Source organism: Arthrobacter sp. zg-Y40, assembly GCF_020731535.1.
In the GTDB taxonomy this organism is placed as follows: domain Bacteria; phylum Actinomycetota; class Actinomycetes; order Actinomycetales; family Micrococcaceae; genus Arthrobacter_B.
Map to the genome: position 1 here is coordinate 1 of NZ_JAJFZS010000009.1, position 81,466 is coordinate 81,466.

At 66.5% G+C, this 81,466-nt stretch carries 74 protein-coding genes, 1 tRNA gene and 1 rRNA gene; 21 read left to right on the plus strand and 55 right to left on the minus strand.

Annotation, left to right across the window (positions count from 1 at the left end):
- Positions 1-131 precede the first annotated feature (131 nt).
- The 20 genes from LJ754_RS10990 to dinB form a co-directional block, all read right to left on the minus strand.
- Positions 132-794 carry a DivIVA domain-containing protein gene (locus tag LJ754_RS10990; protein WP_227910852.1) on the minus strand — a complete coding sequence of 221 codons (663 nt, stop codon included), beginning with the start codon at positions 792-794 and terminating at the stop codon, positions 132-134.
- A gap of 154 nt (positions 795-948) precedes the next feature.
- Positions 949-1,239 carry a YggT family protein gene (locus LJ754_RS10995; protein WP_227910851.1) on the minus strand — a complete coding sequence of 97 codons (291 nt, stop codon included), beginning with the start codon at positions 1,237-1,239 and terminating at the stop codon, positions 949-951.
- 63 nt (positions 1,240-1,302) lie between these two features.
- Complete coding sequence (locus LJ754_RS11000) at positions 1,303-1,833, minus strand: cell division protein SepF (protein ID WP_227910850.1); 531 nt, start codon at positions 1,831-1,833, stop codon at positions 1,303-1,305.
- 100 nt (positions 1,834-1,933) lie between these two features.
- The gene (locus LJ754_RS11005; protein ID WP_227926604.1) at positions 1,934-2,677 is read right to left on the minus strand and encodes a YggS family pyridoxal phosphate-dependent enzyme; all 744 of its coding nucleotides are present in this window, start codon (positions 2,675-2,677) and stop codon (positions 1,934-1,936) included.
- Between the two features lie 42 nt (positions 2,678-2,719).
- Positions 2,720-3,460 (minus strand): polyphenol oxidase family protein, encoded by a 741-nt coding sequence (locus tag LJ754_RS11010; RefSeq protein WP_227926605.1) that lies wholly within the window; start codon positions 3,458-3,460, stop codon positions 2,720-2,722.
- Positions 3,461-3,481: 21 nt separating this feature from the next.
- Positions 3,482-4,678 carry a cell division protein FtsZ gene (ftsZ, locus tag LJ754_RS11015; RefSeq protein ID WP_227910847.1) on the minus strand — a complete coding sequence of 399 codons (1,197 nt, stop codon included), beginning with the start codon at positions 4,676-4,678 and terminating at the stop codon, positions 3,482-3,484.
- Between the two features lie 255 nt (positions 4,679-4,933).
- Entirely contained in the window at positions 4,934-5,803 is an 870-nt protein-coding gene (locus LJ754_RS11020; RefSeq protein ID WP_227926606.1) for a cell division protein FtsQ/DivIB, read from the minus strand.
- On the minus strand, positions 5,793-7,199 hold the full coding sequence (gene murC, locus LJ754_RS11025; RefSeq protein WP_227926607.1) for a UDP-N-acetylmuramate--L-alanine ligase: 1,407 nt from the start codon (positions 7,197-7,199) through the stop codon (positions 5,793-5,795). The genes LJ754_RS11020 and murC overlap by 11 nt, the downstream gene beginning before the upstream one ends.
- Positions 7,196-8,305 (minus strand): undecaprenyldiphospho-muramoylpentapeptide beta-N-acetylglucosaminyltransferase, encoded by a 1,110-nt coding sequence (gene murG / locus LJ754_RS11030; RefSeq protein WP_227926608.1) that lies wholly within the window; start codon positions 8,303-8,305, stop codon positions 7,196-7,198. Before murG ends, murC begins: the two co-directional genes overlap by 4 nt.
- Complete coding sequence (locus tag LJ754_RS11035) at positions 8,302-9,750, minus strand: FtsW/RodA/SpoVE family cell cycle protein (protein ID WP_227926609.1); 1,449 nt, start codon at positions 9,748-9,750, stop codon at positions 8,302-8,304. The genes murG and LJ754_RS11035 overlap by 4 nt, the downstream gene beginning before the upstream one ends.
- 1 nt (position 9,751) lies before the next feature.
- Positions 9,752-11,320: a UDP-N-acetylmuramoyl-L-alanine--D-glutamate ligase gene (gene murD / locus LJ754_RS11040; RefSeq protein WP_227926610.1), complete on the minus strand. Its 1,569-nt coding sequence runs from the start codon at positions 11,318-11,320 to the stop codon at positions 9,752-9,754.
- Positions 11,302-12,405: a phospho-N-acetylmuramoyl-pentapeptide-transferase gene (gene mraY / locus LJ754_RS11045; RefSeq protein ID WP_227926611.1), complete on the minus strand. Its 1,104-nt coding sequence runs from the start codon at positions 12,403-12,405 to the stop codon at positions 11,302-11,304. The genes murD and mraY overlap by 19 nt, the downstream gene beginning before the upstream one ends.
- Positions 12,402-13,907, minus strand: a complete 1,506-nt coding sequence (locus LJ754_RS11050) for a UDP-N-acetylmuramoyl-tripeptide--D-alanyl-D-alanine ligase (protein ID WP_227910840.1) — start codon at positions 13,905-13,907, stop codon at positions 12,402-12,404. Before LJ754_RS11050 ends, mraY begins: the two co-directional genes overlap by 4 nt.
- A 6-nt stretch (positions 13,908-13,913) precedes the next feature.
- Positions 13,914-15,479: a UDP-N-acetylmuramoyl-L-alanyl-D-glutamate--2,6-diaminopimelate ligase gene (locus LJ754_RS11055; protein WP_227926651.1), complete on the minus strand. Its 1,566-nt coding sequence runs from the start codon at positions 15,477-15,479 to the stop codon at positions 13,914-13,916.
- An 82-nt stretch (positions 15,480-15,561) separates the two neighbouring features.
- Entirely contained in the window at positions 15,562-17,343 is a 1,782-nt protein-coding gene (locus LJ754_RS11060; RefSeq protein ID WP_227926612.1) for a peptidoglycan D,D-transpeptidase FtsI family protein, read from the minus strand.
- Between the two features lie 45 nt (positions 17,344-17,388).
- A complete protein-coding gene (locus LJ754_RS11065; RefSeq protein WP_227926613.1) occupies positions 17,389-18,093 on the minus strand; it encodes a hypothetical protein in 705 nt (234 codons plus the stop codon).
- A complete protein-coding gene (gene rsmH / locus LJ754_RS11070) occupies positions 18,093-19,091 on the minus strand; it encodes a 16S rRNA (cytosine(1402)-N(4))-methyltransferase RsmH (RefSeq protein ID WP_227910837.1) in 999 nt (332 codons plus the stop codon). Before rsmH ends, LJ754_RS11065 begins: the two co-directional genes overlap by 1 nt.
- Positions 19,092-19,285: 194 nt before the next feature.
- Positions 19,286-19,717: a division/cell wall cluster transcriptional repressor MraZ gene (gene mraZ / locus LJ754_RS11075; RefSeq protein WP_227910836.1), complete on the minus strand. Its 432-nt coding sequence runs from the start codon at positions 19,715-19,717 to the stop codon at positions 19,286-19,288.
- 310 nt (positions 19,718-20,027) lie between these two features.
- Positions 20,028-20,402, minus strand: coding sequence for a DUF3040 domain-containing protein (locus LJ754_RS11080; protein ID WP_227910835.1), 375 nt, complete (start codon positions 20,400-20,402; stop codon positions 20,028-20,030).
- A 183-nt stretch (positions 20,403-20,585) separates the two neighbouring features.
- Positions 20,586-21,812, minus strand: coding sequence for a DNA polymerase IV (gene dinB / locus LJ754_RS11085; protein WP_331461521.1), 1,227 nt, complete (start codon positions 21,810-21,812; stop codon positions 20,586-20,588).
- 105 nt (positions 21,813-21,917) lie between these two features.
- Here dinB and LJ754_RS11090 point away from each other — a divergent pair, with 105 nt between their 5' ends.
- Positions 21,918-22,406, plus strand: a complete 489-nt coding sequence (locus LJ754_RS11090; protein WP_227910834.1) for a hypothetical protein — start codon at positions 21,918-21,920, stop codon at positions 22,404-22,406.
- Positions 22,407-22,550: 144 nt separating this feature from the next.
- Positions 22,551-23,594, plus strand: coding sequence for a polyprenyl synthetase family protein (locus LJ754_RS11095; RefSeq protein WP_227926653.1), 1,044 nt, complete (start codon positions 22,551-22,553; stop codon positions 23,592-23,594).
- Positions 23,595-23,781: 187 nt separating this feature from the next.
- Here the strand turns inward: LJ754_RS11095 and LJ754_RS11100 are convergent, their stop codons facing one another.
- The gene (locus tag LJ754_RS11100) at positions 23,782-24,135 is read right to left on the minus strand and encodes an Rv2175c family DNA-binding protein (RefSeq protein ID WP_227910833.1); all 354 of its coding nucleotides are present in this window, start codon (positions 24,133-24,135) and stop codon (positions 23,782-23,784) included.
- 306 nt (positions 24,136-24,441) lie between these two features.
- On the opposite strand from LJ754_RS11100, the gene LJ754_RS11105 reads away from it, so the two are divergent.
- Both LJ754_RS11105 and LJ754_RS11110 read left to right on the plus strand, forming a co-directional pair.
- A complete protein-coding gene (locus LJ754_RS11105) occupies positions 24,442-25,764 on the plus strand; it encodes a lytic transglycosylase domain-containing protein (RefSeq protein ID WP_227926614.1) in 1,323 nt (440 codons plus the stop codon).
- An 86-nt stretch (positions 25,765-25,850) separates the two neighbouring features.
- Positions 25,851-28,016 (plus strand): Stk1 family PASTA domain-containing Ser/Thr kinase, encoded by a 2,166-nt coding sequence (locus tag LJ754_RS11110; RefSeq protein WP_227926615.1) that lies wholly within the window; start codon positions 25,851-25,853, stop codon positions 28,014-28,016.
- 55 nt (positions 28,017-28,071) lie between these two features.
- Here LJ754_RS11110 and LJ754_RS11115 read toward each other — a convergent pair whose 3' ends face one another.
- Both LJ754_RS11115 and LJ754_RS11120 read right to left on the minus strand, forming a co-directional pair.
- Positions 28,072-29,475 carry a class II 3-deoxy-7-phosphoheptulonate synthase gene (locus LJ754_RS11115; RefSeq protein ID WP_227926616.1) on the minus strand — a complete coding sequence of 468 codons (1,404 nt, stop codon included), beginning with the start codon at positions 29,473-29,475 and terminating at the stop codon, positions 28,072-28,074.
- A gap of 92 nt (positions 29,476-29,567) precedes the next feature.
- Positions 29,568-30,497, minus strand: coding sequence for a lysophospholipid acyltransferase family protein (locus LJ754_RS11120; RefSeq protein ID WP_227926617.1), 930 nt, complete (start codon positions 30,495-30,497; stop codon positions 29,568-29,570).
- 167 nt (positions 30,498-30,664) lie between these two features.
- Between LJ754_RS11120 and LJ754_RS11125 the strand changes: the two genes are divergently transcribed.
- Complete coding sequence (locus LJ754_RS11125; RefSeq protein WP_227926618.1) at positions 30,665-31,429, plus strand: alpha/beta hydrolase; 765 nt, start codon at positions 30,665-30,667, stop codon at positions 31,427-31,429.
- On the plus strand, positions 31,426-31,923 hold the full coding sequence (locus tag LJ754_RS11130; protein ID WP_227926619.1) for a hypothetical protein: 498 nt from the start codon (positions 31,426-31,428) through the stop codon (positions 31,921-31,923). The genes LJ754_RS11125 and LJ754_RS11130 overlap by 4 nt, the downstream gene beginning before the upstream one ends.
- A 76-nt stretch (positions 31,924-31,999) precedes the next feature.
- Here LJ754_RS11130 and LJ754_RS11135 read toward each other — a convergent pair whose 3' ends face one another.
- Positions 32,000-33,073 carry an ROK family glucokinase gene (locus LJ754_RS11135; protein ID WP_442860123.1) on the minus strand — a complete coding sequence of 358 codons (1,074 nt, stop codon included), beginning with the start codon at positions 33,071-33,073 and terminating at the stop codon, positions 32,000-32,002.
- Between the two features lie 139 nt (positions 33,074-33,212).
- Here LJ754_RS11135 and LJ754_RS11140 point away from each other — a divergent pair, with 139 nt between their 5' ends.
- A complete protein-coding gene (locus LJ754_RS11140) occupies positions 33,213-35,021 on the plus strand; it encodes an AMP-dependent synthetase/ligase (protein WP_227910826.1) in 1,809 nt (602 codons plus the stop codon).
- Between the two features lie 29 nt (positions 35,022-35,050).
- On the opposite strand, the gene LJ754_RS11145 is transcribed toward LJ754_RS11140, so the two are convergent.
- Positions 35,051-36,478, minus strand: coding sequence for a mycothione reductase (locus tag LJ754_RS11145; protein WP_227926620.1), 1,428 nt, complete (start codon positions 36,476-36,478; stop codon positions 35,051-35,053).
- 46 nt (positions 36,479-36,524) lie between these two features.
- Positions 36,525-39,923 carry a pyruvate carboxylase gene (locus LJ754_RS11150; protein ID WP_227926621.1) on the minus strand — a complete coding sequence of 1,133 codons (3,399 nt, stop codon included), beginning with the start codon at positions 39,921-39,923 and terminating at the stop codon, positions 36,525-36,527.
- Positions 39,924-40,202: 279 nt separating this feature from the next.
- Between LJ754_RS11150 and LJ754_RS11155 the strand changes: the two genes are divergently transcribed.
- Positions 40,203-41,042, plus strand: a complete 840-nt coding sequence (locus LJ754_RS11155; RefSeq protein ID WP_227910823.1) for a ParA family protein — start codon at positions 40,203-40,205, stop codon at positions 41,040-41,042.
- Positions 41,043-41,160: 118 nt separating this feature from the next.
- On the opposite strand, the gene LJ754_RS11160 is transcribed toward LJ754_RS11155, so the two are convergent.
- The 4 genes from LJ754_RS11160 to LJ754_RS11175 all read right to left on the minus strand — a co-directional run bounded on the left by LJ754_RS11160 (position 41,161) and on the right by LJ754_RS11175 (position 43,689).
- On the minus strand, positions 41,161-41,742 hold the full coding sequence (locus tag LJ754_RS11160) for a MerR family transcriptional regulator (RefSeq protein ID WP_283996607.1): 582 nt from the start codon (positions 41,740-41,742) through the stop codon (positions 41,161-41,163).
- A gap of 192 nt (positions 41,743-41,934) precedes the next feature.
- Entirely contained in the window at positions 41,935-42,429 is a 495-nt protein-coding gene (locus LJ754_RS11165) for a bifunctional nuclease family protein (protein WP_227926622.1), read from the minus strand.
- 2 nt (positions 42,430-42,431) lie between these two features.
- Positions 42,432-43,181, minus strand: coding sequence for a transcriptional regulator FtsR (ftsR, locus tag LJ754_RS11170; RefSeq protein WP_227910821.1), 750 nt, complete (start codon positions 43,179-43,181; stop codon positions 42,432-42,434).
- 19 nt (positions 43,182-43,200) lie between these two features.
- Complete coding sequence (locus LJ754_RS11175) at positions 43,201-43,689, minus strand: FHA domain-containing protein (RefSeq protein ID WP_227910820.1); 489 nt, start codon at positions 43,687-43,689, stop codon at positions 43,201-43,203.
- A 455-nt stretch (positions 43,690-44,144) separates the two neighbouring features.
- Here LJ754_RS11175 and LJ754_RS11180 point away from each other — a divergent pair, with 455 nt between their 5' ends.
- A complete protein-coding gene (locus LJ754_RS11180) occupies positions 44,145-44,693 on the plus strand; it encodes a hypothetical protein (RefSeq protein ID WP_227926623.1) in 549 nt (182 codons plus the stop codon).
- A gap of 143 nt (positions 44,694-44,836) precedes the next feature.
- Here the strand turns inward: LJ754_RS11180 and LJ754_RS11185 are convergent, their stop codons facing one another.
- Positions 44,837-46,336, minus strand: a complete 1,500-nt coding sequence (locus LJ754_RS11185) for a choice-of-anchor A family protein (protein WP_227926624.1) — start codon at positions 46,334-46,336, stop codon at positions 44,837-44,839.
- An 88-nt stretch (positions 46,337-46,424) separates the two neighbouring features.
- Positions 46,425-46,787, minus strand: coding sequence for a hypothetical protein (locus LJ754_RS11190; RefSeq protein WP_227910817.1), 363 nt, complete (start codon positions 46,785-46,787; stop codon positions 46,425-46,427).
- On the opposite strand from LJ754_RS11190, the gene LJ754_RS11195 reads away from it, so the two are divergent.
- The 4 genes from LJ754_RS11195 (at position 46,786) to LJ754_RS11210 (ending at position 48,849) form a co-directional block, all read left to right on the plus strand.
- Positions 46,786-46,989: a hypothetical protein gene (locus tag LJ754_RS11195; protein WP_227926625.1), complete on the plus strand. Its 204-nt coding sequence runs from the start codon at positions 46,786-46,788 to the stop codon at positions 46,987-46,989. The genes LJ754_RS11190 and LJ754_RS11195 overlap by 2 nt on opposite strands.
- A gap of 134 nt (positions 46,990-47,123) precedes the next feature.
- Positions 47,124-47,891: an SDR family NAD(P)-dependent oxidoreductase gene (locus LJ754_RS11200; protein WP_227926626.1), complete on the plus strand. Its 768-nt coding sequence runs from the start codon at positions 47,124-47,126 to the stop codon at positions 47,889-47,891.
- 48 nt (positions 47,892-47,939) lie between these two features.
- Positions 47,940-48,428 carry a helix-turn-helix transcriptional regulator gene (locus tag LJ754_RS11205; RefSeq protein ID WP_227926627.1) on the plus strand — a complete coding sequence of 163 codons (489 nt, stop codon included), beginning with the start codon at positions 47,940-47,942 and terminating at the stop codon, positions 48,426-48,428.
- Between the two features lie 10 nt (positions 48,429-48,438).
- Positions 48,439-48,849, plus strand: coding sequence for a VOC family protein (locus LJ754_RS11210; protein WP_227926628.1), 411 nt, complete (start codon positions 48,439-48,441; stop codon positions 48,847-48,849).
- A 6-nt stretch (positions 48,850-48,855) separates the two neighbouring features.
- Here LJ754_RS11210 and LJ754_RS11215 read toward each other — a convergent pair whose 3' ends face one another.
- The gene (locus tag LJ754_RS11215) at positions 48,856-49,818 is read right to left on the minus strand and encodes a PQQ-dependent sugar dehydrogenase (RefSeq protein ID WP_331461523.1); all 963 of its coding nucleotides are present in this window, start codon (positions 49,816-49,818) and stop codon (positions 48,856-48,858) included.
- Positions 49,819-50,057: 239 nt separating this feature from the next.
- On the opposite strand from LJ754_RS11215, the gene LJ754_RS11220 reads away from it, so the two are divergent.
- Positions 50,058-50,609, plus strand: a complete 552-nt coding sequence (locus LJ754_RS11220; RefSeq protein ID WP_227926630.1) for an alpha/beta fold hydrolase — start codon at positions 50,058-50,060, stop codon at positions 50,607-50,609.
- A 65-nt stretch (positions 50,610-50,674) separates the two neighbouring features.
- Here the strand turns inward: LJ754_RS11220 and LJ754_RS11225 are convergent.
- The 10 genes from LJ754_RS11225 to LJ754_RS11270 all read right to left on the minus strand — a co-directional run bounded on the left by LJ754_RS11225 (position 50,675) and on the right by LJ754_RS11270 (position 60,550).
- Positions 50,675-50,748: transfer RNA gene (locus LJ754_RS11225), tRNA-Pro, on the minus strand.
- Positions 50,749-51,057: 309 nt separating this feature from the next.
- The gene (gene der, locus LJ754_RS11230) at positions 51,058-52,620 is read right to left on the minus strand and encodes a ribosome biogenesis GTPase Der (RefSeq protein WP_227910810.1); all 1,563 of its coding nucleotides are present in this window, start codon (positions 52,618-52,620) and stop codon (positions 51,058-51,060) included.
- Between the two features lie 171 nt (positions 52,621-52,791).
- Entirely contained in the window at positions 52,792-53,493 is a 702-nt protein-coding gene (gene cmk / locus LJ754_RS11235) for a (d)CMP kinase (protein WP_227910809.1), read from the minus strand.
- A complete protein-coding gene (locus LJ754_RS11240) occupies positions 53,490-54,599 on the minus strand; it encodes a prephenate dehydrogenase (protein ID WP_227926631.1) in 1,110 nt (369 codons plus the stop codon). Before LJ754_RS11240 ends, cmk begins: the two co-directional genes overlap by 4 nt.
- Before the next feature lie 3 nt (positions 54,600-54,602).
- Positions 54,603-55,814 carry a pseudouridine synthase gene (locus tag LJ754_RS11245; RefSeq protein ID WP_227926632.1) on the minus strand — a complete coding sequence of 404 codons (1,212 nt, stop codon included), beginning with the start codon at positions 55,812-55,814 and terminating at the stop codon, positions 54,603-54,605.
- 25 nt (positions 55,815-55,839) lie between these two features.
- Positions 55,840-56,490 carry an SMC-Scp complex subunit ScpB gene (gene scpB / locus LJ754_RS11250; RefSeq protein WP_442860324.1) on the minus strand — a complete coding sequence of 217 codons (651 nt, stop codon included), beginning with the start codon at positions 56,488-56,490 and terminating at the stop codon, positions 55,840-55,842.
- Positions 56,487-57,401: a segregation and condensation protein A gene (locus tag LJ754_RS11255; RefSeq protein ID WP_442860325.1), complete on the minus strand. Its 915-nt coding sequence runs from the start codon at positions 57,399-57,401 to the stop codon at positions 56,487-56,489. Before LJ754_RS11255 ends, scpB begins: the two co-directional genes overlap by 4 nt.
- Positions 57,379-58,272: a ParA family protein gene (locus LJ754_RS11260; protein WP_227910806.1), complete on the minus strand. Its 894-nt coding sequence runs from the start codon at positions 58,270-58,272 to the stop codon at positions 57,379-57,381. Before LJ754_RS11260 ends, LJ754_RS11255 begins: the two co-directional genes overlap by 23 nt.
- A 114-nt stretch (positions 58,273-58,386) precedes the next feature.
- A complete protein-coding gene (locus LJ754_RS11265; RefSeq protein WP_227926633.1) occupies positions 58,387-58,974 on the minus strand; it encodes a GNAT family N-acetyltransferase in 588 nt (195 codons plus the stop codon).
- Between the two features lie 160 nt (positions 58,975-59,134).
- A complete protein-coding gene (locus LJ754_RS11270) occupies positions 59,135-60,550 on the minus strand; it encodes a cation:dicarboxylate symporter family transporter (protein ID WP_227926634.1) in 1,416 nt (471 codons plus the stop codon).
- A gap of 133 nt (positions 60,551-60,683) precedes the next feature.
- Here LJ754_RS11270 and LJ754_RS11275 point away from each other — a divergent pair, with 133 nt between their 5' ends.
- A complete protein-coding gene (locus tag LJ754_RS11275) occupies positions 60,684-62,315 on the plus strand; it encodes a sensor histidine kinase (protein ID WP_227926635.1) in 1,632 nt (543 codons plus the stop codon).
- On the plus strand, positions 62,312-63,070 hold the full coding sequence (locus LJ754_RS11280) for a response regulator (protein ID WP_227926636.1): 759 nt from the start codon (positions 62,312-62,314) through the stop codon (positions 63,068-63,070). Before LJ754_RS11275 ends, LJ754_RS11280 begins: the two co-directional genes overlap by 4 nt.
- Here the strand turns inward: LJ754_RS11280 and LJ754_RS11285 are convergent, their stop codons facing one another.
- On the minus strand, positions 63,071-64,990 hold the full coding sequence (locus LJ754_RS11285; protein WP_227926637.1) for an AMP-binding protein: 1,920 nt from the start codon (positions 64,988-64,990) through the stop codon (positions 63,071-63,073).
- Between the two features lie 270 nt (positions 64,991-65,260).
- Here LJ754_RS11285 and LJ754_RS11290 point away from each other — a divergent pair, with 270 nt between their 5' ends.
- Genes LJ754_RS11290 through LJ754_RS11305 form a run of 4 tightly spaced genes read left to right on the plus strand, consistent with a single transcriptional unit; the run spans position 65,261 to position 69,553 of the window.
- Positions 65,261-65,956, plus strand: coding sequence for a GntR family transcriptional regulator (locus LJ754_RS11290; protein WP_227926638.1), 696 nt, complete (start codon positions 65,261-65,263; stop codon positions 65,954-65,956).
- The gene (locus tag LJ754_RS11295) at positions 65,953-67,470 is read left to right on the plus strand and encodes an MmgE/PrpD family protein (protein ID WP_227926639.1); all 1,518 of its coding nucleotides are present in this window, start codon (positions 65,953-65,955) and stop codon (positions 67,468-67,470) included. The genes LJ754_RS11290 and LJ754_RS11295 overlap by 4 nt, the downstream gene beginning before the upstream one ends.
- Positions 67,471-68,376, plus strand: coding sequence for a methylisocitrate lyase (gene prpB, locus LJ754_RS11300; RefSeq protein WP_227926640.1), 906 nt, complete (start codon positions 67,471-67,473; stop codon positions 68,374-68,376).
- Between the two features lie 43 nt (positions 68,377-68,419).
- Complete coding sequence (locus tag LJ754_RS11305) at positions 68,420-69,553, plus strand: bifunctional 2-methylcitrate synthase/citrate synthase (protein WP_227926641.1); 1,134 nt, start codon at positions 68,420-68,422, stop codon at positions 69,551-69,553.
- Positions 69,554-69,766: 213 nt separating this feature from the next.
- Here the strand turns inward: LJ754_RS11305 and LJ754_RS11310 are convergent, their stop codons facing one another.
- The 10 genes from LJ754_RS11310 to LJ754_RS11355 form a co-directional block, all read right to left on the minus strand.
- On the minus strand, positions 69,767-70,267 hold the full coding sequence (locus LJ754_RS11310; RefSeq protein ID WP_227926642.1) for an 8-oxo-dGTP diphosphatase: 501 nt from the start codon (positions 70,265-70,267) through the stop codon (positions 69,767-69,769).
- The gene (gene xerD, locus LJ754_RS11315) at positions 70,267-71,208 is read right to left on the minus strand and encodes a site-specific tyrosine recombinase XerD (protein WP_227910853.1); all 942 of its coding nucleotides are present in this window, start codon (positions 71,206-71,208) and stop codon (positions 70,267-70,269) included. The genes LJ754_RS11310 and xerD overlap by 1 nt, the downstream gene beginning before the upstream one ends.
- A gap of 328 nt (positions 71,209-71,536) precedes the next feature.
- On the minus strand, positions 71,537-72,205 hold the full coding sequence (locus tag LJ754_RS11320; protein ID WP_227926643.1) for an NUDIX domain-containing protein: 669 nt from the start codon (positions 72,203-72,205) through the stop codon (positions 71,537-71,539).
- Positions 72,206-72,209: 4 nt separating this feature from the next.
- Entirely contained in the window at positions 72,210-73,904 is a 1,695-nt protein-coding gene (locus tag LJ754_RS11325) for a CTP synthase (RefSeq protein WP_283996589.1), read from the minus strand.
- A 63-nt stretch (positions 73,905-73,967) separates the two neighbouring features.
- Positions 73,968-75,689, minus strand: coding sequence for a DNA repair protein RecN (gene recN / locus LJ754_RS11330; RefSeq protein ID WP_227926644.1), 1,722 nt, complete (start codon positions 75,687-75,689; stop codon positions 73,968-73,970).
- Complete coding sequence (locus LJ754_RS11335; protein WP_227926645.1) at positions 75,686-76,720, minus strand: NAD kinase; 1,035 nt, start codon at positions 76,718-76,720, stop codon at positions 75,686-75,688. The genes recN and LJ754_RS11335 overlap by 4 nt, the downstream gene beginning before the upstream one ends.
- Before the next feature lie 53 nt (positions 76,721-76,773).
- Positions 76,774-77,640, minus strand: a complete 867-nt coding sequence (locus LJ754_RS11340) for a TlyA family RNA methyltransferase (protein WP_227926646.1) — start codon at positions 77,638-77,640, stop codon at positions 76,774-76,776.
- A 1-nt stretch (position 77,641) separates the two neighbouring features.
- Positions 77,642-77,869 (minus strand): hypothetical protein, encoded by a 228-nt coding sequence (locus tag LJ754_RS11345; RefSeq protein WP_227926647.1) that lies wholly within the window; start codon positions 77,867-77,869, stop codon positions 77,642-77,644.
- Positions 77,870-77,972: 103 nt separating this feature from the next.
- Positions 77,973-78,974 carry an HAD-IIA family hydrolase gene (locus tag LJ754_RS11350; RefSeq protein ID WP_227926648.1) on the minus strand — a complete coding sequence of 334 codons (1,002 nt, stop codon included), beginning with the start codon at positions 78,972-78,974 and terminating at the stop codon, positions 77,973-77,975.
- The gene (locus tag LJ754_RS11355) at positions 78,964-79,800 is read right to left on the minus strand and encodes a hypothetical protein (RefSeq protein WP_227926649.1); all 837 of its coding nucleotides are present in this window, start codon (positions 79,798-79,800) and stop codon (positions 78,964-78,966) included. The genes LJ754_RS11350 and LJ754_RS11355 overlap by 11 nt, the downstream gene beginning before the upstream one ends.
- On the opposite strand from LJ754_RS11355, the gene LJ754_RS11360 reads away from it, so the two are divergent.
- Positions 79,753-80,811, plus strand: a complete 1,059-nt coding sequence (locus LJ754_RS11360; protein WP_227926650.1) for a hypothetical protein — start codon at positions 79,753-79,755, stop codon at positions 80,809-80,811. The genes LJ754_RS11355 and LJ754_RS11360 overlap by 48 nt on opposite strands.
- A 283-nt stretch (positions 80,812-81,094) precedes the next feature.
- On the opposite strand, the gene rrf is transcribed toward LJ754_RS11360, so the two are convergent.
- Positions 81,095-81,211 (minus strand): 5S ribosomal RNA (gene rrf / locus LJ754_RS11365).
- Positions 81,212-81,466 lie beyond the last annotated feature (255 nt).

Here is an 81,466-nt window from a genome sequence, read left to right on the forward strand (position 1 = left end):
GGGGGGGCAACGGGGCGGCGCGGCGGGGCGCGGTCAAAAATCGCGGGGGGCGGGGGGGGGGGAGCCCCCGCCCCCCGGCCCGCTGAAGTGATTCTTATCCGAACGCGGAACGCGGCCGGGACCTGACGCTGTTACGCGTCGGCGGTCTCCGAAGCAACCGAGCCGCGTGCATCCAGATCACGCAGCTGGCCTTCGATGTATGCCTTCAGGCGTGAACGGTAGTCACGCTCGAAGCCGCGGAGCTGTTCGACCTTGCGCTCCAGGACAGCCTTCTGCTGCTCCAGGGTGCTGAGGATCTTGCGGCTCTTCTCCTGGGCATCGGTGACGAGGCCGCTGGCTTCGATCTGTGCCTCGGCAATGATCTTGTCGCGCTGCTCGACGCCGGCGCTGACGTAGTCATCGTGCATCTTCTGGGCCATGGCCAGGATGCCGGCTGCGGTTTCGGTGGTGTTGCCTGCAGGTGCAGCCGGGGCCGCTTCCTGCTTGGGCTCGACCGGAGCGGGACGCTCCTCCACGCGGGGTGCTTCAACCTTAGGCTCAGGCTTGGGCTCTTCGCGGACCTGCTCGGTGGTGGAGGCGGCCGCGACGGGCGCGGGGACGGTCTTCTCCGATACGGAGCCACCGGCTGCCGCTTCTGCCAGCTGGCGGCGGAGATCTTCGTTTTCGGCGTTCAGCCGGCGCAGCTCCACCACGATCTCGTCGAGGAAGTCGTCGACTTCGTCCTGGTCATAGCCTTCCCGGAACTTGGTCGGCTGGAACCGCTTGTTGACAACATCTTCTGGCGTCAGAGCCATCTGGTCACCTCATACTGGATTATAAGATTCGCCTGCGTGTCAGGCAGGCGGTTCTACGTAGAGAATTTCGGACATACAAAAATCTGGGGTTGTATCAATTTTCACAGTATATCTTTTGGGGGCCGAAAACTAACCGGCCCCCAGCGGGCCGGACCTAGCGGGCCACGCCGGCGACGATCTGCGTCAGGATTGACACGATGATGAACAGGACCAGGAACGCGAGGTCCAGTGCCACCCCGCCAAGGCGCAGCGGCGGAATAATGCGGCGGAAAAGCCGTACCGGCGGATCGGTGACACCGTAGATGGCCGTAGCCAGCACGAGTGCCGGGCCCTTCGGGCGCCACTGGCGGGCGAACATCTGCACCGCGTCGTAAACGATCCTCAGGATCAGGGCGAGCTGGAAGAGCACCAGCACCAGATACACCAGGGGAAGAATGATATTCACGCGAAGGGTTTCATTTCCGGAAGTCGGTTGGCAGCCCCCGCGTCCCGTTGGAACGGGAGCACGTTAGCTCTGGTTGAAGAAGGTGGACTGCGACTCGCTGATCTTCTTGTCGTCCCCAAGGACCTCCACGTGTGAAGGCGACAGGAGGAAGACCTTGTTGGTCACGCGCTCAATGCTGCCGCGCAGTCCAAAGACCAGGCCGGCGGAGAAGTCCACCAGGCGCTTGGCATCTGCTTCGCCCATGTCGGTGACGTTCATGATGACCGGGATGCCGTCCCGGAAGCTCTCACCGATGATTTTGGCATCGTTGTAGGAGCGCGGGTGGACAGTGGTGATCTGCCGAAGGCCGGAAACATCCTCGCGGGATGACGGGGCACGCTTGATGGGTGTCACGGGTGCGCGGTACTCCTCGACTGCATTGCGGACAACGGGTGCGGGAGCGGGTTCGGGGTCCAGCTCCTCTGGTTCGTGAATGGGAGCATAGTCTTCGTCCCGGACCGGGGCTTCCCGCAGGTTCCGCTGCTCGGACTCGTAGTGCTCGTCACCATCGGCGAGCCCAAGGTAGATCATTGTCCTGCGCATTGCGCCAGCCATGGTTGCTCCTCTAATCCTTCAACGCCGCAGCTGCCCGTGGTTCCGGTGCTTCCCCGGGCTACATGCCGGGCGGCGGCTTTGTGATGTTCTTACTTCGACGCTACCGCACGGGCGGGCGCGGGCCCAGAACATCGGAACCTATTCGCAGGTGTGTCGCCCCGTTGGCCAGTGCGGCTTCCAGGTCCGAACTCATACCGGCGGAGATGCCCCGCGCCCCGGGGTGGTCCTTTTGCAGCCGCTCCGAGAGCCCGCGCAGCCGGGCAAACGCCTCGGCGGGGTCCCCGTCCAGCGGAGCCACGGCCATCAGCCCGGACAGTTCCAGTCCCGGGGTGCCGGCCACCGCGTCCGCCAGCTGCGCCAGTTCCTCCGGTGCCGCTCCCCCGCGGCCGGGATCTGCCGCCCGGGCATGCTCCGTGCGCAGGTCCACCTGCAGGAAGCAGCGCAGGTCCTGCCTGACCGGCAGCGACTCCCCCGCCCGGCGTTGCTGCTCTGCCGCCATGGCCTTGCCAAGCGCAGTCACGAGCGACAGGCGGTCCACGGAATGGACGGAGGAGGCATACCGCACCACTGACTTGGCCTTATTGGACTGCAGCTGGCCGATGAAGTGCCAGTGAAGACCCAGCCCGTGCAGCTGTGCGGCTTTGGCCGCCGCCTCTTGGTCCTTGTTCTCACCCACCTCCCGCACGCCGAGTCCGGCGAGGATTTCGACGTCGGAGGCCGGGAAGTATTTGGTGACCACAATCAGGCGGGGCTCACCGGAGCGTGCCGGGCGGTCGGCGGCGGCAATCCGGGCGCGGACCCGGCCCAGCCGGTCCGCGAGTTCGACGGCCCGGGATGAATGCATAGATGTCATGGTTCTTTCATTGTCTCAGCCCGCTGCCGGCAGTTAGGCGCGGCGCCAGATGATCCCGGCGAGGCGTCCGGTGGCCGGATTGCGGCGGTGGGAGAACAGGTCCTCGTTCTCCAGGGTGCAGCCGGGGATCCGTTCACTGCGGACGCCCAGCGCAGCCAGCTGCGCTTCGGCGCCTGCCGGAAGGTCCAGGGCGGGTGTACCGCTGCGGGTGCGTGACACTGCTGCCGGATGCAGGGCCGCGGCTCCGGCCTGCATGTCTGCCGGGACTTCGTAGCAGGTCCCGCAGACGCAGGGCCCAATCCAGGCTTGGATGTCCGTACCGCCGGCCGAGCGCATTTGTTCCACTGCGGCCGGCAGGATGCCGTCCAGCAGGCCTTTGCGGCCGGCGTGGACGGCGGCGGTCACGGGGTTCCCGGCCGGGCCTGCACCCGCGAACAGGACGGGCATGCAGTCTGCCACCAGGACCGCCAGCGGAACGCTGCCCCCGATGCTGATGAGTCCGTCCGCGGTGGGTGCGGAAGTATCCGCTGCCCCGGCATCACCCGGGGCCGAGGCATCCACTACCCGGGCCGAGTGGACCTGGTTCATGAACCGCAGCGAGCCGGGCGCTACGCCCAGCTCGGATTCAAGCGCGGCCCTGCGCTGCAGGACGGCGGCAGGGTTGTCCCCCACATGCAAAGCGAGGTTGCCCGCGGAGGTGTTGGTGAAGCCCGCCCACAGGTTGTCGCCAACCTGCCGGTGCCACCAAAACATCCGGGACAACCCCGCTGCCATGCTCAGCTGTTCCTGCGGTTCCTACTTGAGGAAATCGGGGACGTCGAGGTCATCCGGACGGCCGGTGGACAGATCGGACTCCACGACGGCCGGAAGGTCGATGTCGAACCCGGCGTCTGCCGGGACGTCGCTGTGCTGGTGGGACCGCTGCGACCAGGCCGAAAGTCCTGCCGACGCCGGTGCTGCAGCAGCGTAGCCGCCTGCGGCCGGAGCCGAAGCCGGCGGGGTGGCCGGCTCAGCGGGCTTGTGCGAAGCCGGCTGGGAAGTGACGTCCACCTGGTCGAAACCGGCGGCAATAACCGTAACGCGTGCTTCGTCACCCAGGGCATCGTCAATGACGGCACCGAAGATGATGTTGGCTTCCGGATGCGCCACTTCCTGGACCAGGCGGGCTGCCTCGTTGATTTCGAAGAGGCCGAGGTCGGAGCCGCCCTGGATGGACAGGAGTACGCCGTGGGCACCGTCGATGGAGGCCTCAAGCAACGGAGAAGCTATTGCCAGCTCGGCTGCCTTGACGGCCCGGTCCTCACCGCGGGCCGAACCGATACCCATGAGGGCCGAGCCGGCGCCCTGCATGACGGACTTCACGTCGGCGAAGTCGAGGTTGATCAGACCCGGGGTGGTGATCAGGTCGGTGATGCCCTGCACGCCGGAGAGCAGCACCTGGTCGGCGGAACGGAAGGCATCCAGCATGGACACGTTGCGGTCGCTGATCGAGAGCAGGCGGTCGTTGGGGATCACGATCAGCGTGTCCACTTCGTCCCGCAGGGTATCAATGCCCGATTCCGCCTGGTTGGAGCGGCGGCGGCCTTCGAAGGTGAACGGGCGGGTGACGACACCGATGGTCAGCGCACCCAGGGAGCGGGCGATGCGGGCAACGACGGGAGCGCCGCCAGTGCCGGTTCCGCCGCCTTCGCCGGCGGTAACGAAGACCATGTCGGCTCCGCGCAGGACTTCCTCAATCTCTTCGGCGTGGTCCTCAGCTGCCTTGCGGCCGACCTCGGGATCCGCGCCGGCGCCCAGGCCGCGGGTGAGTTCGCGTCCAACGTCAAGCTTGACGTCGGCGTCGCTCATCAGCAGAGCCTGCGCATCGGTGTTGATGGCGATGAACTCCACGCCGCGGAGGCCAACATCAATCATCCGGTTTACGGCGTTCACGCCACCGCCGCCGATGCCGACGACCTTGATGACGGCCAAGTAATTCTGCGGTGCTGCCACGTCCTGTGTCCCTTGTTCGAATCTCTGCAACTTTTTAGTGTTCTGCAACTGCCGGCCCAGGCAAACCGCCGGGACCTCCCCTTGGAGTCCCTGCGGCTGCCCGGCCGAAAACCTTGAACCTGACCAACCCTAACCCTCAGCTTGAGAGTTATAGTTATGTCAAGTAATCCTCTACCTGAGACGCTATGGGGCCAGCGCTGCTTCTGCAATTACCGGCCCCGCGTGTCGGCGGATTCTTTCTGCGCCTCTTGCGGATCAGCGGGTAACCGGCCGGTCCGGAGTGCTCACGTCGTAGACCTGCACGGGCGGATCCGTCGGTGCCATCCGCATCAGCGCTTCGAGGACACGCGCTTTGGCCGCATTGTCGTCGGCGCTCCCCCAGAATACCGTCTGCCCGCTCGCCAGCTTCAATTCCACGGAGTCCACGGTCTGGGCCGAAGCACTTTCCAGCAGGGCCAGGACATTGGTCGGCAACGCGGCAAGCACCGAGGTGATGCTGGGGAAAACCTGTGCATTCACAGCCTCGGCACCGCCGTCGATCAGCGGCAGCGGCACCGCCGCCCGGTCAGCAGCGGCTGCAAGGCGCCTGCCCTGCTCATCGATCAGCGCCAACTGCGGACCGTCCTGCAGGACGGCCACCGGAACGCGCTCGGTGACGGTGACCACCAGTGTGGACGGCGGCTGGGCCGCGACGTCGATCTTCTCGATTTCCGGGCGGTCCCGCAGCAGCGCTTCAACGTCCCCGTCGGAAATGGTGGGCAGGGTCTGCCCTTTCAGGGGATCGAGCGCGGCTTCGGCCTGCTCGCGCGGCAGCAGTACCGTGCCCTCCACCACCACGGTCTTCAGCGCCAGGACAGGCGAATAGACCAGGAAAACGAAGAACAGGGCCACGGCTGCCAGCGCGGACACAGCAGTGATCCATACGATCCGGCGACGGCGCTTGCGCGGAGGCTCGGGAAAGGCCAGGACGGTGCCTGCCGGGCGGGGGGCACCCTTGGCCCCGCCGGTCCTGCCGGCGCCCCTTGCTCCGTTGCCCGGGGCGTGCGTAATTTCGTCCCGAGGATCCAGCGCCCGGGTGGCGGTAATGATCTCGGCGTCGCCTCCGGGGCGCTTCCTACCGGCCATGGACGGCTTTCCCGGCGGCCAGCCGGCGGACCAGTTCGCTGCCCAGGGCCGTGACATCGCCGGCGCCCACGGTGAGGATAATGTCCCCCTCGCCGGCGTTGTCCGCCACCTGCGCCACGGCTTCGTCCGCAGAGCCGGCGTAGCCGCCGGGCACGTGCAGCCGCGAGGTGATTAGTTCGCTGGTGACCCCGTCAATGGGATCTTCACGTGCGGGGTAGATATCCAGCACCGTGGCGGTGTCCGCCAGGTCCAGGGCAGCCGCGAACTCGGCCGCGAAGTTGCGTGTGCGGCTGAACAGGTGCGGCTGGAACAATACATGCACCCGGTGAGAGCCGGCTACGGTCCGGGCGGCCTTCAGGGCCGCGTTCACCTCGGTTGGGTGGTGCGCATAGTCGTCGAAGACCTGCACGCCCCGGGCACTGCCGCGTGGTTCGAAGCGCCGTGCCGCACCGGAGAAGGTGCCCAGTCCCGCGGCGGCGGCCTGCGGGTCGACGCCCAGTTCCAGGGCGACGGCGAAGGCCGCCGCCGCGTTGAGGATGTTGTGGGCGCCCGGAACCTGCAGCGCCAGCTCCACCTGGGATTCGGTGCCGTCCACCGTGAAGTGCAGCGTGCTGACCGACCCTGCGCCCGCGGCGCGGGTATCCGAGACCCGGACTCCGGCCGTTGCCGCGTAGCCGTAGGTCAGGACCCGTGGGGCACCGCTGCGCTCGGCCAGCGCGCTGGCGCCGGCGTCGTCGGCGCAGGCAATCAGCAGTCCGCCGGCGGGCAGCAGGGCCGCAAACGCGTCAAAGGAGGCGAACACCGCTTCTTCGGTGCCGTAATGGTCCAGGTGGTCCGCTTCGACGTTGGTCACCACAGAGACCCGCGGGCTGTAGTTCAGGAACGAAGCATCGGATTCATCGGCCTCCGCCACGAAAACCGGGCCGGTACCGTGCATGGCGTTGACGCCGAGCGCGGCAACGTCGCCGCCGATGGCGAACGAAGGGTCCAGCCCCGCTTCGCGCAGCATGACCGTCACCATGGCGGAAGTGGTCGTTTTGCCGTGGGTTCCGGCCACGGCCACCAGGTCCTGCGTCCCCATGGCCGCGGAGAGCGCCACCGACCGGTGGATGATCCGCAGCCCGCGGGCACGGGCCTCGGCCAGTTCGGGGTTCTGCTCGCGGATGGCCGTGGAGACCACAACGGTGTCTGCGTCCGCCACGTGTGCGGCATCGTGCCCGACGTAGACCGTGGCACCCAGCGCCTCGAGCGCGCGCAGCCCCGGGGAATCCTTCGCATCGGAACCGGAAACAGGCACCCCCTGGGCTACGAGCACCCGCGCCACGGCGGACATTCCCGCGCCGCCCAGGCCGATGAAGTGTACCTGTCCCAAGTCACTGGGGTTGGGCCGGTTCATGCCTTTGACCTATCGCTTGCTTCGAGAATAAATGCCGCCATCCGCTGGTCCGCGTCACGGATTCCCAGGCTGGACGACGCCCGGGACATGGCGTCCAGTGCTGCCGGATCGGCCAGCAAAGGTATCAGCCTGCCCGATATCCATTCGGCTGTGAAGAGTGGGTCGGCCACGGTCAGCGCACCGCCGGCAGAGACCAGGGCTTCGGCGTTCAGTGCCTGTTCACCGTTGCCGTGCGGCAGCGGCACCAGCACGGCGGGCAGGCCCACGGCACTGATCTCGCAGACCGTGCCTGCGCCGGAGCGCGCCAGCAGCAGGTCCGCTGCCGCGTAGGCGGTCTCCATCCCGTCCACGTACTCCACCTGGGTGTAGCCGGGGGCGGCCAGCGGCCGGCCGGCAGCATCCAGCAGGGACTTTCCGCGGCCGGTGATGTGCAGGGTCTGGATCCCGGCGGCTGCCAGTGCCGGCAGGGCCTGTTCCACGGCACGGTTGATGCTGGCGGCTCCTGAGGACCCGCCTGTGACAACCAGTGTGGGCATGTCCGGTTTCAGTCCCAGCGCGGCACGGGCACCGGCCCGGGCAGCGTTCCGGTCCAAAGAGGAGATTTCCCGTCTCATCGGCATGCCCACCCACGTGGCCTTCGGCAGGCTGGTGGCTTCGAAGGCGACCCCGGTGACGGCGGCAAAGCGGGCGCCCACGCGGTTGGCCAGGCCAGGACGGGCGTTGGCTTCATGGACAATCACGGGCAGTGAGCGGCGGCGGGCCGCCAGGTACACCGGCGTGGAAACATATCCGCCCACGCCCACGACGACGTCGGCCTGTGCAGCGTCCAGGATCGCACCGGCCTGCTTCACGGCACGCACCAGACGGGCCGGGAGCTTCACCAGGTCCGCCGAGGGACGGCGGGGCATGGGCACCCGGTCAATGGTGGCCAACTCGTAGCCGGCAGCCGGGACCAGGCGCGTTTCCATGCCTGACGCCGTTCCCACCACGGTGATGCGGGCGTCGGGGCGCTGCGCCGTCACGGCGTCTGCAATGGCCAGCAGCGGGCTGATGTGCCCGGCGGTGCCGCCTCCGGCCAGGACTACGGACAAGGGGTGCTGCGTCATGGAGCTGTTGGTTCACTTTCAGGAATTTTGCGGGCAAAGGAAAGCAGGACGCCGATGGCGGCGAGGGTGAAGGTCAGGGACGATCCGCCGTAGGAAATGAAGGGCAGCGGAACACCGATGACAGGCAGCAGGCCGGTGACCATGGCGATGTTCACTGCCGCCTGGCCGATGATCCAGACCAGGACGGCACCGCATGCGATCCGGATGAAGGGGTCCGTGTGGCGCATGGTTACCCGGACGGTGGCGATCGCCAGCACCGCAAACAGGCTGACCACCACGAGGGTGCCCAGCAGGCCGAACTCCTCGCCGATGATGGCGAAGATGAAGTCGTTGTGTGCTTCGGGAATCCAGTTCCACTTCTGCCGGCTCTGCCCGATGCCCACGCCCAGCCAGCCGCCGGATGCCAGGGCGTACATGCCCGCGTTGGCCTGGTCACACAGTCCGGTGCCGCAGTCCAGCTTCAGCCAGGCGCTGATTCGGCCGGACCGGTTGCCGCTGAGCGCAGACATCAGCAGGGCCCCGAAGGCTGCGGCAGCGGCGAGGGCAGCCAGGAACCGCCCCGGGGCGCCGGCGAAGAACAGTGCGGCCACCATGATCAGGCCCATGATGATCACGGTGCCGAGGTCGCTGCCGGCCATGACCAGCACAATCAGGATGCCGCCGCCGGGCACCACCGGGATCAGCGCATGCTTCCACTCAGTGAGCAGCCGCCCCTTGCGGGAGAGCACGGCCGCAAACCAGATGGCCATGGCCAGCTTCGCGGCTTCCGACGGCTGTCCGGTAATGGGACCAATCTCGATCCAGTTCTTGTTGCCGTTGACTTCCTTGCCGATCGCCAGCACCAGGATGAGCAGGAAAATCGCGAGGAAGTACAGCGGCCAGGCCAAGACCCGGTAGTGGCGGGTGGTCAGCCGTGAGAGCACCAGCATCGCGATGACGCCGGCCGCTGCGAACATGGACTGCTTCAGGAACAGGTCGAACGTGGTGGCCGCTCCGGCGTCGCTTCCGGCGGCTGCAGCGATGGATTCAACCGAGGATGCCGAGAGGACCATCATCAGGCCAATGGCCGTCAGCGCCAGCGTGGCGCCGAGGATGGTGTAGTAGCTGGAACCGGTGGCAAGGCGGCCGCTACCTTCCAGAAAAACCATAAAGCGTTCCCGGCGGGAGACCGGCTTGGCGGCGGCGGCTGCCGTCTCCGCGGCCCTGCTGGCCGTGGCGGTCCTGTCCGCTTTGCCTGCGGAGGACCTGCCCGCGGAGGACCTGTCCGCGGAGGGCCCGCCCGCTGAGGCCCGGCCGGAAGACGGCCGGGGTGCGGAGGAGGCCCGGCCGGCGCCGGACGATGCCCCGCCAGTCCCGGATACCGCGCCCGTTCCGTTACTGGATCCCGCGCCCGGATTCCGGCGCAGGACCGGTTTGCGCTTGCTGCCGGTGGGCGTGGTGGCCAATCTAGGGCTCCTTCGGGGTTTGGACCTGTCCCGGCGTGGTGTTTTCCTGCTGCTCGCCCACATACCCGGCAACCGCTTCGATAAAAGCCTCGCCGCGGTGGGCGTATGACGTGAACTGGTCCATGGACGCAGCTGCCGGAGCCATCAGGACGGTGTCACCGGCCTCCGCGACGGCGGCCGCTGCAGCAACGGCACGGACCATGATTTCCTCGGCGCTGGTGACCGGGGACTGCTCTTCACCAGTTTGCTCTCCGAGTGCACGGATCACCGGTACATCGGGTGCGTGTCTTGCCAGGGAATCCTGCAGGTCGCGGGTCTCTGCGCCTATCAGGACCACGGCCCTGAGCCGGTCCCGGTGCGCCGCGATCAGGTCGTCGTAGCCCACGCCCTTGGACAGGCCGCCGGCAATCCAGACCACGCTGCTGAAGGCGGCCAGGGAGGCCGAAGCCGCGTGCGGGTTGGTGGCTTTGGAGTCATTGACCCAGAGGATGTCTCCGAGCCGGGCAACCGCCTGGATCCGGTGGTCTCCGGGCGAGTAGGCGCGCAGTCCCTCACGGACGGCAGCCGGTTCGACGCCGTAGGCCCGTACCAGTGCCGCGGCGGCCAGTGCGTTGGCCACCATGTGCCGCGGGGCGTACTCCCCCAGGTCCGCCATGGCGGCGAGCTCGGCGGCCGAGTCCTTCCGCTGTTCGATGAACGCGCGGTCCACCAGCAGGCCTTCGACAACGCCCACCATGCTGACGGCGGGAACACCGGTGGTGAAGCCGATGGCACGGCAGCCTTCCACCACGTCCGCTTCCTCGACCATGTGTTCGGTCTCGTACTGTTCGGCGTTGTAGATGCAGGCAACCTGCGTGTTTTCGTAGATCTTGGCCTTATCGGCCATGTAGGCCTCATAGGAGCCGTGCCAGTCCACGTGGTCTTCGGCAATGTTCAGGCACACACTGGCCAGCGGCGAAATGGAGTGCGTCCAGTGCAGCTGGAAGCTGGACAGCTCCACGGCAATGGCGTCGTAGCCTTCCGGGTCCCGGATGGCGTCCAGGATCGGCGTGCCGACGTTGCCGGCCGCGATGGCTTGCAGTCCGGCTGCGCGGAGCATGCTTTCCGTCATCGAAACGGTGGTGGTCTTGCCGTTGGTTCCGGTGATGGCAAGCCACTGCGCTGTCTTGCGGCCTTCGCGGATGCGCACCCGCCAGGCCAGTTCGACGTCGCCCCACACCGGGATACCTGCCTCGGCGGCTGCTGCCAGCACCGGATGGGTGGGCCGGAACCCCGGGGAGGTCACCACCAGGTCGGGCGCCTGCCCGTCAACCGGCGGCAGGGACGCAACGGCGTCCGCACCCAGCAGGATGTCCGTTGCACCCACAATCCGCAGGGTGTCCGCCTTGGCACGGTTTTCCTCCGTGTCGCGCGCGTCAACGACAACCACCCGGGCACCGAGTTCCACGAGGGTGTCCGCGGCGGAGAAGCCGGAGAGGCCGATGCCGGTCACCACCACGCGCAGTCCGCTCCAGTCGGCGTCCCAGGTTGTCAGTTCCTCCAGAGGAGCACTCACAGTCCCACCACCCATTCGGCGTAGAAGATTCCCAGTGCCACGGCTACGCATAGTCCGGCAATGATCCAGAACCGGACCACCACCGTCACTTCTGCCCAGCCCTTGAGTTCAAAGTGGTGCTGCAGCGGGGCCATCTTGAACACACGCTTGCCGCCGCTGATCTTGAAGTACCCCACCTGGATGATGACCGACAGCGTGATGATCACGAACAGTCCGGCCAGGATCACGAGAAGCAGTTCGGTGCGGGAAAGGATGGCGAAAGCGGCAATGGCACCGCCGATGGCCAGCGAACCGGTGTCGCCCATGAAGATCTTGGCGGGCGCCGTGTTCCACCAGAGGAAACCGACCAGCGCGCCGGCCATGGCTCCGGCCAGCAGTGCCAGGTCCATCGGGTCGCGGACCTCGTAGCAAACGGAGCCTGCATCCTCGGCACCGCAGCTCTGGTTGTACTGCCAGATGCCGATCAGGAAATAGGCCCCGAAGACCAGGATCGAGGCGCCGGCGGCGAGGCCGTCCAGGCCGTCGGCCAGGTTCACGCCGTTGGTGGTTCCGGTGGTGATCAGCAGGGACCAGATCACGAACAGGGCCGCGCCGACGATGGTTCCGGCAAACGCCAGGTCCACGCCGGTGTCACGGACGAATGAGATGGCGGTGGAGGCCGGTGTGCGCCCCTGGTCGTTCGGGAACTGCAGGGCCAGGACGGCGAAGGTTATGCCCACCGCGGCCTGCAGGATGATTTTGGCCTTGGCGTTCAGGCCGAGGCTGCGCTGTTTGGAGATCTTGGTGTAGTCGTCAATGAAACCGACCATGCCCATGCCCACCGTGAGGAGCAGCACCAGCAGGCCCGACGCCGTCGGGCTGAACGATCCCGATCCGATCATGCCGCTGATGAGGTGGGTGATGAAGTACGCAGCCACCACGGATGCCACAATGACGGCGCCGCCCATGGTGGGGGTGCCGCGCTTGGTGTGGTGCGAGGTGGGGCCGTCGTCGCGGACAAACTGGCCGTAGCCTTTGTGCACCAGGAAACGGATGAACAGGGGTGTTCCGGCAAAGGCAAAAACCATGGCCAGCGAAGACCCTACGAGCAGGGAGATCACAGGTTCTCGCCTCCGGTCCCTTCGGCGCGGGCCGGCTGTGCGGCTGAGTCTGTGACTGCGGACGGTGGTACAGGGGTCAAGGCTATCCGATCGCCGAGGTAGCGCAGGGCTGCTCCGTTGGAGGATTTGAACAGGACAAGATCACCGGGCGCCAGGGATTCGGCGAGGATACGTTCGGCGTCCTCGGCGGTCTCCACGAAGGTGGATTCATCCCCCCATGAACCCTCCATAACGGCCCCGGTGTGCATGGCGCGGGCGCCGGTGCCCACGACAATCAGTTTGGAGATGTTCAGCCGGACAACGTACCGGCCGATCGCGTCGTGTTCGGTGACGGAGTCTTCACCGAGTTCGAGCATTTCGCCCAGCACCGCCCAGGTGCGGCGTTCGGCGCCGAGTTCGGCCAGGGTCCGCAGCGCTGCCCGCATGGATTCGGGATTGGCGTTGTAGGCGTCGTTGATGACGGTGACGCCGTCGGCCCGGTCGGTGCGTTCCATCCGCCAGCGGCTGGCCGCGGTGCGTCCGGACAGTCCCGCGGCGATCTGCTCGCCGCTGATGCCGGCGGCATACGCAGCCGCAGCGGCTGCCAGCAGGTTCGCGGTGTGGTGCGCGCCGATGAGCCCGGAGCGGATCTCGTGCTTGCTGCCGTCGGGCAGCAGCAGCGTAAAGACCGGGCGGCCCTCGGCGTCGGTACGCGCGTCCAGGGCGCGCACGGCGTTCTTGGCCCCGTGGGCTTCCTCCGGCGAGGAGGTGAAGTACAGCACCGGGGCCTGGGTGCGGGAGGCCATCGCGGACACGCGGACGTCGTCTGCGTTCAGGATGGCGGTACCGCCTTCGGGCAGCGCCTCCACCAGTTCGCCCTTGGCCACGGCAATGTTTTCCACGCCGCCGAATTCGCCGGCGTGGGCGGACCCTACGAACAGGACCACTCCGATGTCCGGCTTCACCATGTCCGCCAGGTAGCGGATGTTGCCGATGCGCGTGGCACCCATTTCCATCACGAGGTAGCGGGTGCCGTAGCCGGCGTTGAACACAGTCAGCGGCAGGCCTACTTCACCGTTGTAGGACCCGACGGGCGACACGGTGGGGCCCGCCTGCGACAGCACCCCTGCCAGCAGGTCCTTGGTGGTGGTCTTTCCGGCGGATCCGGTAATGCCGATGACGGTCAGCTCGCCGTGGGCCCGGAGCCTGCGGACTATTTCCGCGGCGATGGCGCCCATGGCGAGGACGGCGTCGGGAACCATAACGGCGGGGTACAGCGCGCCGGCGTCGTCGGTCACGGGACGCTCCACCAGCGCCAGCACGGCGCCGCGTTCAAAGGCCGTCCCCACGTACAGGTGGCCGTCGGAATTCTCCCCCGGCTTGGCTATGAAGAGCGAACCCCCGGTTACTTCACGGGAATCCGTAGTGGCGGAAGTCACTGCCGGAACCGGTGCCTGCGCGGCCGGACCGATCAGTTCGCCGCCCGTGATTGCCGCTATTTCGGCTGCATTAAGTTCAATCATAACGATTTAGGACTCTACCCCGTCGCTGGAAAGGGCAGTGAATCCGTATCTTGTCAAAGCCCGGCGCAGCTCCACCCTGTCGTCCAGGGCGAGGTTCTCCCCCATGACTTCCTGCCAGACCTCGTGGCCCCGGCCCGCCACCAGGACAGTGTCCTGCGGCCGGGCAAGTTCCACGGCGCGGTCAATGGCTGCAGCACGGGGCGCCACTTCTTCAATGACACAGGTGAGCCCCTCCCGGGACTGCGCTGCAGATGCACCGCGGAGCACGTCGGCGCGGATCGCCGCCGCGTCCTCACCGTGCGGGTCGTCATCGGTGACGACGACGACGTCGGCCAGCCGCGCTGCGATGGCCCCCATCAGCGGGCGCTTGGTCTGGTCGCGTTCGCCGGTGGCACCGAAGACGATGATCACCCTGCTGTCCTCGTCAGGGCGCCGCACGGCCTCCAGGGTGCGGGTCAGCGCATCGGGGTTGTGCGCAAAATCAACAATGGCAGCCGGCTCTTCGCCGATCAGCTGCATCCGTCCCGGCACCTCAACGGTGAACGGGTCATGGGTATCGAGTGCCTTCTGTACGGCGTCCGCGGGGACACCGGAGGCCAGGACCATAACGGTGGCCAAGGCTGCGTTGGATACATTGAACCCGCCGGGCAGGGCGGTAGACACGCGCAGCTGTACGTTGTCCGGGCCGCTCAGCACGAAAGAGTGCCCGAGGCCGCGGGGAGCCACCTCGGTCACGTTCCAGTCCGCACCGGCACCTGCACCGTCCGTGGACAGGGTCAGGACCGGCACCCCGGCCCGTTCGGCCATCCTGGTGCCCCATTCGCCGTCGACGGTCACCACGGCGCGGCGGGCACGGTCGGGCTGGAACAGCGCGGCCTTGGCGGCGAAGTATTCCTCCATGGATCCGTGCAGGTCCAAGTGGTCCTGGGTGAGGTTGGTGAACCCGGCTACGTCAAAACGGATCCCGTCCACCCGCCGGTAGCTAATGGCGTGCGAGGAGACCTCCATGGTGGCCGCGTCCAGGCCCCGCTCGCGCATGAGCGCCAGCAGCCCGTGGACCTGGGGCGATTCAGGGGTGGTCAGCACACTGGGAATCGATTCCCCGCCGGCCAGGATCTCGATGGTGCCGATGAGCCCGGTGGTCCGTCCGAGTGCCTGCTGCAGGGAGTTCACGAAGTAGGAGGTGGTGGTTTTGCCGTTGGTGCCGGTGACGCCGAGCAGCACCGGGCGCTGCCCGTCGGCGGGCATGCTGTTGAACACGGCAGCGGCGAGCGGGCCCACCAGGCGGCGGACGTCGCCTGCGAGGAACACCGGGATGCCGAGTCCTTCGAGGTGTTCCAGCCCGGCCTCGTCGGTCAGAACTGCGGCGGCGCCGGCCTTTTCGGCAGCGGCAGCGAAACGGGCACCGTGGTGGCGCGCCCCGGCAACACCCACATACAGGTCGCCCGGCAGCACCTCGCGGGAGTTGATGGTGAGACCTGTCAGTTCAGTGCCCCAGGCGGTGTTCCCGGTTCCTGCTGCGGGCGCCACCGCGCGCAGGGCCTCCGGCAGCCGGTCTACCGCAGCACGCATGGTGACGGGTTCCACGGCGGCAGGGCGGAACCCGGAACCGGGCTGCTGATCTTCACTTGTTGGCACTTCGTTGCTCCAGGAATTAGTACTCAATGGGGTAGGTCTCCGGCTCGCCCTTGGACGGCGGCACGTTGTTGCTGACCAGGGCTTGTTCCATGACCTTTTGGAAGGACTGGCCGGGAACGATGTAGTAGAGGTCGCCCTGGGGCCGCTGGAGGGTCACCACAACCACGTACTTGGGGTCGTCCATGGGTGCAATACCAGCATAGGAGAGTGTGGAACCGTCGTAACCGCCGTTGGCGCCGGGAGCCTCCGCAGTACCGGTCTTGGAACCCACGCGGTACTGCTTCAGCGCGCCGGTGGCGCCGGAACCATCCGTGGTGACCGTCTCCAGCATGTGCTGTACCTGCGTGGCCGTCTCTTTGGACACCACCCGGGTTCCCTTGTCCTTCTCCACCGGATGCTCCGTGCCGTCCTCGTCGATCACTGAGTCAATGATGCTCGGCTTCAGCCGGACGCCGTCGTTGGCGATGGTCTGGTAGACGCTGGCGGTGTGCAGCGCGGTCTGGGTCAGGCCCTGGCCGAAGAGCACGGTGTACTGCTGCCGGTTGTCCCAGTCCTCCGGGTCGGCCAGCAGGCCTGCGGTCTCTCCGTTCAGGCCCACGCCCAGGGGCTGGCCGACTCCAAACTTCGTCAGCCAGTCGTACCGTTCCTGGGGAGTCAACTGCTGGCCGATCTTCACGGTCCCGGTGTTCAGCGACTTGGCCAGGATTCCCGAGGCCGTCATGTGCAGCACTCCGTGGGGCGAGGCGTCCTTGAACGTCTGGCCGTCGACGGTGTAGGTGGGCTCAAGTTCGAACTGCGACTGCGGGGTGATGATCCCCTCTTCGATGCCGGCGGCCATGGTGATCACCTTGGTGGTGGAACCAGGTTCGAAGGAGTCCGTGACGGAGCGTGCCTTGCGCGATTCCGCCGGTGTTGCGCCGGGATCGTTCGGGTCGGCAGTGGTGGATTCGGCCAGTGCAACAACCCTGCCCGTCTCCACCTCCATGGCGACGATGTTGCCCCACTCGGCGTGGTATTCCTCCACCTGCGCGGCAATGGTCTGCTGGGCGAACCACTGCAGGTCCTGGTCGATGCTGAGCTTGATGGACTGCCCGTCCCGGACCGGTTCGTCAGTGTTGGTGGCGTACGGGATGCGGATGCCGTCACCGCCGATTTCGTACGTCTTGCTGCCGGCAGCACCGGCCAGGATGCCGTCCTGGGTAAGCTCCAGGCCTTCCTGGGCACCTTCCGTGCCGAGGAAACCGACAATGGAACCGCCCACCGCTCCGGAGGGGTAGGTCCTCAGCGTGGTGCGGTCCGCGTAGATCCCCGGGAACTTGACGGCCAGGACCTTCTCCTTGATTTCAGGGGTCACGGTCTTGGCGACGAAGTTGAAGCCCTTCTCCCCCAGCACAGCAGAACGCAGGGTCTCCGGGTCTTGGCCCAGTACGGCCGAAAGTTCCGTGAAGGCCTGGTCGAAGGTGACTTCCTGCAGGGTGCCTTCGGCGTCGCGGCGCTTGTACTTCTCCTCGATGTCCTGGGAGAGGCGCTGGTCCACAACTATGTCGAAGCGCTCCACACTGCGGGCCAGGTAGTTGCCCTTGGCATCCAGGATGCTGCCGCGCAGGGCCGGAACAGGGACGGTCACCAGCCGCTTGTCGACGGCGGCCTGCGCCATGCCGTCCGGGTCCACCGCCTGGACCCAGAACAGGCGGAGCCCCAGCAGTGCCAGCAGTGCCAGTGCCAGGACCAGGCCGACACGCAGCCGCTTGGCTACGATGGCCACCCTGTGGTTGTCCGGGCCGGAAGTTTGTGCCACAACGTGTCCTTGTTTATGCCTAAATTCGATGCCTGCCGGCCTGGATCAGTTTCCGCTTCTCTGGCCCGGAACCGGGATGGTTCCACCGTTCAGCTCAGCTTCCGGTACCGTCTCGGGCGCTTGGGGTACAACCGTGGGCGCGGCGGGAGCCGTGTCCTGTTCCCGGGGAGCGGTTTCCTCCTGCTCCTCGGTCGCCCTCACAGTATCCCGGGATTCCTCCGGAACCACGGAAGGCGCGGGTGCCACCGGTTGTGTCAGGACACTGGGAGCACCGATCAGTGCCTTGGCCGGGTCTGCTTCCTTGGCGGCTTCGGGGCTGCCCGTAACGCCCAAGGTCATCAGGTCGATGGTGCCGAAGGTGGGTGAAGACACCATGCCCAGCTCCCCTGCGGCCGCTGCCAGGACCTGGGGCGCCTGGTGGTTTTCGATTTCCTGTGTCAGGGCCTCGTTGCGCTGGGCGAGTTCCGCCTGCTGGCTCTGCAGCTGTACAAGCTCGTACTGGCCGCTGGAAACGGAGATGTTCAGGAGCAGCACGGACGCCAGTCCCAGCACCAGGGCCGCGAAGCATACGACAGCGAACGGAGTGCGCTTCCTGCGGGCGGCCGCAGGGACCAGCGACAGCGGAGTGCGCCGCTTGGGCGCGGGAGCGGCTGTGGCTGTGTCCCAATCGAGGGCACGGGCGGTGTTGCCCACAACCGACTGCGCTGCGCGGCCGGAGCCGATTGGGGCCGATGGCCGACGTTCACTCATTATTTCCTGGCCCCATCCATGGGTTTGCGGATTCGTTCTACTGCCCGGAGCTTGGCCGATGCCGCGCGGGGGTTCTCTGCTATTTCTTCGTCGGTGGGCACTTCGGTGCCCTTCGTCAGCCGTGTGAGCTGGGCCTTGTGCTGCTCAAGCTCAACGGGGAAACCCTTGGGGGCGGAAGACCGGGCTCCCGCGGCGAAGACACCCTTGACGATCTTGTCTTCAAGCGAGTGGTAGGAGAGCACCACAACCCGGCCGCCCAGGTTCAGCACCGACAGTGATGCCGGGATGGCGCGCTCCAGCACGTCCAGTTCCTCATTCACTTCGATCCGCAGGGCCTGGAAGGTGCGCTTGGCGGGGTGTCCGCCGGTGCGGGCCGCAGCAGCGGGAACCACCTTGCGGATGGTTTCCACCAGCTCGCCGGTGGTGGAGAAGGGCTGGACGGCGCGGGCCGCAACGATGGCCGATGCAATGCGGCCGGCGAACTTCTCCTCGCCCCACTTGCGGATGAGGGTGACCAGTTCGGTTTCGCTGTAGGTGTTGACGACGTCGGCCGCGGTCTGTCCGCGGGTGGTATCCATCCGCATGTCCAGCGGCGCGTCGTATGAATACGCGAAGCCGCGGTCCCTCTCGTCCAGCTGGAGGGAGGAGACCCCGAGGTCGAAGAGTGCGCCGTCGATGCCGTCGAAGCCCAGGTCTGTGACGACGTCGGCAATCTCGTCATACACGGCGTGAACCAGGTCGATCCGGTCGTTGAAGGGTTCGAGCCGCTTTCCGGCCAGCGCCAGGGCCTGCTGGTCACGGTCAATGCCGATCAGGTGCAGTTCCGGGAACCGCTGCAGCATGGCTTCGCTGTGTCCGCCCATTCCCAGGGTTGCATCCACGACGACGGCGCGGCCGCGTTCTGCGACTGCGCGTTCAATCGAGGGAGCCAGGAGATTGATGCAGCGGTCGCGCAGCACCGGAACATGCCGTTCCTCGGTGGGGCGCTCTTCGCTCATCTGAGGCTTCCTTCCGTACGTAGTGAGTGGTACCGGCAACAGCTGCTGGTTCTTGGATCAGGCCCCCATCCGCGCCTCACCGCTGCCGGCCGCCTGGCTCCGGGGAAGGGAAGCCAGGATGGCTCGCGGTGGGGCGGCTGGAGATCTCATACAAGAAACAACTGCCTGCGGGATTGTCTTTGCGGGTGGTGCACCTAGAAGATGCCGGGAATCGCGTCCTCGTCCGTTTCCGAGAAAGCGGTCTCCTGCTCTTCCAGGTACTTCTGCCAGGCAGCCGCATCCCAGATCTCGGCCCGCGTTCCTGCGCCGATTACGGCGAGTTCGCGTCCGAGGCCTGCATACGACCTCAGGGCCGGCGGGATAGTGACCCGGCCCTGCTTGTCTGGTACTTCGTCAGAGGCTCCGGACAAAAAGACCCGAATGTAGTCGCGCGCCTGGCGGGAGGAAAGTGGAGCTTCCCGCATCTGGTCGTGGACCCGTTCGAATTCCTTCTGGCTGAAGACGTAGATGCAGCGCTCCTGACCCCTGGTCAGGACGAGGCCGTCAGCCAGTTCCTCGCGGAACTTGGCCGGCAGGATCAGCCTCCCCTTCTCGTCCAAACGCGGTGAATGTGTTCCCAGGAACATCACTCACCACCCTGTCCGATTAGGGGAAAACCCCTCGAGTACCGCCCCTACCCTCTTATGTCCCCCACTTTACTCCACTTCCCTCCACAGTCAACGATGCGGGGCATCTGATTCCGGGCGCGCCGTATTCCAAATTCCGCGAATTCCCGCGGGATGCAGGCGGTGGTGCAAAGTGGAGGGACTGGACCGCCCGCCTGGCCCGCAGGGGACACAAAAAAGGACCCGCCTAAGCGGATCCTTTATGCCAAGCCTGTGCCTGGGGTGGTTTCAGGTGGACACTGCCGGGACCGGGAGCGGGCACCGGGGAAGGTTAGGGTTGGTCACGCTTGCGTTCGTCCCATTTGTTTTCCAGATTGTTCATGAATCCGCGCTGGGCACTTGATTCGCGTTCCTTGCGGCCGTCCGCAGGTTTGGGCGCATTCTTGCGGCCGCGCGTAGTGGCGTAGTAGACCCCCGCACCCATAACCAGGAACCCAAGGACGCCGACCACTATGCCGGCTTCGGTGATGCCAAGGAGCAGTATCGCCAACCCCACCACGGCCATGAGTGACCCGAGGACAATGCGCCTGGTGGAAATGCCGCGGCCGGCGGACGTTGCCATCGAGTTCGCGAATTTCGGATCTTCGGCGTGTAGTTGCTGCTCCAGTTGATCCAGCAAGCGCTGCTCGTGTTCCGAGAGTGCCATTGCTGCCTCCTTGCCGTCCGGTTTGTGCCCCTGTAAACCAACCAACGAACCCGTTACGCCGAATGTTCCCGCGCAGGCCGCTGCTGCTTTGCACTTAGTCCAAGGATAGGTGTCAACGGGTCCGCATGAAAGCGGCCCGTGTACGTATTCCGGCGGGTAGGCCGCCGGAGCCGTTCCGGTGCCTCATTCCGTGCTCTCCGGCGGTGTCTTGCGGGCTGAGGGTGCGATCAACCGGGCCGGCACCACACCGAGTTCGCCAAAGCGCCGGTTGATCCGGTCCAGGGCATCCTCCGCCGAACGCCAACTGTCTTCCCGCCCGTCCAAGGTGAGCTGCATGGCGGCACCCTGCGCCGGCTCCAGCTGTTCCGCCCGCAGGCCAATGAGGCGCACGCTTTGGGGCCGCCGCCCCAGGGCCGTTAGCAGGCCCTTGGCTGCCTCGTAGATCATCTGGGCACTGTCCAAAGGTTCGGTGAGGGTGCGGGTGCGGGTTAATGTCGTGAAGTCGGTGTAGCGCAGTTTGAGGGAAACCGCCCTGCACTGCAGGCCTGCGGCGCGCAGGCGCACAGCGCTTTTGTGTGCCAGGCGCAGCAGTTCGGTATGCAGCACGTCATCGTCGCTGACATCGGCCGCGAAGGTTTCTTCGGCCCCGATGCTCTTTTCCCGGCGTACCGGTGTCACTGCGCGCGCGTCCCGCCCCCAGGACAGTTCGTACACATGCTCCCCCGTGGCACCGAGCAGCCGCCGGAGTACGCTCGGCGGAGTATTGGCGACGTCGGCGACGGTGGCTATGCCCACCCGGGCCAGCACCTCGCGGGTCTTGGCGCCCACGCCCCACAGTGCGGATACCTCCAGGGTGTGGAGGAAGTCCACTGTTCGGTCCTTGGGCACCAGCAGCAGTCCGTTGGGCTTGCAGCGGGTGGAGGCGATCTTGGCCACGAACTTGGTTGCGGCAATGCCTACGCTGGCGGTCATCCCCAGCTCGGCCGCCACCCTTTTACGGATCAGTTCGCCAATGACGCGTGGCGGGCCGAGCCTGCGCATGGAACCGGAGATATCCAGGAAGGCCTCGTCCACGCTGAGCGGCTCCACCAGGGGCGTGATGGATTCGAAGATTGCCATCAGCTGCTTGGAATAGGACCGGTAGACCTCTTGGTGCGGTTCCAGCACCACCGCCTGCGGACACTGGCGCCTGGCCACCGCCATAGGCATGGCTGAGTGCACGCCGTAGCGGCGGGCCTCATAGGAAGCCGACAGCACAACGGACCGGCCCCCCAATCCTCCAACAATCACCGGCTTGCCCACCAGGTCCGGGTGCTGCAGCAATTCGACGGAGACATAGAAGGCGTCCATGTCCACGTGCATGATGGTGCAGTCGCGGTTGCCGCTGCCGTTCTCGGGGCCATTGCTCACCAACTCATCGTAGCCACCGCCACCCCCATAACTCCTTTCCTGCCCGGGCGGTCCGGTCGCCTAGACTTGGGTGCAGGACCCTGACCCCCACCGATGCGGAAACCGATGAACAAGTCCCTCCCTGCACTGACCATCGCGGCCCTGGCCCTGGCTGTGTCCGGTTGCACCGCCGGAGACGGCGCTGCTGCGGACCCTGAATCCAGCTCCTCCACGGCCGCCGCTCCTGCTCCCTCAGCTTCTCCCACGAAGACGCCGGTGGCGCTGGCGGACGGTTTCCCGACCGACCGGATCCCGGTTATGGACGGAGCCGAGATCCTCTCCAGCACCGTGGACCGCTCGGGGAAAACCATTACCTCCGTACTGGTCGCTTCCACTGCTGTGCCGGCGGCCGAGGTCATCGCTTACTACGAAGCAGCCCTGACGGCCCAGGGGTTCGCTGCCTCACCCGCAGAACCGGGCACTCCCACGTCCCGGGACTTCCTGCGGATAGGTGCAGGGGAACCGGAAACCGTTAATATCACGGTCACTGCCAAGGACGCAGATTCCTCCACCGTCACCGTAGGCTCCACTCTCCTCGTCGAAGCGGAGGGCTAGCCCGTGGCTCCCGGCACTGCTCCGGAACCGGGTTCCCCCGCCGCGGCAACCGGATCAGGTCCCGCTTCGGCCAGCGGGGTCCACGGTTCCCCCGCCCCGCTCCCGGCAGAAGCGGCCGAACATGAGCAGGCCGGGTACAGGGCCCTGCTGGGCGCGGAACTGGAAGACTTCCTGGCTGTCCAGCATTCGGTCCTCGCGGAAGTGTCCGCAGAAGCCCTCCCGCTGCTGGACGCGGTCCGCAACCTCGCCCGCGGCGGAAAACGGCTCCGTGCCCTGCTGGCCTATTGGGGCTGGCGTGGAGCGGGCGGCGCCGCCCTGGCGCCCGATGCGGTCCGGGCAGGCGTAGCCCTGGAACTGTTCCAGAGCGCAGCACTGATCCATGACGACATCATTGACCGCTCGGACACGCGGCGCGGCGGACCCAGCGTCCACCGGACCTTCTCCATCGCGCACGCGGATTCCAACTGGCATCTGGACGGATCCCACTTCGGTGCCTCGGCCGGCATCCTTGCCGGCGACCTGTGCCTTTCCCTCAGCGAGGAGATGTTCACCGCCGTCGGGCAGCGCGCTGCACACGGCACGACGGCTCGGAGGATCTTCAACCGGATGCGCACGGAGGTGATGGCCGGCCAGTACCTGGACATCCTTGAAGAGGTTGTCGGCCCGAGCCACGAACCTGAGCACGCGGTTGTCCGGGCCCGGAATATCCTGCGCTACAAGGCAGCCAAATACACCACGGAACATCCCCTGACCCTGGGCGGCGCGCTTGCCGGAGCGGAACCTGACCTGTTGTCCGGCTATTCGCGTTTTGCCCTGCCGCTGGGCGAGGCCTTCCAACTGCGTGACGATGTGCTGGGGGTCTTCGGGGATCCGCAGACCACGGGCAAGCCTGCCGGTGACGATTTGCGGGAGGGCAAGCGTACGGTCCTGATTGCCTATGCACTCGCCGGCGGTGAGCACGCGCGCAGGGAGATCACTGCCAGGCTCGGGGATCCGGAGCTGGACGACGACGGCGTTGCCGTCCTGCGCGGAATCATCCAGGACACGGGTGCACTGGCTGCCACCGAAGAGCTCATCTCCCGGCACACGGAAACTGCCTTCTCCGCGCTCAGGGATCTGTCCCTGGACGAAGTGTCACGGGCCGCGCTGGATGCATTGGCGCATGCAGCCGTCCGGCGCAGCGCCTAACGGCCGACAACCAGGCAGCACAGGCAACACAGGCAAGGGAGCATCCCAAGACACAAAGCCGCCCCGTCAGCGACGGGGCGGCTTTGTGTTGTCCAGCTGTGTTGTCCAGCTGTGTTGTCCAGATTTTGTCCAGCTATTTTCCTGCGGTTACCGGCGGTTACCGCCGGTTACCGGCGGAAGCGGACCACTACCAGGCCAGGGCCTGCGCCCGCCGGCGGATCTCAGTCTTGCGTCCTTCCCGGAGCGCGTCGACGGGACGTCCCGGCAGGGTGTCATCAGCAGTGAACAGCCAGCGGATCATTTCGTCATCATGGAAGCCCGCATCGTTCAGCACCGAGATAGTGCCCTTGAGGCTGTCCAGCACGGCGCCGTCAGCGATAAAGGCAGCCGGGACGCTGCGGATCTTCCGCTCCCCCAGGCGGACGGCCACGAGGGCGCGCTCCTCCAGCAGGCTGTGCACCTTGTTAATGGGGAGGTCGAGTTGTTCAGCCACATCGGGCAGGGTCAGCCAGTCGGAAACCAGTTCCTGAAGTTCATTCACCCTTCAAGGGTGCCACGACCCGGGCACCCCGGGCCACTCGGGCTTTAGTGGCCTAACTGAAACACAAATGGGACTACTCAGGTATTGTGCGGCACCGCCCTTGGTGTAAATTCACAGGAGTACCTAAAGTCACATCAGTAACAAATGCAACAGTAGTAACAGAAATAACAGCTTTCGAGCCCTATCACTTGTTTTTAGTCCCAAGGATTGCGGTAAAGGCCGCGGCCATCACAGATGAGGAAACAGCACCATATGAACGCATCGTCAACAACGGGAACGCAAAGCGCACGTCCCGCTGGTACCGGAATGCCGCGCAAACTGAGTGTCGCGGTGACAACCGCCGCCATTCCGGCAGTGATGATGTCCGCCCTGGCCCTTGCCGAGCCGGCCGCTGCTGCGCCCGCCGCCCCGCAGAACACGCTGTTCCCCCAGATGCCGCTGCAGGCCATCAAGAACCTGAACACCGGTGCATCAACCGGAGTTGCCGCCTCACAGCTGGCCACCCAGGTTCCGGCTACCCTGCCGGCCGAGTCCTCCGTCCCAGCCACGCACCGCATTGTCCGCGGCGACACCGTGACCTCGATCGCCGCCCAGTACGGTCTCTCCGTGACCGAGCTCCTGCGCGTGAACAACCTGCAGTCCACGTCCCTCATCTTTGCGGGCGAGGAACTTCGGCTGACCGGTGCTGCTGCCCCCGCCGCCCCCGCTTCCCCCGAAGCTCCGGCTGCCTCCGCCGGCACCTACACCGTGGTCACCGGGGATACGCTCAGCGGCATTGCAGCCCGCCACGGCGTCAGCCTCTCCAGTGTCCTCTCTGCCAACGGACTGACCCTCACCTCGGTGATCTACCCCGGCCAGTCCATCCGCGTTGACGGTTCCGCACCGGCCGCACCGGCCGCCCCGTCCGCCACGCCGGCCGACGTCGCCGTCGCGCCCGCTGATGCGGGAGAGTCCACCTACACTGTGGTCTCCGGCGACACGCTGAGCGGCATCGCCGCCCGGCACGGAGTCAGCCTAACCACGGTCCTGGCCGCCAACGGCCTCACCACGACGTCGGTGATCCACCCGGGCCAGAAGATTGCCGTCAGCAAGAGCACCATCAGCATCGCGTCCTCCGCCCCGGTTACCGCGGCACCCACGGACCTGGTGCCCAGCACCTTCCTGCACTACACCTACCCGGAACACACTGTTGCCGGCGCCAACCTGAACAAGCAGACGCTGAACTCCCTGCCGGTTCCCAGCCGCGCCCAGATGCAGCAGATTGTTGCCGATACCGCAGCCCAGATGGGCGTCGACCCGGCCCTGGCGCAGGCCTTCGCCCTGCAGGAGTCCGGCTTCGACCAGCGGGCGGTATCCCCCGCCAACGCCATCGGCACCATGCAGGTCATCCCGTCCTCGGGTGAATGGGCCTCGCAGCTGGTGGGACGCCAACTGAACCTGCTGGACCCCTATGACAACGCCACGGCGGGCGTGGCCATCATCAGCGCGCTGGTCCGCAGCAGCGACAGCCTGGAGACCGCCATCGCGTCCTACTACCAGGGCCAGTACTCGGTGAACACCTACGGCATGTTCGCCGACACGCAGGGGTACGTGAACTCCGTGCTCGCACACAGGTCCTCCTTCCTGTAGGCAAAACACAAGGCCTGAAGCGCAGCGAAGGGTCCGGATCGGGTGTCGATCCGGACCCTTTCGCCTACCCCCATTAGGATCGAAGAGTGCAAGAGCCCCTGAAAGACTCCCTCGTTGAGACGCTGGTAGACGAGCGCTACTACGTCCGGTCCCTGATTGCGCGCGGAGGCATGTCCTCCGTCTACCTCGCCACCGACCGCCGGCTGGACCGCGACGTCGCGCTGAAAGTGCTGTATCCGCACCTCGCCGCAGACCGTGGATTCCTGCGGCGTTTCGAAAGCGAAGCCAAGTCCGCCGCCCGGCTGTCCCACCCCCACGTTGTGGGCGTACTGGACCAGGGCATTACCGAGGACCTCGCCTACCTGGTCATGGAGTACGTGCCGGGACGCACCCTTCGCGGATTGCTCGATGAGCGGGGTTCCCTGTCCCCGCGGCTGGCCCTGGCACTGATGGACGCCGTAGTTGAGGGACTCGCGGCTGCGCACGACGCCGGCCTGGTCCACCGCGACGTCAAGCCGGAGAACGTCCTCCTGGCGGAGAACGGCCGGATCAAGATTGCCGACTTCGGCCTTGCCCGGGCCGTCTCCACCAGCACCAATACCGGAACCCTGGTGGGAACCGTTGCCTACCTGGCACCAGAACTCGTGACGGGGGCCGTAGCGGACGAGCGCAGCGATGTGTACTCGGCCGGCATCATGCTGTACGAGATGCTGACCGGGCGCCAGCCGTACACGGGCGAGGTACCCATCCAGGTGGCTTTCGCACATGTCCATTCCACCGTTCCGGCACCCTCCGTCCTCTGCCCGGGACTTGCCGAGGATCTCGACGAACTTGTCCGTTGGTGCACGGCCCGGGACCCGGAAGACCGTCCGGTCAACGGCCGGGCGCTGCTGGGGGAACTGCGGCATATCCGTACGTCCCTGAGCGATGCGGAACTGGACTTCCACTGCCCGCCCGCCGGTGCCGGCGTTGGCTCCCCCGGCGCCGCCACCCAGGCCCTGCCGGCACTCCCGAAGATGCCTCCCGGTGCCACCGAGGTGCTTTCCGCAGCAGGTGCCACCAGCATCATCGACACCTCCGACCTTCGTCCGCCCGCTTCGGGAAGCAACCACACAGAGGTGATCCGCCGAAGCGACAATGACACCACCGTTTTCCCGGCCGGCGGCTTCTCCGGACACGGGCCCGCAGACGAAGACGACGACGAGGACGACGACAGCGCGGACTACGGAGACGATGACGGGTACGACGACGAGGGGCTCAGTGCCCGCGCCAGGCGCCGGTTGGACAAGCGCCACGACCGCGACCGGCTGCGCGAGAGCGATCGGGAAGCCCGACGTCCGCAGGTATCCCTGCGCAGCGGCAAATCCCGGCGCCGCGGCATCCTGCTGGGGGTGCTGATAGCTCTCCTGCTGGCCGGAGCAGCCTTCGCCGGCTGGTTCTTCGGCGCCGGGCCTGGAGCACTCGTTTCCGTGCCCGACGTCAGCAACGTTTCCGTGGAAGAGGCCGGCGCGCAGCTCGGTGATGCCGGACTGTCCTACACCACGAACGAGGTGTACGACGAGGTGGTGGCGGCCGGGCTTGCCGTGGGCACGGATCCGGCCGCAACCCTGGAGGTCCGCCGCTTCCGGCCGGTCACATTGCTTGTATCCAAGGGACCGCAGTTGTTTTCCGTGCCCAACCTCGTACAGCGCAACCTCGAGGCTGCACAGGCAGACCTGTCCGAGTCCAGCCTGGCACTCGGTACGGTCACGGAGGAGTACAGCGAAAACGTGGCGTCCGGCAACATCATCAGCCAGGATCCGCTGCCCGACACGGAGCTCCGCCAGGGCACGCCTGTAAACGTCTCCGTATCCAAGGGCCCGGCCCCGGTTGAGGTCCCCGCCGTGACGGGACAAAGCCGGGACGCCGCGGTGAAGGCCATAGAGGCCGCGGGGCTCACCGCCGCTGTTTCGCCCGAACAGGTCAACAGCAGCACTGTTCCTGCCGGTGCCGTGGTGTCGCAGACACCAGCGTCGGGCCTTCTGGAACGCGGTTCAACGGTGACCCTGACTATTTCCCTCGGCCCCCGGATGGTCGAGGTACCCAACTATGTGGGGCGCCGGGCCGAGGATGCCAAGGCAGATCTGGAAAGCCGCGGATTCAGCGTCCAGGTCGAAAACCTGCTGGGCGGATTGCTCGGCCTGGTCCGTGACCAGGAGCCCGGCGCCGGAACGGCACCGGAAGGTTCCACCATCACCCTGAAGGTGGTTTAGCCGGCTTTGGGTATGCCGGCCGGGGAGGAGCCAATCCTCCCCGGCCGGCGGGGAGTTACTGGCCCCTGCCGGACAGGGCTCCGGCCACCAGGAACGCCATCTCCAGTGACTGCATGTGGTTCAGGCGGGGGTCGCACACCGATTCATAGCCCTCCGCGAAGGCTTCCTGGTCAATCGGATCGGCACCGCCCAGGCACTCTGCGACGTCGTCGCCGGTCATTTCCACGTGCATCCCGCCCGGGAACGTGCCCAGGGAGTCGTGGACTTCAAAGAAGCCGCGGACTTCATCCATCACGTCATCGAAGTTGCGGGTCTTGTACCCGTTGGGAGATGTAACGGTATTCCCGTGCATGGGATCCGTGACCCACAGGACCTGGGCACCGGAGGCAGTGACCTTCTCCACCAGCTGCGGCAGCTTCTCGCGGATGTTGCGCGCGCCCATCCGGGTAATGAAGGTCAGCCGCCCGGGCTCGCGGTTCGGATCGAGCTTGTCGATCAGGGCCAGTGCGTCCTCGGCACTTGTTGAGGGGCCGAGCTTAACGCCAATGGGGTTGCGCACCCGGGACAGGAAGTCCACATGCGCGGCATCCAGGTCGCGGGTCCGCTCCCCGATCCACAGGAAATGCCCTGACGTGTCATAGGGCTGCCCGGTCCGCGAGTCCACCCGGGTCAGCGCACGTTCGTAGTCAAGGAGCAGGGCCTCATGGCTGGCGAAGAACTCGGTCCGCTTCAGGGCTTCGAAATCGGCCCCGCATGCTTCCATAAAGCGCACTGCACGGTCGATTTCCCGGGCAAGTGACTCGTAGCGCGAGTGTGCCGGGTTGGAGGTGAAACCCTTGTTCCAGTGGTGCACCAGCCGAAGGTCCGCGAACCCGCCCTGGGTGAAGGCACGGATGAGGTTCAGCGTGGAGGCAGAGGTGTGGTAGGCCCGGACCATGCGGGCCGGGTCGTGCCTGCGGGACTCAGGCGTGAACTCATAGCCGTTGACCATGTCACCGCGGTAGGCCGGCAGCGTCACGCCGTCCCGGGTCTCGTCGTTGGAGGAGCGCGGCTTCGCGAACTGGCCTGCCATGCGGCCCATCTTGATCACCGGCACCGAGGCGCCGTAGGTCAGCACCACGGCCATCTGCAGCAGGGTCCGTACGCGGGCGCTGATCTTATCGGCGGTCGCGGCCTGGAAGGTCTCTGCGCAGTCACCGCCCTGCAGGAGGAAGGCCCTCCCCTGCGCGGCTTCAGCCAGACGGGACCGCAGGACATCCACTTCGCCCGCAAACACCAGCGGCGGAACCATCGACAGTTCATCGATGGCGGCCTTATACCCGGGATCATCCTGCCAGGACGGCTGCTGGCCGATCGGGAGGGAGCGCCAGTTATCCAGTTCGGGGTGGCTGGCGGAAGTTGCTGCCGCACCGGAAAGGGTTGTAGGAGTGGAGTCGCTGTCTACGGGTGTGTACGTCACGGCTTAAATCCTACTGGCTGCCTGCAGGGAACAAACAAGAACGTCATATTCCGCCGGACACAGCGCAACACGGTGCCGCCGTGGGCCCGCCCCTAGGCGGTGTGTGAACGGCGCGCGCGGCCTGTGCCGCCGTCGGGCTCCGGCGCATCGGCGGCGCGCTTCCCCTGCTTCCCCCGGGCAGCATCCCGGGATCCCTTGGCCGAACCGATTACCGTAACGGTTCCGGGCAGCTTGTCCCCGGACTCGGTTGGCAGTTCGGAGCCGCCGGTTGCGGGACCGGCCCCCTTGCCGGCGGAAAGCCGTACTGCCGCGCCACGGGCTTCCGCCGCCTTTCCGCCCTTGCGGGCGGCCAGCTGTTCCTTGACGGTGCTTGCGTACACGTCGACATATTCCTGGCCGGACAGCCGCATCAGTTCGTACATGATTTCATCGGTCACTGCACGCTGGACAAAACGGTCGTTCTCAAGCCCGGCATAGCGGGAGAAATCCAGCGGCCGTCCCACAATGATGCCGATCCGGCGGATGTTGGGGATCCTGCGTCCGATCGGCTGGACTTTGTCAGTACCGATCATGGCCACCGGAATCACCGGTACCCCGGTGGAGAGCACAAGCTTGGCAACACCGGTCTTGCCGCGGTAGAGACGGCCGTCGGGGCTGCGGGTTCCCTCGGGGTAAATACCCAGCAGGCCGCCGTTCTCCAGAACGTCCACGCCTGCCTTCAGCGAGGATGCGGAGGCGGCACCGCCGGAACGGTCCATCGGCAGCTGGTTGGAAAGCCGGAAGAAAGCAGCCGTGAGTTTACCCTTGAGGCCTTTGCCGTTGAAGTAGTCACTTTTCGCCAGGAAACTCACCGGCCGGGGCACGGCCAGCGGAAGGAAAATCGAATCTGAGAACGACAGGTGATTGCTCACCAGGACGGCAGGACCGGATTCGGGGATGTTGTCCATTCCCTTAACCCAAGGCCTGAAGAGAAGATTTACCACCGGCCCGATGAATATCGTCTTCATCACCCAATAGAACACGCGGTTTGATCTCCCGTCCGGACAAGGCAAAGCTAGGGACCTGTTTGGTTCCCCAGACTCTACTGTATGCGCGCCCCACCCCGCTGGTTAATTTCAGCGAACGGCGCCTACGAATAGTTTGCCCCTTTTGGGGTGGAAAAAGCGCCCTCTAATGCAACCATAGAGATATGACTTCCCTCCCCGGCGCTGCTGCCTTCTCCTATGAGGGGCACGGTCCCAACGCGGGTGTGGGCGTGCTCCTGAGCCACGGATTCACCGGTTCCCCGGTGAGCATGGCGGCATGGGCACGCCATCTCGCCCATCAGGGATACGCCGTGGAGCTGCCGCTGCTGCCGGGCCACGGGACAAGCTGGCAGGAACTTGCCGTGACGCCCTGGCAGCGCTGGTATGAGGAATACGAGGACGCGTACTTCTCTCTCCGTGCCCGGACCCGGTGTGTTGTATCTGCCGGACTGTCCATGGGCGGCGCCCTGGCCCTGCGCCTGGCGGCCGGCCAGCCGGTGGCCGGTGCCGCCGTCGTGAATCCCGGCCTCACCTTCGGCGACCCGCGTGCCCGGTATTCCGGGGTGCTCAAGTATGTACTCAAATCGGTTCCCGCCATCGGCAATGACATCCGGCTGCCGGGCCAGGACGAGGGCGCCTATGCCCGGACCCCGGTGGCAGCCGTTCAGCAGCTCGGCCGTCTCTTCCGGGACACGGCGGCCAGCCTGCCGGCCGTCACCGCCCCCGTACTGGCCTTCCGCTCGCGGACGGATGCGGTGGTCCCGGAATCCAGCATGGACCTGCTGCGCCGGAGGCTGGTGAACGCCGAGCTGGAAGTGGTTCCGCTGGAAAACAGCTACCACGTGGCAACCATGGACCACGATTCGCTGTTGATTTTTGTCCGTTCGCACGAGTTCATCCAACGGGTTAGCGCCGGGGTCCGGACATGAGTGAACGCGAACCCGAGCACAACGAGTCCACCGACGAAGAGGTCTGGAAGGATCTGGTGGCCCGCCTGGAACACATGGACGACGCCGGCCCCGCACCGGATACCCGGCCGTCCCCGCCGGCGGATCCCGGCCCGGAAGCCTCCGGGGCTCCCGCGTCCCCCGGCACGGCATCGCCGGCTGAACGCACCAGGGCCCTTTTCGAGAACCAGGCGCTGGCGGGCGGGCCGCGGGACTACGCTGTCCCCGACGAGCAGGATGGTGCGTTTGTTCCGCCGGAACCGCCGCCGCTGGGCCTCGGCGAACCGACGGTGGTGCTTGCCTGGCTGGGCGCCGTCGGCGGGCCGCTGCTCCTGCTGGTGTTCGCCATGTTCTGGCGCAGCGCTCCGCTGGCCGTCATCCTCGGCACCGTTGCCGTTTTTGTCGGCTCGGCCGGCTACCTGTTGTTCCGCCTGCCGCAGTACCGCGATGAGGGCGACGACGGCGCGGCCGTCTAGGCGCAGCAGTGCGCCCGCCGCTCCCGTGACGGAGCGCGGCGGGCAATGCCGCCGGGGTCTGCCCCACCGCCGCGGTTCAGCGGCGCGCGGCTATCCGGGAGAGGTCTGCGGCGCCGATCAGTCCGGCCGCTGGTCCCAGTGCGGCACGCTCCATGCGGGCCGCGGGGCGGAAGCCCCGGCCGGTGAGGTTGCGGGCGAACGAACGCCGTGCAGGTTCCAGCATCAGGTCTCCTGCATCGCTGACGCCGCCGCCGATCACGAACATTCCCGGATCCAGGGCGGCTGCAAGGTTGGCGAGGCCCAGGCCCAGCCACTGCCCCACCTCGTCGAGGAGCTCGATCGACGCCGGATCTCCTTCCAGGGCCAGCCGCGTGACCACTGCCCCGGTCACGTCCCCTATGTTGCCGTCCACGGCCCGCAGGATTTCCTGGGCTACCGGCGAGTTGGCGGCCGCAAGTTCACGGGCTTCCCGGCCAAGGGCATTGCCGGAAGCATATTGTTCCCAGCAGCCGCGGTTGCCGCATTCGCAGCGGTGGCCGCCGGGCATGATGATCTGGTGTCCGAACTCGCCGGCCACGCCAAAGCGGCCGCGCTCCAGCCGCCCGTCCATCACCATGGCGCCGCCTATCCCGGTGCCCAGGGTGACGCAGACCATCCTGCTCTCCCCCGCCCCCGCACCGAACCGGTACTCGGCCCAGGCCGCGCCGTCGGCGTCGTTGACCAGGAACACGCGGCGCCGCAGAAGCCGTTCCAGGTTTTCGCGGAGCGGCTCATTGCGCCAGGCCAGATGCGGACTGAACAGCACGGTGCTGCCGGCCAGGTCCATCCAACCGGCCGCGCCTATGCCAACGGACCAGACATGATGGTCCGCGGAGAGTTCCTGCACCAAATCCACAATGACCGCTTCGACCTCGCGCGGATCATGCCCGGGAGTCAGGCGGCGGGCCTGCCGGAGGACCCGCCCGTCGCCGTCCACCAGGCCGCCTGCCACCTTTGTGCCGCCGATATCAATGCCGATCGCGAGTCCGCGGCGGCGCATCCGGTTGGGCAGGCGCATGGGCCGGCGGGTACGGAAAGGCCCGGCCGCGTCGGGACGGCGCTGCAACGGGGAGGCGGGACGGGGAACAGGTGCTGGGGTAACGGAACGCATCAGAAACCTATTCTAGGGAAACTGCAAGAGGGGTGGCACGAACGTTATCGATCCGCAAGGTTACCGACGGGTACAGAAGTGTGATCTACGTTATAGGCTGGCAGTGCCTACGGGCCTACCGGATATCAAAGGAGCTATCGTGCGAGAATTCAGCGTTCCCGTCCTAGCGGAATCCCCGCCGCAGACAAACATCACCAACATGCTGCTGGACCAGGCTGCCAAGCCGAGCAACCCGGCGCTGTTTGCTGTCCGGGACGGCCAGGGCGAATGGCAGCGCATCAGCGCCACGGAGTTCACCAAGGACGTCCGTGCCCTGGCGAAGGGCTTTGTGGCCGCGGGAGTAAAGGCCGGGGACCGCGTGGGCATCATGTCCCGGACCCGGTACGAATGGACGCTGGTTGACTTTGCCCTGTGGTTCGCCGGAGCCGTTTCGGTTCCGGTCTATGAGACATCCTCCCCGTCCCAAGTCGCTTGGATCCTGAGCGACTCCGGTGCCGTGGGTATCGTGGTCGAAGCGGCCCGGCACGAGAACATTGTCCGGCAGGCGGCCGCCGATGAAGACCTGTCCGCAGTGGCAAACGTGTGGCAGATCGACGGCGGCGGACTTGATACGCTTCGCAGCGCCGGCACGTCCGTCAGTGACGAAGATCTCGAGGTCCGCCGCGCTACGGCCACCATGGAAGACCTCGCCACCATCATTTACACCTCCGGCACCACCGGGAAGCCGAAGGGCTGCGAACTTACGCACGCCAACTTCGTGAACCTGACGAAGAACTCCGAGCTGGCCGAGCCTGAAGTTGCCCGTGAGGGCTCCCAGACCATCATGTTCCTTCCGCTGGCCCATGTGCTTGCCCGTTTTATTTCGGTACTCAGCGTGGGCACCGGTGCCACCGTTGCCCATACCCCCGACGTGAAGAACCTGTTGCCGGACCTGCAAAGTTTCAAGCCCACGTTCATCCTGGTGGTTCCGCGCGTGCTGGAAAAGGTCTTCAACGCTTCCATGCTCAAGGCCGAAGACGGCGGCAAGGGCAAGATCTTCCACGCCGGTGTGGCCACCGCTGTGGAATGGTCCCGCGCCAAGCAGGAAGGCAAGGTACCGCTGTCCCTGAAGCTCAAGCACGCTGTGTTCGACCGGCTGCTCTACGGAAAAATCCGCGAGGCCATGGGCGGACGGGTGCAGTATGCCGTTTCCGGCGGTGCTCCCCTGGGTGAGCGGCTGGGGCACTTCTTCCACGGGATCGGCCTGCTGGTGCTCGAAGGCTACGGCCTCACCGAAACCACCGCCCCGTTGACCACCAACACCCCGCAGCTGGTCAAGCTCGGCACGGTGGGGGCGCCGCTGCCGGGCAACAGCGTCAAGATCGCCGACGACGGCGAGATCCTCGCCAAGGGCATCAGCGTGATGAAGGGCTACTACAAGCGCCCGGAACTGATGGCGGAAACCTTTACCGACGGCTGGTTCCACACCGGGGATATCGGCGAGCTGGACGCGGACGGCTTCCTGAAGATCACGGGCCGCAAGAAGGAAATCATTGTCACCGCCGGCGGCAAGAACGTGGTCCCCTCCCAGCTGGAGGACTCAATCCGTGCAGACGCCATCGTTTCCCAGTGCGTGGTGGTCGGCGACGCCAAGCCGTTTATTTCCGCGCTGATCACTGTGGATGAAGAAGCACTGCCAGGCTGGTTGGAACGGCACAAGCTGCCGGCCGGCATGACGGTGACCGAGGTGGCCAAGACCGACGAGCTGCAGGCGGAACTCCAGGCCGTGGTTGACCGGGCCAACAAGAAGGTCTCCCAGGCCGAGGCCATCAAGGTGTTCCGGGTGGTCCCCACGGACTTCACCGAGTCAAGCGGGCACCTCACCCCGTCACTGAAGATCAAGCGTGCCCAGGTGCTGCGCGACTTCTCCGAAGTGATTGACGAGATCTACAGCGGGCAGCGCGTCTGATCCTTGCCTGCCGGCCGGGTAGGAACCCCTTAAAGGCGGTTCCTGCCCGGCTTTTCGTTTGTCTTGAGCGAGAGCAGCGCGTTCTCCACAACTTCGGTCAGGGCCGGGTGGATCCAGTACTGGCCGCGGGCCATGGTCGCTGCGTCCAGCCCGAATTCCATGGCCTGGACCAGCGGCTGGATCAGCATGGAGGCCTCGTGACCCATGATGTGCGCGCCCAGCAGCCGGCCGGTTTCCTTTTCAGCCAGGAGCTTGACGAAGCCGGTGGAGTCCTCCATGGCCCAGCCGTACGCCGTTGAGCCGTACTCCTGCACCGCCAGGGCGAGTTCCACTCCCCGGGCTTCGGTGTCGGCGCAGGCCTGCTCTTCGGTCATTCCCACGCTGGCGATCTGCGGGCTGCTGAAAACTGCCGCAGGGACGTACCGGTGGTCCATCTCCCGCAGGTCATCGGGGTGCACCAGGTTGTGGGCCACCACGCGGGCCTCATGGTTGGCTACGTGCTTGAGCTGGTAGGGGCTGCTTATATCGCCCAGGGCCCAAAGATCCGGCACCGGTTCTCCGCCGGACAGCACCCGGCCGAACCCGTCCACCGCGAGCCGTCCGTCCGGCGTGGCGTCGAAACCGGCCGCGGCTATGTCCAGCCGGTCGGTATTCGGCTTGCGCCCGGTAGCGGCCAGCACCAGGTCCACGTCCAGTTCCCGGGTGCCGCCCGGGCTGCTGAGCACGGCGTGTACGGAACCGTCGGCGTTTTCTTTCAGCGAATCCACGGTGGTGTTCAGCTGCAGGTCCCACTGCTTGGCTGCTTCTGCGGTAAAGCGCTCGGATAGGGTGCCGTCCAGGGAGCGCAGAAACGCCTCCGAGCGGACGGCCATGGTGACCCGGGACCCCAGTGCCGAGAAAACGAAACCGAATTCGGCCGCAATGTATCCCCCGCCGATGATCAGTACCCGGGCAGGCAGGTCATCAATGCGCATGACCGTGTCGGAGGTGTGCACCTGCGGCAGGTCCATGCCCGGGGTGTCCGGAAGTACCGGACGGGAACCGGCAGCCACAACGATCCGGTCAGCGGTGATCTTCTCCCCCGACTCGGTGACCAAGGCGTGCGGGGAGGTGAAGCGTACGTTCTCGCTGTACAGCGTGACGTTGTCCAGTTCCTCGTCCCGGTACCGCCGGCCGCCCTCGGAGATGGCATCGATGCGGGTAAAGATGCGGTCCCGGACCTCCCGCCAGCGGACCCCCTGCATGGACGTATCCACGCCCAGCCGGACGCCGTCGGCAGCGGCGGCCGCCAGCTGGGCGGGATATACGAACATCTTCGTGGGGATGCATCCGACGTTCAGGCACGTCCCCCCGAACGTGCCGCCGTCAATGACGGCCACCCGCTTGCCGTCCCAATCCGGGGTGATTATGGAGTTGCCGGAGCCTGAACCGATGATGGCTAGATCGTAGTGGGTCACTCCCCCAGTCTAGGCAGTCGGCACCGCCGGTACATTTCCGCGGACCTCACTTGGGTGCGATCACCAGCAGGAGGTCCCCGCCCTGGACCTGCTCCACGGTGGAGATGGCCACCCTCTCCACGGTGCCGGCGACAGGTGCCGTAATGGAGGCTTCCATCTTCATCGCCTCAATGGTGGCCACCGTTTCCCCGGCGGCCACTTCGGCGCCTTCCTTGGCCGTGACGGTGACGGCTCCGGCGAACGGAGCAGCGACGTGCCCGGGCTCGGCCGGGTCGGCACGCTCCGCCGTTTTGCTGGAGCTCTCGATGCTCCGGTCCCGGACCGAGACGGGCCGCATCTGCCCGTTGAGCGTGGTCATGACCGTACGCATGCCCTTCTCATCGGGTTCGGACACCGCGTCCAGGGCCGCAATCAGCTTTACGCCCTTCTCCAGCTCAATGACATGCTCCTCACCTCGGCGCAGCCCGTACAGGTAGTCCCGGGTTTCCAGCACGGAAACGTCGCCGTAGGTTTCCCGGACCGTGGCGAATTCCTTCGCCGGGCCTGCGAAGAGCAGCCGGTTCAGGGTTTCCTGCCGCGTGGCGGAATCCGCCTGCAGTCCGGCCTTGTCCACCTCCGTCAGCTCAACGCGGCGGGGCTTGACCTCGCGTCCCTGCAGCGCCTTGGTCCGGAAGGGCTCGGGCCAGCCTCCCGGCGGGTCGCCGAGTTCACCGCTGAGGAAGCCGATCACCGAATCCGGGATGTCGTAGTTCTGCGGGTTCTCCTCGAAGTCTTCCGGAGAGACATTGGAACCGACCAGCTGCAGGGCCAGGTCCCCCACGACCTTGGACGACGGCGTGACTTTCACCAGGCGGCCCAGGATCCGGTCTGCGGCGCTGTACATGTCTTCGATGGCTTCAAACCGCTCGCCAAGCCCCAGCGCGATGGCCTGCTGGCGGAGGTTCGAGAGCTGCCCGCCGGGAATCTCGTGCATGTAGACCCGCCCGGTGGGTCCGGCCAGGCCCGACTCGAACGGTGCGTAGACCCGGCGCACTGCCTCCCAGTAGGGCTCCAGCGCCCCTACGTTCGCCAAGCTGATACCGGTCTCACGTTCGGTGTTGGTCAGCGAGGCGACCAGTGAGGACATGGCCGGCTGGCTGGTGGTTCCGGCCAGCGGCGCGCTGGCAACATCGACGGCGTCCACGCCGGCTTCCGCCGCCGCCAGCAGCGTGGCGAGCTGTCCGCCGGCGGTGTCGTGGGTGTGCAGGTGCACGGGCAGGTCGAAACGCTCCCGCAGGGCTGACACCAGTTTCGCGGCAGCGGCCGGGCGGAGGAGCCCGGCCATGTCCTTGATGGCCAGAATGTGCGCGCCGGCGTCCACCATCCGCTGGGCCAGGTCCAGGTAGTAGTCCAGCGTGTAGAGCGTCTCATCAGGGTTGAGCATGTCTGCGGTGTAGCAAAGCGCCACCTCGGCCACGGCTGTTCCGGTCCTGCGGACGGCCTGGATGGCCGGTTCCATCTGTGAGACGTCATTGAGCGCGTCGAAGATCCGGAAAATGTCGACGCCGGTGGCTGCGGCCTCCTCCACGAAGGCATCCGAAACCTCCGTGGGGTACGGGGTGTAACCGACGGTATTGCGGCCGCGCAGCAGCATCTGGATGCATACGTTGGGCAGTGCGTGCCGCAGTGCGGCCAGCCGCTCCCAGGGGTCCTCGCCCAGGAAGCGGAGGGCGACGTCGTACGTGGCACCGCCCCAGGCCTCCACGGAGAGCAGCTCCGGTGTCAGTGCTGCCACTGCCGGTGCGGCGGCGACAAGGTCACGGGTCCGCACGCGGGTTGCCAGCAGCGACTGGTGTGCGTCGCGGAAGGTGGTGTCGGTGACGGCCAGCGCGGTTTGCCTGCGCAGCTCCGCGGCAAAACCCTCCGGGCCCAGCTCCTGCAGCCGCTGCCTGGAGCCCGGCCGAGCCTCCGGCAGCGGGGACGGGAGCTTCTCTGCCGGGTCGATGTGGACGGCTGCTTCGCCGTAGGGCTTGTTGACGGTAACGTCCGCCAGCCAATTAAGCAGTTTGGTGCCGCGGTCCGCGGAGCCGCGCGCGTTGAGCAGCTCGGGGCGTTCCTCGATGAAGGAGGTGGCAACGTCGCCGGCCACAAAATCAGGATCATCCAGCACGGCCTGGAGGAAGGAAATGTTGGTGGCCACCCCGCGGATCCGGAACTCGGCCAGCGCCCGGCGGGCACGGTTCACGGCAATCGGGTAGGTCCGGCCCCGGCAGGTCAGCTTCACCAGCATGGAGTCGAAGTGCGGACTGATCTCGGCACCTGCGTAGACCGTGCCGCCGTCGAGCCGCACTCCGGCGCCGCCGGCTGACCGGTACGCGGTGATCCGTCCAACGTCGGGACGGAAGCCGTTGGCCGGGTCTTCGGTGGTGATCCGGCACTGCAGTGCGGCACCGCGCACCTGCAGCTCGTCCTGTGCCAGGCCCAGGTCCGCCAGGCTCTCCCCCGCCGCGATCCTCAGCTGGGACTGGACAATGTCCACGTCGGTGATTTCCTCCGTGACGGTGTGCTCCACCTGCACGCGGGGATTCATCTCGATAAAGACGTGCTGGCCGGCCCGCTCACCCACGGTGTCCACCAGGAACTCGACGGTTCCGGCGTTGACGTATTTCAGTGCCTTGGCGAACTTCACCGCGTCGCGGTAAAGCGCCTGCCGGATGTTCTCGTCCAGGTTGGGCGCCGGGGCAATTTCCACCACCTTCTGGTGGCGGCGCTGCAGCGAGCAGTCCCGCTCGAACAGGTGCACAATATTGCCCTCGTTGTCCGCCAGGATCTGCACTTCAATGTGCCGGGGGCGCAGCACCGCCTGTTCCAGGAAGACGGTGGGATCACCGAATGCGGTCTCCGCCTCGCGCATGGCGGCCTGCAGCGCCTCCGGCAGCTTGTCCGCGGTATCCACGCGGCGCATTCCGCGGCCGCCTCCGCCCGCGACGGCCTTAACGAAAATGGGGAAGCCGATGTCCTCCGCCTCACCCAGCAGCTTCTCGACGTCGGCGCTGGGCTGGGTGGAGCGCAGGACCGGGATACCCGCTTCCCGGGCTGCGTTCAGGGCATGGACCTTATGGCCTGCCAGTTCCAGGATGTCGGCGGCGGGACCCACAAAGGTGATGCCGGCGTCGGCCGCGGCCCGGGCCAGCTGCGCGTTTTCCGACAGGAAGCCGTAACCGGGGTAGATAGCGTCGCAGCCGGACTCCTTGGCCACCCGGACGATTTCGTCCACATCCAGATACGCCCGGACCGGATGCCCCTCTTCACCGATCAGGTAGGCCTCGTCGGCCTTTTGCCGGTGAATGGAGTTGCGGTCCTCGTGCGGAAATACGGCTACGGTCTTGGCACCGAGTTCATAGGCCGCCCGGAAGGCACGGATGGCGATTTCGCCCCGGTTGGCTACCAATATCTTCGAGAACATGGGTCTCCTGCGTCTATTGCGGGCTGGGGCACCTGGACAGTACCGCCTGTATCGGATTCTACCTACGCTGTCGCGCCATCGGCAGAACGCACCGAAGCCCACCTGCGGGCGCAACTCCGGGAGAACAGCGCTGCCTGGACCGTGCCGGGGCTCACACTGTGGCACCAGTGTAAGCGCCACCCCTGCAAATCCCTGATGCGAGGGTAACCGTAGTCCGTCACATAGAATGAGTGTGCAGCCTCCAGTGATTCCTAGACACGTTAGGTTTTGGTTCAACAAGTGCAAGTAGTGAGCATCAGCAGCCTGAAGGGCGGCGTCGGCAAGACCTCCGTCACTCTGGGTCTGGCATCCGCCGCGCTGGCCGCGGGCATTCCGACCCTGGTCGTGGACCTGGACCCGCACGCTGATGCAACCACGGGCCTGGGCGTCAGTGCGGGAAACCAGCTGGGCATCGGCGAGATGCTGCGCAGTCCCCGCCGGGTCCAGTTCAGCGACAACGTGGTGCCCAGCGGCTGGGTGGAGAACGCCCGCCGCCTGGCCAAGGACACCGGCAAGCGCCCCGTGCTGGACGTTGCCATGGGCTCGGCTTATTCGGGCATCTACGACCGCCCGGATCTGGGCAAGCGGGATCTCCGCCGCCTGACCAACCTGCTCTCCCGGGTCACCGGCTACGGGCTGGTCCTCATCGACTGCCCGCCGTCCCTGAACGGGCTGACCCGCATGGCATGGACCGCCAGCAACCGGGTGCTGCTGGTTGCCGAACCCGGCCTGTTTTCCGTTGCCGGAACCGAGCGGACCATGCGTGCCCTTGAACTTTTCCGGGAGGAGTTCGCTCCCAACCTCGCTCCGGCGGGGATCATTGCCAACCGGGTCCGTCCCAGTTCCAATGAGCATGTTTTCCGGCTGGCTGAAATGAAGCAGATGTTCGGTGATCTGCTGCTGAGCCCCACCATTGCCGAGCAGGCCAACTGGCAGCAGATTCAGGGTGCAGCGCATTCCGTCCACCACTGGCCCGGTGAATCCGCCAAGCAGGCCTCCGGAACCTTTGATGCGTTGCTGAAGAACCTCATGGACACGGGCAGTGTGCGCAACCGCGTGATGCGGCGCCCGGTCGCGTAAACCAAGACAGCATCTGAGCATCCGCTGAGGATTCACCGTACAAATGCAGGAAGGCCACCCCGCGGGGTGGCCTTCCTGCATTTGTCATAGCGTTATTGCCGGCGCTGCCGGCAGGAGACTAGCTGATTTTGCGGGCGATCCGGCGCTGGCTCAGCTCGTCGCCGGGAAAGTCATTGACGTGTTCGCTCGGGAGCTGGGCCAGGCTGCCTTCAACCTCTCGCCACACGCGGCCGACTGCGATTCCGAAGACCCCCTGTCCGCCCTGCACCAGGTCAATGACCTCGTCTGCGGAGGTGCATTCGTACACACTGGCGCCGTCGCTCATCAGGGTGATCTGCGCCAGATCCTCCACGCCGCGCTCCCGCAGGTGTTCCACCGCGGTACGGATCTGTTGGAGCGATACCCCGGTGTCCAAAAGGCGCTTGACGACTTTCAGGACCAGGATGTCGCGGAAACTGTACAGCCGCTGGGTACCGGAGCCGGCCGCACCGCGTACGGCAGGTTCAACGAGCCCGGTCCGGGCCCAGTAATCCAGCTGGCGGTAGGTGATTCCGGCGGCCTTGCAGGCCGTGGGACCGCGGTAGCCGGCGTCTTCATCCAGCACAGGCAGGTCCTCCGTGAACAGCAAGCCCTGCGCACTCTGGGAAGGGATGCTCCCCGGTGCTGCGGCATGCTGGCCGGCATCGCCTTTCGGACTCACTTGTGCCTCCTAGTAACGGTTCCCCTGGGGGTCGGCACTGGCCGGAGCTGTCGGGGCTTTCTCAGTGTCCCCCGAGAACTCCCCCGGTGCAATGGGAACTCTATGTCTTCGACGTTAGAACTGACGGGCACCAAGGTCAAAGAGGCGGCGGAACTTTCCGCAGCGTGTCGGACCCGGGGACCGGAAAAGCGTCTAGCGCTCGAAGTCTTCAGGCTCGACGTCGGCCAGGAACTCGCGGAACTGCCGCATTTCCTGCTCGGCGTTGTCCTGCTCTTCCTCGCCGTCGTCGTCAGCGTCGGCAATGCGGACGCCTGCCTCGTCAAGGACCTGGTCGGCGCAGTAAATAGGGCAGGGGATGCGCAGGGCCACTGCGATGGCGTCAGAGGCACGTGAATTGACCGCTGTGCCGTCCTCGAAGACGATCTCGGCGTGGAAGACGGTGTCCTCCACCGAGATCAGCCGGACGAGGCTGACCTCGCGCTTGAGCGCGTGGACGAGGTTCACCAGCAGGTCATGGGTCATGGGGCGCGGCGGGACAATGCCCTGCTGCACAAAAGCGATTGCGCTGGCCTCGGGCGCCCCGATCCAGATGGGCAGGTGGCGTTCCCCGTTTATTTCCTTGAGCAGGACCAGCGGTTGGTTGGACGGCAGTTCAATCCGGACACCCACAACTTCGACTTCCTGCATGCTCAGGACTCCATCCGCGCGATCTGGCCGTGGACCAGCGCACTGTGCAGGCTCAGGCACAGGTCGCTGATTTCCCGTGCGGTTTCGGCAGCTCTGGCTTTGGACGCAACGTCGCGCCGGGACGCAACCGGAGCAACCACACGTTCCACCAGGCCCAGTTCACGATCCGCTGCGGCACGGAAAGGGCGCAGGTGCCGCGGCTCGATGCCATGGGCTTCAAGCTGGGCGCACGCCTTGGCCACTTTCAGCGCGTGCTCGTCGTAGTTCTCATCGGCCGGCCCGATCAGGCCGTAGCTGGCCAAACTCCGCACCAGGTCGGCGCTGGCTCCGGATTCCTGCACCAGTTCGTCAAACGTCAGTGTCCGCGCGTGTGCTCGGGCCGACAGCTCTCCGGCCAGCTGGTCGGAGACAACTCGCGGTGCCAAGGACATCCCGCCGGGGAGGGATTCGGGCCGTTCACCCCGGTCGATCGCATCAAGGTAATCCTTGATGACCTTCAGGGGCAGGTACTGGTCTCGCTGGAGGGCAAGCACGAAGCGGAGGCGCTCGACGTCGGCGGTGCTGTATTTCCGGTAGCCGGCCGCCGTACGCTGCGGCGTCACCAGACCCTTTTCCTCCAGGAAACGGATCTTGGACGCGCTGATGGCGGGGAAATCCCCGCTGAGCTCGCCGAGTACTTCACCGATGTTCAGCACCCTGCCGCGCAGCCGTTCGGGTCCGGTGCTGCGCCTGACGGACTGAGATGCTGACATGACTACTACCTTATCTGCCCTACGCCTGTGCCGGCGCCTGGTTTCCTGCAGATGCGGGCCGGGCAGCATAGAAAGTCAGGCGGAACTTGCCGATCTGCACTTCGCTGCCGGTGCGCAGCAGCACGCTGTCCACGCGGTCGTTGTTGACATAGGTGCCGTTCAGGCTCATGGCATCCACTACCCGGAATCCTTCCGCAGTGCGCCGGAACTCCACATGCTTGCGGGACACCGTCACGTCGTCCAGGAAAACGTCCGCGTTGGGGTGCCGTCCTGCAGTGGTGACGTCCTGGTCCAGCAGGAAACGCGCACCTGCGTTGGGGCCGGTGTGGGCAATCAGCAGGGCGGAGCCCGCCGGAAGGGCCGCGACCGCGGCGCGCTCGTCCGGGGTGAGCTTAGGCTCCACCGTGGTGGAGTCTGAGATTGGCGGAAGACTGATGGATGTGGTGTCTTCCGAGCTGGGTTCCCGTCGGTCGCCCGTTCGTTCGGCGCTGTACTGCTCGCCCGCCATGTGCAATTTCCTCCCCAAAAAGAAAACTGATCAGCCAGTTGTCCTGGCTGACCCGGTTCCGATGACTGTTTCTGCCTTACCTGCTGTATTAGCCTACCCGCTGCCGGCCTCCAACGGCACTGGTTGTTCAGGGGCGTCGAAACATGCTGTCGCGCCGGGTCCCTTCCACCTCCGTCTGAGCGGTCGGATGAGGCGCTGCGGCGGAGCACTGTGTCGCCGGACCGGCCATGCCCCCCCTCTCGCCCTCCGCAACGCGGGGCGGTTCCAACTGGCCGGCGGCCTGCCGGCGCCCCGTCAAGTACGGGGGCCGGCAGGGACCTTTGCTATGGGAAGGATGGACCGGCAGAGCGTTCTACTCCCGAACTCCGCGTCGGCGAACGAAGTAAAGCCCGGCCGCACCGGCTGTCAGCATTCCGCCTGCGGCCAGCAGGCTGAGCGACGTACCGGTTGTTCCGGTGTCGGCCAAGCCTGCCCGTTCGGGCTGCGATGAATCCACAGCACCCATGCACGGAGGCGTGACGGCCAGGACCCTGTCAACCGTCAAGCCCGTTACGGTCAAGGAGGGGTCAGTTGCCGTCGAACTCGGCTCGGGGTCCGTCATCGGCGGGCTCGGCTCCGAGGTAGTCATCGGCGGGCTGGGCTCCGAGGTAGTCATCGGCGGGCTGGGCTCCGTCGTCGTCGGGCTGGGCGAAGGCTCCGTGGGCGTCGGGATCGGCGCCGGGACTGTAGGCGTAGGCTCCGGGACGCCTGACGTGGGCACGGGATCCGGATCGGTTGGCGTTGGCGCCGGCTCTGTAGGGGCGGGCGCCAGCGAGGGGGAACACGTGGGTGTGGGTTCGGTAAGGGACATAAGTATGCCGTTTTCCAACGAAACGGCATTGCTGACCTGGGCCGAGGACGCCGGTTCAAGCGCGGCGGCGGACGGGGCGGTGGCCAGGGAGCCTGTCAGGGCGAACCCTGTCGCGAGGCTGCACATAGTAGTGACAATTAGGGCTCTTGAGTGACGTTTAGTGTGCATAGGCCAGAGGCTTGCACCTTGGTTTCCGCTCGACAACAGTAAATGCAGAAGTCCGCATGAGTTTCACGCTGACCCCACCCGCCACATAGGTAGTGCCTGCACCGATCCGTGCCTGGCGTGCGTTCCCGGCTATTCGCGCGATCCACGACCCCGGGCAAGATAGATTCCCGTGCCTCCTGCCAGCACGAGCGCTGCGGAAAGCCAGCGCAGAGCCGCAGGCCCGGTACCAGTGTTGGGTAGCTGGGGCCGCACAGTCTGGGCCGGTAGCGGGTTGGCGGCAGGCAGACAGGCCCGGGTAGTGGTCGGTTCCGGAGTAGGCGTGATTGTCGGAGTAGGCGTGATTGTCGGGGTCGGCGTGATTGTCGGAGTGGGAGTGGGCGTTGGGGTGGGAGTGGGCGTTGGGGTGGGAGTGGGCGTTGGGGTGGGAGTTGGGGTCGGCGGGCACGTCGTGGGGGTGGGCGTGGGCTCCGGAGTGGGAGTGGGAGTCGGAGTGGGAGTTGGCGTCGGAGTCGGAGTGGGAGTAGGTGTCGGATCTGCGCAGCTCAACGTGGTGGCGAACGCCTCACTGTGGATCTCGCGCGGTCCTGTCTCCCGCTCGTTCAAAGCCCCGTGGGTGAGCGAGCCCGCGATAATGTTTCCTTCAATGTTCTGGGTGGTGAGCCAAGCGACGTCCGCGTTCGGTGCATACAACGTTCCCTGCAGGGCGGCCCCTCCCGTGGCGGTAACACTGGTGGCGAAAGGGAAGTTCCACATGATATACGGTGCTTGGTCCCGGCCTATGCCGGCAAGGTTCGGGGTGGTTCCGTTGAACGAGGTCCCAGAGACATTGACCAGCAATGGTGTGGCCGCGGTGGGCTGGTTGGTGAAGGTAAGGACGTCCAGGGCGTCCAGTTCCTCGGCCGTGAGGTTCAGGACGTTGGTCTGGCCTTCCACGAGGGTGATGTAGGCGTTGGTCCCGGCAGCCACCGGACGGGGCAACGGATCGCCGTTGACGTTGCGCAGTGCCAAGGTCTCGGTGCAGGCCCCCATCTCCTGGGTGAGCGCCCGGTATTGGGTGAAAGCGCCGGGAATGTCGACAATGCCCTCGGTCGCGGCGACGGATGCGGGAGTCTGGCGGACCGTGCCATTGATCTGGGGCGTGGACGTGTACGGCTGACCGAACTCGGTCAACCGGTAATTCACTTGAGCGCCGTTCGGGTCCACGTCGTACGCCGTGTAGGTGCTCGTGTTCCCGACCTTCGTGGTGCCTTGGTTCACGCTGACGATTGACCCGTTGTCCGGCCAGGCGATTCCTCCCCCGACCCAAAGCGACACCGGAGCCGGATCACCGGGTGCAGTGGGTGTCTGGAGTACTTCCGAAATGGCGATGTTGTAGGAGGTGCTGAAGCTCAGGTTCCCTCCAGTTGCGATGGAACCTTCCGATTCATCTGCATTGATGGCCGTATTTCCTTCCACAAAAACGAGGAATCCTGAGTTCGCCGGGGCGGCGTCGTTGATCCGGACAGGATTGACCGGCGCCAGTGCCGCGGCCGCGGGAGCCGTGAACAGCGTTCCTGCCACTGCAAGCCCTGCCGCCAGGCTGCAGACGGAAGGTAGGACCAGGGCCTTACGGAGCTTCAAATTTTGCATGCACCGAGGCTTCCATCCCGCCTTTCACCCTGCAACCGAAACGGTGGTAATGGATGCTTCGGGACCCGGATCCAAAGAAAGCGGGCAGCTATGGCGCCTCCACTGTCTGCTGATGATGGATCAACTGAGGCCAACCCGCGTCGAGAAGGTAGCTGGACAGCATCACGGCCTGGTACTCGTCGGGGCCGCGGTTGCCTGTGAACCTGTACGCGATGCTTGCTGTGTCGGCCGTACCGAAATACCAGAACGGGTCGATATCGATTCGGTCCCAGGGAGCGGAGGCTTCAATGGCTGCAACGCATTCCCCCTTGTTGAGCACGGCACCTGGGACGATGACCAGAGCGTCCCGGTGCAGCAGGTCCTCATATGCCGGTGCACCTTCCAGGGCCAGCCGCCGTTCCAGACGGACAAGCTCCTCCCGTGCGAGCTCCGTTGGGATGTTGTCACTCATGTCCCTCCACCCACTCAACGAGTTGGACTATCAGACCGTTCGGATCCCGGTACTAGGCAAACCGCTCGCCCCAGGGTTCGGTTTCCGGAGGCGTGACGACATCTATGCCCCGTTGTACCAGCTGCTCATGGACTCCGTCCAAGCCCTCTACGACCAGCGCCTGCAGCAGGCCTTCCAGCAGCGATCCGCCGGTTTCCGGTGACAGGATAATGCGCCGGCGGCGGCACCGGAAGCGCGCTGCCCATTAACCTCCGCCGGGGCAATAGCGCGGCCACGGGTGACACCGGTGTTCCCGGCCTGCAAGGTTGCGGGATAGAGCTGACCGAAGGAGAAAACATGCCGGTTCAAGGATCAGTTGCAGTTGTCTACGGAGCCGCGGGCGCCATCGGCAGCGCGGTGGCTTCGGCCTTCGCCGCCCGGGGCGCCCGGCTCTTCCTGGCGGGCAGGACGGACGAGCACCTGTCCCGAGCCGCCGCGGGGCTTCGGGACCTCACCGCCGAGCCGGTGTCGACGCACGTGCTGGATGCCGCCGATCCTCTGGCGGTGGAGGACTTCACCCGGGAGGTAATCTCTTCAGCCGGACGGATCGACGTCGTGATCAACGCCGTCGGAATCCCGCTGGTGCAGGGAATCCCGCTGCTGGAGATGCCGCTGGCCGACCTCCTGGACCCGCTCACGGCCTGGCCGCGGACACAGTTCCTGACCGCGCGGGCAGCAGCCGGGCACATGGTCCGGCAGCAGGCGGGGACCATCCTGACCCTCTCCGCCTCGCCCGCCCGGATGTCGCTGGCGGGCGTGGGCGGATTCGCCGCGGCCTGCGCCGCCGTCGAGGCCCTGACGCGTACACTGGCGGCCGAGCTGGGCCCCTCAGGTGTACGCACTGTTTGCCTTCGGCCGCAGCGGATCGCCGAAACACTGGGCGACACACCCGATCTGCCGATGCCGGTGAGCGAATTCCGGACTTTTCTGGAATCCCTGACCAGCAGTAAAAGCCTGCCGACGCTCGACGACGTCGCCCGCGCGGCGGTTTTCCTGGCCGATGGCGGGGCCGAGGCCATGAACGGCGCCGTGCTGAACCTTAGCTGCGGCATGAGCCCGGATTAAGCGGCGGGCAACCGGGACACTGGTCCGGCGGTGCGCAAAAATAGCCGTATGGATTCGGAGGACACGGGTTCGGCAAGCACGGGGTCGGCAGGTGCAGCTTCGGCAGGCACCCGGTCCCGGCGACTGGAGAACATCACGCTGATCCGCCGCGTTCGGGACCGGATCGACCGGGAGTATGCCCGGCCCCTGAATGTGGAGGAGCTGGCGCGCGGGGTGTATCTGTCCGCGGGACACCTCAGCCGTGAGTTCCGCCGCATCTATGGCGAGTCGCCGTATTCCTACCTGATGACCCGGCGGATTGAGCGCGCCATGACCTTATTGAGGCGCGGGGACCTCAGCGTAACGGAGATCTGCTTTGCGGTGGGTTTCTCCTCGCTGGGCACCTTCAGCACCCGCTTCACCGAACTGGTGGGGGTACCGCCCAGCACCTACCGGCGCAGCCATGCTCCGGACGCGGCGGGCATTCCACCGTGCCAGGCGAAGCAGGTGACCAGGCCGGTCAGGAATCAAGAAGCGCACGCTGGCGCCCGCGCGTAGCCTTTCGAGCATGAACCTCAACATTCATTACACCTTCCTTCCACAGACCAACGCCGAAGCCGCTTTGGGCTTTTACCGCGATGTCCTCGGCTTCGAGGTGCGCAACGACGTCGGCTACGAGGACATGCGGTGGATCACCGTTGGCCCCGTGGACCAGCCGGAGACTTCCATCGTGCTGCAGCCGCCGGCTATCGATCCGGGGATTACCGACGCCGAGCGGCAGACCATCCTGGACCTCATCGCCAAGGGTGTGTATTCGTCCGTGACGCTGGCCACCGATGACCTCGACGGGTTGTTCGCGCGGCTGGAAGCGGCCGGGGCCGACGTCGTCCAGGAACCCATCGATCAGGACTACGGTGTGCGCGACTGCGCGTTCCGGGATCCGGCCGGAAACCTGATCCGGATCAACCAGATCGTTTAGCCGCCGTCACCCTTCCGGCTCCAGCCGGAGGACGCGGTCATCGTCCGGGCCTGGGCTTCCGCGGCCGTCAGTGTTGTTGGTGAGCACCCACAGGCTGCCGTCCGGTGCATTCACGACGTCGCGCAGCCGGCCGTACTCTCCGGCGAAGTACTCCGCGGAGCTGCCGGGGTCGCTGAGCGGAACCCGCCGCATGCGCTGGCCCCTCAGGTTCGCGATGTAGGCGTACCCGTTGGACACCGCCATCCCGCTGGGGCTCGCATCGTCCGGCGTCCACTGCTGCACCGGGTCAGTGAAACCGGCCTCGCCGGTGATGCCCTCTGCTTCAGGCCAGCCGTAGTTTTGGCCGGGAACAATCACGTTCAGCTCATCCCAGGTGTCCTGCCCGAATTCGGTCGCGTAGAGGACACCATTGGCGTCCCAGGCCATTCCCTGCGGATTGCGGTGCCCGTAGCTGTACACGAGCGAGCCGGGGAAGGGATTGTCCCCGGGCGCGGCGCCCTCGGGCGTCATCCGCAGGATCTTGCCCGAGACGGATTCCAGGTCCTGCGCGCTGCCGCGGTTTCCGGCGTCGCCCGTGGTGGCGTAGAGCATGCCGTCCGGGCCGAAGGCGATGCGTCCTCCGTTGTGGACTGGACCGGCGGGAATCCCGTCCAGTACCGTATCCGGCGGCCCCAGCTGCAGCGATCCGGCTGTTCCGACCAGTTCCCGCCGTTCAATCCGGTTCTCTTCCCCAGCGGTCAGGTAGGCGTAGAGGAACCCGTCCCGTACAGCAATCCCCAGCAAACCGCCCTCTCCCCTGCCTGCTGCATCGGCGACGGTTCCAACTTCGCGACTGGTGCCCTCGCCGTCGAGCTCCAGGATCCGGCTCGAGTCGCGTTCGCTGACGAGCGGGACGCCTTCAAAGAACACGATGGACCACGGGGCGTCGAGGCCGGTGGTGATGGTGTCCGGGGCGGCAGCTCCAGACATAACCGTGGCCGGTGCCGGCGTTGCCGGGAGCGGCGTTCGCTGTCCGGTTCCGCCCGTTCCTGAACAGGCCGTAACCCCGGCCAGAGTCAGCACTGCCACAGCCGCTGCAGTTTGCCTGCTCCGCATCCCTTGTCCGTTCTCATGCCTGTTCCAAATGCCCCGCGTCCCGGTCCTGCCCGGGACCCGTACCATATCCGCTGCTTTCGTTGGAAAATAGCGGTACGGGAATGGAGCACCATATGGAAATCCTCTTTATCCATGGTGCCGGCGGCTGGGAAGATGACCAGCCGATGGCCGAGGCACTGTACGAACTACTGGGAGTACCCGTGTCGGCGCCCCGCTTTCCGGACGAGGACATGTCCGCAGCGGCCTGGCGCAGCGAAATCGAACGGCAACGGGCGGCCCTCGGGCCGGAACTGGTGATCGTAGGACATTCATTTGGAGCGTCCATGGCCCTGCAGCACTTCTCGGGCAGCCGGCCGGGCAGCGGGCCGGGCAGCGGGCCGGGCGACCCTCCGCTGGGACTCGCCCTCCTGGCCATGCCGTTCTGGGGCGCAGAGGGCTGGCAGGCGGAGTACGCCCTGCCGCCCGAAGCAGAACTGCCGGCGGGCCTGCCGGTCTGGCTGCACCACTGCCGGGACGACGCCGTTGTGCCCTTCGGCCACCTCGGGCGCCACGCTGCCCGGCTTCCGCACGCCCGGGTCCGCGGCCATGCGTCGGGCGGGCACCAGTTCGAGGGCCGGATGGCGGCGGTGGCCGATGACCTGACGGCTCTGGGGCGGCAGCCCTGAGTCGGTGCATTTGGGCTTGTTAACGACAATAGCCTGACGAAACTTGCGTTTCATCAGGCTATCTGTCGGGTTGACAGGATTTGAACCTGCGACCCCTTGACCCCCAGTCAAGTGCGCTACCAAGCTGCGCCACAACCCGTTACCCGGCCGGTTTATTTCCGGCCGAACCAACTCGAATACTCTACATCATAGTTGGCAAAAGTCCCGAATCGGCACGTACCCTCCCGAACAAATCCCTCTGCGGCAGCCGGGCGGCCGGGAAATCCGCCTACTGTACAGCTCCTGCTGTCCGGAGGTCCCGAAGGCAGCGTCAGCTGTACAGGAGACGGCCCGGGAGCGGTTCGGCGCCGTCTCCAACGCGGCGAGGTGTCCTGCAGAACGCGAAACCCCGGCCCCGCTCGCCCAGAAGGGAAGCCGGACCGGGGCACAAGACGCCGGAACTGACGGTTTAGCGTTTGCTGTTCTTGCCGCGCTTCTCGCGCACCCGCATGGAAACCTCAATCGGCGTTCCTTCGAAGCCGAAGGTTTCGCGCAGGCGGCGGGTGATGAACCGGCGGTAGCCCGGGTCCAGGAAGCCGGTGGTGAACAGTACGAACTTCGGCGGGCGGGAGGACGCCTGCGTGCCGAAGAGGATGCGGGGCTGCTTGCCGCCGCGGACCGGGTGCGGGTGCGCGGCCACAAGCTCGCCCAGGAAGGCGTTGAGCTTGCCGGTCGGGATGCGCTTGTCCCAGTTTTCCAGGGCGGTGTCCAGGGCGGGCACCAGCTTGTCCTTGTGCCAGCCGGTCTTGGCCGAGATGTTCACGTGCGGGGCCCACTCCACGTGGGCGAGGTCGCGCTCGATTTCGGTCTTGAGGTAGCGGCGGCGGTCGTCGTCGAGCAGGTCCCACTTGTTGAAGGCGAGGACCAGTGCGCGGCCGGATTCGATCGCCAGCTGCAGGATGCGAACATCCTGCTCGCTGAGGACCTCGTCCACAGCCAGCAGCACGACGGCGACCTCGGCCTTTTCCAGCGCGGCCTGGGTACGCAGCGAAGCATAGAAATCCGCACCCTGGGCCATGTGCTGGCGGCGGCGGATGCCTGCGGTATCCACGAAGCGCCAGGTACGGCCGCCCAGTTCAACCATTTCGTCCACCGGGTCGCGGGTGGTGCCGGCGAGGTCGTCAACAACCACGCGCTCGGATCCGGCCAGCTTGTTCAGCAGTGAGGACTTGCCCACGTTCGGGCGGCCGATCAGGGCGATGCGGCGCGGACCGCCGGAGCGGTCCAGTCCGCCGTAGGCGGAGTACTCCGGCAGCACGTCTAGGACGGCGTCCAGCATGTCGCCGGTGCCGCGGCCGTGCAGGGCCGAAACCGGGTACGGCTCGCCGAAGCCCAGGCCCCAGAGGGACGAGGCGTCGGCTTCGTTCTGGATGTCGTCCACCTTGTTGGCGACGACGACGACGGGCTTGCCCTTGCCGCGCAGCATCCGCACCACGGCTTCATCCGTGGCGGTGATGCCTACTGTGGCATCAACCACCAGCATGACGGCGTCGGCGTGGTCGACGGCGATCTCGGCCTGGTCGGCCACGCGGGCGTGGATGCCGCGGGCGTCGTGTTCCCAGCCGCCGGTGTCCACAAGGGTGAAGTTCACGCCGTTCCAGGTGGCCGGGTAGGACACCCGGTCGCGGGTGACGCCGGGGGTATCCTCGACAACCGCTTCGCGGCGGCCCAGGATGCGGTTGACCAGGGTGGACTTGCCGACGTTCGGGCGGCCGACAATGGCCACCACGGGATCCTGGCGGAGGGGTGCGTCTTCGTCGAATTCGTCAAAGCCGCCGTCCAGCAGGGCAGCGTCTTCTTCGTCGAGCTCGTAGTCGTCCAGACCGGCGCGGAGGGAGCGGGCGCGAACCTCGGCCTCGTCGTCGTCGATGGCTGCGAGGCGCTCGTTGACCGAGTCGGTTCCTGCGGGGATGTACTCCTCCGCGGAGGCCCAATCACCGGCGGTGTCGTCGTTGAGAGGTTTTCCGTTCATAGAATTGCTTTCTTTCCGTTGAGGACTGCAGCACTGCGCGTACAGGCCGTCGCCGGACGTTCAGCCCGGTAAGTGTGCGGGAGGATCCGCGCGGCATTGCCGCGCCGGCCCTCCTCCCATTGAAACACGGGCAGGTGCCCGTGTTCGGTGCCGGAACCCCGGCGGGGGTGGTTAGTGGGTGCTGGCGTAGACGACGTCGAGCACCGCGGCAACGGTCTCTTCGAAGTCCAGGTCGGAGGAATCGATGGTGACGACGCCGTCGGCGGCCTGCTGGAATTCCACCACCGTGGAGTCCTTGGCGTCGCGGACCAGCACCTGTTCCTTCAGGGCGGCGGCGCTCTGCGTTCCGCCGAGCTGGATGCCGCGGCGGCGCAGACGGGCTTCTTCGCTGGCCGTGAGCAGGATGCGGACCTCGGCGTGCGGCGCCACCACCGTGGTGATGTCGCGGCCTTCGGCCACAATCCGCAGCCCCGAATCCCGGATCAGCTGCTGCTGCCGGCGGACCAGTTCGGCCCGGGCGCCAAGCGTCGTTGCCACGGCGCTGACCGAAGAGGAGACAGAGGGTTCCCGGATGGCGTCGGTGACGTCCCGGCCGCTGACCCGGACCCATTCCTCGTTCGGAGAAACGCTCAGGGCAATGTCGGCGCTTTCGGCAGCCGCTTCCACGGCCACCGAATCGGTCAGGTCGATTCCGGCTTCCATGCAGGAGAGGGTCACGGCGCGGTACATGGCGCCGGTGTCGAGGTAGGCAGCGTGCAGCCGGCGGGCCACCTCGCGGCTGATGCTGGACTTGCCGGAACCGGACGGCCCGTCAATGGCCACCACCAGCGGCTTGCCCTGCCGGAACTGGGCCGGATCAATCTTGGAACTCACTGCACTACCTTCCACCCGCGGGCGCTTAATTCAGAAACAAGGTCATTCATCCGGCCGGGCAGGACGGAAATCTCCGCCCGGCCCACCTGGCGTCCGGAGGCATGCTCCAGGCGCAGGTCTTCCAGGTTCACGCCGATCTCACCGATTTCGGTGAGCAGCCGGGCGATCTGCCCGGGCGTGTCATCCACCAGGACGGTGAAGGACACAAAGGACTGGGCCGGGCCGCCGTGCTTACCGGGAATGCGGGCCTGGCCCACGTTTCCCTCGGCAATCAGCTGGGCCATGTCCAGCCGGGCGCCGTCCGCCACCGGATCCTCCAGGGTCCGGATCAGCCGGTTCAGGTCCTCGCGGACCCCGTGCAGGATGGGCACCAGCCGGTCCGCATTGCCGCTGAGGATCTGCACCCACAGCCGCGGGTCGCTGGCCGCTATCCGGGTGACGTCCCGCAACCCGTTCCCGGCCAGGGCCAGGGACTGCGGCGGGGTTTCCTGCAGCCGGCTGGCCACCAGGGAGGCCATGACCTGCGGCAGATGAGAGGTCAGGGCCACCGACGCGTCGTGCTCCTCCGCGGACATCCGGGCCACCACGGCACCCAGGTCATATGCCAGGGCCTCCGCGCAGCGCAAAGTTTCCGGGGCCGCTTCCACCGGCGCACAAATCACCCACGGCATGCCGTTGAACAGCTCCGCACGCGCAGCAACCGGCCCGGATTTCTCCCGGCCCGCCATCGGGTGTGTGCCCACGTACCGGGACAGGTCGGCGTCGTAGCCGCGCAGGTCCGCCAGCACTGCCGACTTGACGCTGGCAATGTCGACGACGACGGCGTCCGGCCAGTCCTTGAGCGCGGCCGCCGCGAGGGACGCGGTGACGTCCGGCGGTGCGGCAACCACCACCAGCGAAGGCGCAAAGCCTTCGCCCACGGTACCGAGCAGCCGGCCGGCGCCGATGTCGCGGGCCACCGCCTCTGTGGAGGGAGAGATGTCCGAGAGCACCACATCCACGCCGCGGGCGGAGAGCCCGAGGCCGATGCTGGTGCCCAGCAGTCCCGTGCCGATGATCAGCACGGATCCGGACAGGTGGGTACCCCCGTCAGCGGCAGCGGCCATGGCCTACAGTCCTACGGAAGCGAGGAGGTGTCCCACCTCGGTGCGGCCAAGGACGCGGATGCTGCCCTGGCGCTGGTCACCCAGGCTGATCGGGCCGATCTTGGTGCGGACCAGGCGCTCCACCGGGTGCCCGACGGCGTCGAACAGGCGGCGGACAATACGGTTGCGGCCTGAGTGCAGGACGACCTCCACCAGGATGTGCCCGGGGGTGGAGTCCACCAGCTTGAAGGAGTCGACCTTCTGGAAGCCGTCTTCCAGCTCAATGCCCTCGCGCAGCTGCGCGCCGACGCCCTGGCCCATGGGTCCGCGGACCTGGACCAGGTAGGTCTTGGGCACTTCGAAGGAGGGGTGGGTGAGCCGGTTGGTCAGCTCGCCGTCGTTGGTCAGCAGCAGCAGGCCCTCAGTCTCGTTGTCGAGGCGTCCCACGTGGAACAGGCGTTCGTGCTTGCTGGAGGGCTTGAGGTAGTCGCTGATGCACGGACGGCCTTCGGGGTCCTCCATGGTGGAGATAACGCCGCGCGGCTTGTTGAACACGTAGTACTTCTGGGTTTCGTCCAGCTGCAGGCGCATGCCGTCAACGTGGATAGCGACGGTGGCCGGGTCAACGCGGACACCGAGCTCGGTGACAACCTCGCCGTCAACCTCCACGCGGCCTTCGGCGATCATTTCCTCGCACACGCGGCGGGAGGCGACGCCGGCACTGGCCATGACCTTCTGCAGGCGGACGCCCTCGGGGTTGTGGTGCTCGGAGATGACCGGCGCGGCAGGGCGGCGGGTGGTGGAACGGCGGACCGGTCCCAGGTTCTGGCCGAAGCGTTCGTTGCGGAAGGCACGGTCCCCGCTCTTGCGCTGGCCGGCCTGCGGGCCGCCGAACTTTCCGGCACCGGTTTGGCCGGCACCGGGGCGGGCGCCGCCGGACTTGGGCGCACCCGTGCGGGGGGCGGACTTGGCGGAACTGTCGCCGAAGGCCTTCACGGCGTCGGACTTGAATTTCTCCGGACGGACCTCGGGGGCGGGGCGGTAGCCGTTGGCGCGGTCTTCGCCGGGCTTCAGGCCGGAGCCGGAGCGGGGTCCGCCGGTACGGGAGGAGCCGGGCTTCGAGCCGCGGCCGCCGCCCTTGCCGCCGAAGGTCTTGCCGCCGGCGGGGCCACCGGCACTGCGTCCGCCGCCGCGGGGGGTGTTGCGGCCGGATCCGGAACGGGGTGCTGGGGTCATGAGTAAGTCCTTTGGGGTCTAGCGGTTAGTAAGTAGTGTCTTCAAATTCGGCCAGGTTTTCCAGCCCGGGCAGGTGCGGTGCAATCTGCGGAAGTTCGTCGAGGCTCCCCAAGCCAAGCCGTTCCAAAAAGTACGGCGTTGTCCGGTACAGCAGCGAACCCGTAATAGCTTCGGTGCCGGCGTCGACGATCAATCCACGCTGAACCAGCGTGCGGACCACCGAATCGACGTTTACTCCCCGGATCGCTGAGACCCGGGCCCGGGAGACGGGCTGCCGATAGGCAATCACCGCCAATGTTTCCAGTGCGGCCTGCGACAGCCGTGCACTCTGGCCTTCCAGTACAAACTTCGACACAACGGGCGCAAAGTCAGCGCGGGAAAAAATCCGCCATCCGCCTGCTACGTCGCGGAGTTCAAAACCACGCGGTGCGCCCTCGGGTCCATCCCCAGTATAGCCGTCATACTCACGCTGCAGTTCCGTCAGGGCCGCGAGCACCTCAGGCTCGGGAACTCCGATCACTGCGGCCAGCTCCGCCGGCGCGGCGGGTTCGTCCACAACCATCAGCACCGCTTCGACTGCGGCCTTGACTCCGCCGGGCATGCCGGCGATGTCCGGGATGCCGGTTTCGGGCCCGGCACCGTTGACACGCCACGTGTCCTGGTTGGCAGTCGTCATGCCTGCGCTCCTTCTGTATCTGCGGCGGCGCCCGGTCCTGGGCCGTCATATTCGTCCGTTATGTCCCGGGCCGAGGGGTCGCCGCCGGTCCAGGTGATGCGCAGCTCACCCAGAGGTGCCTGCTGTTCGAAACTCACTGTGCCGTCCCGGAACATTTCCAGCAGCGCCAGGAAACGCGCCACCGCCACCGGACCGTCGGCGTCGGACACCAGCGCAGCGAATGTGGCGGCGCCTTCGGCGAACAGCCGGCCGGCAATGATGCCGCCCTGCTCCCGGACGCTCGTCTTGGGGGCGTGCAGGTGCTCCAGGCCCACAGTGGGCGGTTGTTCGTCCCGGGGCTGCAGGGCACGCTCGGCCAGGTCGGCGAACTGCCGGGGCGTGGTGCGCCAGATTAATTCCGGGAGCATGGCGGCAAAGTGCGGGTCCAGGGAGACCTGCCGCGGGAAGCGCCGGGCCTCCTCCTGAAGCCGCTCCCCCATCCGGGAGGCCATCTCCTTAAACGCCTTGTACTGCAGCAGGCGTGCAAAGAGCAGGTCGCGGGCTTCCAGCAGCGCCACGTCCTCTTCGTCTTCGACGTCGCCTGCCGGCAGCAGGCGTGCGGCCTTTAGGTCCAGGAGGGTGGCGGCAATAACCAGGAATTCGCTGGCCTCGTCCAGTGCCACTTCCGGCCCGGTTCCGAAGAGCTCGCGGATGTAGCCCAGGAACTCGTCGGTGACGGCCGCCAGGGCAATCTCGGTGATGTCCAGTTCGTGCTTGGAGATCAGTCCCAGCAGGACGTCGAAGGGTCCGGTGAAGTTTGCCAGCCGTACTTCGAAGCCGCCGCGTTCCGGGGAGACCTCGGCGGCCTTTGCTGCGCCCGCTTTGGCAGCCGCCGCGCCGCGCGCCGGCTTAGGGCGCGCCGCCGCGGGCAATCAGTTCCTTGGCCAGGCGCCGGTAGGAGTCGGCCCCGGGGTGGTTCCCGGCGTAGGTGGTGATCGGCTCGGCGGCCACGGTGGCATCGGCGAACTTGATGGTCCGCTTGATGACCGTTTCGAAGACCTTGTCGCCGAAGGCTTCCACCAGGCGGGAAATGACTTCGCGGCTGTGCAGTGTGCGGGCGTCGTACATGGTGGCCAGCACGCCGTCCACCTGCAGGCCCGGGTTAAGCCGGTCCTGCACCTTCTCGATGGTCTCCACCAGCAGCGCTACGGCGCGCAGTGCGAAGAATTCGCAGATCAGCGGGATGATCACGCCGTGCGCGGCGGTCAGCGCGTTGACCGTCAGCAGGCCCAGGGAGGGCTGGCAGTCGATGAGGATGACGTCGTAGTCGTCCGAGACCCGGCGCAGCGCGCGTTCGAGCACCTGCTCGCGGGCTACCTCGTTCACCAGCTGGACTTCGGCAGCGGAGAGGTCGATGTTGGCCGGCAGCAGGTGGATGTTCTCGATGGAGGTCTCGTGGATGGCCTCGCGGATGTCCACCTTGCGGTCCATCAGCACGTTGTAGACCGTCAGGTCCAGCTCGTGCGGGTTGGCGCCCAGGCCTGCGGACAGGGCTCCCTGCGGGTCAAAGTCCACCAGCAGCACGCGGCGGCCGGCTTCAGCCAGGGCAGCACCGAGGTTGATGGTGGAGGTGGTCTTGCCGACCCCGCCCTTCTGGTTCACCATGGCAATGATCCGGGCAGGGCCGTGCGAGGTGAGGACGGGAGGTTCGGGGAATTCAGTCAGGGGACGTCCCGTGGGGCCCATGGTCGAGTCGGTTGCGGTTGCGTCCTGCAGAGTCGATGAACTCTGATCGATGCTCACGTATTAATCCACGCTTCCGTATCTAGCTGTCCTGCGGGCTGTCTGTGTCAAGGTTACAGCCGGGCCGCAGGCTTACCGTGAATCAGTGCGCGGAACACCGGCGAGCCTTGACGCTCAAGTAGAACTCGAACCTTGCGGATTCACGGCGGCGTGGAGGTGCATGTCATGCCACCCGTCTAAGTGCCTCAGGGCGCTGCGTTTGGTTCCCTCCAGGGCAAATCCGGTTTTGCCGGCCACCCTGCACGACGCCGCGTTTTGCACGGAGTGGGACAGCTGGAGCCGCTTCAGCCCGACGACGTCGAAACTCCAGCTGCGCAGGGCCGCCACAGAGCGGGAAGCCACACCTTGCCTCCGCGCAGTTTCCAGCACCCAGTAGCCAAGCTCCCCCTCCCCCTCATACAGGTTCAGCCGGCTCAGCGCCGCACGCCCCACCACCTGCCCGCCACGGGTGCAGACGGCCCAGTTTGCGCCGGTCTCGGCCTGCCAGCGGGCGGACCAGCCGAGGATCCATGCGATCGCTTCTTCTTCGGTATCCATGCTGCGGCGGTTGTAGCGGGCTATCGCCGGTTGCTTGTAGGCCTCAACCAGGACGGCGGCGTCGTCTTCGATCCAGGGCCGCAGCACCAGTCCGTCGGCGGTTAGAACCGGCTGCACCGACGAGTTCAGTGATCCCCGCCGCAGATAAGGACCTAGTGCACCCACCGGGGCCCGCCTTTCGTTTAGTGCCGGCCAGTGCCGGAAGTGGAGAAGCCGGGCACCATTATGCCCGCCCGCAGCTTTTGGCAGGCAAAGCTCACCGGACGCAAAAACGCGCCCCGCCCCGGGGAACCGGGACAGGGCGCGTTCGCTGCGTGGTGAGGCGCTAGTGGCGCGGCCCGGGCGCTGCCGTGCTTCCGGCGGGGCCGGGAACCGTCTGGGCCAGTTCCGCGGACCCGGCCGTCTGCAGCGGCTCGTCGGTGCCCGCATCCACGTTCATGCTGGCCTCGTCGAAGGGACGTTCGCGGTTCAGTACCGCGGTGACCTGTCCCTTGTCGATTTCCTTGGTCCAGGTGCCGATCAGCACGGTGGCGACGGCGTTGCCGGTGAAGTTGGTCAGCGCGCGGGCTTCGGACATAAAGCGGTCGATGCCCACAATCAGGCCGACGCCGTCGATCAGGTCGGGGCGGTGCGACTGCAGGCCGCCGGCCAGGGTTGCCAGGCCGGCACCGGTGACGCCGGCTGCACCCTTGGAGGCGATGATCATAAAGACCAGCAGGGAGATCTGCTCGCCCAGTTCCAGCGGCTTGCCCATGGCCGAGGCCACGAACAGGGAGGCCATGGTCAGGTAGATGGCCGTGCCGTCCAGGTTGAAGGAATAGCCGGTGGGTACGGTCACGCCGACCACGGGCTTGGACACGCCCAGGTGCTCCATCTTGGCGATCAGCCGGGGCAGGGCCACTTCCGAGGAAGACGTGGAGAAGATCAGCAGGTATTCGCGGCCCAGGTAACGCATGAGCTTGAAGATGCTGAAGCCGGTGACCAGTTTCAGGATGCTGCCCAGCACCACCACGATGAACAGGATGCAGGTGAGGTAGAAGGCGATCATCAGGGTGGCCATGCTGACGATGGCCTGGATGCCGGTTTCGCCGACGACGGCGGCAATGGCACCGAAGGCGCCCACCGGGGCCAGCCACATGATCATCATCAGGATGCGGAAGACCAGCACCTGGATGTAGCCGATGCCTTTGAGGACCGGGGCGCCGGCGGGGCCCATCTTCTGCAGGGCAAAGCCGACCAGCAGGGCCACGAACAGGGTCTGCAGGATGCTCTCACCGGTAAGGGAAGCCAGCAGGGTGGTGGGGACAATGCTCAGCAGGAACCCCGTCATCCCCGCTTCGTCCTCAGCGGGGGCCGGCGCTGCCGCACCGGAGGCCTGCAGGTCCAGTCCCTCGCCGGGGTGGATGAAGTTGCCCACCACCAAGCCGATGGCCAGGGCGAAGGTGGACATGATGATGAAGTAGCCCAGCGCCAGCCCGCCGACCTTGCCGACCGTGGCTGCTTTGGCGATTGACCCGATGCCTAGGACAATGGTGCAGAAGATGACCGGCGCGATCATCATCTTGATCAGGTTGATGAACCCGGTGCCGAGCGGCTTCAGGGACTTGGCGAACTCAGGAGCCACCAGTCCGATGACGGCGCCAAGCACTACCGCCGCTATGACGGCAATGTAGAGGAAATGGGTTCGGTCCGGCCGGCGGCTCTTCTGTGAACCGGCGTACGGATTAGTGGCAGCTGCCATGGCGGTACTCCTTGGTGCGTGGGGTCGGCTTCCATCTTCTTGTGTTGTGTGATCACAGTCACCCTTGTGTTCATACTGTTCGCGGCAATGTACCTACCCCCGGAAAATGCACCAGCGAAACGAAGGATGGAACGTGCGGAGATGGAGCCTGGCCGGCCGGTTGTTCCTGGGCCAGCTGGCATTCATCCTGTGCGTCTCCGGGGGAATTGCCTGGGGCCTCTATCAGCAGGCCGAAGAGAACACGTATGAGGAAACCGGCGAGCGCATGCTGGCTGTGGCCGGAACGGTTGCCGCCAGCGACACCGTACGGGCAGCAGCAGGCGCCTTCCCGGACGGCCAGGTGTCCGGCGACTCTGCCCTGCAGGACTATGCGCAGGAAGTGATGGCCGGCGTCGGCGTCGATTTCGTAACCATCATGGACACCGACCGCACCCGCCTGACCCACCGCAACCCCGAGCAGATCGGCAAACCCTACATCGGCTCCGTGGACCAGGCCCTGGCCGGGAAGAGCTTCACGGAGACCTACACCGGCACCCTCGGTCCTTCGGTCCGCGCCATCACGCCGGTGCGCGACGACGCCGGCAATGTCACCGCCCTGGTTGCAGCCGGGATCACCGTGGACCGGGTGGGGATTGCGCGCGACGCACGGCTGCCGGAGCTGTTCGCGATCGATGCCGCTGCGCTCGCTGCGGGAGCGCTGGCCTCCTATCTGCTCAGCCGGTACCTGCGCCGCGCTACGTACGGACTGGGTCCGGCCGAGCTGGCGCATATGTTCACCTTCTACGACTCCGCGCTCCACTCAGTGCGGGAAGGACTGCTGCTGCACAACAACCGCGGAGAATTGGTCCTCTACAACGACGAGGCAGCCGCCCTATTGGGACTGCCGCCCCGGGGCGCCGGCCTGGAGGTCCCAGAGCTCCCGGACCTGCCCGGCCCGCTGGCCTCCCTGCTGCGCACCGGCCGGGATGCGCGCGAGGAAGTCCACCTCACCGGCGAGCGCATCCTGGTGGTCAACCAGTCCGACGCCGTCTCCCCCGGTCCGCACGGCCGGCGCTTTGGCATCGTGACCACGCTGCGGGACTGCACCGACGTCGAATCCCTTACCGGCGAGCTCGCCTCCATGCGTACCTTGGCGGACGCGCTCAGCGCGCAGGCGCACGAGCATGCCAACCGCGTACACACCCTCGTCTCCCTGATCGAACTTGGCCGCAGCGAGGAGGCGCTCCGATTTGCCACCGCGGACCTTGAACAGTCCCAGCACCTCAACGACGAGGTCCTGGCGGGCGTGGAGGAACCGGCGGTGACCGCACTGCTGATGGGCAAGGCCGCCCAGGCCCGCGAGCGCGGCATCGACCTCGAAATCACCGTGGCAGCCGCGGGCGGGCGGTTCAGCGGCGGCGGTGTGGAACCGGTGGAACTGGTGACCATCATCGGCAACCTGCTGGACAACGCCTTCGACGCCGCCGCAGGTTTAGTCACGCTCTCACTGGGCAGCGACGACGGTGCGCTTCTGATTGCAGTAGAGGACGACGGGCCGGGGGTCGATTCCGATGTACTCGAACGTATCTTCGAACAGGGGTTCAGTACCAAGCAGCTCCCCGAGGGGCGCACCGCCTCCGGGCGCGGCATCGGCCTGGCCTTGGTCCGGCAGGCCGTCAACCGGCTGAGCGGGCGCATTCAGGTGCTTCCCGGCCACGGGGCATGCTTCCGGGTGGATATTCCCCTCCCCTCCACTGAGGCCGCACCCGCTGGGGGACGGCCATGACCGATTCCAAGACGATCGGTGTCCTGGTGGTGGAGGACGAGGAAATCCCCGCCGAGGCGCATGCCGAGTATGTCCGCCGCATCCCCGGCTTCCGGCTGGCAGGCATTGCCCGCACCGGCACCGAAGCCATCACGGCCCTGAAGGTCGACGCAGCACCGGGCAGCGGGCCGGGCAGCGGATCGGGCAGTGGATCCAACACCGGATCCGACGCCGGACAGGGAATTGACCTGGTACTGCTGGACATGAACTTGCCGGACCTGCACGGGCTGGACCTGCTGCGCCGGATCCGCGGGGCGGGCCTGCCCGTGGACGTTATTGCCATTACCGCGGTTCGGGACCTGGCCGTGGTCCGCGGCGCGATGTCCGGCGGCATTGTCGGTTACCTCATCAAGCCCTTTACCTTCTCGGCGTTCAGCACCAAGCTCACCACCTACGCGGAATACCGGCGGCGGATGGGCGAGCAGGCGGCGTCGACCACCCAGAGCGAAGTGGACAGCGCGTTTGCGGCGCTGCGCCCCACCGTGGCCACCCCGCTGCCCAAGGGAATGTCCGGGGAAACCCTGGAAGCGGTGGCCGACCTGCTCAAGCGTGCCCCTTCCCCGCTGTCGGCCTCCGAGGTTTCTGCGGAACTGGCAATGTCCCGGATTACGGCGCGGCGGTACCTGGAGCACCTGGCCGAGGAGCAGTCGGTGCTGCGCTCGCCGCGCTACGGGACCCGGGGCCGGCCCGAGCTGGAGTACAGCTGGCGCTGGTAGCTAACGGGTTGAGGCTTCGGGCCGCAGCAGCGGCGCCAGTGCGTCGATGACTCCCGGGTCCTCGATGGTGGAGGGCACCGTGTGGGGTACGCCGTCGGCGATCTGGCGCATGGTCTTGCGCAGCACCTTTCCGGAGCGGGTCTTGGGCAGTGCGTCCACCACCTGCACGTCCTTGAAGTCCGCCACGGCACCGATCCGCGAGCGCACCCGCTCCACCAGCTCCGCCTGCAGCCGGCCGGCGTCGATCTCCGAGCCGGACTTGAGCACCACAAAACCGCAGGGCCGCTGGCCCTTGACCGGATCCGCGACGCCGATCACCGCGCACTCGGCCACATCCGGATGGGAGCCTACGGCCTCCTCCATGGCCCCGGTGGAGAGCCGGTGCCCGGACACGTTGATGACGTCATCGGTGCGGCCCATCACGTACACGTAGCCGTCCTGGTCCCGGTAGCCGGAGTCACCCGTGGCGTAGTACCCCTCGAAGACTTCCAGGGATGCGGCCCGGTAGCGGTCATCACTGCCCCACAGGGTCCGGAGGGTGCCCGGGGGCAGCGGCAGCTTCAGGGCAATGTTGCCCTCGGTTCCGGGCGGAACCTCGGTGCCGCTTCCGTCCAGGATGCGCACATCGAAGCCCGGCACGGGCACGGTGGGCGAGCCCGGCTTCACCGGCAGCTCCTGCAACCCCACGGGGTTGGCGCAAATGGCCCAGCCGGTTTCGGTCTGCCACCAGTGGTCGATCACCGGCACCTCCAGGGCTGTGCCCGCCCAGTCCATGGTGGCGGGGTCCAGGCGCTCGCCGGCTGAGAAGAGGTAGCGCAGCCGGGAGAGGTCGTAAGTGTCCGGCTCGGCGGCGTTGGGGTCCGCCTTGCGGATCGCGCGCAGGGCGGTCGGGGCGGTGAACAGGACGTCCACGCCGTGGTCGGCGGCCACCCGCCAGAAGGCGCCGGCGTCGGGGGTGCCCACCGGCTTTCCTTCGTACAGCACGGTTGTTGCCCCGGCGATCAGGGGCGCATAGACGATGTAGGAATGCCCCACCACCCAGCCGACGTCCGACGCGGTCCACATCACCTGCCGCGGGCCGATTCCGTAGATGTTTTCCATGGACCAGGCCATGGCGACGGCGTGGGAGCCGTTGTCCCGCACCACCCCCTTGGGTGAGCCGGTGGTGCCGGAGGTGTAGAGGATGTACAGCGGATCCGTGGCGGCCACGCTCACCGGTCCGGCGGGTGCCGCGGCGGCGGCGAGCGCCGTCCAGTCCAGCCAGGCCGCCCCGCCGGTGCCGTCGTACTGCTTCCGGCTGGCGGTGAAGCCGTCGCGTTCGGCGACGACGACGGCGCCCACCCGGTGTGCCGCGGTCTCCAGCGCTTCGGCCACGGCGGGCAGGTACTCCACCCGGCGCTTGGGTTCCAGTCCCCCGCTGGCCGTCACGATCACCTTGGGCCCGGCGTCGTCGATCCGGGCTGCCAGTTCACGGGGCGCGAAGCCGCCGAACACCACCGAGTGCACCGCACCCAGCCGGGCGGTGGCAAGCATGGCGATCACGGCCTCGGGGATCATCGGCAGGTAGATGATTACCCGGTCCCCCGCGGCCACGCCCAGGCCGCGGAGCACACCGGCGAAGGTTTCCACCTCGGCCAGCAGTTCCCGGTAGGAGTAGGTGCGCTGCGTCCCCAGCATTGCCGAGTCATAGATGAGGGCCGCGTTGTCTCCGCGGCCCGCTGCAACATGCCGGTCCAGGGCGTTGACGCTGGTGTTCAGCCGGCCGTCGGGGAACCAGGCATAGAGGGGCGCCTTGGAAGTGTCGAGGGCGAGTGCCGGAGGGGTGTCCCAGTCCACCAGGGCTGCTGCCTCCAGCCAGAAGCCCTCGGGATCCGACATACTGCGGGCATAGGCCTCTGCATAGGTGTCGCGCTCGCCCATCTGAATCCTCCTTGATCCGGCGTGGTAGGCGCCATGGTACCTGCGCAGCTGCGCCGCTCAATGGTGGGCCGGAAGACCCGGGTGGGGATCTCGACCGGATGCAGTACTCCCGCATGGCTGCGTCACACGGACAGCGTCGACAATGAAGGCCCATCTGTATACAGAGCCGCAGGTCCAGCGGCCAATTGTGAGCCCGGATACGTTAATTTGCTCTCTCGTGTATACACTGTGGTGAAAGTAACGCAGGTATCTGACGCAAGGAGGCGGACTATGCGGGCAAGTGACCGCGCTTATGCCACCTTGCGGCAGGACATTGTGGATTGGCAGCTGCCTCCCGGGACGGTACTGGGCGAAGTTGAGCAGTCCGCCCGGCTCGGGGTCTCCCGCACTCCGCTGCGCGAAGCCCTCAGCCGCCTCACCGCCGACGGACTGGCCGCTCCGCACAGCGGGCGCGGCGTCGTCGTTACCGGCATTTCCCTGGACACCGTGGCTGAACTCTTCGAGCTGCGGCAGGCGCTGGAATGCAAGGCAGCGGCGCTCGCCGCGGTCCGCGGGCAGGAAGCTGCCTTCCGTACGCTGGCCACCCGGTTCCGTGCTGCCGGGGAACTGATCGGATACGCGGACAGCGACCGCACCGGGTACTACGCCCTGGTGGCCGAGCTGGATGCTGCCATGGACGAGGCCGCAGCCAACGCCTATCTGGTGCAGGCACTTCGCAACGTCCGCCTGCATCTTGCCCGCGTCCGGCGCCTGGCGAAGGACAACCCGCAGCGGCTGCTTGAAACGGCCGCGGAACACGCCACCATTGCCGACGCCGTTGCCGCCGGAGATGCGGACCTTGCCTCCGCCGCCGTCGCCGTCCACCTGCACAAAAGCCTCGAACACCTCCGGTCCGCCCGGACCGCCGCCCCCGGGACCACCGTCCCCGGGCGGACTACTACCCCTGAAATAAAGGACAAACCGTGAACCTGCATAAAGTACGCGTCTACCGCAGCGATGAGAAGCTGGCCCGCGAGGACCAGCTGGCCTACAAGATCGCCAAGGTTGCCGCCGACCCCGTGGACGTCACCGACGACGTCACCGACATGGTCATCAACCGCATCATCGACAACGCCTCCGTGGCCATCGCCTCCCTGAACCGCGGACCCATTGTCGCCGCCCGCGCCCAGGCGCTGTCCTTCTCCCCTTCCGCCCACGGCAAGGGCGCCTCGCTCTTCGGCGTGCTGGCCAAGACCAGCCCCGAATGGGCTGCCTGGGCCAACGGTGTGGCCGTGCGCGAACTGGACTACCACGACACCTTCCTGGCCGCTGAGTACTCCCACCCCGGCGACAACATCCCCCCGGTCCTCGCCGTCGCCCAGCACACCGGCGCCTCCGGCCGGGACCTGATCCGCGGCATCGCCACCGGCTACGAAATCCAGGTCAATCTGGCCAAGGCCATCTGCCTGCATCGGCACAAGATCGACCACGTGGCCCACCTCGGCCCCTCCGCCGCCGCCGGCATCGGCACCTTGCTGGGGCTCGACGTCGACACCATCTTCCAGGCCGTGGGCCAGGCCCTGCACACCACCACCGCCACCCGGCAGTCCCGCAAGGGCGAGATCTCCACCTGGAAGGCGCACGCCCCGGCGTTCGCCGGCAAGATGGCCGTGGAAGCCGTGGACCGCGCCATGCGCGGCCAGACTTCCCCCACCCCCATCTACGAAGGCGAAGACGGCGTCATTGCATGGATGCTGGACGGCCCCGACGCCGCCTACGAAGTGCCGCTGCCTGAAGAGGGCGAAGCCAAGCGCGCCATCCTGGACACCTACACCAAGGAACACTCCGCCGAATACCAGGCCCAGGCCTGGATCGACCTGGCCCGCAAGATTTCCGGCGAGCACCCCGAAGCAGCGGATCCGGCCAACGTGGAAAGCGTCCTGATCGCCACCTCGCACCACACCCACTACGTGATCGGCTCCGGTGCCAACGATCCGCAGAAGTACGATCCCACCGCATCGCGCGAAACCCTGGACCACTCCATCCCGTACATCTTCACCGTTGCCCTGCAGGACGGCGCCTGGCACCACGTGGACTCCTACTCCCCCGAACGCGCCGGACGCCCGGACACCGTGGAGCTGTGGCACAAGGTCACCACGGTGGAGGATCCGGAATGGACCCGCCGCTACCACTCACTGGACATCAACGAGAAGGCCTTCGGCGGCAAGGTCACCATCGTGCTGACCGACGGCACCGTCATCACCGACGAAATTGCCGTGGCGGACGCACACCCGCTGGGCGCCAAGCCGTTTGCCCGCGAGCAGTACATCAACAAGTTCCGCACCCTGGCCGCCGGCCTGGTCTCCGAAGAGGAGATCGAACGGTTCCTGGCCACCGTGCAGCGCCTGCCCGAACTGGCCGCCGGCCAGCTGGACCAGCTGAACATCACCGCCGCCGACGGCGTCATCAGCCCCGCCGCCGCACCGAAGGGACTCTTCTAAATGCTGTACTCCTCCGTTACCCCCGAAGCGAAGCGGATCGCCTTCCGCGAAGGCCTGGCCTCCGGTACGCTCCAGCAGTTCCCCGGCGCCTTCAACCCGCTCTCAGCCCGCCTCATTGAGGAAAAGGAATTCGACGGTGTCTACATCTCCGGCGCCGTGCTGGCCAATGACCTCGGCCTGCCGGACATCGGCCTGACCACCCTCACCGAGGTGGCCACCCGGGCCGGGCAGATTGCCCGAATGACCAACCTGCCCGCCATCGTGGACGCGGACACCGGATTCGGCGAGCCGATGAACGTGGCCCGCACCATCCAGGAACTCGAAAACGCCGGCCTGGCCGGCTGCCACATCGAGGACCAGTTCAACCCCAAGCGCTGCGGCCACCTGGACGGCAAGAACGTGGTGGACACCGAAACCGCAGTCAAGCGGATCCGTGCCGCAGCGGACGCCCGCCGGGACCCGAACTTCCTGATCATGGCCCGCACCGACATCCGTGCCGTGGACGGCCTGGAAGCGGCGCAGGACCGCGCCCGGGCGCTGGTCGACGCCGGAGCCGACGCCATCTTCCCCGAGGCCATGAAGTCGCTGGACGAATTCGCCGCCATCCGCGCCGCCGTCGACGTCCCGATCCTGGCCAACATGACCGAGTTCGGCAAAAGCGAGCTGTTCACCTATGAGGAGCTCTCCTCGGTGGGCGTGAACATGGTGATCTACCCGGTCACCTTGCTGCGCAGCGCCATGGGCGCAGCCGAACGGACGCTGGAGACCATCAAGGCGCACGGCACCCAGGAAGCGGACGTGCCCAATATGCTCACACGTGCGCGTTTGTACGATCTGGTGGATTATGAGGCGTACAACCACTTCGACACGTCCGTTTTCAATTTCCAGGTTCCGGGCACCCGCTAGGACCGGCCAGGCATTTACCGCACTTTCGAAGGAGCCAGCAGCAATGACTGATACCCAGATCCACAAGGGCCTGGCGGGGGTACTCGTAGACACCACCCGCATTTCCAAGGTCAACCCGGAAACGAACTCCCTGCTTTACCGCGGCTACCCGGTGCAGGAACTCGCCGCCCGGTGCAGCTTCGAAGAGGTGGCCTACCTGCTCTGGAACGGCGAGCTGCCCACCGAGGCACAGCTGGCGGAATTCACCGACGGGGAACGCGCCCAGCGTGCCCTCACCCCGGAACTGAAGGCCGTGATCGATGCCCTGCCGGTAACCTGCCACCCCATGGATGTGTGCCGTACCGCGGCGTCCGTCCTCGGTGCGTCGCATGAACTGGCCGAGGACTCCTCGGTGCAGGCCAACATGGAGAAGGCAGTCAGCCTGTTCGCTGCCATGCCTGCCGTGGTCGCCTATGACCAGCGCCGCCGGCGCGGCCAGGAACTGGTGGAGCCACGCGAGGACCTCGGCTATTCAGCGAACTTCCTGTGGATGACCTTCGGCGAGGAAGCCGCCCCCGAGGTGGTGGAGGCCTTCAACGTCTCGATGATCCTGTACGCGGAGCACTCCTTCAACGCGTCCACGTTCACCGCCCGGGTGATCACCTCCACCCTCGCGGACCTGCATTCAGCCGTCACCGGTGCCATCGGCGCCCTCAAGGGCCCGCTGCACGGCGGCGCCAATGAGGCCGTGATGCACACCTTCGCGGAGATCACGCAGAGCGCGGCCGACGGCGACGTCGCGGCCCACGCCGCTGCCTGGCTCGATGAGGCGCTGGAGCAGAAGAAGAAGATCATGGGCTTCGGCCACCGGGTCTACAAGAACGGCGACTCCCGGGTGCCAACCATGAAGGCCTCCCTGGACAACATGGTCAAGCACTACGACCGTCCGGACCTGGGCGAGCTGTACACGGCCCTGGAATCGGCCATGGGTGAGCGCAAGAACATCCTGCCGAACCTGGACTACCCGGCCGGTCCCGTCTACCACCTGATGGGCTTCGATACGCCGACCTTCACGCCGCTGTTCGTGGCGGCCCGGATCACCGGGTGGACGGCGCACATCATGGAGCAGCTGGAAGCCAACTCCCTGATCCGGCCGCTGAGTGAGTACAACGGGGCTGAGGAGCGGCACCTGCCGTAGGTTTCATCTCTAGCCTTGGTGAGGTCTGAGGTCCCGAGGGTCCCGGAACGGCGGCAACGAAATTCCCTGCTCGCAGAGCTCGCAAGGAATATTAAAGCCGCCTTCCTCCGGGACCCTCGGGGCCTCCTCTGCGTCTTAGCTCCCTATCCGGATCCGGACTCTTCATCCCCTGCTTGGTTCCGTACCGGGAGCACGGTCCTTGGGTTTGGGAGGTTAGGAAAAGACGATGCTGGCCACGTTGACGTTGTCGTCGGCGATGGTGACAACGGCATCGAAGTATTCGCCAGACAGCAGGCGGGGCATCCAGTGCGCCGAGTCCGGCCACATGCTGGCGTAGGGCATCTCCCCGGGGGCATACCAGGCGGGAAGGATTTCGGAGGTCTCCACCGGTTCCCCCTCCCAATGGTGCGCCCGGAACAGAACCGTGGACATGTCCAAGACCGGCTGTGCGGGGAATATCCATTCGATGGTGCCTGCACGCTGCAGGTCTGCTTCCTGCACTGCTACGCCGGATTCTTCCTGGACCTCGCGGACGGCCGCCTGTTCCGGGGTCTCCCCTGCTTCAATATGCCCGCCGAGCGTGACCACGCGGCCGAGGCCGAAGCCGGTCTTCTTCAGTCCCATCAGCACCTGGGTACCGTCCCGGGTATCCCGGAAGAGGAAGCACAGGACCACCGGGGAAGCCCGGAAGGACCGTCCGGCGGCGGAATCCATCAGAGCGCCCGGGGGTGTGCCGCCGCGTAAACCTCGCGCAGGGTTTCGGCGGTGACGAGGGTGTAGACCTGCGTGGTGGTCACCGAGGCGTGGCCGAGCAGCTCCTGGACCACACGCACGTCGGCTCCACCTTCAAGCAGGTGGGTGGCAAAGGAGTGGCGCAGTGTGTGCGGGGAAACGTCGCGGCCGATATTGGCTTTTTCGGCGGCGTTTTTGAGGATGGTCCAGGCGCTCTGCCGGGACAGCCGGCCGCCGCGCGCGTTCAGGAACAGCGCAGGGGTTCCCTTGCCCTTGGCCGATGCCGCCGGGCGGCCGCGGACCAGGTAGTCGTCCAGCGCGCGTGCGGCATAGGAACCCAGGGGAACGAGGCGCTCCTTGGAGCCCTTGCCGAACAGCCGCACCACGTCCGGACCCTTGGCCGGAATGCGTTCCAGGGACAGGTCATCCACATCCAGCCCCACGGCCTCGCTGATGCGCGCTCCGGTGGAATACAGGAATTCCAGCAGGGCACGGTCGCGCAGGCCTGAAGGGGTATCCAGCGAGACGGCCTCGAGGATGCGGGTCACTTCGCTGACGCTGATGGCCTTGGGCAGGCGCTTGCCGGCCATGGGCGGGTGGACGTCCGACGCCGGATCCGCGGTGGTCATGCCCTCCAGCGCCCAGAAGCGGTGCAGGCCGCGCACCGCTACCACGGTCCGGGCTGCCGAACGCAGGCTCAGCGCGGAGGCGCCGTCGGAGCCTTCCGAGATGGACTGGGCGAAGGCTGTGACGTCGTGCCGGGTGATGCGGGAAATGTCCTCCACTCCCCTGGCGCTCAGGAAACGTGCGTAGCGGAGCAGGTCGCGGCGGTAGGCATCCAAGGTGTTCACGGCCAGGCCGCGTTCCACGGCCATGTGCTGCAGGTAGCTGCCGATGGCACGGCCGGCAGGGGTGGACCGCAGCTCCTCGGCAGCCGAGCGGGCCGTGGCCGCACGCGAACGTGCGGGTGCCTTCTGGGCCGCTGGAGACTTGGCTGCTGTCTTGGGCGCTGCCCTGGGCACCGGCGGAGCCGCGGGCTCAACCGCGGGCGCAGGCGCCGCCGCCGACCGGCGGGCGTCCGGCCCGGCGGTCCGGTCCAGCTCAGCCAGATCCGCGTCCCGCAGCCGGCGGGCCTCTTCGGACTCCAGATCCAGCTTCAGGGTGGGGTTGAGGGACCCGTTGAGGTTGATGGCTATGGTGTCGTTGCTGTTGTGCGCGGAAGCGTCAGCGCTGGGCATGGCGTGGTCCCGGCTAGCGCACCGGGCCGTTGGCCCAGGTGGAATGCTGCGAGTGGTGCTCGGGCCACGGTGCATTGGCCGGGCGGAGACCGCGGAAACCGTTACCGCGGGCCACCGCGGCAGCCAGGACGGCAGCTACCGCGGACGGGCTGTGCATCCGTCCCTGCAGGGCCGCCTCCACGGCGACGTCCAGGTCCACCCACTCCACCTTGATTTCGGCTTCTTCATGGGTGCGGGTGTGGCGCTCCGCTTCGGGCACCTCGGAAATGCCCCGCGCCAGGTAGATGCGCAGGGCTTCCCGGGAGGAACCCGGTGAGAGGAACAGGTCGGTCAGGACCTGCCATTCGGAGGCCACTAGATCAGCTTCCTCTGCGAGCTCGCGGGCGGCGCCGACTTGGAAGTCTTCACCCTCCACATCCAGCAGGCCGGCCGGGATTTCCCACAGGGTCATCCGCACCGGGTGCCGGTACTGGTTGATCAGGAGCACCTGCCCAGCGTCGTTCATAGCCAGGATAGCCACGGCGCCGGGGTGGGTGATGTAGTCACGGACGAGGGGCTCGCCGCCGTCGGTCAGGGTGAATTCCTCCTTGACCACGTCCCAAACCGGACCGTTGTACACCGTTTCGGATGCCAGCAGCGGGCGTGGGCTTTGTTCGTCTGCGAACCCCTCTGTCCGTGCCATGGGGCTAGGCCTTGCCGCTCTGGTGTGCCAGGGCAGCCTTGACGAGTCCGGCGAAGAGCGGGTGCGGACGCGTCGGGCGGGAGCTGAGCTCCGGGTGTGCCTGCGTGGACACGTAGTACGGGTGAACGTCGGCGGGAAGCTCGACGAACTCCACCAGGCCGCCGTCGGTGGTGGTTCCGGAGAACACCAGGCCGGCGTCGGCAATCTGGTCGCGGTACTGGTTGTTGACCTCATAGCGGTGGCGGTGGCGCTCGGCCACCTCCGTCTTGCCGTAGGTCTTGGCAACCACGGACTCCGGCTCCAGCTTGGCGTCCCAGAGACCCAGGCGCATGGTGCCGCCCATGTCGCCGCCGCCGTCAACAATGGCCTTCTGCTCGGCCATGGTGGCGATGACCGGGTACTGGGTGTCCGGTTCGAACTCGGAGGATGAAGCACCTTCGAGGCCCACTACGTTGCGGGCGTACTCGATGACCATGCACTGCAGGCCAAGGCACAGGCCCAGCGTCGGGAGCTTGTTTTCCCGGGCGTAGGTCAGGGCGCCGAGCTTGCCTTCGAGGCCGCGGATGCCGAAGCCGCCGGGCACGCAGATGGCGTCCGCGCCGGCCAGGGCTTTTGCTGCACCTTCGGGGGTGTCGCAGTCATCGGAGGGAACCCAGCGGATGTTGACCTTCGCCTTGTTCGCGAAGCCGCCGGCACGCAGCGCTTCGGTCACGGACAGGTAGGCGTCCGGCAGGTCCACGTACTTGCCCACCAGGGCGATGTCCACGTGGTGCTTGGGGTTGTGCACGGACTCGAGCAGGCGGTCCCACTTGGTCCAGTTGACGTCCTTGAACTTCAGGTCCAGGTGCTGGACGATGTACGCGTCCAGGCCCTGGGAGTGAAGGGTCTTGGGGATGTCGTAGATGCTCGGGGCGTCCGGGCAGCCGATGACCGCGTCAACGTCGACGTCGCACATGCGGCCGATCTTGTTGCGCATGGCGTCGGGCACCGGGCGGTCCGAGCGGATCACGATGGCGTCCGGCTGGATGCCGATGGAGCGCAGCGCGGCCACGGAGTGCTGGGTCGGCTTGGTCTTCAGTTCCTGGGACGGGCCGATGTACGGCACCAGGGAGACGTGCAGGAAGAAGACGTTGCTGCGGCCGATGTCCTGGCGGACCTGGCGTGCCGCTTCGAGGAACGGCTGGGACTCGATGTCGCCTACCGTGCCGCCGATTTCGGTGATGATGACGTCGGGGGTCTTCTTCGCCTCGGAGGGCAGGCGCATCCGGCGCTTGATCTCGTCGGTGATGTGCGGAATGACCTGGACCGTGTCACCGAGGTATTCGCCCCGGCGCTCCTTGGCAATAACCGTGGAGTACACCTGTCCGGTGGTTACGTTGGCGGAACCGTCGAGGCTCTCGTCAAGGAACCGCTCGTAGTGTCCGATGTCGAGGTCGGTCTCCGCACCGTCGTCGGTCACGAAGACTTCGCCGTGCTGGAAGGGGTTCATTGTGCCCGGATCCACGTTCAGATACGGATCGAGCTTCTGCATGGTCACCGCTATGCCGCGCGACCTCAACAGATGGCCGAGACTTGACGCTGTCAGTCCCTTACCGAGTGAGGACGCCACGCCACCGGTGACGAAGATGTGTTTGGTCGTAGAAGACGACTTGGGAAACCTGGAATTTGATCGCTGCACCACGGAGTTCGAGCCTATCACCTTTTATTGATTCGAGTAGAACCTGCACTGGATCCGCCGGAGACTCGGGTCTCCGGCGGACGGTTATTGGAGATGTCCCGCTGCTTCCAGCAGTTCCTCGGCGTGGGCGCGTGCCGTTGCCGAATCCTCCTGGCCGGCCAGCATCCGTGCAAGTTCCTTGATCCGTTCCTCGTGGCCGAGCACGCGGACGTCGCTGGCGGTGACGCCCGTGCCGTCGTCGGCCGCAGTGGAGGTCTTGATCACACGGATGTGATGGTCGGCGAAGGCTGCCACCTGCGGGAGGTGGGTCACCACGATCACCTGCACGTGCCGGGCGAGCATGGCCAGCCGCCGGCCGATTTCGACGGCGGCCTTGCCGCCGACGCCGGCATCCACTTCGTCGAAAATGAAGGTGGGCACCGGGTCCACGGCGGCGAGCACCACTTCGATAGCCAGCATAACGCGGGACAGTTCACCGCCGGACGCGCCCTTGCCCAGCGGGCGGGCAGGCGCACCGGGGTGCGGCGCCAGCAGGAAGGCAATGGTGTCAGCGCCGTGCGGACCGGGCTCGCCGGCGGGCTCCACCTCGATGACCAGGTTGGCGTCCTTCATGGCCAGGGCCGTCAGCTCGTCACTGACCCGCTGTGCCAGTTCCGCGGCCGCTTCGGTCCGCAGCTTGGTCAGGGCCGCTCCCCTGTTCTCCAGCGCCTCGCCCAGGGCAGTGATCTCCGCTTCCAGGGCTTCGATGCGCGTGTCATCGGAGCTGAGCTCGACAAGCCGTTTGGCGCTTTCACCGCTCCACTGAAGCACGCCGTCGATGGACGAGGCGTACTTGCGGACCAGCCCGGCCAGCTCAGCGCGGCGGGACTCCACTTCGGCCAGCCGTCCCGGACCCTCGGAGTCAAGGGAGGCACCGTAACTGGCCAGCTCGGTGGCGATGTCCGCGAGGATGTAACCCACCTCGGCCAACCGCGTGCCGGCATCGGCCAGCGCCGGGTCATGTTCGCCGGCGGATTCCAGTTGGCGTTTGGCGGCGTCCACCAGTGAGGTCGCGTCGCCGCCGTCGGCGAAATCGTCGGCAATCAGGGCCGCGTGGGCTCCCACCGCTGCGGTCCGCAGCTCTTCGAGGTTGCTCAGGCGCATCGCCTCGGCCTTCAGGGACTCGTCCTCCCCCGGCTGCGGGTCCACGGCTTCGATTTCTTCCAGTGCTGCGGTGAGGTATTCGGCCTCGCGCAGACGGTCCCGTGCCTGGTCCCGCAGTTCGGCCAGTTCCTTGGCGGCGGCGCGCCAGCGGGCGTAGTCCTCACGGTAGGCGCCCAGCTCCGCAGCCAGCGGCGCTCCTGCATATTTATCCAGCGCCTCGCGCTGCGCGGCGGCGCTCTTGAGACGCAGCTGGTCCGTCTGCCCGTGCACCACCACCAGGTGTTCGCCCACCTCGGCCAGGACACCCACCGGAGCAGACCGGCCGCCCACGTGGGCCCGGCTGCGGCCGTCGGCGTTAACGGTGCGTACCAGCGTCAGTTCAGCGGCGCCGTCGTACTCCTCGAGTTCGGCTCCCGCTTCGGCGGCGCGCACTGCGGCGGCGCTATGCGGGTCGACATGGACCAGCGCCTCGGCGACGGCGGACTTGGCTCCGATGCGCACGGCACCGGCGTCGGACCGGGCGCCAAGGAGCAGCCCAAGGGCGGTGATCACCATGGTCTTGCCCGCGCCGGTTTCACCGGTCACCACGGTAAAGCCCGGACCGAGGTCCAAAGTGGCATCGGTGATGACGCCGAGGTCCCTGATGCGGATTTCCTCAATCATTCGACCACGCCTCCATTGTCCGAAGCTGCTTTGTCCGAAGCTGCACTGTCCGACACGGCCCTGGTTTCCCCGACCCGAGCCTCCGCGACCCGGGCCGCGGGGCTCAACTGGGTGCCCGGGACCGGGCCGGACACCGGCCCGCGCCAGCCGGTGGTGGGTAGCTGGAATTTCCGGACCAACCGTTCCGAGAAGGGCGTTTTGTGGGTGCGGGCCAGCCGTACCGGGGTGGCCGACCGGGTGACCTCGACCCGGGAGCCCGGAGGCAGGTCCACGCTGCGCCGCCCGTCGCACCACAGCACCCCGGAGGCGTCCGTGCGGGTGAGGATTTCCACCGCCAGGACGGATGTGGGCGCCACTACGAGGGGCTTGGCAAACAGGGCGTGGGCGCTGATGGGGGCCAGGAGCAGGGCTTCTACCTCCGGCCAGACGACGGGGCCACCGGCGGAAAAGGCGTAGGCCGTGGAACCGGTGGGGGTTGCCATCACCACGCCGTCGCATCCGAAGGAGCTGATGGGGCGGCCGTCGACCTCCATGACCACTTCCAGCATCCGCTGCCGGTCGGCTTTCTCCACCGCTGCCTCGTTCAACGCCCAGGTGTGGGCAATCAGCTTGTTGCTGTGCCAGACCTTAACGTCGATGGTCATCCGCTCTTCGACGGTGTAGGCGCGTTCCACCACCCAGTGCACGGTTTGGGCCAGGTCCGCGCGTTCGCTTTCGGCCAGGAAACCCACGTGGCCCAGATTGACGCCCAGCAAGGGCACGGTTGTTCCGCGGACCAGTTCAGCGGCCCGCAGGATGGTTCCGTCCCCGCCCAGGACCATGCCCAGGTCCACATCTTCCAGTGCCACGTCCTCGTCCAGGATTTCGGTGGGCGCCGTGAGCACCCCGTATTCAGCTTGGATGTCTTCGAGGTCGCAGCGGCGCATTACCGGCACGAGGCCGGAGGAATGAAGCTGGGTGCAGGTTTCCTGGGCAGCAGTCATGGCGTCCCGCCGTCCCGTGTGGGCCAGGACCAGTATCCGTCTGCTCATCTGCGTCTTCATCCTTTTCCGTCTACGGGCAATGTGTACGGCACGCCCACCCGTCAGTCTTCTACGGCCGGTTCGTGCTCCGCAAACCGGTCGAATCCGGCGAACGCTTCCCCAACCAGCCGGGCGGCTGCTTCCTCCGCCTGCTGCGTATCCTGCCCGTTCTCCTTGCCCCGGTCCTTCCGCTGTGCCGGTACCTGCAGCCACATAAAGAACTCCACGTTGCCGTTCTGTCCCGGCAGCGGGCTGGGAGCGATACCGGCTATATGCAGTCCTGCGGCCAAGGCTGCGGCGGCAACTGCCGTCACGGCCAGGCGGTGCTGCCCCGGATCAGTAACGACGCCGGTACGGTCCAGCCTCTCACGGCCCACCTCAAACTGCGGCTTCACCATCAGCAGCAGGCTGCCCCCGGGGCGTGTGGCTCCGGCAAGGGCGTCCACCACCATGGTCAGCGAGATAAAGGACAGGTCGGCAACAGTCAGGTCAACGGTGCCGCCAATATGCTCAGGGTCCAGGTACCGCACGTTCATGCCCTCATAGACGCTGACGCGCGGATCCTGCCGCAGCGGTTCCACTAGCTGACCGTGTCCCACGTCCACCGCGGCTACGTGCGCGGCGCCTGAGCGCAGCAGGACGTCGGTGAACCCGCCGGTGGAAGCACCGGCATCCAGGCAGCGCAGCCCCTGCGGCTGTACGGCGGGGAAGGCGGCCAGGGCACCGGCCAGTTTGTGGCCGGCACGGCTGACGTAATCCGGCAGGCCGTCGTCGAGCACTTCAAGGGACTCAGAAGCGTCCACCGGCGTTGACGCTTTGGCCGCGGGCCTGCCGCCGCGCAGGACGCGGCCGGCGGCAATCAGCTTGGCAGCCTGGGTGCGGGAGCGGGCCAGCCCGCGGGTCACCAGTTCCTGGTCGAGCCTGGACATCCTAGCGGCCTGCACGGGGGCCGCCCGGCATAGGGGCACCGGACGCTGCTGCCACATCCGGTTCAGTGTTCAGTTCTGCCAGCAGCCCGTCATGCAGGACGGCGTAGGCAGCCGTCTGTCCGGACACCGGCTCTCCGGCGAGAGCGGAAAGTCCCTGCAGCAGGGCATCCACAGCGGGGTCCCCCGTTGCTGCCGGAGGATCCGGCCACGCGGGATGGGAATCGGGCATCTGTGGTCCTCCTGGAAATGGCTATTGAGGCGGTGTGTTCAGGCAGTGTGTTCAGGCGGTGTGTTCAGGCAGTCCCGTAACGGGCGAAGCGTCTGACGGAAGCTTATCCGCGCCCGGTGACAGTCCAGCGGATCTCGGGGGTTGAAGCCGTTGCAACATCCGGCCGGGCCCCCCACCAGGCGGCGCAGGCGGCCCGCCAGCTGTCCAGATCCGAGGAATCGCCGTCGATCACCAGGACGTTGTCCTCCACCCAGGCAGCAGCGTTCCCGCAGCGATAGCGGGCGCCGTCGACGGTCGTCTCCGGATAGGGCGCAAAAAAAGCTTCCAGGTTGCTGATGAGGTACACCGGGCGTTCGGGAGTGCGGGCCGCCAGCGCAGTCAGGGGTGTATCCACCCCGGTGAGGACCAGGGCGGTGTCGAAGCCGGCATTGGTGCCGCCCAGGATGTCCGTGTCCAGGCGGTCCCCCACCACCAGCGGGCGGTGGACGCCCAGGTGGCGGGCCGCCGTCGTAAACAGCGGCGCCTCCGGCTTGCCGGCCACAAACGGAACTTTGCCGGTGGCGGCGCCGACGGCGGCCACGAGGGTGCCGTTGCCGGGCGCAATACCGCGGGCCTGGGGAATGGACAGATCAGTGTTGGTGGCCACCCAAACCGCGCCCCGTCCGACGGCGAACGCGGCCTCGGCCAGGTCCTTCCAGCCCAGGGACGGATCAAATCCCTGGATGACGGCATCGGGCTGGTCATCAGCCGACCTGACCACGGTGAGCCCCTGCGCTTCGACGGCGGCGGCCAGCGTGGCGCTGCCGGTCACCAGGACTCTGGCTCCGGGTGCCACCTTCTCGGCCAGGAGTTCAGCGCCGGCCTGCGCGGATCCGAAAACAGTTTCCGCCGTTGCGGGCGCACCGAGCTCGCGCAGGTGCGCTGCAACCGTTTCCGAGGAGCGTGAGGCGTTGTTGGTGACGTAGGCAAGCTGAACGGATACATCCGCCAGCCGTCCCAGTGCCTCCACGGCTCCGGGTATGGCATGCGGACCGGCGTAAACCACGCCGTCCAGATCGGAAAAGACCGCGTCATACCCGGAGACCAGGGAGGTATCAGTCGTCAAGGTGCTGGTGCTCCGTCTCGTCGGCGTCTTCGCGGGCGGTTTCCTCATCGTCGTCGTCGCCGAGGTCCAGGTCCTTCACGGTGACCTCGACGTCGTCGGCATCATCGATGTCGCCCACCTCTGTGAGCAGGGCTTCCTGCTCGTCGCCGGGCAGTGCATCCGCGTCTGCGTCCACCACCGAGTTGTCCTTGGAAACCGGTGCTTCAGCCTCGAAATAGGCACCTGAGCGGTCCTCGCGGGGCTCGGAGCGGCGGTCCTTGCGCTCTTCCTCTTCAGGGACGAGGTCGAAGATCTCCGGCTCGGCGAAATCACCCAGACCGAGGGCACTGTCGGCACGAAGGGCCTGCTTGCGCCACTGTTCGGCTTCGTCGTTGCGGCCGACCAGTTCCAGCGCGTCTGCGTAGGCACGGAACAGGCGCGGGCTGTAGGAGAACGCACGGTTGCGGTCCAGCTGCGGGATTTCCAGGGCCGTGACGGCGGCTTCGAACTGTTCCATGTCCATGCGCGCACCGGAGGCCACGATGGCCAGCTCCACCTGACCGGCGACGTCCAGGTCCTTGGCGTCCTCGGAACGGACCAGGTCCAGTGCCCTTTCCGGGTGACCCAATCCTCGTTCGCAGTCGGCCATCATCGGCAGGTAGGCGTTGGAGCCGCTTATCCGGCGGTACGTCCGGAACTCACGCAGTGCTTCGCCGAAGTGTTCGGCAGCATAAGCGGTGAGGCCCACTGCCTCGCGGACTACGGCCATGCGGCCGCCGCGGCGGCTGGCTGCCAGGGCGTGCTGGAAAGCCAGCTCCGGCTCGTCGTCGATCAATCGCCCGGCCATCACCAGGTGCTTGGAGACCCACTCGCCGTTGACCTCTTCGAGGTTGCGCAGCTGGGCACGGGTTACCTTGTCCAGTTCCTGGCCGGTGACGTCCTCGTCGATTTCCGGGGAACGCTCACGGTCGGGACGGTTGGCGCTGCGCAGGTCCTTCGCATTGCGGGGCCGCGGTGCTGCCGGGGCTTCGTCGCGGCTGAAGGACGGGCGCTCCGAACGCTGTGCCGGGCGGTCGCCACGGGGCGGACGGCTATCGCGCTGCGGACGATCATCACGCGAGAACGGCTTACGCTCACCGTCACGGGGCGGACGGCTGTCACGCTGCGGACGATCATCACGAGAGAACGGCTTACGTCCGGCGGAAGCACCGCGGTCACCGAAGGAGCGACGCTCCCCATCACGCTGGGGACGATCATCACGAGAGAACGGCTTACGCTCACCGAACTGCTTGCGCTCACCGTCACGGGCCGGACGGTCATCACGGCTAAACGGCTTACGCTCACTGTCACGGGGCGGACGGCTGTCACGCTGCGGACGCTCATCACGAGAGAACGGCTTACGCTCACCGTCACGGGGCGGACGGCTATCACGCTGCGGACGCTCATCACGCGAGAAGGGCTTGCGCTCACCGTCACGGGGCGGACGGCTATCACGCTGCGGACGCTCATCACGCGAGAAGGGTTTGCGGCCAGCGGAAGCACCGCGGTCGCCGAAGGAGCGACGCTCACCATCACGGGCCGGACGCTCGTCACGGCTAAACGGCTTACGCTCACCATCACGGGCAGGACGGCTGTCACGGCTAAACGGCTTACGCTCACCGTCACGGGCAGGACGGCTGTCACGCTGCGGACGCTCGTCGCGCGAGAACGGCTTACGCTCGTTCGAACCGCTGCGCTGGCTGGCAGGCTTGCGGTCTTCCCAGCGTTTGGGGGCATTACGGTCATTCGTGGCGGGGCGGCCCTGGGAATCCCGGCGCGGTGCGCCGCTTCGATCCTGGTCCCTGTTGTTCTGCTCTGACATGCTGGCTAGTTCCTCTCGTCGTGAGCCGACCAACGGAATTTACTGCAGTCGCTCGTCACTATGTACCTGTAATGGAGATGTAAAAGTTATGGGAGGCGTTCAACGCCTCAGCTAATTCTAGTGCAGGCGGGCCCCTCCCACCGATTCACGGGCGTGTATGCGAGGCCGGATCGGGGTGAGCCTCGCCACCCCTGGCCTGCCGCCTGGCAGTCCGGATCGGTTGGCGGGTTAAACAGGTGAGGCCCGTACCAACACTGGTACGGGCCTCACCCCACAAATTGTCCGGCGGTGACCTACTCTCCCACACCCTCCCGGATGCAGTACCATCGGCGCTGTGGGTCTTAGCTTCCGGGTTCGGAATGGGACCGGGCGTTTCCCCCACGCTATGACCGCCGTAACCCTTCCACCCGCACCACACACCCAAAACAACCAGGCATGCGTGGGGAAAACAATGGTCACGAACATCAAACAGACGTAAGCAAATATTCAAATATAGTGTTCATTCGTTCCCAGGGGAACAACCCTCACGGGTTGTTGTCCGGGAACCACATAGTGGACGCAAGCAGCATGATCACAACACCCTCTACATTGGGAAACCGTTTGAAGTCGTGTTTCCCCAGGTGTTGATGTGGTGTAAGTTATCGGCCTATTA

What these genes read in the sequence shown, in the direction of transcription:
- LJ754_RS10990 (WP_227910852.1), bottom strand. Translation starts at nt 794, where the DNA reads ATGGCTCTGACGCCAGAAGATGTTGTCAACAAGCGGTTCCAGCCGACC.
- LJ754_RS11000 (WP_227910850.1), bottom strand. Translation starts at nt 1,833, where the DNA reads ATGGCTGGCGCAATGCGCAGGACAATGATCTACCTTGGGCTCGCCGAT.
- LJ754_RS11005 (WP_227926604.1), bottom strand. Translation starts at nt 2,677, where the DNA reads ATGCATTCATCCCGGGCCGTCGAACTCGCGGACCGGCTGGGCCGGGTC.
- LJ754_RS11010 (WP_227926605.1), bottom strand. Translation starts at nt 3,460, where the DNA reads ATGGCAGCGGGGTTGTCCCGGATGTTTTGGTGGCACCGGCAGGTTGGC.
- LJ754_RS11020 (WP_227926606.1), bottom strand. Translation starts at nt 5,803, where the DNA reads ATGGCCGGTAGGAAGCGCCCCGGAGGCGACGCCGAGATCATTACCGCC.
- murC (WP_227926607.1), bottom strand. Translation starts at nt 7,199, where the DNA reads ATGAACCGGCCCAACCCCAGTGACTTGGGACAGGTACACTTCATCGGC.
- murG (WP_227926608.1), bottom strand. Translation starts at nt 8,305, where the DNA reads ATGACGCAGCACCCCTTGTCCGTAGTCCTGGCCGGAGGCGGCACCGCC.
- murD (WP_227926610.1), bottom strand. Translation starts at nt 11,320, where the DNA reads ATGGGTGGTGGGACTGTGAGTGCTCCTCTGGAGGAACTGACAACCTGG.
- LJ754_RS11050 (WP_227910840.1), bottom strand. Translation starts at nt 13,907, where the DNA reads ATGATTGAACTTAATGCAGCCGAAATAGCGGCAATCACGGGCGGCGAA.
- LJ754_RS11055 (WP_227926651.1), bottom strand. Translation starts at nt 15,479, where the DNA reads ATGCGTGCTGCGGTAGACCGGCTGCCGGAGGCCCTGCGCGCGGTGGCG.
- LJ754_RS11065 (WP_227926613.1), bottom strand. Translation starts at nt 18,093, where the DNA reads ATGAGTGAACGTCGGCCATCGGCCCCAATCGGCTCCGGCCGCGCAGCG.
- rsmH (WP_227910837.1), bottom strand. Translation starts at nt 19,091, where the DNA reads ATGAGCGAAGAGCGCCCCACCGAGGAACGGCATGTTCCGGTGCTGCGC.
- mraZ (WP_227910836.1), bottom strand. Translation starts at nt 19,717, where the DNA reads ATGTTCCTGGGAACACATTCACCGCGTTTGGACGAGAAGGGGAGGCTG.
- LJ754_RS11080 (WP_227910835.1), bottom strand. Translation starts at nt 20,402, where the DNA reads ATGGCACTCTCGGAACACGAGCAGCGCTTGCTGGATCAACTGGAGCAG.
- LJ754_RS11090 (WP_227910834.1), top strand. Translation starts at nt 21,918, where the DNA reads ATGAACAAGTCCCTCCCTGCACTGACCATCGCGGCCCTGGCCCTGGCT.
- LJ754_RS11105 (WP_227926614.1), top strand. Translation starts at nt 24,442, where the DNA reads ATGCCGCGCAAACTGAGTGTCGCGGTGACAACCGCCGCCATTCCGGCA.
- LJ754_RS11125 (WP_227926618.1), top strand. Translation starts at nt 30,665, where the DNA reads ATGACTTCCCTCCCCGGCGCTGCTGCCTTCTCCTATGAGGGGCACGGT.
- LJ754_RS11130 (WP_227926619.1), top strand. Translation starts at nt 31,426, where the DNA reads ATGAGTGAACGCGAACCCGAGCACAACGAGTCCACCGACGAAGAGGTC.
- LJ754_RS11135 (WP_442860123.1), bottom strand. Translation starts at nt 33,073, where the DNA reads ATGCGTTCCGTTACCCCAGCACCTGTTCCCCGTCCCGCCTCCCCGTTG.
- LJ754_RS11150 (WP_227926621.1), bottom strand. Translation starts at nt 39,923, where the DNA reads ATGTTCTCGAAGATATTGGTAGCCAACCGGGGCGAAATCGCCATCCGT.
- LJ754_RS11165 (WP_227926622.1), bottom strand. Translation starts at nt 42,429, where the DNA reads ATGCAGGAAGTCGAAGTTGTGGGTGTCCGGATTGAACTGCCGTCCAAC.
- ftsR (WP_227910821.1), bottom strand. Translation starts at nt 43,181, where the DNA reads ATGTCAGCATCTCAGTCCGTCAGGCGCAGCACCGGACCCGAACGGCTG.
- LJ754_RS11175 (WP_227910820.1), bottom strand. Translation starts at nt 43,689, where the DNA reads ATGGCGGGCGAGCAGTACAGCGCCGAACGAACGGGCGACCGACGGGAA.
- LJ754_RS11185 (WP_227926624.1), bottom strand. Translation starts at nt 46,336, where the DNA reads ATGCAAAATTTGAAGCTCCGTAAGGCCCTGGTCCTACCTTCCGTCTGC.
- LJ754_RS11195 (WP_227926625.1), top strand. Translation starts at nt 46,786, where the DNA reads ATGTCCCTCCACCCACTCAACGAGTTGGACTATCAGACCGTTCGGATC.
- LJ754_RS11190 (WP_227910817.1), bottom strand. Translation starts at nt 46,787, where the DNA reads ATGAGTGACAACATCCCAACGGAGCTCGCACGGGAGGAGCTTGTCCGT.
- LJ754_RS11200 (WP_227926626.1), top strand. Translation starts at nt 47,124, where the DNA reads ATGCCGGTTCAAGGATCAGTTGCAGTTGTCTACGGAGCCGCGGGCGCC.
- LJ754_RS11205 (WP_227926627.1), top strand. Translation starts at nt 47,940, where the DNA reads ATGGATTCGGAGGACACGGGTTCGGCAAGCACGGGGTCGGCAGGTGCA.
- LJ754_RS11210 (WP_227926628.1), top strand. Translation starts at nt 48,439, where the DNA reads ATGAACCTCAACATTCATTACACCTTCCTTCCACAGACCAACGCCGAA.
- LJ754_RS11215 (WP_331461523.1), bottom strand. Translation starts at nt 49,818, where the DNA reads ATGTCTGGAGCTGCCGCCCCGGACACCATCACCACCGGCCTCGACGCC.
- LJ754_RS11220 (WP_227926630.1), top strand. Translation starts at nt 50,058, where the DNA reads ATGGAAATCCTCTTTATCCATGGTGCCGGCGGCTGGGAAGATGACCAG.
- der (WP_227910810.1), bottom strand. Translation starts at nt 52,620, where the DNA reads ATGAACGGAAAACCTCTCAACGACGACACCGCCGGTGATTGGGCCTCC.
- LJ754_RS11240 (WP_227926631.1), bottom strand. Translation starts at nt 54,599, where the DNA reads ATGGCCGCTGCCGCTGACGGGGGTACCCACCTGTCCGGATCCGTGCTG.
- LJ754_RS11245 (WP_227926632.1), bottom strand. Translation starts at nt 55,814, where the DNA reads ATGACCCCAGCACCCCGTTCCGGATCCGGCCGCAACACCCCCCGCGGC.
- scpB (WP_442860324.1), bottom strand. Translation starts at nt 56,490, where the DNA reads ATGACGACTGCCAACCAGGACACGTGGCGTGTCAACGGTGCCGGGCCC.
- LJ754_RS11270 (WP_227926634.1), bottom strand. Translation starts at nt 60,550, where the DNA reads ATGGCAGCTGCCACTAATCCGTACGCCGGTTCACAGAAGAGCCGCCGG.
- LJ754_RS11280 (WP_227926636.1), top strand. Translation starts at nt 62,312, where the DNA reads ATGACCGATTCCAAGACGATCGGTGTCCTGGTGGTGGAGGACGAGGAA.
- LJ754_RS11285 (WP_227926637.1), bottom strand. Translation starts at nt 64,990, where the DNA reads ATGGGCGAGCGCGACACCTATGCAGAGGCCTATGCCCGCAGTATGTCG.
- LJ754_RS11290 (WP_227926638.1), top strand. Translation starts at nt 65,261, where the DNA reads ATGCGGGCAAGTGACCGCGCTTATGCCACCTTGCGGCAGGACATTGTG.
- prpB (WP_227926640.1), top strand. Translation starts at nt 67,471, where the DNA reads ATGCTGTACTCCTCCGTTACCCCCGAAGCGAAGCGGATCGCCTTCCGC.
- LJ754_RS11305 (WP_227926641.1), top strand. Translation starts at nt 68,420, where the DNA reads ATGACTGATACCCAGATCCACAAGGGCCTGGCGGGGGTACTCGTAGAC.
- LJ754_RS11310 (WP_227926642.1), bottom strand. Translation starts at nt 70,267, where the DNA reads ATGGATTCCGCCGCCGGACGGTCCTTCCGGGCTTCCCCGGTGGTCCTG.
- LJ754_RS11320 (WP_227926643.1), bottom strand. Translation starts at nt 72,205, where the DNA reads ATGGCACGGACAGAGGGGTTCGCAGACGAACAAAGCCCACGCCCGCTG.
- recN (WP_227926644.1), bottom strand. Translation starts at nt 75,689, where the DNA reads ATGATTGAGGAAATCCGCATCAGGGACCTCGGCGTCATCACCGATGCC.
- LJ754_RS11335 (WP_227926645.1), bottom strand. Translation starts at nt 76,720, where the DNA reads ATGAGCAGACGGATACTGGTCCTGGCCCACACGGGACGGCGGGACGCC.
- LJ754_RS11340 (WP_227926646.1), bottom strand. Translation starts at nt 77,640, where the DNA reads ATGTCCAGGCTCGACCAGGAACTGGTGACCCGCGGGCTGGCCCGCTCC.
- LJ754_RS11345 (WP_227926647.1), bottom strand. Translation starts at nt 77,869, where the DNA reads ATGCCCGATTCCCATCCCGCGTGGCCGGATCCTCCGGCAGCAACGGGG.
- LJ754_RS11355 (WP_227926649.1), bottom strand. Translation starts at nt 79,800, where the DNA reads ATGGCCGGGCGATTGATCGACGACGAGCCGGAGCTGGCTTTCCAGCAC.